The sequence below is a fragment of the Pseudomonas sp. NPDC078700 genome, assembly GCF_044542375.1.
Taxonomy (GTDB): Bacteria; Pseudomonadota; Gammaproteobacteria; order Pseudomonadales; family Pseudomonadaceae; genus Aquipseudomonas.
Map to the genome: position 1 here is coordinate 1 of NZ_JBITUI010000001.1, position 115,343 is coordinate 115,343.

Below are 115,343 nucleotides of genomic sequence, written 5' to 3' on the forward strand. Positions count from 1 at the left end.
CTGTTACCGCTCGACTTGCATGTGTTAGGCCTGCCGCCAGCGTTCAATCTGAGCCATGATCAAACTCTTCAGTTCAATACTGCAATTAGGTTTTGAGAAAACCTTATAAACTTGGCTCAGCAATCGCAAAACTTACAAATTAATGTAAGGTAACTCTCGAATTAACGAGTGTTGCTTTGTGATGCTGATAATCTGTTGACTATCAGTCTTACCTCACAAGCACCCACACGAATTGCTTGATTCAGTTGTTAAAGAGCGGTTGGTTGATTCTTTCGTCTCAACCGAGGCGCGCATTCTACAGCAGCCTCATTTACTGTCAAGCTGTTTTTCGAAGTTCTTTTCCGAAGAAAACCGTTTCTACTCAACCACTTGCGCTTCCGATCAAACCAGCTTCTCGTCAGCGGGAGGCGCATTCTACAGCGTTCAAACTCGCTGTCAACACCTCTTTTTCTACCGCTTTCGATCACCGTGGCGATCACTCTAGAAGGCATTCAAACCACCCTCTGGAGCCCGGCGCATTCTACACAACTTTCGTTGCTTTGCAACCCCTCTTTTTAAGCTAACTTCTTGTTTTCTAAGAAGTTTTCCGAGAGGTCTACGCCGGAAGAGGTGCGCATTATAGGCACCTCAGATTTGCCGTCAAGGGTTAAAGCTGAAAAAAACCAGAAAGGTTGAAAATAGCTCGCGAATCCGCATTGAACAAATTCCTAGCTTTCTACTATTATCAATAACGCGCGCCTTTAGCATGGGCCTTTCACCTACAGCACCTAGCCAAATACTGGGCTGCAATAGAAAAGTAGCTATGCTGGCTTTAGCGCTTACCTATATATAGGTAAGCGCCAAGAAACACAGAGAGTCGATACGCCTAGGCCAGCGTGGCACTCAACTTGGCCTAGGCAATGGATGCACCCGAGTAAGAGCACCGTGTCAGTAGATCTGTAAAACAGGAGTCACAACTGTATAGCACTGAATTTTGTAGGTTTGCGATGTGAATTGGCGCTGCGTTATTGCCAATAACTGCTTTACTTACTTCTAATTCCTCTTACCGAGCAAGGATTGCAATGCTTAATCGTCCAGCCAAAACACTCAGCCTTGCCATCGCAGCCACGCTGCTTACTGCGTGTAATGCCATGGAGCCTCGCCCCTACACTGCTGAGGAGCAGGAACAGCGGATCCTTGAAGATCAAGCGCGGATGTACGCTGACCAGGAACCTGTGACACACCCCATAAGCTTTTATGAAGCAGTTGCCCGGGCGCTAAAATACAACCTTGACTACCGCTTGAAGCTAATGGAAAGCGCATTAGCCGCAGACCTGCGTGACGTGTCGAGTCATGAGATGCTGCCTCGCCTCGTCGCCACTGCAGGCTATGCGGGCCGCAACAATGACTCGGGTGGCACCTCGATCGGCATTGAGGACCGTCAACAGAGCTTGCGTGCATCGACCTCCGAAGAGCGCTATCGCGATATTGATAGCTTGGGCCTTAGCTGGAGCCTGCTGGACTTTGGGGTTGCTTACTACCGCACCCAACAGAAGACCGACCAAATCATGATGGCGGAAGAGCGCCGCCGTAAAGTTGCACAGAATGTCATGCAAGATGTGCGCAATGCCTATTGGCGCGCCCTCGCCGCTCAGCGTTTGATGCCAGAAGTCGATGGCTTGTTGGCCCGTACCAATAATGCACTTACATCGGCCAGATCCGCCGAGGACCGTGGCTTGCTGCCACGCCAGGATGCACTCGCCTATCAACGCGCTCTGATCGACTCAATCGACTTGCTTAGTGTTCGACGCCAAGACCTGGAATTCGCCCAAGCTGAATTGTCGGCATTAATGTCACTGCCACCCGGCTCGAAAATGGTGCTTAGCGATGAACCAGAGCCGCAGATGCCTGAACTTAAAGCCAATATAGACAGCCTTGAGTTAGCGGCGCTTAACAATCGTCCAGAGATAATGGAAGAGTGGTACCGCAAGCGAGTCAACGCCAATGACCTTAAGATCGCCAAAGCCCAGCTTTGGCCCAATGTCAGCGTTAACTGGAGCTATCAATACGACTCCAACAAGTACCTGTACAACAACAGCTGGTCTGAGACCGGCCTGCAGGTATCGGTCAACCTGATTCGTATGCTGCAACTGCCTGCACTTAATAATGCAGAAGACTCGCAAACCAAAACGGATGACACTCGCCGCCTGGCCTTGTCCATGGCAATCCTTACTCAGGTTCGGGTTGGCGCATTGCGCTATCAGCTATCTCACGAACAACTTGAATTCGCCAACGAAAGCCTGCGTGTCGATCAAAGCTTATTGAGTTATGCGCAAGCTGCAAAAAGTACTGCCGTGGGCTCAGAGCTTGAGGTTATTCGCGCAGAAGGCCGCTACCTACTTTCCCGTTATCAACGCGAAGCTGCCTACTCCAATACCCAGGCAGCCTGGGGCCGGCTCTATAACTCGGTCGGCTTGGATATCATGCCGGACGTGGTCAAAAGCTACGATGTAAAAACCCTGGCGGATGAATTGAAGAAGAAAATGGACCAACAGGAACAACAGCAATTACTTCCTCTGACACAAGGAAGCAACAATGTCGCAAAGCAGTCCTAAGACCGTCGTGATCACAGCACTAATGGCAGGAATCATGGCAACCTCGGTTGTCGCAGAAACACCCGTTAGCACACAAGGATTAACCGACCCATCCGCTATTCGTGTGCTGCTTGCAGCCCACCTTGAAACAACCCTTTCGAGCCAAATGAATGGCACGCTTGATAAGTTGAATGTAACCCTGGGTAAACAAGTCAAAAAGGATGAAGTACTGGCCCAACTCAACTGCCAGGAAGCTCAGGCAAGGGCTAAAGTCGCAGCCGCCGAATTGACCATGGCCAAGCAGAACCTCTCTGCCAAACAAAGCCTGCGTAAACTCGATGCTGTGGGCGATTTAGAAGTCTCCATAGCATCAACCGAAGTCCAAAAGGCTGACGGTGCCCGCCTGATGGCCCAAGCGCAAAGTGGCTATTGTGTAGTCAAGGCGCCTTTTAGTGGTCGTGTTGCCAAGATACACGTCAAAGGGTATCAAACTGTCACCGCCGGTACGCCGCTGCTTGATTTAGTCAGTGACGGTGCGCTGAAGGTCCGTTTGAATGTGCCATCAACGCGCTTGCCATCACTGCGTGAGGGCATGCCGTTAGAGGTCAGTATTTACGAAACTGGCAAGACCTATACTGCTCACGTCAGTGCGATAAATGCACGTGTAGACGCCGTGGCGCAAACGGTTGAGCTCGAGGCCCGGCTTGATGCCGAGCACCCAGATTTGATTGCAGGAATGAGTGGAATTGCCCGTTTCCCAACCACAGATGAGTGACCGACTACCACACCCTCAATTATTGCTTAGCCTAAACGCCCTACGGGACCGAGCGTTACAAGCTGAGACCTTGAACGCGCTGGCGTTTTCAATGGCCAATGACCTGCACCCTTTGCTGAAATACCGGCAAGCTCTGGTCATGGCTCAGCGGGCAGACAAGCTTGAGTTGCTTTGTGTTTCCGGGCTGGCAAAGCCAACTGAAGACTCGCCCTATTTAATCTGGCTGTCACGCGCCAGCCGCTGGCTCAGTGAGCAATTGCCTGATAATTCAGCGCAGTGGCTGGCGCGAGACGCACTGCAACCCCCTGAAGACATTGCCGAAGGTTGGTCGGAGTGGTGGCCAAGTGGAATATTCTGTGTGCCCGTTGTGGGTGCCCGCGAACAGCGGCTGGGGCTTGTGTTATTTCTGCTCGACCAGCCTCCCCCAGAGCCGCTCTTGCCACTGTTTGAGAGCCTATGGAAAACCTGGTCATATTGTTGGTCAGCTTTAACGGTACAACACAGATTACTGGGCTGGCGACCCAGTAAGCGCCAGCTATTGATCTGTGCAATTGTGCTCTGCGCCTTGCTCCTAATCCCAGTAAGACAGACCGTGCTCGCCCCAGCGGAAATAGTCTCAGCCGAGGCTCAAGTGGTTAGCTCGCCGATCGACGGAGTTATTGCGCAAATGCTGGTAAGGCCGAATCAATCGGTTGATGCCGGCACCCTACTCTTCACCCTGGATGAAACCACCCTGCGCAACCGCGCCGACGTGTTATCCAAAGAGGTTGCGGTAGCGGACGCCGAGCTATTGGCTGCCAGCCAACGCGCGTTCGATAACATCCAGAGTAAAAGCGAACTGACCTTGCTCAATGGGCGCGCGCAACAGCGTCGGGCAGAACTTGATGCAGTCCGTGCGCAATTGCAACGTACTCAAGTCAGCTCACCGACAGCAGGTGTTGCCGTCTTCAGCGATCCAAATGATTGGCTCGGTAAACCCGTCGTGACCGGGGAGCGAATCCTGCAAGTGGCGAACCCGAAAACACCCGCAATGCGCATCCAGTTGCCGGTTGCCGATGCCATCGCGCTGGAGCCCGGCGCGCCGGTCACCTTATACCTGACTGCATACCCACTGAACCCAGTAGAGGGAAAAGTGCTGGAAACCAGTTACAAAGCCAAACCGACCGATGAAGGCGTGGTCGCGTATCGACTTCTAGCCAGTGTCGACGGCGAATCAAAACATGCGCGTCTTGGCTTGCACGGTACGGCCAAACTGTATGGCGAACGTGTCATGCTCGGTTACTACTTACTGCGCCGCCCTCTTTCTTCAGTACGGGCCTGGACTGGCTGGTAATGGATACCCCAATCGAACTGCCATTACCGCCGCTGCGTGAGGACCTACGCTTAAGCAAAGCGGCAATCACCTCCAGTGGCGAACCCAGCTGGGTGATTGAAGACACCGTGATCAATCGCTACTACCAGATTGGCTGGCTTGAGTTTGAGTGCCTATTAAGGTGGGGACAAACACCCACACAGATCAGCACACAAATAGCGCAAGAAACTGCATTGCAGCCTGAGGCCGAACAGGTGTTGGCCTTCAGCCAGTTTCTGGAGCACAACCAACTGCTTCGGCCAAATATGCAGGCCACTGATCGTCTCAGCATGCGCAGCGAAGGTAATAGTGGCCTCAGTTGGAAATGGTGGCTGCATCACTACCTGTTCTTTCGCATTCCGCTACTGCGACCACAACGTTTTTTGCGCAAGCTGAACAATGCCCTTGGCTGGCTATTCAATCGCAAAACCGGGCTGGCGATTTTGCTGCTCAGCCTCACTGGCATCATTATGGTTATGCACCAGTGGGATACCTTTACCCATGATGTCGTCGAGTCGTTCTCAATGGAGGGGTTACTCGGCTTTGCAATGGCCCTCATCGTAGGCAAAAGCCTGCATGAAATGGGGCACGCACTTGTCGCAACGCGTCTGGGTTTACGTGTCGCCCATATGGGGGTCGCCTTCGTTGTGCTTTGGCCCATGCTGTACACCGACACAGGGGAAAGTTGGCGTCTGGCCAGGTCTCGGCAACGTTTGGCGATCGCCAGCGCCGGAATACTCACTGAACTGTCGCTGGCTGGCCTGGCAACCCTGGGTTGGGCGCTAAGTGAGCCCGGGCCTCTGCGTAATGGTCTACTCTACCTCGCCACCACAGGTTGGATTCTGTCACTGGCGTTGAATGCCAGCCCGTTTATGCGCTTTGATGGCTACTTTATCCTCTCGGACATACTCGACTTTCCGAACCTGCATGAGCGCTCATCGGCGCAGGCACGGGTGTTCTTGCGCCGCAGCATACTGGGCTTGGACGAGCCTTGGCCTGAGCCGTTCAGCACGGGAAAACGCCGCGGATTAATTGCCTTTGCCTTTATCACCTGGCTGTACCGCCTCGCTCTGTTTCTGGGGATCGCAGTTGCGGTCTACCTACTGTTTTTCAAACTCCTGGGCATTTTCCTATTCATCGTCGAGCTTTCGTGGTTCATCTTTATGCCAATCTGGCGCGAGCTAAAACACTGGTGGCAAAATCGCAGCGAAGTCCGCAAGGGACGACGCTATGTATTCGTTTCAATCCTGGCGGGCATTGCTCTGCTATTGGCACTGCCCTGGCACTCACAGATCCATATTCATGGTGTCGCGCGGGCTGAACAGCAAGTGCAGGTTTTTTCACCTTACCCGGCGCACATTCAGCGAGTTCATCCAGAGGGCAAGGTCAAAGCAGGCGATAGACTGGCCGTGCTGGACCAACCTGACATTGCCTCAAAGCTGCGTCAGAGTGAAACCAGCATGCGCAACATTGAATCGCAACTTACCGGCTTACAAGCTGACAGTTCAGGCTTAAGCCTGCAAACAGCGACCCGCCAACGACTCTGGGTGGAGTATGAGCAGGCCCGTTCGGCCCAATCGGAAATCGACAGACTGGTCTTGAAGGCCCCATTCGACGGCGAATGGCTTGATATCAATCCAGACTGGAAAGCCGGCCAATGGATCAGCAATAAAGAACCCATTGGTGTATTGATCGCGGCTGAGCGCTGGCAGGCTGACGGCTATGTACAGCAGAGTGACGTGCACCGCCTAAGGATTGGCGATCCTGTGCGCTTCTATGCCAAAGGCCAGCCAACGCCGGTTTCAGGCAAGGTTATCGCTATTGGCAGTACGCGCAGTAATCAGTTAGCCAGCCCAATGCTCGCGTCACGCTTTGGCGGCCCACTTACCACCAAACAAGACAGTAATGATCTGACACCGACCGAGTCGCTGTTCCATGTACTGATTCAGTTAGACAAAGCGCCAAGCGGACAGCATGAAACCTTGGGGGACATTCAGGTAGAGGGCGCCAAACGCAGTTTACTGGCTGAAGGCGTCACGCATCTTTTTGCGGTATTACTGCGCGAAAGTGGCTTTTAATACCCTTGCGCCCTTAGCGGGCGAACAATTCGCCAATCCCTGCCAACGGCATCGTTTGCTCAACCGAGTACTTCACTATTTTGCTGCTAGACGGGTTATGGGAGAGGTGGCTAATACCGTAGATCATGACCGGTATAAGCAGAATCATCAGGTAACGAGGCATAATCAATTCCTCTCAAGCCACGGCAGCTGGGCTGCTCGCAATTATTGTTGTTATTACTCAACTCCAACATTGCCGTTAATTCACCGGTGATTTTTTGCAGATTGCGCCATAGAGTAGATAATTTACGCCACAGTGGTTTCCGTCTGTCTGCATCTGAACGTAACGGCATCACTGTTTATAAGCATAGACGATAGATTTTTTAGCGTAGGGATGGCCCACCAACGCAGCAGCATTGGTGGTTTCGAGAATGCTAAAGGAATGAATGAACGCGAGCACTGAAGGTTCGCGAGCACAGCGACTGCAGCTAACTGCCAGTCAGTACTATCAGCAATGAGTTAAGCCCCACGGATCAGATGCGGCAGAGATCAATCACGGCAAAACTGGCAACGGTTTCATGCCCGCGCAACTCCCCGCCTTCACGAGCCAAGCCAATGGTATTCATACCAGCTTGCTGAGCGGCGTCGAGCTCTTCGACGATATCTGAAAGAAAAACGATTTCATCCGCTGGCAAACCAATCGCTTTTGTGATGGTTTGGTAAGAGCTCACATCCCGCTTGAGCCCTGAGGTGGTATCAAAGTAGCCACTAAACAACGGGCTCAAATCACCCGCTTCTGAGCAGCCGAAGATCAGCTTCTGCGCCTGGATCGAACCTGACGAATAGACATACAAGGCATAGCCCGCCTGGTGCCAGCGACGCAATGCTTCAACAGCGTCCGGGTAGACATGGCCTTTGAGCTGACCACTGGCGTAGCCCTGCGCCCAGACCATCCCTTGCAAGGCTTTTAATGGTGTTGCCTTGCGATCAGCCACAATCCACTCAAGCAGAATCTCAATCACCCGAATAGTGTCAGCCCCGTGTTCTCCCGCTTCAACCCGTACGGCCTCAAGTTGCTCAGCAACCGCAGGATCTTGTGCGTGCTGCAAAACAAAGTCAGGCAAATGTTCTGCGGCGAAAGGGAACAAGACATCAAAGACAAAACTGACTGCGCTGGTAGTCCCTTCAATATCGGTGAGTATTGCTTTGATCGGCATGCTGTCTCCAAATCCATCAACTGCCAGTGACGCGTCAAAGTCTGTTGACTGAAATATTCCGTGGCTCAGTACAGAACCACATGTATAGCGTTAAGGGCGACTCAATCGTCCAACCCAGGGAAGCTGCTCGCAATGTCGTCGCCGGTAAATTGCGCCACCCAGCCCTCAGGATTGTTGAACATGCGGATCGCCACAAAGTGAGGATTTTCACCCATATCAAACCAATGACGCGTACCCGCTGGAACCGAGATCAGGTCATTTTTTTCACAGAGTACGGCATAAACAAAGTCATCAATGTGCAGGGTAAACAAACCGCGCCCGGCAACGAAAAACCGTACTTCATCTTCGCCGTGACGATGTTCATCTAGAAACTTGGCCCGCAGCTCAGCTTTTTGCGGGTGATCCGCTGCCAGGCTGACAACATCGACTGTGACATAACCACGCTCTGTCATCAGTTGGTCGATCTGGTCGCGGTACGCGGCCAGTACATCATCAGAACTAGCACCGGCAGCAATTGGCGCACTGGCTTGCCAACGCTCGAAGCGGACACCCACGCTGCCCAGCGTGCTGGCAATATCTTCAAGATGGGTGAGTACTTTATTCGGCAGTTCAGGGGTCGATTCGTGATAGACACTGAGCATGCTCATAAGCTGAATTCCTTGTACGTCTACAGGGCAAGACATGGCGCGCCCTGTGAGGGGCTAATTTTTTTGCAGTGCGCGGACTCGCAACTCGCATTCAAACAAAAACTCAAAGGCTTCAATTTGGCGCAACGCATCACTCATTTGAACGCCCCAGGTGTATAAACCGTGACCACGAATCAAGTACCCAGCACAGTCGGGATGCGCTTCAAGCCAGGGCCGAACCTTGCTCGCCAAGCGCTCGATATCTTGATCGTTATCGAAGATAGGCACAGTCACCACTGATTGATGAGTGACCACTCCTGTGAAGGCTTTCTGCAGTTCGTAGTCCTCAAACTGCAGCCGGTCACCCTCGGTCAGCCGGGTCAGTACGGTGGCGCCCACTGAATGGGTGTGCAGCACTGCGCCGATTTCCTTGCGCCACTTATATAACTGGGTATGCAACAGTGTTTCCGCAGAAGGCTTTTTACCCTCCTCCAGGCTGTTGCCTTCAAGATCTGTGACCAGCACGTCATTGAAGCCCAATTCGCCTTTATGCCGGCCCGACACAGTCAGCAGCGCCTTATCATCAGCTAGCCGTGCTGAGTAGTTACTGCTTGTCGCCGGTGACCAGCCTTTATCATAGAGAAAACGCCCAGCATCAATAATTTGCTGAGTGAGGTGCTCGCGGTTTAAATAATGATGTTCTGGTTGCTGATCAGGGTTCAAGGCCTGTCCTCCTGCAAACGGGTGGCGATGATAATGGCGGCAGCTAGAACTGCCAGGCTGGCGAGTGAAAAGGTCCACGCCGCGCCTAAGGTATTCCAACTGTAACCTGCGTAAAGTGCGCCCAATGCCCCGCCAACTCCAGCCGTCGCTGCATAAAGTGACTGGCCCTGCCCTTGTTGGCGATCAGCAAAACTACGCTGCACAAAATGTATAGCAGCAGCATGAAAACTGCCAAAAGTCGCCGCATGCATCAACTGCGCAAACAGCAAAATCCACAAATGATCAGCGAAATTACCCAGTAATAGCCAACGCACAGCGGTGATCAAAAAACTCGCCAGCAATACTGTACGCAACGAAAAGCGCACCAGCAGTTTAGCCATAAACATAAACAGAATGATTTCAGCGAGCACACCAAGTGCCCACAAAACGCCAATAACACCGCGGCTATAGCCCTGAGCTTCCAAGTGCAAACTGAGGAAGGTGTAGTACGGGCCGTTGCTCAATTGCATCAAGCACACGCAGAGATAAAAGGCCAAAATGCCGGGCCGTCGCAACTGCTTGATAAAGCCACCATCGGTAAGGTTAGCCGGACGGTTTTGCGGTTGAGCGTTAGGCACCCATAAACTGCTTATAACGATACCGCTCATAATCAGGATCAATGCCCAGGGATAGGCATCGAGACTGACCCACTCAAATAACTGGCCAAGGCCAATCACTGCGACGATAAAACCAATACTGCCCCACAGACGAATCTGGCTGTAGCGAGCCGTCTGCTCACGCAAGTGAGCCAGAGTGATAACCTCGAATTGTGGTAACACGGCATGCCAGAAAAACGCATGCGAGGCCATTATCAGCGCCAACCAGACATAGCTTGTATCAAGCACAATGGCGCTGAAACATAACAGCGTGGCAACCGCACCAAAACGCACAATGGCCAGACGCTGGCCAGAATAGTCGCCAAGCCAGCCCCAGATATTTGGCGCAATGCAGCGCATCAGCATGGGAATCGCGATCAACTCACCGATACGCGCTGGGGCAAAGCCAAGGTGGTCAAAGTACAAAGCCAAAAACGGCGCTGTGCCACCGAGTAGCGCAAAGTAGAAGAAGTAAAACCCAGACAGCCGCCAATACGGCAATACAGTCGACATCTAGCAGCGAGCCAACATGGATGCCGGGCAGCATGGCCGAATTGAGCAATACCAGGTTGCAGGAACTGACTCAGCCCTGCATGTACAACGCGTCACAGTTGCGGTAACACCGGCGTGGAGACCTTGACGTCCGCATTTTGAGCACGGTGACGTAACAGATGATCCATTAACACCAGCGCCATCATCGCCTCAGCAATAGGCGTCGCACGGATACCAACACAAGGGTCGTGACGGCCCTTGGTGATCATCTCCACGGCATTACCATTGATATCAATCGAACGCCCTGGCGTGGTGATGCTCGAGGTTGGCTTCAACGCCAAATGGGCAATAATTGGCTGACCTGAAGATATCCCACCCAAAATGCCGCCAGCGTTATTGCTGAGAAAGCCTTCAGGGGTCATCTCGTCACGGTGTTCAGTACCGCGCTGGGCAACGCTGTCGAAACCTGCACCGATTTCCACCCCTTTAACCGCGTTGATGCTCATCAAGGCATGGGCAAGCTCAGCGTCCAGACGGTCAAAAATCGGCTCGCCCAAACCAGGCATGACACCCTCGGCCACAACCGTGATCTTTGCACCTACGGAGTCTTGGTCGCGGCGGAGTTGGTCCATATAGGCTTCAAGCTCAGGCACTTTATCCGGGTCTGGGCAGAAAAACGCATTCTGTTCGACGCTTTCCCACGTCTTGAACGGGATCTGGATTGGGCCAAGCTGGCTCATATAGCCACGAATCACAATGCCCTGAGTGGCCAAGAATTTTTTCGCAATTGCACCAGCGGCAACACGCATAGCGGTCTCACGCGCAGAGCTACGACCACCACCGCGGTAATCGCGCAGGCCGTATTTATGGTGATAACTGTAGTCCGCATGGGCTGGGCGGAATACATCTTTGATCGCGGAGTAATCCTTCGACTTCTGATCAGTGTTACGAATCAACAAGCCGATGGAGCAGCCCGTGGTTTTGCCTTCAAACACGCCAGACAGGATTTCGACGATATCGTCTTCCTGTCGCTGGGTTGTATGACGGCTGGTACCAGGCTTGCGCCGGTCAAGGTCGCGCTGCATGTCTTCGAGCGACAACTCAAGCCCCGGAGGGCAGCCATCAACAATGGCGACCAACGCCGGACCGTGGCTTTCGCCTGCGCTAGTGACGGTGAACAGCTTGCCGTAGGTATTGCCGGACATGTGCAAAACGCTCCGCGATATTAACCTTGAACCCAACCATGAGAGCGATCACGACAGCACCATAGGTGCTCATCAGGCAACACGCACCTATCATGGCATGCAGGACATTAATGTAGCGCGCAAGTATACCTGCGGCGGTGCGACACTTCATCCTCGAACCTTATTGCATTATGTGCGTCGAATAGTTCAGTGATGCCAATTCGCCTTCAAGGGGCTCCCTTGAACCTGCGGAGTCGATCACCGACTTACCTTCACTCCACCTCTAAATAAACAGTGCCCACAACATGCTGCGAGTCGTTCTTTTAATGCTTCCTTTACTAGCGGGCCTTGCCCACGCAGCACCCACACCGATTTCTCAACGCCCAGTCAGCCTGCAAACTGATCAGGGGCAATTATTCGGTACTTTAGTTGCTCCACAAAGCAGCGAACCCATTCCGGTCGCCCTGCTTATTGCCGGCTCTGGGCCAACTGATCGTGACGGAAACAATCCAGGCGGTGGCAATAACGACGGCTTGCGCAAGTTGGCTTACGCACTGGCAAAGCAGGGTATTGCCAGCTTGCGTTACGACAAACGCGGCGTCGCCAAAAGTCAGCCTGCCACGCCCGATGAGCGCGACCTTAGTGTTGAGCGCTATGTGGCAGACGCAGTGGGCTGGAGCCGTCAACTAAAGGCCGACAAACGCTTCAATAAGCTGGTATTGATTGGCCACAGTGAGGGCGCACTCATTGCAACATTGGCGGCCCCTTACGCCAACGCCGATGAGCTGATCTCAATCGCAGGCAGCGCGCGGCCTATTGACCAGGTCCTGCGTGAGCAACTTAGCCAACGCCAACTGCCACCCAATCAGGTGGCGATCAGCATGCACATTCTCGACGAACTCAAAGCGGGCAATACCGTCGGTAACATCCCTAATGATATGCAGGGGCTGTTCCGACCCTCCGTACAACCTTACTTGATCAGCTTGTTTCGCCAAGACCCGGCTCGTGCCTTCGCCCAATTGCAGATACCCGCACTGATTCTTCAGGGTAATCATGATATTCAGGTTGATGTCGCAGATGCGCTGATGCTCAAAGAGGCGAACCCTGACGCTCAGCTGGCCCTGATCGAGGGTATGAATCACGCGATGCGTATAGTCCCACTCGACCTGAAAGCACAGCTCGCTTCATACAACAATCCAAAACTGCCCTTGGCACGGATGCTAACGGAGAAGATCACCCAGTTTATTCAGAACAATCGTACCTAGTTAGCTCCAGATTCTTGGGTGGCAGCCGATAACTCCTGAGCAAGCGCAACGTTAAGACATCTCCAGCGCACAGGATCGCCACCCATGAACACTGCAAACCCAGCCTCCACCTCAGATGGGGCCGCTCCCGAGCTGCAACCCAAGGAAGAGAAAGCGCACCCCTGGGCTGACTTGGGGGCTGAACACTTCCGTCTACTCAGGCTCGCTGCACTGCCTATCGACCGCCACACGGGGGGGCGCCCGCTGCGTTTTGTACAACTGGGGCGCGTTGAACGCCATAGCCCGCAATTGAGCATGCTACGTCTAACCATAAGCCTGCCAGACCAGGCTATACGCAAACACATGAACACCCTGGAAGTCTGGATTGATCATCGCTCCCGTGAACTGCGTTTCGGCCCCGATAAAGGCCTGCACCTGGAGCCTGGCAACCGTGGTTTAGGACGTTTTCTGGTCGCACAAGGCGTGGCTTGGGCCAAGCAGCACTGCGCGCACTATTTGGTTGAAGGCGGGGCGTTGCACGTTAAAGATGCACCGACGGATGACGCCCGCGCCCGCCGTGATCATTTCCTGCAAACGCAAGGCTTCACGATCGAATACCAAGATCCGCTTCAGCTAAAAGCCAGCTACAGCGCGGCGCGGGTCAGCGTCTTGCACAGCGATTGGCACAGCGAAAAAGTACAGATCGTCGAAATAATTGAAGCGGCGATCATGCTCCAACGTGCCGACCAAGCGCTCAATGAGCAAAATGCCAAGCTGCGTAAAATGGAAGAGCGCGCCGCCCAATACAAACGTGAAGATGGCAGCCTGCGCTTTACCATCGCCTGCCTCGTCACCTTTAGCGTGTTTCAGGCAGGCTTATTGATTTGGATTGCAACCCACTAATCGGATCGCAATCCTTAGAAGCGCTGGCCGTTAAGGATTTAAACGTGAGCGGAACAGTTCTTGGTGTTCACGGCAAAGCTTGGCTGGCAACAAAAACACCCCATGGCCGCCCTGCTGGAAATCCAGCCAGGTAAAGTCAACTTCCGGGTACAGCGCCTCAACGTGAACCTGACTGTTACCGACTTCAACAATCAGCACCCCTTTTTCGTTCAGGTGATCTGCTGCTTCAGCCAGCATACGGCGGACCAAGTCCAAGCCATCCTCACCACAAGCCAGCCCCAAAGCAGGCTCATGCTGATACTCATCAGGCATGTCAGCAAAATCTTCGGCATCTACATAAGGCGGATTGGAGACAATCAGGTCGAAGCGTTGCCCTGGTAAACCGGCAAAACCATCGCCTTGCACAGTGAATACACGGTCTTCAATGCCGTGACGCTCAATGTTCTGATTGGCAACCTCAAGCGCTTCAAACGACAGATCACCCAATATCACTTCGGCATCAAGGAATTCATAAGCGCAGGCAATGCCAATGCAGCCAGAACCGGTGCACAGGTCCAGAATTCGCTTGGGCTCACCCGCCAGCCAAGGTCTGAATCGATTGTTGATCAGCTCCGCAATGGGTGAGCGCGGAACCAAAACGCGCTCATCGACCAAAAACGGCAAACCGCAGAACCAAGCCTCACCAAGCAAGTAGGCGGTTGGGATGCGCTCATCAATGCGCCGCGCCAACAACTGCTGCAAAAGCGCATGCTCGTCATCTTCAAGACGACAATCCAAATAGCCATCAGCCATTTCATAAGGCAAATGCAACGCACCAAGAATCAGCTGGCGCGCCTCATCCCAAGCATTATCAGCACCGTGGCCAAAAAACAGCTCTTCAGTCTGAAAGCGAGTCACAGCCCAACGAATGTAGTCACGCAATGTCCGCAGACGAGTAGATCGGGCGGTGGAAACCTCAGTCACAGACTTTCTCCTTCATAGATGATCCGACAGTTTAACAGCACAGGTTGAAGCACTGCGAATGAGTCATCGCGCGATTAGTGATGAAACCTTGGCAGAAATTCAGTATAAGAACGGCCCCGTGCTCAGAAGCTGAAAATTCAGCCAATTGTGTGGGCTGATCACTGGCTTTTTAGGATGGCTTACTGCCATTATTGGTCACAGCATCTATTCAGCGTCCTTATTTAAAAGGCGTCGTGAAACCCTTTACGAGCAGCACATTGCTCAATATTTCCAGGATCTGAGTCTAGGCAGATGACTGAACTTTTCACTTGCATTGAACCGCTAATGCAGTAATGGGTTCACAGCAACGCCAGACAGGCAGACAATGAATATTGCCGTCAGAGTCAACGAGGAGCCTTTTAATGTCGCACCCCAAAACGCTACTGCAGCTCACTGGCCGTAGCCATGCACCTGCCACCTTGAAGACCGCCACTCTGCTGGTGATCGATACCCAAGAAGAGTATCGCAGCGGCGTGCTGAAGCTGCCGCAGGTTGAGCAAGCGGTAACCGAGATAGCCAAGTTGCTCGATGCAGCACGGGCCATGGGCACCCCCATCGTGCACGTTAAGCATTTAGGTATTCCTGATGGCGTCCTCGACCCACGGGGCCCACGCGGCGAGCATATCCCTGAAGTTGCACCTTTAGCAGGCGAACCTGTTATCGAAAAGCGCCTGCCAAACGCCTTCTCGGGCACAGAGCTGCATGAACGCTTGCAGGCATTGGGTCGTCTGGACTTGATAGTCTGTGGCTTTATGACTCACTCCAGCGTTAGCAGCACAGTGCGAGCAACCAAGGACTATGGCTACCGCTGCACCATGGTTGATGCAGCCTGCGCAACCCGTGACTTGCCAACCCTGGATGGTCAGGTCATTAGCGGTGCCGAGATGCACCGCGTTGAAATGATTGCATTGGCTGACAACTTTGCAGCCGTGGTTGCAGATGCCAGCGCCCTACTCAATTGATGGCTAACCCGCCCGAGCAAGCGAGTTGATACAATCGACTCTGCTAAAGTTCTGAACCACTAGGACCTATGCCTGTCACACGCCGATACCCAAAAGGAAATCGGAATGAAGCAATCCGATGGTTTTGATCCCCGTCGTTTACGCCCCCGTGAACCGGGCAACTGGCGAAAGCGATTTATCACAGCACTTGCAGCACTCTGCGCTGCGGCCGGTGTATTACTGGCCATGGCGGGTGCAGCGACGCTCATAGGTCACCCCTCAGCGCTGGGTAGCCTAAATGGCTCCCCTGCTGGCTCTGCAGTATTGTTGGTGGTTGGCCTGCTACTGCTCTGGACTGGCATTGCGCTGTGGCGTATGGGCCGCCGTCGCTCACGTCGCGGCAACGACCTGAGCATGTCTCGCCACCTTATGAAAAAACGTAAATAGTCCTGCCCACAGTATTAGATCGCTCAACCCCATTTATATTTTTAATCACTCAACGCACATGAAGGCAGCAGAAATACAGCTGCCTTGGTTACACTAGTGGCCAGTGTGGAGGCCACAATGCAAGACGACGATTTTTCTTTATTTCAAGCTCAGCTCAAGGGTGTTAGGCCGATCAAGCATGATCGGGCCGACACGGGTAAGCCTAAGCTGGATAAATCCAAGCTGGCCACGCTACGCCAGAATGCTACGGTGCGCGACAACAGCATCAAAGTCGATGGTCTCTCAGACCAGTTCGTGATTGATGTCGGAGCCGAAGACCCACTTTACTGGGCCGCCAACGGCATTCAAGAAAGCCAGATGCGCAAGCTCAAACTCGGCCAGATACCTTTTGATGGCAGCCTTGATCTACACGGCATGAACGTTGAGAAAGCCCGAGACATTTTATGGGAGTTTCTGGCCGAGGCCGGCAAGCTCGAAATACGCTGCGTACGTGTCACCCACGGTAAAGCGGCGCGAGTCGACGGTCGCAAACCCATGATCAAAAGCCACGTCAATACGTGGCTGCGTCAACATCCACAGGTATTGGGCTTCACCTCTTGCCAGCCAAAGCATGGGGGCACGGGTGCAATCTACCTCCTCCTAAAACGCACGATGATGGAAGGTCGCGACGAGGATTAAGCTGCCACTTCAGTGAGCACTAAGGGCAATTGACGCAAAATCTCTGTCAGCTTGGCGCACGCCGCGCTTGCCAGCCGGCAATCAGCACCCTACCCTTCGCGTCTGTGCATATTTGTCAGTCCAACAGGAAGATCCATGTCCCTGGAACAGAACTACACCCAGATTCTCGGTCAGCTTGGCGAAGATGTTTCCCGCGAAGGCTTGCTCGACACGCCTAAACGCGCGGCAAAAGCCATGCAGTACCTCTGCCGTGGCTATCAGCAGACGCTGGAAGAAGTCACCAATGGCGCGCTGTTCAGCTCGGACGCCAGTGAAATGGTGCTGGTCAAGAACATCGAACTCTATTCGCTGTGCGAGCATCACCTGCTGCCTTTTATTGGCAAAGCGCATGTGGCTTACATCCCGAGCGGCAAAGTCTTAGGCCTGTCGAAAATTGCGCGCATCGTTGATATGTATGCACGCCGCTTGCAGATTCAAGAAAACCTCAGCCGTCAGATCGCCGAAGCCATTCAGCAAGTCACCGGCGCGCTCGGTGTGGCGGTGGTCATCGAGGCCCAGCATATGTGCATGATGATGCGCGGCGTAGAGAAACAAAACTCATCGATGGTGACCTCAGTAATGCTTGGCGAGTTTCGCCAGAACGCAGCAACGCGCAGTGAGTTCCTAAGCCTCATCAACAACTGAACATAAGCGAAAGCGAAGACTGCGCACATAAAAAAACCTGCAAAAATATGCAGGTTTTTTTTATGCAAAATCAGCCATCGACTAATTGTTGATGGTGGTTTTAGTCAGTTTCTTCTTGGTTTGCAGCAGGTGTGAAAACACCGCGTGCAAATCATCGGAGGCGCTTTCTTCATCGAGGTTGAGCTTACTGTCGATGTGATCCATATGGTGCATCATCAGGTGCACGGCGCGCTCGGTATCACGTGCTTGTATGGCATCAATCAGTTGATTGTGTTCATCGTAAGAACAATGCGAGCGCCCGCCGCTTTCGTACTGCGCAATGATCAACGACGTCTGCGAGACCAGGCTACGCTGAAAGCTAACCAGCGGGGCATTCTTGGCCGCTTCAGCCAGCTTCAGGTGGAACTCACCGGACAAACGAATGCCCGCACCACGGTCGCCGCGCGAGAAGCTCGTCTGTTCGTCCTCGACCATTTGGCGCAACTCGTTGAGCTGGTCAATCGTAGCGTGCTGCACAGCCAGCTCAGTTATCGCCCGCTCAACCATGCGACGGGCGTAAAAAATCTGCCGGGCCTCTTCAACACTTGGACTTGCAACCACAGCGCCACGGTTGGGCCGTAGCAGCACTACCCCTTCGTGAGCAAGACGTGACAATGCACGGCGAATGATGGTCCGGCTTACGCCAAAAATCTCACCCAAGGCTTCTTCGCTCAGTTTTGTGCCGGGTGCCAGACGCTGCTCCAGGATCGCATCAAAGATGTGTGCATAAACGACATCGTCCTGCGTTCCAGTACGACCACTTTTAAGTGCACGGGATTGCTTTTTTAGGGGCTGCAATTGTTCGTTCATTCGTGCTCGCGTCAGAGAGAAATTCAGCAATTTAAAACAGGATCAGCGCACGGCGGTAAAATGAGACAACCAAAGCGCTACACCCTCACTCATTACTGTTAGTAAGCTTTATTGCTTAATACCGGGTGGCTGGCAAGTCAGATGTGCAGAAAAACACAAAAAAACCCGTCTCATTGTACACAATCCACTTGAACCCCGCATTTATTGCCTGCATGGCGCTGCTGAAAACGAGCAGAACAGATGAATTATTCATCACTAAACCTCATCAAAATCCGGGTGATGCTCTTAATAGTTCCATAACAGAGCCAACCTACCTGACTAAAAGGTCAACTAATAGCGCTATAAATAGGCTAAAAAACAGCTGTAGTCGCGCGTTTCAAGCACCTCTAAAATTTATTCTATCTAATTGTTTTTAAGTAACTTTCACTGAAAAATTGCTATCCAAAATACAGGCAACCCCATGCGTCCTACTATTGATAGCCAGCTCAGCAATGAAAAACAGTATTTGCAATTTTTGTATACAACAGCATAATCGCGGTGTGTGACTTCCTGACCGCTCGGTCAACAACTTAGCCAGCAAGCACACTCAACCTGCCACCTGCCTCAGAGAGTTAACGTGCGCGCTGCGCCAGCTCTGGGTGGTACACAACAAGAGAGATGAGGAGTACCCGCGTGGAAAGCGTTAAATCAGAACAAATTGCTCAGCCTAGCGCTGGGCTTGCAAAAAACGGTTTACTTGATCGTTTTTTCAAGCTGACCGAGCACCGCACCACAGTCCGAACCGAACTGCTTGCAGGCCTGACAACCTTTGTCACCATGGCCTACATCATTTTCGTCAACCCAAACATTATGGCTAATGCGGGCGTCGATCATGGCGCAGCCTTCGTTGCGACCTGTATAGGAGCGGCGCTAGGTTGTTTCTTGATGGGGCTTTATGCCAACTGGCCAGTAGGCCTGGCGCCTGGCATGGGGCTCAATGCGTTCTTCACCTACACCGTTGTCGGTGAGATGGGCTACAGCTGGGAGACCGCATTGGGCGCGGTGTTTATCTCCGGCGTGCTGTTTATGATCATGAGCCTTTCACGTATCCGTGAATGGTTGCTTAACAGCATACCCATGAGCCTGCGATTTGCCATGGGCGCGGGCGTGGGATTGTTTCTCGGTTTAATTGGTCTGAAGACCGCAGGTATTGTCGTCGACAGCCCAGCCACATTGCTGACCATGGGTTCATTCGGCGAACCTACAGCCTTACTGGCTGCCGTCTGCTTCTTGATGATTGCAGTACTAAGCCATCGCAATGTATTTGGCGCCATCTTGATCAGCATGCTGGCAGTCACTGCGATTGGTTGGGGCATGGGTTTGGTTGAGTTCAACGGTGTGGTTTCAATGCCGCCGAGCTTGGCCCCGACTTTCCTGGCGATGGACATCAAGGGCGCATTCAACATCTCGATGGTCAGCGTTATCCTGGCCTTCTTGTTCGTTAATATGTTCGACACCGCTGGCACTCTGATGGGTGTGGCCCACCGCGCCAAGCTGGTGGATGAAGACGGACAGATCCAGAACTTATCCAGAGCGCTCAAGGCTGACAGTACTTCAAGCGTTATCGGTGCAATGGTTGGTTGCCCGCCAGTTACAAGCTATGTTGAAAGTGCCTCTGGTGTTGCCGCAGGGGGTCGCACGGGTCTGACAGCAGTGGCGGTAGGTTTACTGTTCCTGGGTGCGATGTTCTTCGCTCCGCTGGCAGGCATGATCCCCGCATATGCCACTGCAGGCGCCTTGATCTACGTGGCCATGTTGATGATGAGCGGCATGGCGCACATCGACTGGGAGGACCTGACCGACACCATTCCGGCCATTGTTACCGTCGTCATGATGCCGCTGACCTTCTCAATAGCCAACGGCATTGCACTGGGCTTTTTGACCTACGCAACCTTGAAGCTGCTGACAGGCCAACGCGACAAAGTCTCGGTATCGCTGTATGTTCTGTGCATTATCTTTATCGCTAAATTTGCCTTCCTATAAGCCATAATCATCCAGCCTACCCCCGTTAGGCTGGGTACTGGGAACGCTATAAACCCCGACGCTTTTGCGCCGGGGTTTTTCAACATCTGGAGTCAGCAGTATGAGTATGGAAACCTGGTTATTGTTCAGCAGCGCGGCATTGATCGTGATCCTGATTCCCGGCCCCCTTTCATTGCTTATGGTTAGCAATAGCCTGAACTATGGCTTGCGTCGCTCAGCGCCAGCCTTTATCGGTGGCGTGTCGGCCTCTATATGCCTGCTCAGCGCATCGGCTCTGGGCCTTGGTGCTCTATTGCTGGCATCCGAGCAGCTGTTTTCCGCACTCAAACTCATTGGTGCGCTGTACCTGTTCTATCTTGCCTGGCAAAGCTGGCAGGCTTCACGCCAAGCTGCCAAACCTGTTACTGCCGATGAGCAACCGGTTAACCCGAGCTTCAACAGCATGTTTTGGAAGGCATTTGGTTTGGGCGCTAGCAACCCGAAAGACATTCTGTTCTTTGCGGCTTTTCTGCCGCAGTTTCTTAGCACCGACCATTCACTGACCCAACAACTGCTGGTGATGATTGCCACTTGGGCGGTTCTTGATCTCGCCTGCAAGCTGTTCTACGGCCTGAGCGCCCAAGGTGCTGCGCGCTACCTGCGATCAGGCAAGGGCCAGGTTTGGTTCAACCGCATCAGCGCCGCACTGTTTGGCGCGGCCGGCACGGCGTCATTGCTGAGCCGCTAACCCTGCCGATTAAACCCGGCGGGGATTACTGATCCGCCTGCCAGGGTGACAACGTCCACCCTGTCGCACTGACTGCCAGGCGATCAGTCAAACCCAGTTGCTGTAAAAACAGTTCGTCATGGGAGACCACCAGCAAAGCACCGCGATATTCGCAAAGGGTATGCTCAAGGGCACGCACCGATTCCAGATCAAGGTGATTGCTGGGTTCATCTAGCAACAGTAGCTGTGCCGGAATATCGGCATACAACGCGCAAGCCAATGCAACTTTCAGGCGCTCACCACCACTGAGTAATGCGCAAGATTGCATCGCTGTTGCAGCATCAAGACCTATTTGCGCCAGTTGAGTCCGTAACTCACTTTCGCTGCCGTGTGTATTGACCGTTCGCAGGTGTTCGAAGGCCGATTTTTCAAGGTCGACGCCCAGCAACTGTTGATCCAAATACGCCACAGCAGCGTTTATCTCGCAACGCCCAGCAAGGGGTTGTTGCAGGCCAGCCAAAACCCTGAGCAGCGTCGACTTACCACTGCCGTTAGGCCCTGTAACAGCCACCCGCTGCTGACTATTTAACAGTAGCGACATAGAACGAACGGCGGGCATCACAAACGGCAGTTCCAGGCGGTCCAACTCAAACAGGCGCTTGGGGTGCCTTCGCCCCACCTCAGGCACTGGCATGCTGACAACAGCGGCCTGCTCGATCTGAAGCGCAGCCAGCTTGACGCCAAGTGCTAACTGCTCACGCTGGACAGCCTGCTGCTTCAGCAACTTGCCGTTACTGGTCTCACTGCGCTGTTTACTGCGTCCCAAAAGTATTTTCGCTTGGTTGGCAGTGCTGGCAGCCTGAGCCGCACGGGCATTATGGCGCTGCACGCGCGCTTGCAAATTTTGCATCTGCTGCTCTTCGCGCTTGCGCTGGTGCTTGCACTGGGCGAGCTGAGCCGCTGCCTGATCACGCTCTTGCGCCTTGCATTGCTGATAAAAAGCCAGATCGCCGCCATAGTCACGCAGGCCAAGCGAAGAAAGCTCAAGGATTCGCTGCATACCTGACAACAATTCCCGGTCATGACTGATGACCAATAATCCGCCGGGCCATGTCTTTAACTGTTCCAACAACACTTGACGGCTATGTCGATCAAGATGGTTGCTGGGCTCATCAAGCACTAAAAAATCGGCCTCAGACAAGTAGGCTCCAATCAAACAGATCTGCATGACCTCGCCGCCACTCAAGCTGGCAACGGGCCGATCTATGTCTAGGTGTGCCAAGCCCTTTGCGCTAAGCGCTGCCTGAAGTTGCTGGCGGATACTCCAGCGCTCGCCAAGAGCGTCAAAATCATTGGGATCAACACTACCCGCCTCAATACGAGCCAGCGCATCAAGGGGTGCTTTAACCCCTGCCAGCTCAGCCACACAGGCATGTTCAGGGGTGGTTATCTGCTGAGCTAAATAAAACACCCGGGCAGCCTGCACAGATCGGCCTGATGTTGCGGCAAGTTGCCCGGCGATGATTTTACCGAGCAGGCTTTTGCCAGCGCCATTACGCCCAATCAAGGCTGTTTTGCGTTGATCAAACTGCACACTAAGGTTGCTGAAAATAGTCCTGCCATTAGGCAAGGCATAAGAAACGCTATCGAGCGTGAGATACGTATGGGTCATACGCGCCTCCATTATAGATGCCAAAACTCCCCCGCTACCTGCGCAGCTGGGCTGGAAGTTGGCCGTCAAGCAGACGGCGGCATCAATGGCGCATTGGACCAATACCTTTAATAAGAGTGGCGCGAAGTATATCGCATAGACCTGGAAATCGCATTGGACCCACTTGGCCCAGGCGTGGGTCAACCAGAAAAGTGCAGCGGTTAAATCGCAGGCAAAAAAAAGCCCGCAGTGTGGTACGGGCAAGGACTCTTCTAATGAGTCTGAGGGTGACAAGCATTCGGGTAAATCGTGGGCCCTGCGACCCGCTTTTAGCTGCCGCGATACGTCGAGTAGCTATAAGGTGAAATTAGCAGGGGTACGTGGTAGTGCTCTTGTCCAGCATCGACGCCAAAGCGTAGAACAACGACATCAAGAAAAGCCTGATCGGCCAATTTAACGCCGCGTGCGCGGTAATAGTCGCCCGCGTGAAAGTGCAACTGATAAACCCCTGTACGGTAGTCATCACCCTGCAACACAGGCGCATCACAGCGGCCATCGCTGTTGGTTTGCACGGTTGCCAGGAGCTCCAACTGAGCGCCCTCAACACGAAACAGTTCAATTTTCAGGTCGCTACCAGGGCAACCATGCGCAGCATCAAGTACGTGAGTTGTCAGTCTTCCCATGTGGCTAGGGTCTCTACCCTGTTACCAGGTAAAAACCGCACCTCCTCTCTGATGATTATTGGGCGTCAGCCAAGGCATAAGAGCCTTGAGATGGGCTGAGAATAGCATGTAAAAATTTATTTGCGACACTTTTATAGTAAATTGTACACAATAAATACAACTTTAGACCGACCTCCTACTCAGCATGCTTTTTCACCAAAAATTGCTTTATGCCCAAATAAAGACCCTTTCAGAGACACGACCTGACCGGTTAGGCAAGTTTCTTGCTTTTGAATTAGAAAGGAAAATAGTGAAATTTTCGATTTACAAAATGCGGCACACTTTGTATACAATTGCACAACCCGGCCGCATCCTAACAAAACTGGATGTCACGACCGCACCACATAAAGAAGGAAGACTGCAGTGAGCGCTGAATACCCTCGCGACCTGATCGGTTACGCCAACAACCCACCGCATCCGCAGTGGCCGAATGATGCCCGCATCGCGTTGTCCTTTGTTCTCAATTATGAAGAAGGCGGCGAGCGCAACATTCTGCATGGCGACAAGGAATCAGAAGCCTTTCTGTCGGAAATGGTTTCAGCGCAGCCGCTGCAAGGCGAGCGTAATATGAGCATGGAGTCGCTGTACGAGTACGGTAGCCGTGCTGGGGTATGGCGTCTGCTTAAGCTGTTCCAGAAACACGATATCCCACTGACTATTTTCGCCGTTGCCATGGCCGCCGAGCGCCATCCAGACGTGATCAAGGCAATGGTTGGCGCAGGCCATGAGATCTGCAGCCACGGCTATCGTTGGATTGACTATCAATATATGGATGAGGCCCAAGAGCGCGAGCATATGCTCGAAGCCATCCGCATCCTCACCGAGATTACCGGCGAACGGCCGTACGGCTGGTACACCGGGCGGACAGGCCCCAACACCCGTCGCATCGTGATGGAAGAAGGCAACTTCCTCTATGACTCCGACACCTATGACGATGACCTGCCGTACTGGGATGCAGCCAGCACTGAAGACAAGCCGCACCTGGTAATCCCTTATACGCTCGACACCAATGATATGCGCTTCACCCAAGTGCAAGGCTTCAATAAGGGCGATGATTTCTTCGAATACCTCAAAGATGCGTTCGATGTGCTGTATGCCGAGGGCGTAGAAGGCGCACCAAAAATGCTCTCAATCGGCATGCACTGCCGCTTGTTGGGTCGCCCCGCTCGCCTGGCGGCACTGGCGCGCTTCATCGAGTACGTCAAGAGCCATGACAAAGTCTGGATTGCCCGTCGCGTGGATATTGCCCGCCACTGGCACGCCACTCACCCATTCAAACAGGAGCAAGCTGTATGAGCCGCTTCCAAACCCTGACTCCAACACAACTCAGCCGCGATGAGTTTGTCAGCACCTTTGCTGATATCTACGAACACTCACCCTGGGTGGCTGAGCAGGCTTTTGATCGCGGCTTGGACGACAGCCTCAACACTGTCGACGGCTTGCACCAACGCATGGCTGATATTTTGCTCAGCGCCAGCCGCGAAAAGCAGTTGGCACTGATTAATGCTCACCCGGATCTGGCTGGCAAAGCAGCTGTCCAAGGTGAATTAACCGCCTCCTCTACTTCAGAGCAGGCAGGTGCGGGCATTCAAGATTGTACCGCCGAAGAGTTTGCCCGCTTTACCGAGCTGAACGACGCCTACAAAGCCAAGTTCGGTTTTATCTTCATCATGGCGGTAAAGGGCAGCAACCGTCATCAAATCCTGGCAGCTTTCGTGGAGCGACTGAATAACTCCCCGGAACAGGAATTTGAGCGCGCGCTGGCTGAAATCAACAAGATCGCGCTGTTCCGCTTGCAGCTGCTCTAGCTCCGACCGGAGAACTCTGCAAACAGCAACGTGATTATTCTCCTACGCCATCATACAAGGCAGACATCCATGAAAGCTTATGCCGTACCGTTTGAAAAATACGTCAACCTCGCCGACGCCCGTCTGGGAACCAAGGCCATTTCGGTAACCGATGACTGGTTCGCCGACGTTAACCGCCTGTTCCAGCCGACACCGGCCGTGTGGAAGGAGGGCGTTTTCGATGACAACGGCAAGTGGATGGATGGCTGGGAGTCACGCCGCAAGCGTTTTGAAGGCTATGACAGTGCAGTCATTCGCCTAGGCGTTCCAGGCTCGATCAAAGGTGTTGATATCGACACCAGCTTCTTCACCGGTAACTTCCCGCCATCGGCCTCACTTGAAGCCTGCTACGTTGCGGAAGGCGACCCAACTGAAGCCACCGAGTGGACTGAAGTGCTGGGTGCTGTCGAACTACAAGGCAACAGCCACCATTACCACGAAATCAATGACTCGCAGGCTTACACTCACCTGCGCTTTAACATCTACCCAGATGGCGGCGTGGCCCGTCTGCGCGTTCACGGTGTTCCATTCCGCGACTGGAACAGCGTGGGTGACAACGAAGAAGTCGATTTGGCAGCTGCCTTGAATGGTGGCCGTGCACTGGCTTGTTCCGACGAGCACTTCGGTCGCATGAGCAACATCCTCAACCCAGGCCGTGGCATCAACATGGGCGATGGTTGGGAAACTGCTCGCCGCCGTACGCCGGGTAACGACTGGGTCATCGTTGCCTTGGGCGCACCGGGTGAGATCGAGCGTATTGTTGTCGACACCCTGCATTTCAAGGGCAACTACCCGGACAGCTGCTCCATCCAAGGCGCCTTCGTTAAAGGCGGCACCGACAGTCAGATCGAAACCCAGAGCCTGTTCTGGCGCGATCTGCTACCAAGCCAAAAGTTGGAAATGCACGCTGAACACGAGTTCAAAGAGCAGATCAACGCGCTGGGTACACTCACGCATGTACGTGTGAACGTGTTCCCGGATGGTGGTATCAGCCGTCTGCGCCTGTTTGGCAAAGTAAGCAAGTAGCATCAACGTTTGACCGGCAGGGCCACAGCGCCCTGCCCGCTTTACAAATATAATTATCGAGGAACTGCTGCATACAGCCAGCAGCGGTTTCCAGACAAGAGAATAACCGTCATGCGCAAACTGATCATTGAGCCCTTGAGCAAAGAAGCATTCGCCCCTTTTGGCGATGTCATCGAGACTGAAGGCAGCGAGTATTTCATGATCAATAACGGTTCAACTCGCCGCTATCACAAACTGGCCACGGTCGAGACCGCGCAGCCGGATGATAAGGCGATCATCAGCATTTTCAGCGCCGAAGCGTTAGAAATGCCCTTGACCGTGTGCATGCTGGAGCGCCATCCGCAGGGCAGCCAAGCGTTTATACCGCTGCTCGGCAACCCCTTTCTGATCGTGGTCGCGCCAATTGGCGATGCACCTGAATCAGAGCTTGTCCGCGCCTTCCGCAGTAATGGAAAGCAGGGCATCAATTACCATCGCGGCGTTTGGCACCATCCGGTGCTTACGATCGAAAAGCGGGATGACTTCCTGGTGGTTGATCGCAGTGGTTCTGGTAACAACTGTGATGAGTATTTCTTTACTGAGGAAGCGCAACTGCTCCTTAACCCCCACCAATAAGAGAAGCCCAGGGGACCCGCTATAGGGCACTGGGAAAGAGGTAAAGACTGTGGAAGCACATTTGATTGAATGGCTGAACCTGAGCGTGCGCTGGGTTCACATGATCGTTGGTATCGCCTGGATTGGCGCATCGTTCTATTTCGTCTGGCTGGAAAACAACCTCAACCGAGTTAACCCTAAAGACGGCCTCGCGGGCGACTTGTGGGCGATTCACGGTGGCGGTATTTACCACCTCGAAAAGTACAAACTGGCCCCACCAAAAATGCCGGACAACCTGCATTGGTTTAAGTGGGAAGCCTATTGGACCTGGATGTCCGGTGTGACCTTGTTGATGGTGGTTTACTACCTCAACCCATCGCTGTACCTGATTGCTCCCGGCAGTGATTTAACTCCCGCTACCGCTATTGCTATCGGTATCGGCTCATTGGTCGCCGGCTGGTTTATCTACGACATTCTCTGCGACTCAGCCTTGGGCAAACAACCCGCCCTGCTCGGTCTGGTGCTGTTTGTATTGTTGGTTGGCGCAGCGTTCGGCTTGAGCCAAGTGTTTAGCGGTCGCGGCGCTTACATCCATGTGGGCGCAATCATCGGCACCATCATGGTCGGTAACGTATTCCGCACCATCATGCCGGCGCAACGCGCATTGGTGAAAGCGATCGAAGAAGGCAGTACGCCAGATCCTGCATTGCCTGCCAAAGGCCTGCTACGCTCGCGCCATAACAACTACTTCACCTTGCCAGTGCTGTTCATAATGATCAGCAACCACTTCCCGAGCACCTATGGCAGCAGCTACAACTGGCTGATCCTGGCGGGTATTGCGATTGCAGCGGTATTGATTCGTCACTACTTCAACACTCGCCACAACAGCAACAAATTCGCCTGGGCATTGCCCACTGGCGCACTGGCAATGATCTGCCTGGCCTACGTAACGGGTCCAGCCTCACAACCAACCAGCACGGTTGCCAGCAAACCTGCGGCTATCAAATATACTCCGCTGCCTGGCACTGCAAGCCCAGGTCCCGGTGCCGATAAGAACGCCCGTAACATGCCTGAACAAGCCGCTAGTGAACCCGCCCAAGCCAGTGCAGAACCAAGCGCAGCTGGATTTGAGCAAGTACACAGCGTGATTCAAGAGCGCTGCTCAGTTTGCCATTCAGCCAAACCAAGCAGCCCAATGTTTAGCGCAGCTCCAGCCGGTGTAATGTTCGATACCGCGCAACAAATCCAACAGCTCGCGCCACGCATTCAGGCGCAAGCAGTTGCCACCCAAACCATGCCGTTGGGCAACATCACGCAGATGACCCAAGCGGAACGAGACCTGATTGGTAGCTGGATCGCCAAAGGCGCACAGATCAACTGATCAATCCCATGCCGCAGCGCTGATCCGCTGCGGCATTTTTGTATCTGCAATAAAGCTGACTTGCTCGTGCTATCCAGCCTATTCATGCTGAATTAGCAACCCCGCGACTTACAAAAATAAAAGCGCTTGAGGTGTTTGCATGACCCTGTTGAAGAACAATTCGACCGTCGTTTCTGCAGTCGATCAACGTTTACCGTTGCTGCAGATGCTACTAGTGAGTTTTCAGCATGTGCTACTGATGTACGGTGGTGCGATTGCCGTGCCGCTGATCATTGGTGAAGCTGTTGGCTTGTCGAAACAAGAAGTGGCGTTTCTAATCAACGCTGACTTGCTCGTAGCAGGTGCCGCGACGCTGGTGCAATCACTGGGTATCGGCCCCATGGGCATTCGCATGCCGATCATGATGGGGGCAAGTTTTGCCGCCGTCGGCAGTATGGTTGCGATGGCTGGCACCCCTGGGATTGGCTTGACAGGGATTTTTGGCGCAACCATTGCCGCCGGCTTTTTCGGCATGCTGGTCGCACCGTTTATGTCCCGCATCGTTCACTTCTTCCCCCCTCTTGTAACGGGAACTGTAATTACCTCAATCGGCCTTTCACTGTTTCCTGCCGCCATCAACTGGGCAGGCGGTGGCAGCTCGGCCACTCAGTTTGGCGACCTCAGTTACCTGGCGATTTCGGCGTTGGTGCTAGTGTCGATTTTGCTGATCAATCGATTTATGCGCGGTTTCTGGGTCAATGTTTCAGTACTGGTAGGCATGCTTCTTGGCTACGCAATTTCAGCCTGTCTGGGCATGGTTGACCTAAGTGGCCTGGCGCAAACACCTTGGTTACAAGTCGTCGAACCCATGCACTTTGGTATGCCGGTGTTTCATCTCGCGCCGATCTTGTCGATGTGTCTGGTCGTGGTCATCATCTTTGTTGAGTCAACGGGGATGTTTATCGCCTTGGGCAAAATCACCGAACTCGAAATAACCCCTGCAAAATTGCGCCGCGGCTTACTCTGCGATGCAGGGGCTTCATTCGTAGCGGGATTTTTTAACACCTTCACCCACTCATCATTTGCTCAGAACATTGGCCTGGTTCAAATGACTGGCGTACGCAGCCGCTTTGTCACAGCCTGCGCAGGTGGCCTGTTGATCACCCTAAGCCTACTGCCTAAGGCAGCCTACCTTGTTGCCTCAATACCTCCGGCAGTGCTGGGGGGCGCAGGTATTGCCATGTTCGGCATGGTGGCTGCGACCGGCATCAACATCTTGCAGGAAGCCAACATTGCAGACCGGCGCAATCAACTACTGGTCGCCGTGAGCATTGGCATGGGGCTTGCGCCTGTAGTGCGCCCTGAAGTGTTTTCGCAGTTACCACAATGGATGGACCCAATTACCCACAGCGGAATAGCCATGGCCACCATCAGCGCGGTCTGCCTTAACCTGCTGTTCAATGTGCTCGGCGGCGCAGAACGCGCACTCAACAACCGTCAAGCCACCTCGCACTAACTTGCCCTTGAGCTGGGCCACTTGGCCCAGCTCACTGCAGTCCATTGTTACCCATCAAAAGATCGGTTAACGCCGCAATACAGCGGCGCACCTGCACTTGTGTGACCAGCGGTTCACTTTTTGTGCACAATAATCAAATAAATTGTTTTTCAGCCTGTAAACATATTGCTATAGTTCGAATATCTTGACCGGACAGACAACTTTTACCGGTCAGCGGGATGCAATTGCAGCACCCTGAGCCCATGACCGTATAAGAACAAATGGCAGGCTAATACATGTCCAAGACCACCTCTCAATTCAGCAGCGCTGTCAGCATGACTTTGCTCGACCCGGCCTTGGCTCAAGCCTCAAAGCAGCCCCTGTCTCTCGGCACAGGCAACGCGCCCAGCACCAACCCCACAACAAAATCACTAGCCTCCAACACACCCTGCTAACGGCCTGCGGCACGAGGCAGGTAAGCCATGCGTTACTCACTCCAAAAACAATAAGGAAGCCCCGATGAACCTGAAGCACTTGCCCCACGGCTTAGCTCTATCAGCCGGTTTACTCGCTGGTCAAAACGCCCTCGCTGACGACATGCTGCTATGGCAAAGCAACAGCCTCAGCTACCTTAATGGTAGTAATTTTCAGCGTATGAACTTCAACGCTGAAGAACAGCGTTCGCAGAGCACCTTTACCTTTGAACATGCGAGCGGTTGGGTGTGGGGCGATGTGTTTTACTTTCTCGACTATATCAATGCCGATAACACCCAATCGCGCGGTAGTTTCAGCAATAACACCTTCGAGCAAAAAGAACACAACACCTTCTACTACATGGAGTTTTCACCGCGCGTCAGCCTAAGCTGGCTGACCGGCCAAGACCTCTCTGCCGGCCCGCTCAAAGATGTAAAAGCAGCCTTCACCTATGAAAAAGGCGAAGGCGGTCCAGGCACCGAAAACTACCTATATGGTCTGGGGTTTGACTGGAATGTGCCAGGCTTTGCCTTTTTCCAAACCAACCTCTACCAGGTCAAAATCAACAATCAGGTGTTCTTTGCCGACAGCAATAGCAACGGCTACACAACCCAGCTGACAGTGGCTGGCGCTTATCCGTTTGCGATTGGTGATCAGAGTTTCCTCGTTGACGGTTATGTTGACTGGCGCGCCCCTTCGGATGAAGCGGGCACCCAGACTTCAGTGGGCTCATCAATCCAAATCAAGTGGGACGCAGGCAAGGCGCTGTTCAATCAGGAGAGCAAGCTCTACTTGGGTACCGAGTTAAACATGTGGCACAACAAGTACGGCGTTAAGCCAGTCGACGGTTCGGGTGATGGCTTCGACCAAACAGCCGTTCAGGCGCTGGTTAAGTACTACTTCTAAACTCCGTTGCTTACCAAAAGGCAATTGCGCAGTCGTGCAGTTGCCTTTTTTTATGGCTATGGGTATCTACAGCCATATCGTTATGCTGTTCTTCACGCCTTGAAATGGCATAATTTAGATCACTGACAATCAATAGGGTTAAATGAGCACTGCCGAAACCCTGTTGGAGTCATGACTAACTGCCTGAACGCCTCCCCCTTATAACCTACCCACTTGGGTAAAGCGTTCAATGCTTTAACCTACTGAGTTACAGGACGCAAAATGCTTGATTATGTCGCCTTGGGACTGATTTTTTTCGTTGGCGTGGTGCTGTTCTACGGCATCATTGCGTTGCACGACATTCCCTATGAAATTGCAGTGAGTCGCAACCACCCCCATCAAGATGCCATTCATGCCACAGGCTGGGTCAGTTTATTTACCTTGCACGCACTTTGGCCGTTTTTGTGGATCTGGGCCATGCTCTACCGTGAAGACCGCGGCTGGGGCTTATCGGATGGTAAATCCCCGAAGAATCATGTTGAACACCTTGAAACACAGGTCGCCGATTTACAGAAACGATTGAGCGCGCTAGAAAACAGCACGCCATCAACCTTTGATCAGCCTTCCCCAACGCAACAGAGTGAGGAGCGCTAATCATGGAAACGTTAATGGTCCTGACCTATGCCGCCTTCTGCATCGCCATTTTCAAAGTATTCAAGATACCGCTCAATAAGTGGACAGTGCCCACTGCAGTGCTTGGCGGAATTGTGCTGGTTGGCACGCTGATTTTTGCAATGAACTACAACCATCCTTACTCTGAAGCCACCCGCTCCTACTTTGTCTCCACACCAATAAATGCTGCGGTGAGTGGAATAGTTGCAGAGGTGCCAGTCAAAGCTAACCAACCCTTGAAGAAAGGCGATGTACTGTTTCGCATTGACGCCATACCTTTCGAGGCAAAACTCAACTCACTTAAAGCCCAGTTAGTTTCCGCCAAGGCCGATCAAAATAGAGCCGCTGAGCTGGTTAAACGTAATGTCGGCAATCGTCGAAATCTAGACCTCGCAAGGGCCAATGTTGAAGACCTGAACGCACAAATTGTCGGCGCGCAATACAACCTGGATCACACCACGGTTCGAGCCCCCGCCGATGGTTTTGTCACCCAGGTTTCGCTGCGCCCCGGTGTACGTGCGGCACGTTTCCCAATTTCACCGTCGATGATTTTCATTCCGCAAGAACAGCACTATTACACCGCCTGGATGCGCCAGAACAGCCAGCTGCGCCTAAAGGTCGGTGATGCTGCTGAAATTGCCTTTGATGGCATTCCAGGCAAAGTATTCTCTGGCAAGGTCAGTTCAGTTTTTAAGGTGATTGGTGAAGGTCAGGTAAGACCCAGTGGCGATATGGTGAGTTATTCAAACTCGCCACCGCCAGGTCGTGTACCTGTTGTCATCGAGATAACCGATCCGAATTTCGACCAGTACCGCGCGCTGATGCCTGGGGGTGCCTATGCGCAAGCTGCGGTGTATTCGGAGCATTTACACCACCTTGCAGTCATGCGCAAAATTTTGCTACGCATGTCTTCATGGCTCAATTACATCTTCCCATTCCACTAAGCAGCATGCTTTGACGAAAAACGCCCCAACTGGGGCGTTTTTTGTGCATGAAGAACCTGATGTTTGAACCTCTCTGAATTGATCGCTCGATCTAAGCGCGGGCTTAAAACCCCAGATGAAGTCTTCAACCCAAGCAAATAAACGCCCCCTTTGCAGCTTCATTAGTGTGCAAAAAAAATAGTTTTTGTACGTAATCTGCAGTTTTTTGTCGACTCTAATAGCCATTAATGTGTACAACGATAACCTTTCAGGCAAGCACTAGCAGGCGAAACGGCACAATAAATGCCTATAAAGCCCGCATCCCCCAGGCTCACGACTAATAAAAAAGGATGTTCAAATGCCCGATGAAAATCTAAAAATAAAGCACATCGAACCCAGCTTATACAATGAAGACTTGGCCCCTCTAGAACAGCACAAACGCACCTGGGGCAGCTTTGAGATTTTCAATGTTTGGTCCAATGATATCCAGAGCCTGTTCGGCTATACCCTTGCGGCAACTTTGTTTATTTCATATGGGCTCAGTGGTTGGGCAGTGCTGGCAGGCATCGTTCTTGCGGGCTTTATCGTGATGTTTTTAGTCCAACTCACCGGCAAACCCAGCGTCAAGTACGGCATCCCATTCCCGGTTATGGCTCGTGCCAGCATGGGCGTTCGTGGTGCAAACTTCCCGGCTTTGGTGCGCGGGGTGGTGGCAATTTTCTGGTATGGCGTACAAACCTATTTTGCTTCGACAGCCGTAGCACTGCTGCTTAATTCTTTATTCGCGACGGGAACTGAAAGCACCTTCCTAGGCATGACTTCACTGGGTTGGCTGTCATATGTGATTGTGTGCATCTTTCAGGTGGCATTGTTTCTTCGTGGAATTGACTGGATTACCAAGTTTCTCAACTGGGCAGGCCCGCTGGTCTACGCAGTAATGATCGCCTTGATGATAATGATCTGGTACAAGGCCGGCCCTTCGTTACTGAGTGAACTGAGCACCATTTTCCGCGGCACAGGGGAATATGCTGCGGGTCCGATTGCTGCATTCGCCGCAGTTGTCGGCACCATGGTGGCTTATTTTGCAGCAGTGGTTATCAACTATGGCGACTTTGCACGCTTCGTTAAAACCCAAAAGCAAATGACCCTTGGCAATTTCCTCGGTCTGCCAGTGAGCCTGGCCATTTTCTCGATGATTGCGCTGGTCATTACCGCAGGTACCGTGGTGGTATTCGGGGAAACACTGACAAACCCGACAGACATCATCGCCCGCGTTGATAACCTGACGTTGACCATCATCGCCGCTATCACCTTCTTTGCCGCCACAGTTGGTATCAACCTGGTCGCGAACTTTATTCCGCCCGCCTACGACATTGCCAATCTCGCGCCTGATCGCATCAGCGCGCGCACCGGTGGTTTTATTACCGCTGGCATTGCCTTCTTTATTGGTGCGCTGTGGGTCGCCTTTATCAGCCAAGTTGGCATCGCCGGATTCGTTGACACCCTGGGCGCGGTACTGGCCCCGCTCTATGGCATTATCGTTGCCGACTATTACCTGATCCGTAAGCAAAAGCTCAATCTGCAGGACCTGTTCAGCGCAGCAGAAGATGCAAGTTATTATTACGACGGCGGCTGGAACCGTAAAGCCATGGCTGCCTTTGCCGTTGCTTCAATCTTCTCTATTGCCACGGTTTGGGTGCCAAGCCTTGGTATTTTCAATGGCTACTCATGGATTTTCGGCGCCCTGCTTGGCGCAGTCTTCCATTACTTCTTGATGCGCGGGCAGAGCACCAAGCTTCAAGCCGGCGCATCTGAAGCCAGTAATTGATTGCAACTGGCCTGCTGCCAGCTTTGTGAGCAGGCCAGTAACCCGCTAATCACCCCCCTGCGGCAGCTTTTGCCTTTTGCCGCTTTAGGAAGTCGACCTTCCATTGCTCCATTCCCATAAACTCTGAGTCGAGATTTGCCTCGACTTGGTATTTATTTTTCAAGGCAGCCACTTCAGCACTGTGCTCAGCGAGGAAGCGATCAAAGCGCTGAATCAATTCTGGGTGCTTGATAGTTGATAGGTGAAAACTACCTCGAGTGTGTGGCAGTTTCGGGTCGAACACCAAGGCACCGGGACGGGCACGAATATTATCGAGATAGTGCGTAGCCACCACGATATTGAAATAAGCGCCGTCGGTGTCTTTCTTCAACGCCTGCTGGATCATCTTGCGCAAGTCAGCGCTGTAACTGAGTTTGACTTGCTGATTCTCAACCTGTTGCTCATAAGCCCAGGGCGTCCAACCTTCGACTATGGATAACCGCTTCAACGCCGACACTGGCTGCCCGACTCGTGAGGGTGCCACCAAAACCCCATCGACATAGTCAACCACAGGGCTACTGTAGATTAGGGATTTCCCGGCCTTCTGCTCCTGCGCCCAGAGTTCGCTGTCTGGGTATTTAAAATCCACTTGCCCCTCCAGCAAAGCCGGTAGCAGCTGATTGACCGGCAGCGGTCGGTAAACCAACTCAACACCACTGTTAACGGCAAATAAATCCAGTAGTTCACGGGTGAAACCCTGATAGTTGCCCTGCTTATCAACGCTGTAGTGAGGGGCAAAAGCCAGTGCCTCAACCCCCACCACATAGCTTTGCGCAGCCACCGGTGTAGAACCTAGAATGATCGACAAACAGCAGACGTGACGGTGCTTCACAGCAACCCTCCTGGTTATTGTTGTTAGTTTGGTTAGTGCGATAAATCTGCTGGGCTGTGCGCTCGGCACTGCACCCAGGTAGTCGTTCAACCGCCCGTCATACTCATAAACCGGACGACCTGGACCTGTTCATCTGTTGAAAAGTGATGGCTCTCAGGTTTGAGCTTGAGCGCATCAAGCAAGGTGTCTCGCAACAGTTCAGAGTTGCCTGGGTGTTCACGCATCAGACGTTTAAGATCCAACGCCCCTTCATTCCCCAGACACAACACCAATTTTCCCTCAGCCGTAACCCTCACCCGGTTACAGGCACCGCAGAAGTTATGGCTGTGCGGAGAAATGAAACCAACCTGAGTCTGTGTCCCCTCAACCTGCCAATAGCGCGACGGGCCACCCGTAACCTTGGCGCTTCGTGTCAGGGTAAAGCGCTTCGATAGACGCTGACGCACTTCATCACTGGAGCAAAACGTAAGTTGACGCTGGTGACTGGTGACATTGCCCAGCGGCATTTCTTCGATAAAGCTGATGTCCAAACCGCGCGCCACCGCGAACTCAACCAGATCGACCACTTCATCATCATTGCGGCCGGTCTGTACCACAGTATTAAGTTTGATCTTGCTGAAGCCCTGAGCATTTGCCGACTCAATCCCGGCGATCACTTGATCCAGGCGGTCACGTCGGGTCAATTCAGCGAAGCGTCCACGCCGTAACGAATCGAGACTGACGTTAAGCCGGTTGACACCCGCCGCACGCAACTGCGGAGCGAGTTCAGCCAGTTGCGATCCATTGGTAGTAATTGCCAAGTCTTCAAGTTCTTCGCGCTGTCCAAGACGTTCAAGCAAACTGAGCAGATTCTTGCGCACCAAAGGTTCGCCCCCGGTGATACGTATGCGCTTAACGCCCAAGCCAATGAATGCGTCAGCAACCGCATACAGTTCTTCAAGACTGAGAATTTGCGAGCGTGGCGCAAATACCATGTCTTCACTCATGCAATAGGTGCAACGGAAGTCACAGCGGTCAGTAACTGACAACCGTAAATAAGTAATACGCCGACCAAAGGGGTCGACCAGTTGGGCGTTTTGCACTGCCAATCTCCAAAAGCCCTGAAAGCTGGACACGCGACATATGAATCTAATGTGACGATACAAGCAGATAATTGCGCTATTGTATACAAATACCTGACTTTAGAGTCAGGACACATTTCACAGTCAGCCCAACTTGAGCCCACTATTGGGCCGGTGCTAACATGCGCGACCGTCGCCCGAGGCTGGGCGTCTTACGGACATTTAGAGGCTTATGACCAGTATCCGCGAGCGAAACCAAGAGCTGATTCTGCGAGCTGCCAGCGAAGAGTTCGCTGAAAAAGGCTTTGCTGCGACCAAAACCAGCGACATCGCCGCTAAAGCGGGCTTGCCAAAGCCGAACGTCTATTACTACTTCAAATCCAAAGAGAACCTCTATCGCGAAGTGCTCGAGAGTATTATCGACCCCCTGATGGCCGCCTCCGCGCCCTTTAATCAGCCTGGCCAGCCGGCCGAAGTGCTAACAGGGTACATTCGCTCGAAAATTCGTATCTCACGCGACTTCCCCTTCGCGTCTAAGGTATTCGCCAGCGAAATCATGCATGGCGCGCCGCACTTAAGCAGCGATCAAACCGAGCAGCTAAACGCCCAAGCCAAACACAACATCTCCTGCATTCAGCGCTGGATTGACCAGGGTCTGATGGCCAAGATTGACCCTAATCACCTGCTGTTCAGCATTTGGGCTGCGACCCAGACCTATGCCGACTTTGACTGGCAAATCTCTACCGTGACCGGCAAAGCCAAACTGGATGACGCCGATTACGACGCAGCAATAGAAACCATTACCCGCCTGGTACTCAAAGGCTGCGAAATCAAAGAACACGCGGGCAGCGCTTCCGAACACATCAGTAACGCCTGAAACCGTCTTCAACAGCACCATCGCCAAAGGTTGAGACCTAAACTTGAGGCGAAAAAAAACCGCCAATCACAGGCGGTTTTTTCATTCAGCGAGAATTAATCCTCGCGATAACGACGCAGCTTGAGCGGCTTGCCACCCACGCGGGTGTCTTTCAACTTACCAAGCAGACGGTCAAGACCTTCTTCTGGCAACTCAACCAAGCTGAAGCTCTCACGAATCTGAATACGACCGATTGCTTCACGAGCCAGGCCACCCTCATTGAGGATTGCGCCGAGCAAGTTCTTAGCAGCGATGCCATCACGGGCACCCAATGCGGTACGGCAACGGGCACGGCCTTCAGCCAGCGGCATTGGCGCACGACGCTCACGATCACCGCGAGCCGGACGCTCGCCACGATCTGGGCGGTCACCACGATCACCACGATCACGAGGGCCACTGCTTGGAACCAACGGCTGCTCTTTCTCTACATCAGCCAAGGTCAAGGCTTGACCGTTGGTTGCTTTGCGCAGCAGAGCCGCGGCCAGCGCGCGCGGGCTGCAACCGATGTCAGCAGTCAGACGGTCAAGCAAATCACCGTGGCTGGTTTCAGCATCAGCAACCAATGGTGCCAGGCTTGAGGTCAGTTTCTTAATGCGTGCATCAAGTACTTGCTGACCATTTGGCAGCTTAACTTCACCGACCTTTTGCCCGGTTACACGCTCAATCACTTGCAGCATGCGGCGCTCACGCGGCGTCACCAACAGCAAGGCGCGACCTTCACGACCCGCACGGCCAGTACGGCCAATACGGTGCACATAAGACTCTGGGTCGTATGGCATATCCACGTTGAATACGTGTGTGATGCGCGGCACGTCAAGACCACGGGCAGCAACGTCAGTGGCCACAACGATGTCCAGACGACCATCTTTGAGCGAGTCGATAACACGCTCACGCTGATTCTGGGCAATATCGCCATTCAATGCAGCGGCTTTGTAGCCCTTGGCTTCCAATGCACTGGCCAAGTCCAGGGTTGCCTGCTTAGTGCGCACGAATGCGATCAGGGCATCAAACTCTTCCACTTCCAGCAAGCGCAATACAGCGTTTACTTTCTGGTCAGCGTGGATCAACAGGTGAGCCTGTTCGATACGGGCAACAGTCTGGGTCTTGGCAGCAATTTTGATGTGCTGTGGCGACTTCAGGTGTTTTTCAGCGATCGCGCGGATCGAATGTGGCAGCGTGGCAGAGAACAATACCGTCTGACGGCTTTCTGGCATGGCCTGGAAGATAACTTCCAGGTCATCCATGAAGCCCAGCTTGAGCATTTCGTCAGCTTCGTCGAGAACCAGATGCTGAATAGTCGAAAGTACTTTTTCATCGCGACGCAGGTGGTCAACCAGACGACCTGGAGTTGCCACGATCACCTGAGCACCCTGACGGATAGCTTTAAGCTGTGGGCCCATAGGTGCGCCACCGTAAACAGCTACAACGTTCAGGCCAGGCATTTGCTTGGAGTAGGTTTCAAACGCGGTAGCAACCTGCAAGGCCAGCTCGCGGGTCGGCGCGAGAATCAGCGCCTGTGGCTCACGTTTGCTTGGGTCGATACGGCTGAGCAACGGCAACGCGAACGCTGCAGTTTTACCGGTACCGGTTTGCGCCTGACCGATCATGTCGTGGCCGGCGAGAATAACTGGAATGGCTTGCTGCTGGATCGGAGATGGCTCTTCGTAGCCAACTGAAGTCAGGGCTGCGAGAATATTTTGGGTAAGTCCGAGCGCGGCGAAGCCGCCGATTTCCTGGGTCATGGGTCTGCCTCTAAGTGCATCCGCAAAGACCCATGCTCCAAAGCTGCGCATGCCGTGTAAGACCCTAAAGTCACCCTGGCAGCCGTGTCGGCGGGGATTTGCGAAAACGTAATGATAATTGAATCGTTAAGGATAGCCCGTTATACGGACTGGCTGCCGAGGAATGCCCCCCAGCGAATTGCACAACCTGAACGCGGCCATGAATTGACCGGCGCGCACTATACCGGAAAAGCTGACAAATGTGACGGTTTTCCGTTAATTAAACTCAAAGACTGCCAAACGGTCATATTTTTAAGCCTTGTATAAACAACCACTGGAGGTCTTGGACAAGCCCGTGCTTGGCAGCTATACCCCAGTAACGCTGATCATGCAGAAGGATAGGTTGTTATGAGCGAAAGCAACACCGGACGTGTCAGTCGCGAAAAGCGTGGCCACGTTATGTTGATCGGGCTAGATCGGGCTGCTAAACGCAACGCCTTTGATCTCGATATGCTCAATGACATGTGCATGGCTTATGGCGAATTCGAACGCGACGAGGATGCACGCGTTGCTTTGGTATTTGCCCACGGTGAACATTTCACCGCGGGCCTGGATCTGGCCAATATTGGCCCTGAATTCACCGCAGGCTGGAAAATCCCCGCAGGCGGCTGCGATCCATGGGGTGTATTTGGCGGACCACGCGTCAGCAAACCGGTGATTGTTGCGGCCAAAGGCTATTGCTACACCATTGGCATCGAACTGATGCTCGCCTCGGATATAAACCTGTGTGCCAGTAACACTCGCTTCGCGCAAATGGAGGTACAACGCGGCATTTTTCCATTTGGCGGTGCCACCTTGCGCATGCCTCACATCACCGGCTGGGGAAACGCCATGCGCTGGCTACTGACCGGAGATGAGTTTGATGCACACGAAGCCTACCGCTTGAGCTTGGTACAAGAGGTCCTCGCCAGCGAAGAGCTTATGCCCCAGGCCTTATGGCTGGCTGGACGGATTGCGGCTCAAGCACCGCTGGGTATTCGAGCAACCTTAGCCTCTGCACGCCAAGCCGTTCGTGAAGGTGAAGCCAAAGCGGCCGCAGACTTACATCCGAACCTGCTGCAACTGATGAAAACAGAAGATGCCAAAGAAGGCCTCAAGGCCATGCTTGAACGTCGCCCCGGACACTTCAAAGGCCACTAAGGATATATCCGGCTGACGCCTTTGTAGGGTGGTTGACGCTTTTTTCAGCCACAATTGAACACTGCAAAAAACCCTAGACTGTTTCAGCGTGAGTCCTGCAGTGTTTTATCCAAAACAGCCTAGCTGGCTGGCCGTAGTGCATTGATTAGCGGCTGCAGCGAATAACCCAGCGCAGGCGCTAAACGCTCAGCACGCGCCTGCAAACCTGGCATGTCCAACGGCTGTTCTAGATCAGCAGGCACCAGCAACATGACATTACCCTCTTTGACAGGGCACTCCCAATAATGCCGATTGAACAGCCCACGCAGTAAGGCCGCGCCCAGCGGCTTGCCGTCATCAGCCGCCCACTGGTTGATAATCAACCAGCCGCCTGGATTGAGCTTGCGTTGACAGTCTTCAAGAAAACGCCACGCCAAATGCGCAACACCCGGCCCATGGTCGGTATAGAGGTCAACAAAAATCAGGTCGGCAGTTTCTGCGCTTGGCAGCAGCTCCATGGCATCACCGATGCGCACGGTTAACCGCGGATCATCATCAAGCCCTAGAAACTCGATGGCAAGGCGCGGGACATCTGCTCGCAGCTCGATGGTTTCAACGTCATCTAGAGGCAAGAATTTCAAGCATGCCTGGGTCAGATTGCCTGCGCCCAGACCAAGAAAAAGTGCGGTTTCAGGCGCTTCATGGGCCAGAGCCCCAAGGAACATTGCCCGCGTATAATCGTATTCGAGCCAGCTCGGATCTGCGGTAAACACGCAGCTCTGCTCAATTGCATCGCCAAATTCGAGAAAACGGTACTCACCGATCTCGACCACCCGAATCACGCCAAACGCGTCATGCACTTCAGCCAACAGGCGCTCGTCTTGCAATTCATCTTCCGGAGGTAATCCAGGCATCACCCGCTCTCTACCGTGACATCCCTGACCAGGAAACGTCGGGGAAAGGCGCAGATTGTCATTGAAGAAGACCCTCAAGGTCACGCAATAATTAATACCGGCAAACGAGTTCCACATAACTCACTCGCTGCTCAGACTTAAACCAACAATAAGATCGTCCGAGGTCACATATGTACGCCATCATCGGCGCAGGCCCAATGGGTTTGTGCACCGCACGCCAGCTGAAGAAATACGGCATCGACTTTATTGGCTTTGAGCTCAATAGCGATGTGGGCGGTTTGTGGGACATTGATAACCCGCACAGCACCATGTACCAGTCTGCGCACTTGATCTCATCAAAGGGCACCACGCAGTTCAGTGACTTCCCGATGCGTGATGATGTGGCACCCTACCCTCACCACAGTGAGATGCGCCGCTATTTTCACGACTATGCCGAGCATTTCGAACTGCGCCCGCACTATCAGTTCAACACCCGGGTGGTGGAAATACAGCGGTTGGACAAAGGCTGGAAATTGATCAGCGAACACAATGGCACACAACGGACGTGGCAGTTCGACGGCTTGCTGATTGCCAACGGTACGCTGCATAAACCCAACATCCCCTCGCTGCCGGGTGAGTTCAGCGGCGAATTGATGCACTCCAGTGAGTACTCAACCCCTGCCGTATTTAGCGACAAGCGTGTATTGGTTGTCGGTTGTGGCAACTCAGCCTGCGATATTGCTGTCGACGCGGTGCACCGCGCAGCCTCCGTTGACCTGTCGGTGCGTCGAGGCTATTACTTTTTACCCAAGTTCATTCTTGGCAAACCAACGGATACCTTTGGCGGCGCGGTCAAGTTGCCACGGCCAATCAAGCAATTTATCGACGGTTTGATGGTCCGTGCCCTGGTTGGCAAACCCTCCAACTACGGCCTGCCAGACCCAGACTACAAGTTGTATGAATCCCACCCCGTGATGAACTCGCTGGTCTTGCATTACCTCGGTCATGGCGACATTAAGCCACGTCGCGACATCGCCAAAATCACTGGCCAGCAGGTGACCTTCAGCGATGGCGAAACGGCTGAGTACGACCTGATTCTGCAAGGCACCGGCTACAAGCTCGACTACCCGTTTATCGCCCGCGAACACCTCAACTGGCCAACCCAGCTCGGCGCACCGCAGCTGTACCTCAATGTCTTTCATCCTGAGTACGACGACCTGTTTATGATGGGAATGGTTGAAGCCTCAGGCCTCGGCTGGCAAGGTCGCGATGAACAGGCTGAGCTGGTCGCGCTGTACATCCATCAATTGCAGCAAGGCAGCACTGCTGCCAAAGCATTCCAAGCCACCAAACGAGAGCATGCGAGCACCCGCCTTGATGGTGGCTATAACTACCTTGACCTGGAACGTATGGCTTACTACGTGCACAAAGACACCTACCGTCTGAGCATTGCTAAACACAGCCGCGAACTGAAAAGTGAAATGGCCAGCCAGCCTGCACCACTTATGCCGCATCGCGCACTGTAAGGACGATTTGTGGAAAACGTAGCGATTCAATTCGACCCATCAAGCTTGATCCTGATCAACATCATCTTGTCGGTGATGATGTTCGGTGTCTCGCTTGACCTCAAAACCGATGATTTCAAACGTATCGCCCGTGAACCCAAAGCACCGGCCATTGGCCTGGTTGCGCAATTCATCCTGCTACCGGCCCTAACCTGCCTGGCCTGCTGGGCGTTAAAGATACAACCGATGCTGGCCATGGGCATGGCACTCGTTGCAGCCTGCCCGGGGGGCAGCTTCTCAAATATCATGACCTGGATGGCCCGCGGCAATGTGGCAGTTTCGGTGAGCATGACCGCTGTCTCCAGCGTCGCTGCCAGTGTTTTGACACCTCTGAACTTCACCCTCTACGCCTGGCTTAACCCGTATACACGGCCGCTGTTGACCGAGATTTCAATTGATCCGCTGAATTTATTGCTGATGGTGTTGCTGGTTCTAGGGCTGCCACTGGTGCTGGGCATGTGGGTCGGCAAACATTTTCCAAGCCTGTCAAAGCTTATCGAAAAACCGCTACGCATATTTGCCTTGCTGGTCATGCTGGCATTTGTTGGTATCGCCTTTAGCAAGAACCTGGAGCAGTTCCTGAGTAATTTCCATTTGTTCTTCTGGTTGGTGGTTGCCCATAACGCCCTGGCGTTGTCCACTGGCTACATCAGCGCGCGCCTGAGTGGCTTGCCAGCCGCTGATCGACGTGCGATCACCCTTGAGGTGGGCATTCAGAACTCGGCCTTGGGGCTGGTGATCATCTTCACCTTCTTTCCCCAAGCCAGCGGCATGTTGTTGATCGCGGCGTTCTGGGGCTGCTGGCACCTGGTAACGGGCTTGAGCCTGGCTTATTTCTGGTCCCGCAGGCCGCTCACCTGTGACGCCAAGGCACTCAATAGCCTGACCGCTGTCGGAGATAAAATGCCATGAAAGTCGTCCTTATTACAGGGGCCGCCAGCGGCCTCGGCTGGGAGCTTGCACGCGCCTGCCATCGTCGCGGTCACGCCCTGCTGCTGACGGATATAGACGCAGACGGCCTTGCCGCTCGAATCACCCAACTCGGCGGCAAACAGCTGCTGGGCATTGCTGGAGATATTACCGACCCAGAGATTCACACCCAGCTACTGCAAGCCTGCACCGAGAAATTCGGGCGTCTTGATCTGCTGATTAACAATGCGGGCATCACCCATCGCTCCCCCACGATCAAAACCCAGCCTGAAGTGTTCCGCAAAGTTATGGCTGTCGACTATCACGCACCACTGGAGCTAACGTTAAGCGCCTTGGCGCTATTGCGTGAAAGCGCTGGGCAAGTTGCGGCGATTGGCTCCATGGCCGGTTGGATGCCGGTGCTTGGCCGCGCAGGCTACTGCGCAGCGAAAAGCGCCCTGAGCCAAAGCTTTGAAGTGCTACGCGCTGAACTTCGCCAAGACGGCATCGGCATGTTGATGGTGTACCCCAGCTTTCTCGACACGCCGATTGACCGCAACGCACTGGGCGCGGATGGCAAACCTGCTGGGCATGCACGCTCGACCATTGGCCAAATTCGCGGTGCAGACTGGATGGCCGAGCAGATTTTACAAGCCTTGGAGCAGCGCCGTGAACGCCTGTTTCCGGATCGCGGCAGTTGGTTTGCCAGTGTCCTCTGGCGCCTTGCACCGGCGTTCTATTACAAAAAAATGAGTCAACGCTTTGCCGGTGAAATGGCTTAGAAACCCTACATTTGTCACTTATTCAAAAGAGAACACCTAATGGAACTGGCTTGGATTGCCCTTGGGGTATTCATATTGCTGGCCTATACGCTTGAAGCAATCACCGGTTTTGGCAGCATTGTCATTGCCTTGTCACTGGGCGCACTGCTGCTGCCAATTGGCGTGCTGCTGCCAATTTTGGTACCGCTTAATATCTGCATGACCGGCTACTTAAGCTGGAGATATCGCAAGCTGATTGACCGTAAATTGCTGTTGGGCATGATCCTACCCGGCATGGCTGTCGGCACGGTGATTGGCTATGCCTTGCTCCCTATCATCGACGCGCAACTGGCCAAACGCGGGCTTGGCGTGCTGATATTGCTATTCGCGGGGCGCGAGTTGTGGCGTCTACGCAATGCCCACGTCAGTGTGGCACGTCCACTTTGGCAAAACCGGGTGATCACAGTTGCCGCAGGCATCAGCCACGGGCTGTTTGCCTCTGGCGGCCCGCTGCTGGTCCATGCACTGGCTGGCAACACCTTGGATAAAAGCCGCTTTCGCGCCACCTTGGTATGCGTTTGGTTCAGTCTCAACTCGCTGCTGACGCTGGCCTTTATCCTCGACGGCAGGATCTACCCCACGCTGCCACAAGTGATGGTCTATGCGCCGCTTTTACTCGTCGGCATCTGGCTTGGAGAGCGTCTGCACAGGCACATCAACGAGCAGTATTTCCGCATCGCCATTTACAGCCTGTTACTCGTCACTGGCAGCTTGCTGCTGATCCCGCGCTAAGCGCCTGGAGCGTCTTATGAACTACGACATAATTATAAAAAACGGCCTGTACTTCGACGGCAGCAACCAGCCCGGACAACCTCGCCACGTAGGCATCCGTAATAGCCGCATCGATGCCATCAGCCTCAGCCCATTGGATGAACGCGGTTGCACACATGTCATCGACGCGAAAGGCAAATGGATCACGCCTGGTTTTATCGAAATTCACTCGCATTACGACGCTGAAGTCATTGCCGCACCGGCGCTAAAAGAATCCGTTCGCCACGGCGTGACAACCGTTACCGTTGGCTCCTGCTCAATCAGCATGGTGCTGGCCGATGCCGAAGATTGCTCAGATCTGTTTACCCGGGTTGAAGCCGTTCCGCGTGAATACGTGCTGCCCATTCTGCAAGAAAAGAAAACCTGGCGTGACGCGGCCGGCTACCGCAGTTTTTACAACCAGCAGCCACTGGGCCCAAACCTGTGCTCATTTCTCGGCCACTCAGAGCTGCGTGTAGCGGTGATGGGGCTGGAGCGCGCCACCAGCAAGATCAAGCCCAGCGAAGCCGAACTACAACGTATGGAACAGTTGCTTGAGGAAGCATTGGATGCGGGTTGCCTCGGCCTTTCAGTGATGACCACTCGTCTCGATAAAATGGACGGTGACCGCGCATGGTCAAGCCCGCTGCCATCCACGTTCGCCAACTGGCATGAGTTCTCTCGCTTGTTCGCCATCCTGCGTCGGCGTAACGCGGTGATGCAAGGCGCGCCTGATGCAGTCACCAAGATCAATGTGTTCGCCTTTCTGTGGCAAGCCCATGGCTGGTTTCGTCGTCCCTTGAAAAGCACAATGCTGACTGCGCTGGACCTCAAGTCGCAACCCATGCTGCACCGTTTCACACGCTTCTCGGGGTGGTTGGCGAATAAAGTGTTGCGCGCCAACTTTCGCTGGCAAACCCTTCCCGCGCCCTTCATCTTGAGCTTGGAAGGCCTCAATGTGAACGCATTCGAGGAGTTCGGCGCGGGTGAGATACTGCGCAACCTCAAGGAGCCTGATGAGATCTATGCCAAGGTCAATGATCCCGAATTCCGTGCGCTGTTTAAGAAGCACGTCAAAGCTATCTTTACCATCGGCTTGTGGCACCGCGACTTCTCGGATTGCTGGGTCACGGATTGCCCTGATGCCTCGATGATCGGCAAAAACTTCGAGCAACTGGGTCGCGAACGGGGTGTTGATGCCGTTGATGCCTACTTCGACATCGCCAGCCAGTACCGGGATCAACTCAAGTGGCAAACCTGCTACGGCAACCATCGTCCAGAGGTCATGCACAAGCTGCTCGCCTGCGATTGGACTCAACCCGGTTTTGCTGACTCCGGGGCGCACTTGCGCTCTATCGCTCAGTACAATTTTCCGTTGCGCCTGCTCAAGTACGTGCGTGATGCCGAACAGGCAGGCAACGCCTTTATGGATACCGGACGTGCAGTCCACCGGGTCAGTGGTGAGCTGGCCGATTTTATCGGTATCGATGCGGGCTATATTCGCGTAGGGGATCGCGCTGACGTGGTTATCGTCAACCCTGAGGGCCTGAGCGCTGAGCTGGACGCCATTTGCGAAGCGCCCATGGAGGTGCTGGGCTTGCAACGGGTAGTCAAACGTAATGATGATGCCGTCGATTACACGCTGATCAACGGCCGCATTGCCTATCAACGCGGCCTTGAGTTCCCTGATGAACTTGGCAAGCAGCAAGGTTTTGGCCAGTTTCTTGAAAGTCAGGACGTGCTCGAACGCCAGCGAAGTTCACAGTCGACGGGCCTTGATCCAGCCATGGCTTAATCATCGGCACATCAGCCAGCGGAGAGACCGCTGGCCACTGCACTTACTTGGCTTGCTCGACCTCAGACTCGACCAGATTAATCAGCTGCTGAGAGCCGAAGCTCGGCAGCGATCTGCCATTCACAAAAAAAGTCGGCGTCTGCCTGATGCCCACTGCTTTTGCATCGGCTGCGTCCTTTTCCAGGGTCGAGGTTATTTCCGCGCTCATCATTTCTGCCTTGGCTTTGCTTACATCCAAACCAGCCTGTTCAGCAGCAGCCCAAGCCATGGTGACTTGTGGGTCGTCATGCCATTGCGGCTGTGACGCCATTACCGCCTCCAACACCTCGGCATAAAGACCCTGCTTGCGTGCGGTTTCAAGGATGCGTGCGGCAGTTTCCGAGCCTTCGTGGAACAGCACGTAACGCAAGACCAAGCGCACATCATTGGGGTTGTCAGCCAACAGTTTTTTTACCAGCGGGAAGAAGGCTCGGCACGCCTCACATGAAGGATCAAAAAACTCGACGATGGTCACAGGGGCATTGGCAGCGCCTATCACCGGTGAGTGAAAGCGCACCAGTGAACTGGCGGTCGGCGGCGAGGCAGTGGTTTGTTCAGGCGATTGCGCCGACTTAAACCATATTGCTGCAGCGGCGAAAGCAATTACCAGCACGCTGGCGATCACCAGCACAGTCATTCGTCTGCTCATTGAGTAGATCTCCGGGAAAGAATAAGAACAAGGGTACAGATCAGGCTGAATACGATCAGCGACAGTGCTGGCAGGGCAATGCCGCCTAAAATCGTCATATTGCTACCGCTGCAAGAGCCACCCGCACCACAGGGCTGGATGCTGTCGCCAAAAACGCCGAAATACACCAAGCTGTGATAAAGCGCGACGAGCCATCCAAGCGTTGCAACAGGCAATGCATAGCGCCACACGGCGGTATCTGAGCGATAACAGGCAACACCCAGAATGATCACCAGCGGAAACATAAAGACCCGCTGAAACCAGCACAGATTGCAGGGTGTTTGCCCCATAACCTCACCGATAAACAGCGCACCCAGGGTTGCGGCCAACGCCAGTGCCCATGCGCCAAGCAATAGGTGCCAAGAGCTGATTGTGCGAGTGGCGGTCATGGTTGCCACCCTGGTTTTGCAGTGCGCGGGAGGTAACGGAAATGCGTATGTACAGGTTGCGACTGTGCAAGCAGCACCGTCGCCCTGTCACGAGCAAGCAATTGCATAAAATGATTCCAAATTGCAGATAGCTGGAGCCGCAATGCGGCCATGGATCAAATCAGCAATAGGCTTCTAGGAGGACGCTCAATCGGCTCAATAAATCCAATGGGGCCCGCGCTCACTGCACTGTCATTTGGTACAGGTGCGCGCGAGCGGATTGGTAGCGCATAGGGCGCGACCAATGAAGGCGGTTCGTGGGCGTGATCTGCGGTAGAGGACGATTGATTATCAGCTGTGCACAGCACGCAGGAGGTTGAAGTTCCTAAACCTGAAGCGGCTTCAGCTGTCGGCGCATCAATACCGGTCAGCAACGCGCTGGTCTGCCAAAGCCAGACCATTAAAAAAGTCAGGCTCAATGCGCGAAGCATTTTCAGTGAGAAAGTGCGGCGAGGCATTCAAGGTATTCCATGCAAGCAAAGCGACCGTCGCGCAGCGAGCACTGTGCAGTTAAGGGGATTGCATTCGAGCACAGCCTTGGAATCCTGAGCAAGAATTTGCAGCCAGCCCAGCGCAGCAATTGATTACCGATTGCTACAAAGCGCACTACCATCCCTGCGCTGCTAATAAACGGCTCAAGCTAATACGGGCGTTAATAATCGATATACGCGGTCTATCGCAGCGATTTTTTTCAAGCGCTCAGCCAATCGGTTAACATGCACCCCTGCTTAACTTATGGAATTGAGAACCGCGATGTCGCAACCTTGGAGTCCCGAAAGCTGGAGAGCACGTCCGATCCAGCAACAGCCGCAATACCCAGACGCAGCCCACTTGGCAAAAGTCGAGCAAACCCTAGCCGGTTATCCGCCGCTGGTATTTGCAGGCGAAGCCCGAGAGTTGCGTCGTCAGTTTGCAGAAGTGACCCAAGGCCGTGCATTTTTACTGCAAGGCGGCGACTGCGCAGAGAGTTTTGCCGAGTTCAGCGCCGGTAAAATTCGCGACACCTTCAAGGTGTTACTGCAGATGGCCATTGTCATGACCTTTGCTGCCGGTTGCCCAGTGGTCAAAGTTGGACGCATGGCTGGCCAGTTTGCCAAGCCGCGCTCAGCCAACGACGAAACCATTGATGGAACCACCCTGCCGGCCTACCGCGGTGATATCGTCAACGGCATCGGCTTTGACACAGCAAGCCGCGTACCTGACCCGGAGCGCCTGCTACAGGCTTACCACCAATCAACGGCTTCGTTGAATTTATTGCGCGCGTTTGCCCAAGGCGGTTTTGCCGACCTGCATCAGGTGCATCAGTGGAACCTCGACTTTATTGCCAATTCAGACTTGGCTGAGAAGTACAGCGCCCTCGCCGACCGAATTGACGAAACCCTGGCCTTTATGCGCGCTTGCGGCATGGATGCTTCGGCGCAAGTGCGTGAGACCAGTTTCTTCACCGCCCATGAGGCGTTATTGCTCGGTTACGAGCAAGCCTTTGTGCGCAAAGACAGCCTCACCGGGCGATTCTACGACTGCTCAGCGCATATGCTCTGGATTGGTGATCGCACCCGCCAACTCGACGGTGCTCATGTTGAGTTCCTGCGCGGCGTGGAAAACCCAATCGGAGTGAAGGTTGGTCCAAGCATGGACAGTGAAGACCTGATCCGCTTGATTGACATCCTCAACCCTGAAAATGATCCAGGTCGCCTCAACCTGATCGTGCGCATGGGGGCTGACAAAGTCGAAGCCGGTCTGCCGCGTCTGATTCAAACCGTGCAGCGTGAAGGTCGCAACGTGCTCTGGAGTTCAGACCCCATGCACGGCAACACCATCAAAGCGTCAAGCGGCTACAAGACGCGTGACTTTGCGCAAATTCTTGCTGAGGTAAAGCAGTTTTTTGCAGTGCATCAGGCTGAGGGCACTTACGCTGGCGGTATACACATTGAGATGACCGGGCAAAATGTCACCGAATGCATCGGCGGCTCACGGCCGATCACAGAAGATGGTTTGTCTGATCGCTACCACACCCATTGCGATCCACGGATGAATGCAGATCAGTCGCTGGAATTGGCGTTTTTGATTGCTGAAACCCTGAAGCAGGTTCGCCGCTAAGCACGCCAAACGGTGGATGATGCCTTTTTCATCCACCGTTGCGGCCTCCAATAGTTGCGTGCTTTTCGGCAACCACGGTGGCCAAGCTTCGCGTTGACACACCCTACAAAGGCCACCATTGACATATCAACACGCACCGCTCCCGTAGGGTGGGTGACGCCTTTTTCACCCACCATTGCGGCCTCCAATAGTTGCGCGCTTTTCGGCAACCACGGTGGCCAAGCTTCGCGTTGACGCACCCTACAAAGACCACCATTGCCGCATGAACACGCGCCGCTCCCGTATTTTTCATCCACCATTGCGGCCTCCAATAGTTGCGTGCTTTTCGGCAACCACGGTGGCCAAGCTTCGCGTTGACGCACCCTACAAAGGCCACCATTGCCACATCAACACGCACCGCTCCCGTATTTTTCATCCACCGTTGCGGCCTAGAATAGTTGCGTGCTTTTCGGCAACCACGGTGGTGGCCACTGCCCGCCAGTTCTGGCTGTCACATCACCCAGCCAGAACTGTGCATCGACAAAGAAAATGCACCAGCATGGCTCAAGACTGCCTTTCATTAGGCTTGTTCATACGTCGATTAGCGCTCAATTGATTCGCTTGGACACCTATTGCAGACGCTGGCACGCCCTCTGCAATGTCAACATCTAGCAATGCCTTGCTTCGTCAAAGCGTTGGCAGACGCAATCCGCGGTGGCGAGTATGCTGTATTCGCGCAAAAATGGATGACCGGCACAACCTTGGAGTGCATCACTTGCCATATCAAACTTCAATAGGTGCCCTGCACTATCGCTTTGAAGACCTCAAAACCTTGCTCGCCAAAGCCAGCCCGGCGCGCTCGGGTGACTATCTAGCAGGGCTTGCAGCTGCTACCTACGAAGAGCGCATGGCAGCAAAAATGGCTCTGGCCGATGTCCCGCTAAAACAATTTCTCAATGAAGCATTGATTCCCTATGAAGCCGATGAAGTCACCCGACTGATCATTGATCATCATGACAAAAGCGCATTTGCCCCCATCAGCCACCTGACCGTGGGGGATCTGCGGGACTGGTTGCTACTCGACAGTACAGACAGCAGCGTACTTGCCGCCGTGTCACCAGGCATAACGCCGGAAATGGCGGCCGCCGTGAGTAAGCTCATGCGCAACCAAGACCTGATTCTGGTGGCTAAAAAATGCCGCGTGGTCAGCGCATTTCGCAATACCATCGGCCTGCCCGGCCACTTATCCGTACGCTTGCAGCCCAATCACCCCACCGATGATGTTCGCGGTATCGCCGCCAGTATGCTCGACGGCCTGCTCTATGGTTCCGGCGATGCGACGGTTGGGATAAATCCGGCCAGCGACTCGCTGTCGACGCTGATGCGCCTGTGGCAAATGATGGATGAAATTCGCCAACACTTCGATATACCCATGCAGAGTTGCGTGCTGACCCACATCACCACCCAAATCCAAGCGATAGAAGCCGGTGCCCCCATCGACCTGGTGTTCCAGTCGATTGCCGGCACAGAGAAAACCAACAGCAGTTTCGGTGTCAGCCTCAGCTTGCTACGTGAAGCCCATGAGGCCGCGCAGTCACTCAAACGCGGTACTGTCGGCGACAACCTGATGTACTTCGAAACAGGCCAAGGCAGCGCCTTGTCTGCCGGTGGTCATCACCATGTTGATCAGCAGACCTGTGAAGCACGGGCTTATGCGGTCGCCCGCGAATTCAAACCATTGCTGGTCAATACCGTGGTCGGGTTTATCGGACCCGAGTATCTGTATGACGGCAAACAGATTATTCGCGCGGGGCTGGAGGACCATTTCTGCGGTAAATTGCTCGGCCTGCCGATGGGCTGTGATGTCTGCTACACCAATCACGCCGAAGCCGACCAGGACGACATGGACACCCTGCTGACGTTGTTCGGCGCTGCCGGGATTAACTTCATCATGGGCATTCCTGGGGCCGATGACATCATGCTCAATTACCAAAGCACTTCATTTCACGACGCGCTCTACTTGCGCAGCGTGATGGGTTTGCAGCGTGCACCTGAGTTCGATGCGTGGCTGGCACGTATGGCCATAACCGACACCAGCGGCAGACTGCGCGATATTGGTCGCGGCCACCACCTGCTGCAACAACTGCCATCTATCTCTGGCGCGGCGTAAGGGCATAGCTGATGACGGACAATGACCTCTCACTGATTCAAGATAATCCTTGGGATGAACTACGCGCCCACACCTCAGCGCGCATTGCCCTCGGTCGCGTGGGCTCAAGCCTGCCAACCCATGAAGTGCTCAAGTTTGGATTGGCCCATGCACAAGCCCGTGATGCGGTACATCGACCCTTGGATTTCAATGATCTCAAGCACCAATTGAGAGCCGAGAGCTTTCGTACCCTGCAAGCTCACAGCAATGCTGAAGACCGGCAAACCTATCTGCTACGCCCGGATTACGGACGCCATTTACATAATGACAGCCGGCTTTATCTCGAACATGAACTGGCCGCGCCTGAACTGGCAATAGTCATCGCAGACGGTCTCTCGTCGATCGCGGCGCAACGCCATGCACTACCGCTACTGCTGGCGTTCCGCGAGCAGTTCGATACCGACTGGGCCAACACCCCTGTGGTGCTTGCCGAGCAAGGTCGAGTGGCAATCGGCGACGGTATTGCAGTCGCACTGCGCGCCCGCATGGTTGTTGTGATGATTGGTGAGCGTCCCGGTCTTAGCTCACCCGACAGTTTGGGGGTATACCTGACTTTCCAACCCAAACTCGGCAGCATGGACAGTCAACGCAACTGCATCTCAAATGTACGTCCACAAGGCCTTCCGTACACTCAGGCAGCCATAAAACTCAACTACCTGGTCCGTGAGTCGCTGCGACTGCAACTTTCAGGGGTTGCGTTGAAGGATGACAGCAACCTGCTGAAAATCTGAACATTAACCTCAGCCATGCAACCGCTCTAGGCTCTGTACGAAAAGTCGTTGAGCGAAGGTCAGGCACTTTCGTACAGAACCTAATACCGGCTTGAGCATGAGACTGCTACACCGAATGACAGCCTGCAAATCCCAGAGTAAGCTAAGTGTTCACCCCCTGCTTGGGAGCCGAGCATGCCTTGGTATATCTGGTTACTGATTATCGTTGTTTTAGGTTCGATCGTTGGCGGCTTGATGATGCTGCGAGACACTGCAAAACCGCTCAACCTGACCGATGAGCAACTTAAGCGCATCCACAAACGCAATATTGAGCAGGACGCCAAGGACGCGCAGGACTCTTGAGTTTGTGCATTTCGACCTACTCAGCTTGGCTCTGAGTAGGTTGTTCTTGAGCAGTCTGTGCGGCTGCTTTTCCTAGGTGCACCTCAGACTCCACCTTGATGTCATAGGGCGCAAAAATCTTTTCCAGCTGCCCTGACTGACGCAAGGCTTCAAGCAACCGATGAAACTGCAGTGCACTGATCGGCGCGTCGGGCCGCAAAATCGCGTGGTGCTTATAAATTTGATCGACACGCCGCGACACTAACAAATTGTCCGCATACGCTGGGTATTTCTTGAAGAAAACCTTCAGATACGAGCGCGTGACCAAGGCAATGTCGACCCGTCTGTGCGTCACCATCAGGATGTTACCGTCAAGGGAATAACCGACAATCGCATTATGCTTTTGAGCGAGATAATCCGGGTCAGTATTGAAGCCTGCGATCGCATAGTGGTAACCGTTATACAAGGCCAAGCGCTTACCCAGAATCTTGTCGAAATACGACTGTGTTCTGCTTTTCGCGGTGCGCGCGACGAACACCTCGGCATCTTCAAGCCCCATATCAACCGTTTGATGAGGAACCTCCTGCCAGCCCCAGCCAGGATTCTCAAACAAATTGATATCGACCCGCCCATTGTTTAAGTCAGCGTAACGGCGCTGCAAAGAGGTCGGGACGATTTCAAAGTGAAACTCAGACTGCTGACGATTCAATGCACTGATCAGCTCGGGCATTAAGCCACGGCTGGACACTTCATTCGCGCCAAATACATAGGGAGGGAAGTACACACCACCGACATTAACGAGCTGCGCTGCCAACAAGGGACAAGAGCAGACCATCAACACAGTTAAAAGTAAGGACTTAAACATAGGCTAGTCTACCTGAACATCCATATTGGCAAATAGCCACTAACCCGAACTCTACCTGAGTCGTTAAGGTTAAAAAATCACCAACCTGACCGTTTAGCCAAAAATGGCGCGTTTTAGATACTCTTCGTCCTTTCTCGTCACTTTTTCCTGTCAGTCCTTCAACACCAGTGATAAGGCCTCTTCAGCCAACTGATCAAGCCCCATTGGTCCTTCAGAGCGAAACCAGGTCGTGGTCCAGCTCAGCGCACCTGTGAGAAAGCGGCGGATAATAAATGGATCGGCTTTAAAGTAGCCCTCATCTTTGGCTTGCGACAAAACCTCCAGCCAGATCTGCTCATAGGTCTCACGCAAGGCCAAAATATGGTCTCGGCCCTCGTCAGATAACGATCGCCATTCATAAACCAACACCGCCATGGCTTCGCCAGTACCGCCCATGATCGACTGCAACTCACAGCGGATCAGGGCCAGAACCCGCTCACGCAGCGTGCTTGCTTCACTTAGCGAGGCCTGCATCAATGCGGTGTTATAGCGAACCGTCTCCTCCATTACCGAGCGCAGGATTTCATCTTTGCTTTTAAAGTGATGAAAGATACTGCCCGACTGAATTCCAATCGCGCTGGCCAGATCACGTACCGTGGTGCGCTCGTAGCCTTTGCTGCGAAACAAGTGCGCCGCCATCTGCAGTAATTTGCCCCGGGCGCTTTCGGGGTCTGTCACCAAACCTCTGGCGACCAGATCCTGCATGACTGCCTGGGCCTTCAAATCATCCAAACCGGTACTCCTTGAAATATCTGCCTGCCACTTGCCCAGGTACAACTTTAATCAAAAGTACTCGGCAAGTACCTGAAGGCATTAACTAAGATCAATGGCCACAGAGTAAACCAAGCAAGCGCTTGGCACTACTTTCGCCTAGAAAAATAGAACCAAGGGCTTTTCAACCAAGCGCTTGCTTGGTAGTGTTGGCAGCACATTTTCAGCATGTTGCGGGCCTACTCTAATGACCAAAACCGTACGCATCGGCTGCGCCTCTGCATTTTGGGGCGATACTTCGACTGCTGCAGACCAGCTGGTCAACGGCACACCGCTTGATTATCTGGTGTTTGATTACCTCGCCGAAATCACCATGTCGATCATGGCTGGGGCGAAAATGAAGAACCCTGATGCGGGCTATGCCACTGACTTCGTCGAGACCTTGGCCCCGCTCCTGAGTACCATCGCCAGCCAGAACATCCGGGTTATCAGCAATGCGGGAGGGGTTAACCCTCAGGCCTGCGCAGCCGCCTTGGCAATTGCCTGTGAAAAAGCCGGGGTCAGTTTAAAAATCGCCGTGGTGCAAGGTGACAACTTACAAAGCAAAGCCTCGGAACTGGCAAAGACAGGCACTGTTGAAATGTTTACCGGTGCAGCCATGCCGCCTCTGTGCGTATCGGTAAATGCCTACCTGGGCGCACCGGCCATTACCAGAGCACTCGAACTCGGCGCAGATATTGTAATTACCGGCCGTGTTGTCGACAGTGCAGTCGTCAGTGGTGCTTTGGTGCATGAATTCGGTTGGTCGTGGAGTGACTACGACAAACTCGCCCAGGCGGCGCTTGCCGGACACATCATTGAGTGCGGCGCACAGTGCACGGGCGGCAACTTCACCGATTGGCAGGATGTCCCTGACTACGAGCACATCGGCTTTCCGGTGGTAGAGGTCAGCGCTGATTCAAGCTTTATCGTGAGCAAGCCGCAAGGCACTGGGGGGCTGGTCAGTCCGCTGACCGTCGGCGAGCAAATGCTTTACGAAATTGGCAATCCCCACGCCTATTTACTGCCAGATGTGATCTGCGACTTCAGCCAAGTCAGCTTGCAGCAATCTTCACCCAACGCTGTTGCTGTCAGCGGTGCAACAGGTTTGCCGCCCACCGACAGTTACAAAGTCAGCGCCACCTACCCTGATGGTTATCGCTGTACCGCCAGTTGTTTGATCAGCGGAATCGATGCCGTTAAAAAAGCCCAACGGGTCAGCCAAGCAATCATCGCCAAGACCGAAGAAATATTCGCCGAGCGCGGCTGGGGCAAGTACCGCGAGGTCAATATTGAGCTTCTCGGCAGCGAAACGACCTACGGCCCACATGGGCAACGCAGCGATACCCGTGAAGTCGTGATAAAGCTCGCTGTGCGTCACGCCAAGAAAGAAGCCCTGGTGCTGTTCTCACGTGAGATTGCCCAGGCTGCGACGGGTATGGCACCAGGCCTAACCGGCATTGTCGGCGGCCGGCCAACCGTTTACCCGGTTATCCGGCTGTTCTCCTTTCTGGTCGATAAATCCGCCTGTGAGCTTGACGTCGAGATGGAGGGCCAACGCAGCAGCGTTGCCCTCCCCGCACCTGCAAACAGCCAATTGCAGTTTGCGGCGATTGATCCGCCGACGCCAAGCACGGCTGCACAAACCACAGTCCCGTTGGTGAAGCTTGCGGTTGCGCGCTCTGGTGACAAGGGTAATCACAGCAATATTGGGGTTATGGCCAGAAAGCCCGAGTACATGGCGTGGATCGCGGCTGCTTTGACCGAGCAGGCGGTGGCCGAATGGATGGCACATGTACTTGAGCCACAACAGAGCAAGGTCAGCCGTTGGTATCTGCCCGGCACCCATAGTTTGAACTTCCTGCTTGAAAACGCCTTGGGTGGCGGCGGCATTGCCAGCCTGCGCATTGACCCCCAAGGCAAAGCGTTCGCCCAACAACTGCTGGAGTTTCCGGTGCCAGTGCCCAATGCAATTGCGAGCACCGCCGAGTGAGCGAATTAAGGCGCGTCTCAGTGCTTCCTTTACAAGACGAGAATAACAATGAGCTATAACTCGATTTTTCAGCCTGGCCTGTTTGCCAGCCAAACCATCATGGTCACCGGCGGCGGCAGCGGTATTGGTCGCTGCACCGCTCACGAACTAGCAGCACTCGGTGCCCACGTTGTGCTGGTGGGTCGCACCCTTGAAAAACTCGAAAAAACCGCAACCGAAATCAGTCAAGACAACGGCAGCGTCAGTTATTACAGCTGTGATATTCGTGAGGAAGCGTCGGTCAAAGCCATGGTCGAACGGGTGATTGCTGAGCGCGGGCACATTCACCATTTGGTCAATAACGCTGGTGGACAATACCCTGCGCCCCTGGCTTCAATTACCCTGAAGGGCTTTGAAGCCGTGGTCAAAACCAATTTAGTGGGTGGCTTTTTAGTCGCTCGCGAAGTGTTCAATCAGTCAATGAAAAATACCGGCGGCAGCATCGTCAATATGCTGGCCGATATGTGGGGCGGCATGCCCGGCATGGGCCATTCAGGCGCAGCCCGTGCCGGGATGGAAAACTTCACCAAAACGGCTGCCGTTGAGTGGGGTTGTGCAGGCGTGAGAGTCAATGCGGTCGCGCCCGGCTGGATCGCGTCCAGCGGCATGGACACCTATGAAGGAGCCTTCAAGGCAATCATTCCAGTGCTACGTGAGCATGTGCCGTTGAAACGTATCGGCACTGAATCAGAAGTTTCTGCCGCCATTGTATTTCTGCTCAGCCCCGGTGCCGCCTTTATCAGCGGCACCACAATCAGGATAGACGGCGCATCCAGTCAGGGCACCCGCGCCTTCCCGCTCAGCAAAGCCAAGGCTGACTCAAACCAGCCGTTCAACGGGTTCCACCGCGCTTACCTGCCCGATGTGCTCAAAGGAGAATAACCAATGCCGGTGATTCAATCCGAGATTGATGTGCACAGCAGCGAGTTTGCTTGGAACCGTGAAGCGATGCTCCAAGCCATTGCCAGCTTTCGTGACGCCGAACAAAAGGTGCTTGATAAAGCTGCAGAGGCCAAAGCTAAATTCGACAAGCGAGGCCAACTGCTGCCCCGTGAACGTTTGAGCCTGCTGCTCGACCCGGGCGCACCGTTTCTTGAACTTTCTTCACTGGCGGGCTACAAACTCCATGATGACAAAGACGGCACCCAAGCAGGTGGCGGGATCATCTCGGGTATCGGCTATATCGCCGGTGTGCGTTGCCTGATCAGTGCGAGCAACAGTGCAATCAAAGGCGGCACCATCTCACCAACCGGCCTGAAAAAAACCCTGCGTTTGCAGCAAATCGCGGTTGAGAACAAATTGCCCGTTGTTGCCCTCACCGAAAGTGGCGGTGCCAACCTCAACTATGCCGCCGATATTTTTATTGAAGGCGCACGCGGCTTTGCCAATCAAGCGCGAATGTCAGCCATGGGCTTGCCGCAAATCACCGTGGTGCATGGTTCAAGCACCGCAGGCGGTGCCTATCAGCCAGGCCTTTCCGACTATGTGGTGGTGGTGCGAGGTAAAGCCAAGATGTTCCTTGCGGGCCCCCCACTGCTGAAAGCGGCCACAGGCGAAGTGGCAACCGATGAAGAATTGGGCGGTGCTGAAATGCATGCACAAACCGCTGGCACGGCTGAGTACCTTGCGGAGAACGACGCTGATGCAATTCGCACGGCCCGCGAGATTGTCAGCATTCTGCCATGGAGTGCGCAATTGCCTGAGCGCCCGGCGCAAAGCTATCGCCAGCCGCTGTATGACGCTGAAGAGCTACTTGGGGTTGTACCGGCTGATCCGAAAAAGCCCTATGACGTGCGTGAAATCATTGCACGCATCGCCGATGGTTCGGCATTTCTAAGTTTCAAAAATGAATATGACCAGCAAACGGTGTGTGGCCACCTGAGCATTGAAGGGCAGCGTTGCGGGCTGATTGGCAACAACGGCCCCATCACCCCGCAAGGTGCGGCCAAAGCCGCACAGTTCATCCAGCTGTGCGAGCAAAGCAACACGCCGATTCTGTTCTTGCATAACACCACGGGTTTTATGGTCGGCACTGAATCAGAGCAGCTTGGGGTCATTAAACACGGCTCGAAAATGATTCAAGCAGTGGCCAATGCGACAGTGGCCAAACTGACCATTGTGGTGGGAGGTTCATACGGCGCAGGCAACTATGCAATGTGCGGGCGCGGCCTTGATCCGCGCTTTATCTTCGCCTGGCCCAATAGCAAAACTGCAGTCATGGGCGGTGCCCAAGCGGGCAAGGTGCTGCGTATCGTGACCCAAGCCAAACATGAAAAAGAAGGCAAAGAAGCCGACCCCAAAATGCTCGACATGCTTGAACAGGTCACCGCGCAAAAACTCGACAGCCAATCGACTGCGCTTTACGGCACGGCGAGCCTCTGGGATGACGGCCTGATCGACCCACGCGATACCCGCAAATTACTGGGTTATCTACTCGATATTTGCGCGGAAGCGGCCATTCGCCCTCTTAAAACCAATAGTTTTGGCGTGGCGCGTTTCTAGCCTGCCGAGCCGACTCAAGCCCACTTTGCTCTGGAGAATAACAAGATGATCTTCACTCAAGAACACCAAGAGCTGCGCCGCACGGTTAAACATTTCGTTGATAAAGAGATCAACCCCTATGTCGATCAGTGGGAAAAGGACGGGCGCTTTCCCATCCACGAAGTGTTTAAAAAAGCCGGCGATCTAGGCTTACTGGGTATCTCCAAGCCCGAAAAATTCGGCGGTATGGGCCTCGATTACAGCTATTCCATTGTTGCGGCAGAAGAGTTCGGCACCATTCACTGCGGTGGTGTACCCATGTCCCTTGGTGTGCAAACCGATATGTGCACCCCTGCCCTTGCCCGCTTCGGCTCCGATGAACTGCGCGATGAATTTCTGCGCCCGGCCATCAGCGGCGAAATGGTCGGCTGCATCGGGGTCTCCGAAGTGGGGGCCGGATCAGACGTAGCAGGCCTGAAAACCACAGCGCGCAAAGACGGCGACGATTACATCATCGACGGCAGCAAGATGTGGATCACCAACTCACCGAGCGCCGACTTCATCTGTTTACTGGCCAATACCTCAGACGCCAAGCCCCACGTCAATAAGTCGCTGATCATGGTGCCAATGAACACACCTGGCATCACCCTCAGCCCGCACTTGGACAAACTGGGCATGCGCAGCTCAGAAACAGCCCAGGTGTTCTTTGACAATGTACGTGTGCCACAACGCAACCGTATAGGCCAGGAAGGCGCTGGTTTTATGATGCAGATGCTGCAGTTTCAGGAAGAACGTCTATTTGGCGCAGCCAATATGATCAAAGGCCTGGAGCATTGTGTCGAAGCCACGATTGAATACTGCAAGGAGCGCAAAACCTTCGGCAATGCGTTGATCGACAACCAGGTGATTCATTTCCGCATGGCTGAACTCGCTTGCGAAATCGAAGCCCTGCGCGCACTGGTCTATCAAGCGACCGAGATGTATGTCGCTGGCAAAGATGTGACCAAACTGGCCTCGATGGCCAAACTCAAGGCTGGCCGTTTGGGCCGCGAAGTCAGCGATAGCTGCCTGCAATACTGGGGCGGAATGGGCTTTATGTGGGACAACCCAGTGTCACGGGCCTACCGTGATGTGCGCCTGGTTTCAATTGGCGGCGGTGCCGATGAAATCATGCTTGGCATCATCTGCAAACTGATGGGCATTCTGCCCGGCAAAAAGAAAGCATGAAGCACGCCGGTTCGATTTAAACCGCCGCCTCAGTCAGAGAGATGATGATGCAAGTACCCAACTTTAAAACCCTGCTTGTAGCGCTCCAGCACGACGTGCTGACGGTGACCTTGAACCGTCCGGAGTCGCGTAACGCCATGAGCTTGAACATGGTCGAGGAATTGACCCAAGTGTTCAACCAGCTTAGCGAGCAACCAGATATTCGGGCCATTGTTTTGCGCGGTGCTGGTGGCCATTTCTGTGCAGGTGGCGACATCAAGGATATGGCCAACGCACGTGCCAAGGGTAAAGACGCCTATCGTGATTTGAACCGCGCATTCGGCCACATGCTTGAACACGCGCAGCAGTTGCCTCACGTGGTGATTGTGGTGCTTGAAGGGGCGGTGTTGGGTGGCGGTTTTGGTTTGGCCTGTATCTCCGATATCGCCATAGCCGCTGACGACGCCAAATTCGGCTTGCCGGAAACCACACTGGGTATTTTGCCTGCGCAAATTGCCCCCTTTGTGGCAAAACGCATAGGTTTAACCCAAGCGCGACGCCTTGCACTAACTGCCGCACGCTTCGACGGCCAGGAAGCTGCACGCTTGGGCGTGGTGCATTTCAGTGAAGCCAACACTGAAGCCTTAGATATCCGTCTCAGCGAGGCTTTAGCTCAAATAAAACGCTGTGCACCTCAAGCAAATGCAGCAACCAAAGCCTTGTTGTTGAACACTGAACTGCAACCACTTGGCGAGTTATTAGATGAAGCCGCACAGACGTTTGCAGATGCGGTAGTTGGCCCAGAAGGCATTGAAGGCACTCTGGCGTTTGTACAAAAGCGCACACCAAGCTGGGCTTTATGAGCCTCCTCAGAGACCCGCAAGGAGTATCCGCCATGCCCGCATTCGACAAAATTCTCATCGCAAACCGTGGCGAAATTGCCTGCCGGGTCATGCGCACGGCTCAAGCCCTTGGTTACCGCACGGTCGCGGTATTCAGCGAGGCGGATGCCCAGGCGCGGCACGTAAAGATGGCAGATGAGGCGGTGTGCATTGGCCCTTCACCCGTCAATCAGTCGTACTTAAAGATTGACACCCTCATCGCCGCCGCGAAAAAAACTGGCGCCGATGCGATCCATCCAGGTTACGGCTTTCTTTCAGAAAATGCCGACTTTGCCCGCGCCTGTGAAGCTGCGGACATTACCTTTATCGGCCCAAGCATTGAAGCCATTCACCTGATGGGCAGCAAGCGCCTGTCAAAAATCGCCATGCTTGAAGCAGGTGTACCCTGCATTCCTGGCTACGAGGGCGCGGATCAGGATGACGCAACCCTGCATGAGCACGCGCAGCGCATCGGCTATCCACTGATGATCAAAGCCAGCGCTGGCGGCGGCGGTCGGGGTATGCGCTTGGTTCAGGCTCATGCCGACCTGGCTGAGCAGTTAAACACTGCGCGATCTGAAGCCTTCAACGCCTTTGGTTCCAGCGAATTGATTTTGGAGCGTGCACTCACTCAACCACGCCATGTCGAGATTCAAGTGTTTGGCGACCAGCAAGGCACTATCGTTTATCTCGGCGAACGCGATTGCTCGGTGCAGCGGCGTCACCAGAAAGTCGTTGAAGAAGCGCCCTGCCCGGTCATGACCGAATCGCTGCGCCAAGCCATGGGCCAAGCCGCTGTTAAAGCTGCCGCTTCGGTTAATTATGTGGGTGCCGGGACAGTCGAGTTTCTGCTCGACCCAAGCGGTGAATTCTACTTTTTGGAAATGAACACCCGCCTGCAAGTGGAGCACCCAGTTACCGAACTGGTCACCGGGCAGGACTTGGTTGCATGGCAAATCAGCGTCGCCCAAGGCGAGCCCTTACCGCTCAAGCAGGAGCAAATACGCCTCAGCGGGCATGCCATGGAGGTGCGCTTGTATGCAGAAGACCCCGCCAATGGCTTCCTGCCGCAAACCGGCACAGTATTGCGTTGGCAGCCTGCTGTGCTTGATGGCATTCGCATTGATCATGGTTTGGTTCAAGGTCAGCCAATCAGTGCATTCTACGACCCTATGCTGGCGAAAATTATCGCCTATGGCGCGACCCGGGATGAAGCACGACGCAAGCTTGCCCGTGCAGTGGAAGATTGCGTATTGCTGGGTGTCAAAGCCAACCAACGCTTTCTCGCCAATCTGCTCAGGCACCCACAGTTCTGCGCAGGCAATGCCACAACAGCATTCATCGGCGAACATTTCAGTGATGATCCCAGCCTTACAGCTGCTGGATTGCCCAATCAAGAACTCGTACTGGCGGCAGCCCTGTTTTATCAAGCATCAGCCGTGGAGCATGCCCATCACTCTGGACTCAGCGGGTGGAGCAACTCTGCCCGCTCAGACCTGAAATACGTTCTCGAACAGGCTGAAAGCAACGTTTCGCTCACACTTAATGTTCTGCACGCGGGCGAGCACCCCAAACTGCGCATCAACCTGGCTGAGCAAAGTTTCGAATTGCACCTGCTCAGCGCCGACGGTAGCAACTGCACTGTCGAGATCGACGGCGTGCGTCAGCGAGTGCCCTATCAGCTGGAGCAAGGAACGTTGCATCTGTTCGGCCACTCAGGTGCATCAGTGATCCAGGATGCGACACACAAAGCCATAAGCGGCACGGAAGCAGCAGGTAATGGCTCAGTCAAGGCCCCCATGGACGGTGCGGTCGTTGAGGTCTTGGTTGAACAAGGAGCCCCTGTCATCAAAGGCCAATTACTGGTGGTACTTGAAGCCATGAAAATGGAGCATCCGCTAAAAGCCAGCATCGATGGCGTGGTCAGTCGCGTACAGGTGAATCAGGGCGAACAAGTCAAAAGCCGTCAATTGCTGGTCGAAATTCAAGCGCACAATGACGACGTACGAGCACGCTAAACCGGAGAACATCGATGTCCCTATCAGGTAAAACCTTATTTATTACGGGTGCGAGTCGGGGGATTGGTCGCGAAATCGCCCTGCGCGCAGCCAGTGAGGGCGCTAATGTGGTGATTGCGGCCAAAAGCGCAGAACCCCACGCCAAACTACCGGGCACCATTCATAGCGTCGCGGAAGAAGTGCTGGCCGCTGGTGGTCAAGCCTTGGCGTTACAAGTTGATGTGCGTGATGAAATCGCAGTCAAGCAAGCAATGGAGCAAGCCGCTGGGCACTTTGGCGGCATAGATGCGCTGATCAATAACGCCGGAGCGATAAAACTGCTCGGCGTGGAGCACCTGCCACCCAAGCGTTTCGACTTGATGTACCAGATCAACACCCGCGCAGTGATGGTGTGCAGCCAGGCCGCACTGCCCTATCTGAAAAAAAGTGCTAACGGTCACATCCTCAATTTGTCACCGCCGCTCAACCTGGACCGCAAGTGGTTTGCCCAGCACGGGCCCTACACTGTGACCAAATACGGCATGAGTATGCTGACGTTGGGCATGAGTGAAGAGTTCAAAAAATACGCGATCAGCGTTAACTCATTGTGGCCACAAACCATGATCGCTACTGCCGCCATAGAATTCGAATTAGGCAGCCGTGATGTGTTCAAACGAGCGCGCACACCATTGATCATGGCTGACGCCGCTTGTGCAATCATCCGCAGCGATAATTGCAGCATCAGCGGGCGCTTGTTGATCGACGAAGAGATTTTGTGCGAGCAAGGCCAAACCGAGTTCGAACACTATCGATTTGACCCACAAGGCGGTTCATTGATCGGCGACCTGTTTCTTGATTAACCGCGCCAGATCAACCCTTGGGATTTGCCGATCTGCCCGACTACTCCGCCACAGGGCCATAGTCGGGATGGATTGGCCGCACATAGAGTGGCCATCTGCCCAGCCATCTCAAGCGTGCGAGCCTAATGAGCAATCCAGACTTAATCTCCCCATTAGATTTTCTTAGTGTCCTGCCCAAACAACTGCCTGCTCTGCCGCGCAGGCTTTTAGGGCTTTACTACACACGCATAGGCAATCGCGAGAAAAACCTCTCACTTGCATGGGCACTGCAGCGCACAGTTGATAAATACCCACAACGCCCAGCCCTGATTGACGAACAACGTACGCTTACCTATGGCGAGCTAAATGCTTGGGCTAACCGCATCGCTGGCGCCTTTAAAGCCGATGGCGTGCACGCGGGAACGGTCGTTGCGGTGATGCTGGATAATAGGATCGAGCTACTGGCAATTCTCGCCGCACTGAGCAAGCTGGGTGCAATTTCTGCACTGATCAATACCACTCAACGCACGAAGGTGTTGGCCCATAGCATCAATCTGGTTAAACCCAGTTTTATGGTCATTGGTGAAGAGCTGGTCGCCAGCCTTGATGACGCCACGCCGCTGCTGGAGCAGTCACCCATTACCCGCTATTGGATCGCAGACCAAGACTGCCTGCACGACACTGGAACAGCCCCTGGCGACTGGGTCAATTTACTCCAACAGGCCCATGGCCGGCCCAACACCAACCCCGCAGAAAGCTATCAGGTGAAGATGAAAGACCCGTGCTTTTTTATCTATACCTCTGGCACAACAGGCATGCCCAAAGCCTCGATATTGAGTCACGGCAAGTGGATAAAAGCCTACGGTGGTTTTGGCCACTCTGGCCTGACCCTCAATAGTCATGATGTGCTGTACCTGACCCTTCCCTGTTACCACAACAATGCGGTTACTGTTTGCTGGGGCGCGGCTATTGCTGGTGGTGCAGCGATTGCGCTGCGTCGTCGATTCTCAACCAGCGCCTTCTGGCCAGACGTGCAGCGCTACCAAGCAACCTGCTTTGGCTATATCGGCGAATTGTGCCGCTATCTGCTTAATCAACCCGTGTGCCCGGAAGAACAGAACAACAGCTTGCGCTGCATGATTGGCAATGGTTTGCGACCGGCTATTTGGCAGACCTTTAAAGACCGTTTCGGGATTGAGCAAATTACCGAATTCTACGCCTCCAGTGAGGGCAACATCGGTTTCACCAACGTATTTAACTTCAACAATACAGTGGGTTTCTCACCGGCTACATTCGCCATCGTTAAGTACGACTTGGAAAATGACAGGGTTATTCGCAATGCCAAAGGATTTATGCAAAAGGCCAAGAAAAATGTACCGGGCCTGTTAATCAGTGAAATCAGTGAGAAATGGCCCTTTGACGGCTACACCGACCCGGGCAAGAGTGAAAAAGTCATTTTGCGTAATGTCTTCAAGAAGGGCGATGCTTGGTTTAACAGCGGCGACCTGATGCGTAACATAGGCTGCAAGCATGCACAGTTTGTCGACCGCCTTGGCGACACCTTCCGCTGGAAAGGTGAAAACGTTTCAACCACCGAAGTTGAAAGCTCGCTCAGCACTTATCCTTGTATTGAAGATGCCGTGGTCTACGGTGTGGAAATTGCCGGCACCAATGGCCGCTGCGGAATGGCAGCACTGCGGCTTCATCCTGAGTCGAATTTTGATGGCGCTGCACTTGCCAGCTACCTCGATAGCCAGCTACCCCACTACGCGGCACCAGTATTTATTCGCTTGCTCGATCATGTTGAGACGACAGGAACCTTCAAGTACAAGAAGGCCGACCTCAAGAGCAGCGGCTATAACCCTGAACGCGTCAAAGATGCCCTGTATGTTCGCTTGCCCGGCAGCGGTGAGTTCACACCTTTGACCGCTGAGGTGTATCTGGCGATCGCCGGCGAGCACTACCGATTCTAAGTAACGACTCATGAGCCTCGGATCGCCGCCCTGCCCGACGGCGCGCAGCTTGTCGGCGGTTACTGCTTAAATTTGAACTGCAGCTGCGCTCCGTCGATGGAATCGTGTGAGCTGGTGCTCGACTCATCCATCAGCAGCTTGCCACTCAACTCAAAGGGTTTTGGCTCCGCATCTTTGGGGGCAAACATGGGCGGTAAAGCTTGATCAGCGCTGTACTCATTGGTATCCGCCTCATTGAGTTCCTTGACCAAATCCTTTGGCAGACTCAAATCAAGCTTGAGCTTTGGCACTTCGGCCACAGGCTTGGCCGCGACAGTTTTTTTAACCGGCTGTTGAACAGCCGGTTCGGTTTCAATTTCAGGCTCAAAGTCAGTCTCAAGCTTGGGCACAGGCTTGAGCTTTAAATTCAGATCTAATTTTACAGCGTCCTCCGGTGCTTCGGCGCGACTGCCCGGCTTAGTTTTTGCCCCAGTTGCGGCCGTAGTTTTCTGTGCATCTGCTTTGCCGGCGGGCAAAGGGGAAGCGGTCTGCTCTTTAGCCTTATCTTGCTTAACTGCCGAAGTATCTTTGCTGGCAGACGTTTTCGCGGGCTCATTATCAGGGCCGCACGCAGTCAAAGCAGCAAGCACTAGGGATACAACTAAAAAACGCATCACATTCATGGCTGGTCTACACGATAAATTAAACCCGTGCAGTCAAAACAGCTTCCGCACACCCTGCATCATCCTTGAGCCGGCAGGCTCAGTTTATCGCAAAGGCGATTTATCCTGCTCGTGCAGTTGTTGCAACTCTTGTTCGACATCCACACTTGGGTATTGCACCTGTAAAGCCTTGTACAGAGCCTCAGCTTGCTGCGTGAGGCCGTCTCTACGCAATTCAATGAGCCGCTGCAACTGGGCTTTCAGATCATCGGTATCAACTGCAGTGGATGAGCTCAACTTGGCCTGTGATCCAGGGGGGGATGCAGCCATCGCCTCATCTGCGGCCTCATTGGCCTGTAAAGCTTTGCGCTGCAATGGCACGCTGTCAGCTTGTGGTGCACTTTTGAGAGCTGGGGCTGGGGCAGCGTATCGCTCCATGGCCGGGGCTGCTGGTTGTTGCTGATAACCGTTAAATACCAGGCCAACAGCAAGACCAACAACTACAAAACTGCCGAGCGCGACCGACCAACGCCCCTGGCCTCCGGCAAAAAGCCAGCTGTGCAGACGCATCCATACAGTCGCAGGTTTGACCTTATGTGCCTGGGCATTGGCAGCCGCCAAAATGCTTGCATCCAGTGCGGCTGAAGGCTCTTGTCGTTGATGCTGACGATAATGCTCAAGCACTTGTGAGTCGTCACGTGGCGTATTCATACAGACACCTCTTCCAGCAACCGACGTAGCTTTTGCATCGCGTAGCGTAAGCGACTTTTCACTGTTTCAGCCGGTGTGTGCGTTAGTTCAGCTATTTCGTGCAATTGCAGATCACCTTGAGCGCGCAGCAAAAATACCTCGCGTTGCTCGGCTGGCAAGTCATCCAGCGCCAATTGCAGACGCCGCTGATCCTGACTTAAATCGATCTGCTGTTCAGGGCCGGGCTGCGAATCCGCCTGAGCATGCAGTTGCTCTTCGTACTCATCAAGTAAAGCATCACGCTTGCCGTGTTTGCGCCAATAATCAATCAGGCGGTTACGGGCTATCTGGTACAGCCAGGTTTTAAATAAAACCGCCTCGCGCTGTACCGATTGACTGCGCACGATACTTAACCAAGTGTCCTGAAAGATTTCCTCGGCCAGCGTTGAGTCACCGCATAAACCGCACAGAAAGCGAAACAAACCGAGGCGATGGCGCTGATAAAGCTGCGCAAATGCCTCGGCATTACCTTGTCGATAACGCCGCAGCAAGCTGGCGTCATCGACTTCCTTGGATTCTGAAACAGCTGCTTTCACGCTCAGTCAACTCGATTAGTGATCAGGTCGGGAGCTGAAGTTTGCAGGCTCCGGGCTAATTCCACCAGTTGTATAAACTCCGCGCGCAAACCAAAGCGATCATCACCTTTGGCACCGCGCGCCAGCGCTTCAGTGTCTTTGAACGTGAATTGCCGGGTGTACTGGCCACCTTGCAGCTGTTGAGCAAAGGCGGCGACAGCGCCAGCAAAGCGCAAATCTTCAGAGGCTTTACCTATAGCCGGGACCTGGGGAGGCTTGGAAATTGGCATTTCCACTAAGCGACTAGTGTCTTGCTCCGGTGCCTTATAGCGCAGGCGTAGCATGGCGAGTTCATCGCTGGCCGGTCGTTTAGCTGAATGCGCTGTTACCGGTTGGTAGCGCAAAGGCTCTAACCAACCCGGCTGCCCTAGCGGAACAACTTCATACAATGCCGTCACGCTATGGCCTGCACCAACCTCGCCAGCATCCACTTTGTCGTTGTTAAAATCTTCGCGTTGAAGGGCGCGGTTTTCGTAACCCAGCAAGCGATACTCGCTGATTTGTGCGGGGTTGAACTCCACTTGGAGTTTTACATCTTTGGCAACTACCGCCAAGGTTGAGCCCAGCTGATCAACCAATACCTTGCGCGCCTCACGCAGGTTGTCGATATAGGCATAGTTTCCATCACCTGCATCAGCCAGCTGCTCCATCAAGCGCTCGTTGTAATTGCCAGTTCCAAAACCCAGGGTTGTCAAGGATATACCGGTTTTACGCTTGCTTGCAGCCAGGCGTTTAAGGGCATCGAAGTCACTGATCCCGACATTGAAGTCACCGTCAGTGGCCAACAAAATTCGGTTGATGCCCTGCTTGATAAACCCCTTCTGCGCTTGCTGATACGCCAGTTCGATGCCTGACTCACCCGCCGTTGAACCTCCAGCCTGGAGCCGATCTATGGCCGCCCGAATAGTGGCTTTATCGCTTCCAGCGGTCGGTTCAAGCACAACACTTGAGTTGCCGGCATAGACAACCAGCGAAACATGATCTTGAGGTCGCAACTGCTCAACCAGCAGTTTCAGCGTGCTTTGCACCAGGGGTAAGCCTTCACGTCGGTCCATGGAGCCAGACACATCAACCAAGAACACCAAGTTCGCAGGCGCCAGTTCAGCAACCGAACGATCCTCGGCCTTGATCGCCACTCGCAACAGCAAGCTATGCGGATTCCATGGCGTTTGCGCCACCTCAGCGCTGATGGCAAAGGGGGCATCGTCATTCGAATCCGGGTATGCATATGGGAAGTAATTCACCATTTCTTCCAAGCGCACAGCATCGGCTTGCGGCAACTGGCCTTGGTTAAGCAGTCGCCTCACATTTGCGTAGCCGCCAGTATCGACATCGATACTAAAGGTCGACACCGGCGTCTGCGCCACTGCGAAGACCGGATTGGCCGGGTAGTGTTGATACTGCTCACGGTCTTCAGTCGCATAAGCCTGGCCCTCGACTGGGGCCGGTAATACATAGGGCTGGCTCGCCGGGGTAGCGGCGTACTCTGCTATCCGCATAGGCTCATTGTTGATCTGCTTGCGCAGTGCCGGAGCGGAAGCCTGCTTGACCTGTACTTCAGCAAGCGGCTTCGGGCGGGGTAAGGCGTGTTTAGTAGATTCACTGCATGCACTCAAGGCAATTAGCAGAGAACCCGTGAAGGCGTAAACCAACGACTTGGGGCAACGGACTGGGGCGAGCATGGCGGCGTCTCCTTGGATTAAATTTCCTTCATCCAAGTAGACGCAGCACATTAATCAGCGGGGTTAACCGCCAGCGGTTTATTTACGCGGGCTGAACCTCTTGGCACAGTTGCGTAGCGAGCAACCCCAAGGTCATCACTGCCCGTTCGGCTTCACGGTTCCAAGGCACACCACAGTTAATCCGCACGCAATGGTTAAACTGCTCGGTATTGCTGAAGATCAGCCCCGGGGCAATGCTAATGCCTTGTTGCAGCGCCCGGGTGTGTAGGTCTTTGGTGTTCACCCGCGCAGGCAGGCTGACCCACAAGATAAAGCCGCCCTTGGGTCGCGTCATTTGGGTGCCTTCAGGGAAATGCTGCTGCACCGCCAACTGGAAGGCGCTGAGATTTTTGCGGTACTCCTGCCGGATATAACGCAGGTGCCGGTCATAGCCTCCGTTCTCAAGGTAAGCCGCCACTGTCATCTGCGTGACGCTACAAGCCGAGTGGGTCGAAAAGGTCTGCAAGCGCTGAATTTCATCCTGATATTTGCCCGCGATAATCCAACCGATTCGCACACCAGGAGACAGGGTTTTCGAGAAGCTTGAACAATAGACCACGCGCCCTTCCCGGTCGTTGGACTTCAACGCCTTGGTCGGCCCTTGCTCGAACATCAACTCACCGTAGATATCGTCCTCGATAATCTGAATATCAAAGTTCTCGGCGAGCCTGAGCAACTGCTTCTGGCGGTCCTCAGGAATGGTGCCGCCCAGTGGATTGCTCAAGCGTGGCGTCAGCACCATCGCTTTGATGGGCCACTGGCTGGCAGCCAATTGCAGCGCCTCAAGACTCATGCCGGTGGTTGGATCACTGGGGATTTCAATCACTTTTAAACCGAGCAAATCAGCCAGTTGCAGCAGGCCGTAGTAAGTCGGTGACTCAGTCGCAATAAGATCACCCGGCTTGGTCAGCACACGTAACGACATTTGCAGCGCATCCACGCAGCCATGAGTGATGACGACCTCCGACGGATCAACCACCACGCCTGCGTCACGCATGCGGATAGCAACTTGTCGACGCAATGGCTCATAACCAGGGCTGAACATGTAATTGAAGGCCCGTGCACTCTGGAAACGGGTGACCTTGGCTAACTGTTGATGTAACGCCCGGGCAGGGAGATATTCGATGTTTGGAACCGCCGCGCCTAGCGGAAACACCCCTTCACGACGAGACTCATCCAATACCTGATTAATAATGCTGCTGCGTGTAACCAGGCTTGGCCGTTCAACCCTTGCCACGTCGGGCGTGGGCGCAGTCAGAGCCGGGGTTTGGTGGACGTAATAACCTGACTGTGGGCGTGCCCGGATAAGCCCTTGATCTTCGAGATTGGCATAGGCCTGCAACACAGTGGCATGACTGACACTGAGCTGCGTGCTCATCTTGCGCACCGATGGCACGCGCTCCCCAGGCTGATAAACACCCCGACGAATATCCTCAGCTAATTGCTGGGCGATACGTTGATAGAGCAACAGATTGGTCATATGCACATTCTCGTTTTACTGAACCGTTACAGTAACCTGCACCATGCAAATTGCACCGGTACAGATTATTTTATAGTGGACGATACAGTTGAATTTCGCCAGCGCTGTCGACGCTATAAAGAAATTGCACAAACTGTTCTGCTGCAGCGGGGCAAATCAGGCACACATTTCTTACAGTGCATGCGGATTCGTTGCACAACGAGGGTAATTCGTCACTAAACTTGGGTGAATCACAACTTGAGTATCCTGCCAGCCGTGCTCAAAAAAATCGAAGTCAGCCAGCTACAGTTAGGCATGTACATCCATGAGTTCAGTGGTTCTTGGATGGATCATCCCTTTTGGAAAGGACGTTTTCTCCTCACGCGGATCGAAGACTTACGCGCCATTCGCAACTCAAACCTGCGCGAGTTATGGATTGATGCTGGCAAAGGCGATGACGTTGCCATCTCAGAAAGCAGCAAAACGCCTGCACAAGTTGCCGAGCAGGCTGACGCCTTGCTCATCAGCGCGCAACAATCCAAACGTGCTGGCAAAGTAGAACTCAATGATGAGATCACCCGAGCCTTGAAAACCTGCGCAAAATCCAAGGCAGCAGTGGTCGAAATGTTCACTGATGCGCGCATGGGTAAAGCCATTGCAGTCGAGCAGGTTTCAGCACTCATAGATGAAATTGCCGAATCGGTACAGCGTCATCCCAGCGCCTTAATCAGCCTGGCACGCTTAAAAACCGCAGATGAATACACCTACATGCACTCAGTTGCGGTTAGCGCACTGATGATAGCCCTCGCCCAGGAGCTCGAATTACCCGCTCAGTTAACCAAAGAAGCCGGGATAGGCGGCCTGATGCATGACATCGGCAAAATGGCGATTGCCGATTCAATTCTGAACAAGCCCGGTCGCCTGACTGAAGAGGAGTTCAACAGGGTGCGTGGCCATCCTGCTGCAGGCCACCAAATGCTATTGCATAATCCGCAGATCAGCCCGCAGGTGCTGGATATCTGCCTTAGTCACCATGAAAAGATTGACGGTAGCGGCTACCCGAGCGGCTCATCTGGGGATGCGATCAGCCTGTTCGCCCGCATGGGAGCGGTCTGCGATGTGTATGACGCGATTACCTCTGACCGCCCCTACAAAAAGGGCTGGGACCCAGCAGAGTCGATCCGCAAAATGGCTGAATGGCAAGGTCATTTCGATGCAGCGATATTCCAGGCCTTCGTTAAATGCGTTGGCATTTACCCATGCGGAGCCTTAGTCCGCCTGGAGAGCGGTCGCCTTGCGGTGGTGATGGAACAAAGCGCAAAGTCACTGCTGACGCCAGTGGTCAAAGTGTTTTTTTCAGCACGCTCAAAAGTACCAATCGGTCAGGAGATAATCGACTTAAGCAAAGTCGCTGGGCGGGACAAAATCATTAGCCGCGAGGACCCTGCCAACTGGAACTTTAAACACCTTGAGACGCTATGGTCGGGCTTGCAGGCCAGCAAGAAATCCCTGTTCGATTGAGCACCGTCAATTGTGGCGAAATCGTCTGCTGCGCCAATACGTCTGCGCACTCATGAGCAAGCAACAAAATGTTCAAAGCTGAATCAATAACCCAGACCTTGGCAGCCCAAATGGCGGATGGAAAAGTGCCATCCGCCCTACAAAACCAAGCGATGATGGATTGGTAATTAACGGCTTTCGCCTAAGCTGCCCTGCTCGTCAGAAAACACAATCTCAACACGGCGATTCTGTGCACGCCCCTTGACTGACGCATTCTCCGCAACCGGGAAGCTCTCGCCCAAGCCCTTGACGCTGATGCGCTTGCTATCGACGCCCAAGTCGGTCAGGACATCGGCGACAGCCTGTGCACGATCGCGCGACAGCTGAAGATTCTGTGCATCATCACCGCTGCTATCGGTATAACCCTCGATACGCACGATACGCCGTGGGTTGAGCTGTAAGAACTGCACGACCTTGAGCACCGTCCGGTTGGCTGAAGGTTTCAAATCAGCATGGCCCGCATCGAACAACACGTCACCCAGGGTGATGATCAAGCCGCGCTCGGTTTCAGTGGTCGCAAGGCTGATCATCTGATCACCGAGCAGATTGCCCTGTTCTTGCAGGCTCAGCATTTTTGCTTCGCGCAGGGCCAATTGCAGACGCTGACGCTCAAGCTCCAACTTAGCTTCACGCTCTTGATTGAGCATCAACTCACTTTTTTGCCTGGCGATGGCACTGTAGCGTTGGCTCAGGTAAGCATAATGCGCGACATCAGCCTCGCTGCCCCAGTAACTGGACAGACGATCTGCCTTGGCCAGCGACTCGCCAGCACGAATCACATCCTTTGGCGCACTGCGCAACGCGTTGGAGTCTTCCTTAACCAACTGGAAGCTTGAGCGCGCGGTTTCAAGGGCATCATCACTGGCCTGCTGCGAAGTTGCACAGCCGCTCAGTACGAGCCCCAAAACGGCAATAACTGAAACTGGGCGCAGTTTATTCATAACTGGTACCCCAGCTGCTTGCGCATGCGGTTAATGCGTTTATTGATTTCCAGCAACTGCTCTGTGCTTTTGCTCGCCAATACCCGCGACTCAGCTTCACGTGCATCCAACTCGGCTTGCTCAGCCAGGACTCGCGCCTCTTTATATTGCTCATCCAGTAACGCAGCCTTGGCCAACTGCTGCTTGCTTAGCGCCAGTTGCATGGAAGCATCTTCAGCCGTCGCACCAACAGCGCTGGCCTGCTCAATGGCCTGTTCAGTCAAACGCAGTTGCTCGGTCGGCACTGGATCGTTGGCACAACCCGCCAATACCAGCAAAACCAAAGACGCTGGAAAAAATCGATTAATCACTGAAATACCCCAATACGGATCGAAACAGAACGCCAATAGACCCTAGGATTTAGGTGCACCAACGGGTTCCGTTTGTTGCTGCTTCCAACGCAGCAAATTTTGCTCAAGCAATGATGCTGGTAACTCGGAGGCCGTTAACTCTGTCATTTTTTTAGCCAACTGTCCGCGTAACCAGGCGTCATTGCAGGCCGAGTTATGGGATAAGGCCAGGTACATTGGCTGCCCCTCAATCGGCGGCGACAGCGGCAGTAAATCATCCTGCAGGCCCATCGTGGTTGCACGCGCTAACCCTGACTCGCGCTCAGCCAGCACATAATCAACTTCACCTAGCATCAACTTCTGAAAAGCCTGACTCAGGTTGGCTGCCTGCTCGATATTCAAATTGGCTTTGGCGTAGTCGTTGAAGGCAGGAGTCAGGGGATCAGCCGCCTTTGCTCCTTTGCGCTCACGCAGGTCAGACCATTCGATGTAGGGAAAACTAAGGATATTGCGCACCCAAACCACTGCATCATGGCTGTAAACCGATGGATAGATGAAATCCATATCATCGAGCGCAGCTGGTTTTAGTTCGGCACCGGCCAATAGATCGATGCGGCCGCTCTTAACCTCGTCCTCAGCTTTTTCCCATGAGCGGCTGTACAGCACGTCCAGTTGCACCCCAAGGTCTTTAGCGACCTTCTGCAGCATATCGGCTTGAGCGCCCATTAATTGCTTAGGGTTTTGCGGGTCACGCCACATGAATGGCGGATTATTCGGGTTCCCCGTCGCGACCAGACGTTCACACGAACCTTCGGCAAATGACAGGCTCGAAGCGCTCAAACAAGAGATGGCCAGTACGCAGGACTTTAGCAAGTGACGATCAAGCATTGATAAATCTCAGTTTAACCTTAGATGTTGCCTTACAGCACCTCAGCGCCCGGCGCAGACTTCGTGCTAGTTTAACGCCAGCGCAGAATAACGGGTTATAAGGACATGCAATGAAAAAAATTTTACTCGCCCTAATCCTGGTCATTGCCGCAGCCGGCACCGTACTTTACGTATTCCCGGCAACGCTGATGGCAAGCATACAGTTGATTGGGCAAACAGTTGCAGGCCTATCCAGCAAGCAGCTTGAAGTCGCCGATCTTAGCATTCATTACTATGAAGGCGGCCCCAAGGATGGCGAAACCATTCTCATGGTCCATGGTTTTGGCGCGGATAAAAACAATTGGCTGCAATTCGCCCGTTATTTCACCAAGCGCTACCATGTCATCGCACTCGACCTGCCAGGCTTTGGTGACAGCAGTAAACCGCCCGCCAGCTATGACGTAGGCACCCAGGCAGAGCGAATTGCGGCGTTCACCCAAGCCCTGGGGATCAAACGCCTGCACATAATTGGCAACTCCATGGGCGGGCAAATAGCCGCACTGTATGGGGCGCGTTATCCGCATCAGGTTGCCAGCGTCGCCTTGCTCGATAACGCGGGCATCGACGCGCCGCATGAAAGTGAACTGTATCGGCTTATCGAGCAGGACAAACCCAATCCGCTCGTGGTCAAAACCCCGCAGCAGTTCGATCAACTTATCGACTTCGTGTTTTATAAAGCACCGACGCTACCTGAACGGCTGAAAACCTATATGGCCGAGCAAGCCATAGCCAGCAGTGGCCTGAATGAGCAGATATTCAGCCAATTGCGTGACCGTTACATTCCACTTGAGCCTGAACTTCCAAAGATCGAAGCGCCAACTCTGCTGCTTTGGGGTGATCAAGACCGCGTGCTGGATGTATCGAGCATCAAGGTTATGCAGCCATTGCTCAAACACCCAAGCGTGGTCGTAATGAAAGACTGTGGCCATGTACCGATGGTCGAACGCCCTGCCGAGACCGCCGAGCACTACCAAGCGTTTCTCGACACAGTTGCCCAAACCCTGAGCAAACACAAAACTTGAAGGTTTTCTCCAGGCAATAAAAACCCGCTCAAATGAGCGGGTTTTTATTGAACGCGTTAAACCGGATTAAACCAGTTTTTCGAGCTCAGGCACGGCTTCAAACAGGTCAGCAACCAGACCGTAGTCTGCAACCTGGAAGATCGGTGCTTCTTCGTCCTTGTTGATAGCGACGATGACTTTCGAGTCTTTCATACCGGCCAAGTGCTGGATGGCACCGCTGATGCCGACAGCAATGTAAAGCTGTGGCGCAACGATTTTACCGGTCTGACCGACCTGCATGTCGTTCGGTACAAAGCCTGCATCAACTGCGGCGCGCGAAGCACCGACAGCAGCGCCCAACTTGTCGGCAACTGCGTACAGATGCTTAAAGTTGTCGCCGTTCTGCATGCCGCGACCGCCAGAAATGACGATTTTTGCGGCAGTCAGTTCAGGACGGTCCGACTTCGCCAGCTCTTCGCCAACAAATGCAGACTTGCCCGAATCAGCGCCAGCCGATACCGCTTCAACGGCAGCAGAGCCACCTTCAGCAGCAACTGGGTCAAAACCGGTGGAACGCACGGTGATCACTTTGATCGCAGCAGATGACTGCACGGTAGCGATGGCGTTACCGGCGTAGATCGGACGCTTGAAAGTATCCGGGCTTTCGACCGCGATGATTTCAGAGATCTGATCAACGTCCAGCTGCGCGGCAACGCGTGGCAGGAAGTTTTTGCCGTTGGTGGTCGCAGCCGCCAGAATGTGGCTGTAGCCAGCGCCCAGCTCAGCGATCAGCGGCGCAACGTTTTCAGGCAACTGGTGAGCAAAGGCAGCGTTATCGGCAACCAATACTTTAGACACGCCAGCGACTTTGCCAGCGGCTTCAGCAGCGGCGCCGCAGCCCGAGCCTGCAACCAGTACGTGAATATCGCCACCAATGGCTTGCGCCGCGGCAATAGTGTTCAGCGTGGCAGCAGCCAGAGCGTCATTCGTGTGTTCTGCAACAACTAAGATAGCCATTTAGATTACCTTCGCTTCGTTCTTCAGTTTCTCGACCAATTCAGCAACCGACTTAACCTTGATGCCAGCGCTGCGAGTGGCAGGCGCTTCAACTTTCACGGTCTTGACGGTAGAAGCGGTGGAAACACCCAATGCGTCTGGGGTGATGTTTTCCAGTGGCTTCTTCTTGGCCTTCATGATGTTCGGCAGCGACGCATAGCGAGGCTCGTTCAAACGCAGGTCAGTGGTCACGATTGCAGGCAGATTCAGTGCAACAGTCTGCAGGCCGCCGTCGATTTCACGGGTGACGTTAACTTTGTCGCCAGCCACTTCAACCTTGGAGGCGAAGGTGCCTTGCGCGTAACCGGTCAGCGCGCCCAGCATCTGGCCAGTCTGATTGTTATCGCTGTCGATCGCCTGCTTACCGAGGATGACCAACTGTGGCTGCTCTTTATCGACCACTGCTTTAAGCAGCTTGGCCACAGCCAGTGAGCTCAATTCTTCGCTGGATTCAACCAGGATTGCACGATCAGCACCCAGAGCCAGCGCAGTACGCAGTTGCTCTTGAGCCGTTGACGGGCCAATGGTCACGACGACGATTTCGCTCGCCACGCCTTTTTCTTTCAGGCGCACCGCTTCTTCTACAGCGATTTCGCAGAAAGGGTTCATCGACATCTTGACGTTCGCAAGATCAACGCCGCTGTTGTCCGCTTTAACGCGAACCTTGACGTTGTAGTCGACCACTCGTTTGACAGCTACAAGAACCTTCATGGATTCCCCGTTACTCTCTGGTGAATAAGAATGTCGCCAAGATGGACCTGGCCAGTGATGCCGGTCGGCGTTAACCAACCTTCAGCCCAGACGGCGAGCGCAAAACCGACCGTATCTTGACTGTACAGCAGGGTGTGGTCAATACACCGAACTGGCCAGTCATCTTTCTTGTAGTAATATCCTACCAGTCCTACAAAAAATTCAAACAAACGTTTGTATTGGATCAACTGGCATGTGTCGATATAATGCGCCAGCATGGCTTTGGGCGCGAGCCAGCCAACATTATAAAATATTAAGAGTGCCTGAGTAGGAGATAACCTGTGGAACGCGAATTTATGGAGTTCGACGTCGTCATCGTTGGCGCTGGGCCTTCTGGCCTGTCTGCCGCCTGCCGACTGAAACAAAAAGCTGCCGACGCAGGTAAAGAAATTAGCGTCTGCGTGGTCGAAAAAGGTTCTGAAGTTGGCGCCCACATACTCTCGGGTGCCGTATTTGAGCCGCGCGCGCTGAACGAGTTGTTCCCTAACTGGAAAGAGCTTGAAGCCCCGCTCAACACGCCAGTAAAGCGTGACGACATTTATATGTTGAAGAACGCCCAAAGCGCAACCAAGATCCCTGGCATGTTCGTGCCTAAGACCATGCACAACGAAGGTAATTACATTATCTCGCTGGGCAATCTGTGCCGCTGGCTGGCTCAGCAGGCCGAAAACCTCGGCGTAGAAATTTACCCGGGCTTCGCAGCACAAGAAGTCTTGATCAACGAAAATAACGTGGTTACCGGTATTCTGACTGGCGATTTGGGCGTTGATCGTGAGGGCAATCCGAAAGAAGGCGTATACACGCCAGGTATTGAACTGCGCGCCAAATACACCCTGTTTGCTGAAGGCTGCCGTGGCCATCTGGGCAAACAACTGATCAAAAAATTCAACCTCGATACTGAAGCCGATGCCCAGCATTACGGCATTGGTCTCAAGGAAATCTGGGATATCGATCCTGCCAAACACGAACAAGGTTTGGTTGTTCACACCGCCGGTTGGCCGCTGGACGATGAAAATATGGGCGGCTCGTTCCTTTATCACTTGGAAAACAACCAAGTGGTTGTCGGCCTGATCGTTGACCTGTCCTACAGCAACCCATTCCTGTCGCCATTCGACGAGTTCCAGCGCTACAAGCATCACCCAGTGGTTGCTCAATACCTGGAAGGCGGCAAGCGCGTTAGCTATGGCGCTCGTGCGATTGCTAAAGGTGGCCTCAACTCGCTGCCGAAAATGGTGTTCAATGGCGGCGCATTGATCGGCTGCGACCTGGGCACCCTCAACTTCGCCAAAATCAAAGGCAGCCATACCGCAATGAAGTCAGGCATGCTGGCGGCTGACGCTGTTGCTGACGCGCTGTTCGCGGGTAAAGAAGGTGGCGACGAATTGACCGGCTACGTCGACAGCTTCAAGTCGAGCTGGCTCTATGACGAGCTGTTCTGCAGCCGTAACTTCGGACCAGCCATGCATAAATACGGTGCCCTACTGGGGGGCGCGTTCAACTTTATCGACCAGAATATCTTCGGCGGTAAGATTCCGTTCACCCTGCATGACACCAAGCCAGACTACGCCTGCCTAAAGCTCGCAGCTGACTCCAAGCGTATCGACTACCCGAAACCAGACGGCAAACTAAGCTTCGACAAACTGTCTTCGGTATTCCTATCGAGCACCAACCACGAAGAAGAGCAGCCGTGCCACTTGAAGCTGGCCGATGCGAGCATTCCAGTGGACAAAAACCTGCCGATGTACGATGAACCGGCGCAGCGCTACTGCCCTGCCGGGGTTTACGAGATCGTGACCAAGGAAGATGGCGAGAAGAAGTTCCAGATCAACGCGCAGAACTGCGTGCACTGTAAGACCTGTGACATTAAAGACCCTGCCCAGAACATCACTTGGGTAGCGCCTGAAGGTGCTGGCGGCCCGAATTACCCGAACATGTAGTTTCGAGCGCTTAGCAAAAATGCCCGCTGCGAAAACAGCGGGCATTTTTTTATGGCTGCGATTTGAAGAATTTGTAGAGTGGCGCTTTTTTCATCCACCACTTACTCGCAGAGATTCTGCATATTGCCGCACATGGGTGGCTGACGCTTTTACAGCCACCATTTTGGGCCGCGGATATTCTCGATATTGACTGCCCCTTGGTGGGCACGTTTAGCGTTGCCACATCCGACACAACTCAATCCGGTTGCGGGGCTATTCGGAAAAACTCGCCACTGCTCCACACACCGAGCCAGTTCTGGCCATCGATCGCCTTTGGCACCGCCAATTCAACCAACTGATAAAACACATTGCGGTGAATCAGCGCCTCAAGATTGGTGCGCACCCGTACAAAGGGTGTGGGTTCCTGAGTTTTCGAGTCAAGTTCAACGCGAATTGGATGTTCGGCATCAGCGACAAACTCATCATCCACATTATTGGTAAATCGCAAAACCTGCGTCTCACCCTCGCCTTCAACCGCCAGTGCAATCGCGACAAAGGGGGCAACATCGACGCGAATCCCAACTTTTTCGACAGGCGTCACTAAGACATAGTCATCGCCGTCACGGCGGATAATGGTTGAGAAAAGCTTAACCATCGGCTTACGACCAATGGGTGTACCCATATAAAACCAAGTGCCATCACGGGCGATACGCATGTCGATATCGCCACAGAATTCGGGATTCCAAAGGTGTACCGGTGGCAGACCTTTTTTCTCGCTCTTTGGGATCTGCGAAAGCAGGTCATTGGCCTTGCCTGGATCACTCATACCTTCTGCTCCTTGCTCTGGTCAGCATTGAGACACAGGTCCAATGCCGGGCAGTTAATCACTTAAGCCAATCAGACTACGCGCATATTGTTCCAGCGGAGGTCCGATCAAGTCTTCCGGCTTCTCATCATAAAACGTCAGGAAGCCGCCGCGGCTACGAATACGCGCAGTATCGACCAAATAGCGGGTGCTCGTCTCGATCAACATGAGCTGTATCACCCCGCTATCGACCCCGATTCGGTCTAGGGCTTCTTGATCTTCCCACTCGGTGCCGGTGCCTATGCGGTCATCTGCTGTGGCAAAACGCCCATAAAGCAAATAGTGCGCGCCTGCACCCCGCGCCTCACTCATGGCTTGCTCAAGGCCCAACGGTGTCCGCGCCCTGCGTACCAGTGGGAAGTATTCGATAAAGCCTTTAAAGGCTTCCTCGGCAACAATATTGGCTTTTGGATTAGCCTCGCCACGTGGCGTGAAATAGCCTTGGGCGATGTAGATAAATGAATCTGCCTGCAAGCGTCGCGAGTTAGCCCGCTGTGTGTTGCTATGGTCAAGCACGCCGGCATCACGCAATTGATACTCGGTCCCGGCGGCCATATCGCTGACCGTCATGCAGCCGCTTAGCGGCAACAGCGCCAGCAAAACCATCAATGCCAACAAACTACGCATTACGCCTCTCCCTTGCCAGTGCCAAAATACCGGCGAATATGCAGGCAATGCAGGTTCCACGCCAAACCCTGACGACGGTTTTTTAGCCGCTGCAATCATCCACATTTAAATCGCTAACGACCGAAGCGGAAAATTTCGGCATCTGCGTTTGGCTTACCTAAGTAAAGATCGGCAATTATCTGCGCCGCAACCACACTGTAGGTAATACCGTTGCCGCCATAGCCAAGGGCAAAGTAAGCATTGGGGAATTCATCCGTTTCGCCAATGTAGGCCAGTCCATCTTGAGTCTCGCCAAAGGTACCTGCCCAAGCGTAAGCCACTTCAAAAGGAATTTTCGGCATTAGCTCAGCGAGTTTCTTAATGAGCTTGGTGCGTTTGTGCTCAAGTACTGCATCGCGAAGCTCGCTGTTTTTGAATGCCTCATCCTCACCGCCAATGATGATGCGGTTATCACTGGTGGTGCGTAGATAGCTGTAGGGCCGTGCCGACTCCCAAAGCAGGCATTGCTTGTGCCAGCCGTCGAACACTACATTGGGTTCGGTGATAAGGGCGAAGGTACTGTTGAGATCGACGACTTTTTCTTTCAACCAGCTCTGTGCTTCATAACCGCAGGCGAACACCACCTTTTGTGCGCGGACTTCAAGTCCCCGCTCAGTAATCGCGGTTATGCCCTGCGCGCTCTGGTCAATTTTAGCGACTCGGGTGCGGTCAAATATCGACGCGCCATTGCTCTGCGCCCGCTTTAGCAGTGCATGGGTAAGCAAGAATGGATCAACCTGCGCCCCCTGCGTGGAGTAAATACCGCAGGGGGCACTGAAATTAAAGTGTTCCACAATGGCCTCACGCCCCCACAACTGAACATCGAAACCTGCTTGTTTGCGCGCCTGATATTCCTTTTCAAGTGACTCAACATCATCCTCTGATGAGGCAAAGTAAAAACTGTCTTTGCGTGAAAATCCGCAGTCGGGCAGTTGTTCAGCCAGCTGCGCTAAGTTGTCGATAGCGTCCGAGCACAGCTGGTAGGCGCGTTCGGCCTGAGGCTTGCCAATACGAGTGATTAAGTCACTCAGGTGCATATCGATCTCGTATTGCAGCATCGCCGTAGAAGCGCTGGTGCTACCCCGGCCTACATCACGTCGGTCCAAAACCAGCACATTAATACCGAGCTGAGAAAGGTGGTCGGCCACTAAAGCGCCGGTAATGCCTGCGCCAATAACCAATACATCGCACTTGAGATTCTCGGACAGGCAGGGATACGACCTGACTAAGCCTGAGTTGATTGGCCAAAAACAGTGCCCTGAGCGCAGGTCCATAGTACTTTCCTTTTAGAGACAGGCCAGGTGGAGCACCGTCCGATTCCGACCTTGATGCTTGGCTGCATAAAGCGCTTGATCAGCGGTACTTAACCAGGTGGTTGCATCGCCCAGGCGCTCATCAAAATGAGCGATACCAATGCTCAAGCTTATGCGCAACCCTGGCACAGCGGGGAACTGTTGGGTGCTGATGTCTTGCCTGAGGCGCTCCATCACGTCCACTGCCTGATCAGGCCCGGTGTTTGGCAACAACACGCAAAATTCATCGCCGCCGTAGCGTCCTGCCAAATCATCGGCCCGCACTAATTGGCGAATACGCTCTGCAACCCTTAACAAAATATCGTCCCCGACAATATGCCCATGTTTGTCGTTGGTATTTTTAAAATTGTCGATATCGATCAGTGCCAGACATGCAGGTTGTTGCCCCGTCCGGCACTCTTCAAACACCAACTGCAGGCACTCAACCCAATAGCCTCGGTTGAACAACTGGGTAAGGCTGTCAGTGCGGCTCAATGTACGCAGGGTTTTCTTGTGCTGGCCAAGCTGCATTGCCAATTGGTAAAGCACCATGCCGATGGTCATCGGATGTATCACCAACATAGGGATACAGCCATAAACCACTTGCTGGCTTGTCTCAGGCGACAGCTGAAAACCGAAGACCGACATCGAAACAGCCATGCCCAGCAGTTGAAACAACAAGCCTAAGGCCACGAACCGGGCACCTCCTGTGGCAGTGTTGTTCATCGCCAACATAGACAGCATCATCACGGTAGGTAACAGGTTGAACTCAATGGTGGCTATCCAAAAGCCTCCCATAAACGAGTCGACCAGTACATGTCTGCGCTCATTCACAAAAGGCGAAGCAGCCATGCATGACAGGAAATAAGCGAGCCATGGCCAAACAAAGCAGTAGCCAACCAGCAGCGCCCACACAGCCACAGAGTGCTCACGCCCCCAAAGCACGCTGGCAACTGCGAAAAAACCCACACCCAAGCCAATTGCCCGAGGCAATGAAGTGCGTTTGGCGAAAGACAGACCGGCTTTTGGATTGCTTACCATAAACCCTACCCTAGGAATCTTCTGAAAAGTACAGCGCTAGGTATTACCGGGGCATTCATTACTGCGATTGCAAGAGACCAAAGCGTCTCAAATTCATAGGGTAATCGGGCTGTTATACCACTGTATTTCTGTCACCAAGTGTCTGCAACTGGACGACAGCACGGCGATTAATAAATCCGGTGCCATACGGCTGAATAGAGCTGCTAGCCCCGCTAAAGATAGTCAGCATTCCCTGTTCTAACCAGTCAGTTATGGGTAGTTAGATGACTATTTCGCCGCCCTGCCCTTGGTTTTTTTGCCCACTGAACCTGCGCGAAAGCCAGCACCCAGTCGGTTGACCCGTAAATAGGCCACCGATACTCTCAGTCCCCGCTAAGACACCAGGCAGCACACGTACTACACTATGTACACAGCGTAATGCGCTCAAGTTAATTAATAGGGAGCTACAGATGTTCAAGAGTCTAAGGACAGTCCATACAGCCATCGCCTTCACCGCAGCCATTGCATGCAGCGGCCAAGCGCTGGCGAGCCATCACTTCGAATCCCGCATCGTGCAAAAAACGCCAACGCTTAACCAGTTGGATAACTTCGTATTTGCTTCTGAGCGTCCCGATCACACAGTATTTGTGATGACCTTTAGTGCGGTTCCCAAAGCTGGAGTAGACGGAGCCCTCTCCACTCACGCGCTGTATAACATCCACGTTGCCAATGATGAGGCTTATAAAACCGGCCATACGTATAGCGTCAGCTATACAGGTGATGATGAATTCAGCCTGTACGCAGCGGATGCCCCTAACGTCGCAGCAGGAACCAAAGGCGCTAAATTGACCGATGGCCGCGTTGGTAAAACCACCGAACTAGAGAATGGCATCAAAGTCTGGACCGGTGTCGTCAAAGACCCCTTCTACGGTAACTCCACCAGCCTTGGTTTGCTGCGCGCTCAACTTCACAATGGCACCGCTTACGACCCATCAATCTGGGCGCAGGCACAGGGCAAAAGTATTTTTATCGGCCGTAAGGCCGCTGCAATCGTGTTGGATGTACCGAACTCAATGCTAGGTTCGAGCGTACGGGTATTTATGACCACTGACGCGCAAAAGAATGGGGCCTGGCAGCAGGTTCAGTACTCAGCAAACCCGCTGATCTCTCACACCATGCTGTTTGAAAATGGTGCACTCAAAGCCCAGCTTGATGGTAGCCGCCCTGATACTCAGAAGACTATCAAATCACTAATTTCTGCCCGCATCACCCGCGCAACATTATTGGCAAACAGCCAAAAAGACCCAATCAAGTACGCCGACAAAGTCGCCGATATGCTGATACCTGATGTGCTCACTTACAAAGTGGGAACTGCGGCTAAATATGCTGCCAGCGAGCGCAATGGACGCTCACTCGATGACGACGCAATGAGCGCTGTCTTGACCATGCTGCTTGGCACACCGACTGATCAGAAAATCAGTAACCCAAAACTGCATACACCAGGCTTCCCTTATTTGGTCCCGACCACTGTCGATTGATCCATCAATACGCCCGCAGCGCTTGAGTTGATTGCTGCGGGTCACCGCTCACGAAATCAAGGACGAAACCGTGTTTTCGCTAATAGCCTCTTTAGCAGACGGTGCGCTGCGCCGCTCAAGCAATCTAGCCCACCGGCTACGTCAAACAACCTTGGCACTGTCCATATTGACGCTGGCACCAATGGCAAGCGCCCATGAATTCTGGTTAGTGCCTCACGATGCGCAAACTGGCGTCAAGCAAAGGGTCGTATTCGAACTGCGAGTCGGGCCAACCTGGCCTGGGGTGAAAACCCCTCGCGTGGACAATCTGGTTAACTGGTTCACAGCCAGCGATGCCCAAGGAGAGTGGAAGGTTGCAGGCCGTGATCGCATGCTGGCAGTCGGCAACTTCACCACCCGCTCTCCAGGTGCGACTGTTGTCGGTATGCGGACCAACAGCGCTCACCTGGAGCTATCGGCAGTTGAGTTCAACAAGTACTTGAAGGAAGAAGGCCTGATTCAAGTGCTGAAAACGCGTGAGCGTTTCGGCCTGGCTGATGCGCCTGGCCGTGAGAATTTTTCCCGCTGTGCAAAAAGTATCATCTTGGTTGATGGTCAAAGTCAGGGCTACGACAAGCAGATTGGCTTACCGCTAGAGCTCTCCCTGAAGACCGATCCTCTGGCGCTGCGCACCGACCAGCCCTTTAGCATTCAATTGACGTTCCTGGGTGAGCCTCTGGCGAACACCTTGATCAAGGCGCAATTGAAGGCCGACCCACCTATCGAGCTAAGCGCTACGTCCGACGCCCAGGGCAGAGTTGATTTCAAGCTGCCTCAAGGTGGTTTGTGGCTGTTCAATGCCGTGCATATGGAGCCCAGCAGTGAAGACGATAGCGACTGGGAAAGCCTGTGGGCTTCTCTGACCGTTCAGCTAACGACCCAATCTAACGAGTAAGTCTTATGAACCTGCGTACACAACATTTACCTCAGTTAGGACTCTGGCTGATCATCATGCTCGTCAGTACAGGCGCTCAGGCGCACTCAGGCGTACAGGCTGGCTGGCTGCATCCGTTATCAGGCATGGATCACTTGCTGGCAATGATCGCCATTGGTGCATGGAGCACCCAAATGGGAGGCCGCGCAATCTGGATTGTGCCCAGCGCCTTCGTTTGCAGCATGATGGTCGGTGGAGTTCTTGGCTTTGAACAAGTAGACCTGCCGGGTGTGGAAATCGGCATTTGTATGTCGGTTGTGTTACTCGGACTGGCCATTGCCTTTGAAAAGACCTTCCCCGTGGTCATAGCTTCAATAGGCGTGGGCATCTTCGGTATGTTCCACGGCTATGCCCACGGCTACGAAATGCCGGTGATGGACAACAAGCTGACCTACTCGGCCGGATTCCTGAGTAGCACGGCCTTCTTGCATGTCGTCGGCGCAGTCGGCGCACTGCTGTTATTCAAACTTGCCCGTGGCCGCGTGATACTTCGCGTACTGGGCGCAATTTGCGCCCTACTCGGGGTTTACTTGACCGCTCAGCTATAAGCCCAAACGCTGTAAGCGGCTAATACCTATTAGCCGCTTACAGCGTCACGCCCTGAAACTGCAACGCTCAGCTCATGGCAATTTCTACATGCTCCCCGGCAAAGCGTACTGGCCAGGTGCGCAGTTGTTGCTCTGGGTATTCCAGGCAACTGCCATCATCTAGGCGAAAATGCTGCTTATACAGCGGTGCAGCAATCACCAGGTCGCCTGCCAGATTGCCGACAATACCGCGACCAATCACGTTAGCACCGGACTTTGGATCACGGTTATCGACTGCATAGAGCTGCTTGTCATTGGCCTCCCCCGGCAGATAAAACAAAGCAACTTGGACACCCTCGACCCAAGCAACCACACCGGAATTGGCGACCAAATCCTGTTTGCTACACAGCGCTTGCCACTGTTGAATTTGATCGGCTACGCGTAACTGGCTCATTAGACCACCTCTTCAAATAACGGAATCAGGGACAGCTCGGTATCGCGAACAGGGCGACGTTGTTCGCGCTCCTTTACAAAATGAATATCCGGGTCGCTGCGCTTGTCATTGACGAAGGTACGGAAGCGCTTGAGCTTCTCCGGGTCTTTCAATGCATTGGCCCACTCACACTCATAACGATCGACTACAAGCTGCATCTGCGCCTCAAGCTCAGTCGCAAGGCCGAGACTGTCCTCGATGATGACCGCCTTGAGATAGTCCAGCCCCCCTTCCAGTGATTCACGCCACACCGACGTCCGCTGCAGACGATCTGCCGTGCGCACGTAGAACATCAAAAAGCGGTCGATATAGCGGATCAGGGTTGCGTCATCCAAATCCGTCGCAAAGAGTTCAGCGTGACGTGGGCGCATACCGCCGTTACCACTGACGTAAAGATTCCAGCCGTTTTCAGTGGCAATCACGCCAACGTCTTTGCTTTGCGCCTCAGCACATTCACGGGTGCAGCCAGAGACCGCGAATTTGATTTTGTGCGGCGAGCGCAAGCCTTTGTAGCGGTCCTCAAGCAGCAACGCCATGCCGACACTGTCTTGCACACCGTACCGGCACCAGTTGCTGCCAACGCAGGATTTAACTGTGCGCAAGGATTTGCCATAGGCATGGCCTGTCTCAAAACCTGCCGCGATCAACTCACCCCAGATATCCGGCAGCTCATGAAGTTGTGCGCCGAATAAATCAATGCGCTGACCACCGGTGATTTTGGTGTAGAGGTCGTATTTTTTCGCCACCGCGCCAATTGCCAACAAGCCATCCGGGGTGATCTCGCCACCGGGAATCCGCGGCACCACTGAGTAGGTGCCGTTCTTTTGCATATTGGCCATAAAGGTGTCGTTGGTGTCTTGCAACGACACCAGCAAGGGGTCGGTAATCGAGCGGTTCCAGCAAGACGCCAGCACCGAACCCACCGCTGGTTTGCAGATGTCGCACCCCAGATGACCCTTGCCATGCTTGCTGAGTAGCTCATCGAAGGTCTCGATGCCCTCGACACGCACAATCGCGTACAACTCTTGACGGGTATAGGCAAAATGCTCGCAAAGGCTCTTGTCTACAACTACACCTCGGGCCGTCAATTCATGTTCAAAAACTTGCTTAAGCAGCGCCGCACAGCCGCCGCAACCTGTTGCTGCCTTGGTACAGGACTTAAGGCCTGCAAGGTCACCACAACCGCCGTCAATAGCTGCGCAAATCGCGCCTTTGCTGACGTTATGGCAGGAGCAGATGGTTGCCGTATCCGGCAATGCATCAGCACCCAACGCAGGAGCGCCCTCGCCTTGCGGCAAGATCAAACAGGAAGGATCAGCGGGCAGCTTGATGCCGTTTTGCACGTATTGCAGCAAGGTATCGTAATAGCTGTTATCGCCAACCAGAACTGCACCGATGGCATGCTTACCGTCGGGCGAAACGACCAGACGGCGATAGCTGGCAGTGGCTTCGTCAATAAAACGGTAACTGCGAGAACCTGGGGTGGCGCCGTGCGCATCGCCAATGGAACCAACATCGACCCCGAGTAATTTAAGCTTGGTTGACATATCGGCCCCCATGAAAGGGTCGCTGTCTTCCCCGCAAAGCTGGGTCGCCACCGCGCGAGCCATTTGATAACCCGGAGCAACCAAGCCGAAGACGCCACCGTTCCATGCGGCGCACTCACCAATGGCATAAATATGCGGGTCGTTGGTCCGGCATTGACTGTCGATTGCTATCCCGCCACGCGGACCCAGTTCGAGTTCACACTGTTTAGCCAGCGCATCCTGCGGGCGAATCCCCGCAGAAAATACAATGAGATCGGTTTCAAGAAACTCATCGCCAACAAAGTTCATGCGGTAACGGTATTCGCCACCCGCACTGATCGATTGGGTTGCGCGGGACAGGTGCACACTCACGCCAAGGGCTTCTATCTGGGCCTTGAGCGCCAAGCCGCCGTGATCATCCAGCTGCACAGGCATCAACCGCGGTGCAAACTCCACCACGTGAGCTTCCAGCCCTAAAGATTTCAACGCATTGGCTGCTTCTAATCCAAGCAAACCACCCCCCACGACCACACCGCGGCGAGCGTTTTTGGCTGCTGTCTGGATAGTGTCCAGGTCAGCCAATGTGCGGTAAACCAAACGCGAGTCACCTTCGGCACCTTCAATAGGGGGCACGAACGGGTAAGAGCCTGTCGCAAGCACCAGCTTATCGAACGTAAAGCAGCCTTCTGCGCTGATCACCTCGCGGCGTTGGCGGTCAATCTCCAGCACAGGAACGCCCAAATGCAGGGTTACTCCCGGTTGCTGATAAAGCGCTGCGCTACTTAGGGCCAGGGACTCGGCATCGCGACCCGTAAAGTATTCGGAAAGATGCACACGATCATAGGCCCGCAGCGGCTCTTCACTGAACACATGAATGCTGTATTGAGACAAGGCACCGCGCTCTATCAATTGCTCTACGCAGTGATGACCGACCATGCCGTTGCCAATAACGATCAGGGTTTGCAGATTATTCAAGGTTGCGACAGTGGAGTTCATAGAGCACCTGTACAAGCCAATCACGTTTTTAAAACCAAAAAAAAACGCCTGGAACCTAGAAGGTTCCAGGCGCCTTTGCCTGTTAGTTGCAGCTAAACCCAAGGCCGCAATGCCTTGTTTAGCGATGCTTGCCCACGTTCGGATCGCCATTGATCGAGTGAGCGGCCCTCAGCTGGTGAGAGCATTACCTCAGTAAAAGCAAGGCTTATGCCACATCCATGAAAGTAATGTTTTAGAAGCTTTCCAACTAAATCGAGGGTAACAACAAGGGGCTTTTAGAACAGCGATGGTGCAGTCAACCCATCCGACGCACCAGTCTGATGCCCGTTCGCTTACTGGCCCCTGCTTATCAGCCAAATGACCAGCACCGCCAGAAGCGCTGACAAACTCTTCCAAAACAACAAAGGGTTACGCTCCAAGAGGGGCGCACGGTGTTTGTTGAGCACGTTCTTGCTCGGTTGGCGCAACTCGAAAATAAATTCTGAGAGCGCCGGATAGCGCTTGAGTGGGTCGGGGTTCAGGGCTTTACGTAGCACATCATCAAGCCACACAGGCAACTCGCGGTTAGCATCATGCAAGGGCTGATAGACCAGACGGTTTTGTGCTGCACGGCTTTTGCACTTGGCCACATCGGCACCATAGGGCAAGTGACCACTGAGCATTTGATAAATAATCACCGCCAAGGAGAACTGGTCAGACCCTTGTGAGCCGCACTCTCCCAAGAAATATTCTGGTGCCGTGTACTGTGCAGTGCCAAGCAACTGGTTGCGTTCAATTGGCGAAGTAATCTCCATCAGTCCGGCGACTTGTGCCGAGCCGAAGTCGATCAACTTTATGCTGCCATCGGCATCAATCATGATGTTGTCAGGCCGCAGGTCCTGGTGGAGCATTTCCAGGCGATGAAACGCCTGCAAGCCTTTGCCGATTTGCTCAGCCATGGCCCGCACCTTCTCCAATTCAGGCTGAGGATGGTCGAGCAACCACTGACGCAGCGTTTGCCCCTCAACAAATTCACTGACGCTGTACAGATAATTACGCTTGCGCGTCGGCACTGGAGCCTTGAGTACGTATGGGCTGTCGATGCGCCGTGCCACCCACTCTTCGCTGAGCAGGCGCTCCAGATGCGCAAGATCATGCTGCAAATCGACCGAGGGTGCTTTGAGTACAACCTGGGCATCAGTTTCGATGTCTTGCGCCAAGTAAATATGGCTACGACTGCTGGCATAGAGTTCACGAATAATCCGATAGCCGTCGAACTCCGCACGTGCCTCAAGCACCGGCGCAAAAGGCAACTCCGTGAGTTGCTGCTGCAACTCGCTGGCATCTTGCAGGGGTACGCTGTCGACCCTGACTATCTGCACCGTTAAATTGTCATCACTGCCTTGCGCATAGGCGTGCTCGACAATCGAACGCGCGGCCGCCTCTAAATCGTGATCCAGGGTCTGAATCAACTCGACCATATACGCCGAACTGGCAAACTCATAAACACCATCAGTGGCAAAGACAAATCGGTCACCCTGCTCCACCTGAAGGCTTCTGTAGTCGAGCTCAAGGTGCGTATTGACCCCCATCGCCCGGCTCAAGTAACTCTTGTCTTGTGAGATCCAGAGGCGGTGATCCTCAGTCAATTGCTCCAACGTCGAATCACGCAGGCGGTAGATACGCGTATCACCGGCATGAAAGATATGCGCAGTGGTTGACTTGATCACCATGGCGCTCAAGGTGCACACATAACCTCGATCCAGGTCGTAGCGGTATTGGCTTTGCCGTGTTTGTGCATACAACCAGGAATTGGTCGCCATCAACACCCGCTGCGCCGACTTTTTTACCGACCAAGCCTCAGAGGTACAGAAATAATCACTGAGAAAACTGCCGACAGCTGACTCGCTGGCAATATGACTGACAGCACTGCTACTGATGCCGTCAGCCAACGCAATGGCAATGCCCTTAGCGGTGAGCTGCGGCTCAAGTGGGATGAAAACACCATGAAAATCCTGATTGGCAGCCTTTCGCCCTTTATCTGAGCACTGCCCAATGGATACTTTCAGCTGGCTTGCCATGTGGCTCCCAACACGACCCGCCAGCAATGCCGGCGAGCCGTGATCGCACAATTAGTTGAAGCTGCGCTTGGGAGCAGTCTTCACGTGGGTGGTGTACAGCGTCAGGCCAGTGAATGCCATGCCGCCAACCAGATTACCCAGTGCAGTGGGGATTTCATTCCACAGCATGTAGTCCATCACTGAGAAGTTACCGCCCATGATCATGGCTGATGGGAACAGGAACATGTTCACAACCGAATGCTCAAAGCCCATGTAGAAGAACAGCATGATCGGCATCCACATGGCGATGGTTTTGCCACTCACTGTGGTCGAGATCATTGCGCCAACTACGCCCATTGAAACCATCCAGTTGCACAGCATGCCGCGCAGAAAAATGGTCAACCAACCGGCAAGGCCGTATTCCGCGTAACCCAAGGTGCGCGCCTCACCAATGTGCGAGATTTTTTCACCAATGACGCCCGGGCTGGTAGAGAAACCGTACGTGAAGACGAAGGCCATCATAAACGCCACGGTCAGTGCACCGGCGAAGTTGCCAAGAAACACCAGACCCCAATTGCGCAGCACTCCATTTACAGTCACTCCAGGACGGCGGTCGAGCAGCGCCAGAGGCACGAGTACGAAAACCCCGGTGAGCAAGTCAAACCCCATCAGGTAAAGCATCACAAAGCCGACCGGGAACAACATAGCACCAACCAGTGGCATGCCTGATTGCACGGTAATGGTAATTGCAAAAACAGCTGCCAAAGCCAGGATCGCGCCGGCCATAAATGCGCGAATAAGGGTATCGCGAGTCGACATGAAAACCTTCGATTCGCCTGCATCCACCATTTTGCTGACAAACTCAGCAGGAGCTAGATAGGACATGTTTTTCTCTCTGAGGGTGAGTTTTTAAACGCAAAAAAAAGACGCCTGAAGCCTTTCAGCTCCAGGCGCCTTTGCCTGTTAACTTTTAGGGCTCAACCGCCCTGTTTAGCCCAACGAACAACTGGGTTTAATACCGTCTGATCGCCGTTGATCATTGGGCCACGTTGCGCGTTGAGCAATTGTGTTACCTAACTAAGTATTGAAAAAGCAAGTTACGCGCCAAACCCTGCTCAGTTAACGCTGATCCGCAGTTTAGAGGCGCCTCTCGTATCCTTTGCCACGCATGCCCCGGAGCAAAAGGAACCAAAACGGAGCACAGCTCAAGCTGTATGCCCCATCCTGTAACCGCGTGCTGCTGGGAGATTAAATGGCTGGCCAAATAAAAACCCGCAGCCACCTGGTTAGGTGACGGCGGGTTTATTGGTGGCGGTTAGGACAGGTTAATTAGCGCTTAATGCTCAATCCGCGGCGCGTCTTCCTGCAATTTCTGCACATCACCGACCACCATATTGCCGGCCTGACCACCCCAGCTTTGGCGAAGATAATTAAGCAGATCGGTCAGTTGCTCATGGTTCAGTTTGTCGGCAAAGCCCGGCATCGGTTGCATGCGCTCGAAGCCGGTAAACTGCTGCTCACCAATCCCGTCTTCAATCACCCGCAACAAGTTACGCGGATCATCCAGTCGCAAGGTGGTATTGCCGCGCATGGCCACGGCGATGTGCGGTTTGCCCTCGCCATCTGGTGCGTGACAACCGGCGCAAACGTTAAGGTACTGCTGGCGGCCGTTTTGGGCACTTGGGCTGAGCTTGTCAAACGGCACTTCAGTCAGCGTTTTTGTCGCGGGTGGTTTATCACCGAGCAAGAATGTCGCCATCGCTGCAAGATCAGCGTCACTTAAGTATTGAGTGCTGTTGTGGAACACCGGGAACATCTCGTTAAACATCGTGCCTTGGGCGCTCATACCATGTTTGAGAAAAGTACTTAGATCTCGATGATTCCAGCCACGCTCGGCCAAGTCATTGGTCAACAAGCTCGGCGCTAAGTAGCCATTGAGCACACCACCGGTCAGGCGTTTGTCGAGCTCCATCGCACCGGTCTGGCTACGAGGCGTGTGACACTCGCCGCAATGACCGAGCACATCAACCATGTACTGGCCACGTTTCCAGGCTGCACTTTTGCCCTCTGCGGGTTGCAGTTGCAGATCCTTGGCGTAAACCATGTTCCAGGCGAGCAAACCCAGGCGCACATTGAAGGGAAAGCTCAAGCTGGTTTCTGGCCCATTGCGCTCAATCGGCTCGATGGTTTTCAGGTAGGCGTGAATCGCATCGGAGTCTTCACGGGGCATCAGGTGATATGAGGTATAGGGCATCGCCGGATACAGGTTGGCACCGTCGCGGCGTTTGCCTTCGGTGAGCGCCGCGAAAAACTCATCATCGCTGTACAGGCCAATCCCGTGTTCTTTGCTCGGGGTGATATTGGTGCCATAAATGGTGCCAAATGGCGAAACGATTGGCAGACCACCGGCATACGGCGCACCGCCAGGCGCTGTGTGACACGCCATGCAATCGGCTGCACGGGCAAGGTACTCGCCGTGCTGTACCTGATCATCGGCTTGGGCCATGGACAGTGATGCAGCCAGGCCGATCGCCAAGGTCAAACGGGCAAATATATGCGTCATGCTCAACCCTCCTTGACCAGACCAAGGTCGGTCAGCACATTGCGCGTGGCGCTGAAGTAGCGAACATAGCCTGTACAACGACAGATGTGATGACCAAGACTGTCCTCGATGACTTGTTCCAATTGGCTTTTTACCACCGGCTGGCGCTTGAGCGTCTCCACCAATACAGTGGCCGCATTGACGAAGCCTGGCGCGCAATAGCTGCACTGAAAGGCAAACTCATCCACAAAACGCTGTTGGATCGGGTTGAGTTCAGTCACCTTGCCCTGTTCATCACGGCTCGCATGACCTTCAATGGTCCGCACTTTTTTGCCTGCGAAGTAATGCGCGCCAGTGATACAGGTACGCACCTCTTCACAGGTGCCGTCGGGGTTATCAACGATCACCACGCAGGCATGGCAAATACCCTGGCCACAGCCCAGGCGCGAGCCAGTGAGGTTTTTGTATTCGTGCAGGTAATCGATCATCGGCAGGTCATCAGGGATGTCCGCCGAGTCGACGGCTTTACCGTTGAGGGTCAGTTGCAGAGGACGATTAGCCATTGAGGGCCTCCTTGATGCGCGCAGAAGTAATAGGCAGGTCGCGGATGCGTTTGCCAATGGCGTGGGTCACGGCATTACCGATAGCACCAACCACGGGAATCATCACCACCTCAGCAATGCCTTTGGATGGATCGCTGGGTGACAGGGGCGGCAAGATTTCCGCCGTCTGTTGCCACACCGCAACATGGCGCGACATCGGCAGTCGGTAACGGTTGAAGTTCCAGTCACCCTCTCCCGGCCCACCTTCATACAGCGGCATCTCCTCCATCAGCGCATGGCCAATCCCCATGGCGATTCCGCCTTCAAGCTGGCCTCTAACCAGCTCCTCCACCAGCACTCGTCCACACTCGACCCAGGAATGATGGTTCAGTACCTGCACCTCATTGGAGCCCTTGTTCACTTTCAGCTCAACCAGCGTCGCCACCGGGCTGTAGTAAGTCACTGCCGCGTTATTCAATTGAGTGTCGGGGTAGTGCACGTTCTGGCGGTCTAGTAGATGGAAGCCTGCGCTGTTCATTTGCGCCTTCTTCACACTGGCAGCGCCGTCACCGTACTTCACTGCGAGGCTATCGAGCGGTAACCGCTCACGTACACCATCGATGCTGAACTCGGCTTGCGCCCAGCTCCAGCGGTTAAAGCCGTGCACGGTTGCGCCGGTGACAAGACCTTGTTCATGGGCGTGTTTGGCCAATTGGGCAAAGCTCAGGGGTTGCATCCCATTGGCAGTCAGCTTGCCGTCAACCCAATGGGCATCTTCACGGCGTACCACGTAAGGATTGGCCTGCCCACCGTAAGGGCCTTGACCCCAGATCTGCAATGCCGCTGGCCATAATCCGTGGTTGAACAGCACGCGTGCCGCTTCACGGGTGGCGTGGCTAAAGTAGTAGGCGGAGTTAGTCGCCGACGACGCCGAAGCCAACTTGCCAACCCAGCGTGGGTTGCGTAAGAAGCTGTCCTGTTCGGCCTGACTCATGGTGTATGGGTTACCGCCCGACGTAAGCTGCAGTTCTGGCCACTCGGTTTCGCCCGTCTTCACGTCACTCGCAGGCATACCGAGAAAATCGGCCACGACCAACGCTTGAGACGTCGACATGCCGGTGCCAATTTCAATACCGATGTGACGCAGGCTGATGTGTCCATCAGCGGTGAACTCGATACTTGCCATCGGCGCTTCGGAGCCGGTGCCGAAGTCTTTCTGGCATATGGCGAAACCAACGCCGTACCAATGATCAGGATCTTGCGCTTCGCGTTGCTGCTTGAGTGCGTCGCGATTTTTCCAAACTTCGTGAGACGCCGCTTTGTCGAGAATTTCGTGCAGGCGCAAGGCACCAGCAGGCACCGCGCCTTGGGTGTTTTTCATGCCTGAGACCATGGCGTTTTTCTTGCGCAGATCAATGGCATCAATACCCAGTCGATCGGCAATTTCATCGACCATCATTTCGGTCGATGCCATGCTTTGCAGTGTGCCGTAACCACGCATCGAACCTGCTTCTACGCCACGCGAATGATAAGCCGTGACCTGCAGGTCGTTCTGCGGCATGTAGTAGATCGACTGTGCTGCGGTAGCGCCAACCGCCGCTACCGAAGGGCTATAGTTGGCTCGACCACCGCCATCGACAGTCATCTCTGCACGGAAGATCTTGAAGCTGTGGTCGGTTTTGTCCACTGCCAACTGGTAGCGAATATCGAATGGATGACGCTTGATCCCGCTCTGGAACTGCTCATAGCGGTCATTGGCCAGACGCACCGGCACACCAGCACCATACAACGCCGCCAGTGCTGCGTAGTAGACAAAGATATTGTGATCCTTGGAACCATAGCCGACGGTGTAACCCGGATGCATATTGAGCTTGGCTAACCCAAAACGCGACGGCGCGATCATCTTCGCGGTTTCAGTCGCCGCTTCATGTGGGCATTGAGTGGCGACTACAAAATGCAGGGTCTTGGTTGCCGGGTCAAACCAGCCATTGCCGTTGTCAGGCTCCATTGCGGCAGGCTCGATAGATGGCGTTTTGTAACGCTCATCAAACACCAGCCAATTATCCGGTGGGCTGTCGATCTGCTGCTTCATGCGCTCGGCATAAAACAACCCGCGCTCAGTCAGGTTACCGTGCAAATCTGGCTGGGAGTTCCACACCGGGCGACGGTTACGCAGCATCGGAAACAGGATCGAATCCTTGAGGCTGGCGAACTCGTCCTCATCGGCCGACGTGGCACCACCAACGCGCACGTAACGGAAACTGCCGTAGGGATCAGTTTCATATAACGGCGCTTTGGCACCGTACCGTATTGCCTTGTCATTGAACTTGAGCTTGGCTTTGGCCTGACGAAAACGCTCGAAATCGTTCCAGATCAGAATCGCCACCGGATGGCCAATAAACATCGGCACTTTACCAATCGGCAATAACGGGTCTGGCGCATGCTCTTCCGGGAAAACAATACCATCTTTGCTCAGGTCTTCAGCCGTGACGATGCGGTCTGGCTGCAACTGTGCGCCAAGCCATGACAGGTCCATGCCTGCATAGATATGGTCTGCTTTGATGGTTTTCAGGAGCATGGCGTGGCCTTGTTGCTCTGGCCAGCCGGGCATGTCTTTGGCGCGAATGTCGCGGGCGAAGACTTTACTGCCACACACTTTCGACAAGGCATCATTACGCGAACGAGCTTTACCGTTATTGCCGAGCCACTGCTCAGACGGCACTGTTACGCTGTTTTCCATCAGGGCCGCCATGGCCTTACTGCTCAGCGGCAAGAGCGTTACGCTCACACCCGCCACCAGCCCGCCCTGGAGGAACGAACGTCGGGATATATCACGGTTGGACATAAATCATCCTCTGGGCAGTTATCGGCCTGCCCTTTTGCTTATGTATTGCAAGCTTAGACGCTCAACACCGTGCTCTCAGACAAACAGGGCACTGAAGCGGCAACAAAACCTGACTTACCGGTTAGGTTATTGGGTTTCAGTCTGTGCGGCAAATAAACCGCTACAAAAACGCAAAAAAAGCCAATAACGCGGCTTACGGTTCTATGCCAGTCGGGTGAAGCAAGCGATGCCAGAGGCGCATCGCTGCTGGTGTATGCTGGGTCTTTGAAACAAACACCGGTATGACGCTGGCTGCATCGCTTTAACAGCCAGAGCTGCTGTCCTTAGCGACAAAACCCAATCACAAGGAGTCCTCTGCGTAATGCTGGACATCATTGCGGTATTTCTCTGCATCACGGCCGTACTCGCCTTTCTTAACCGCCGTTATGTAGGACTGCCGCCTGCTATCGGCGTCATGGGCATTGCACTGATATTGTCTTTGTTGAACATGACGTTCGATGCACTGGGCTTTCACACCCTGCACAAACTCGAGCAATCGCTGCTTGAGTCCATCGATTTTTCTGAACTGCTGATGCAGGGCATGCTGTCACTGCTTTTGTTCGCTGGCGCGCTTCACGTTAATTTGTCGCAACTGCGCGCCTATCGCTGGCAAGTTGCGTCTTTAGCGGTGGTGGGCACCACCTTGTCGACGCTGTTTATCGGCGTTGTGCTCTGGCAACTGTTATCGCTCACTGACCTGAAGCTGCCCTTTTCCTACTGCCTGGTTTTCGGTGCGCTTATCTCGCCAACCGACCCTATCGCAGTGATGGGCATCCTCAAATCTGCAGGAGCACCAAAAAGCGTCGAACTGGTAATTTCGGGAGAGTCACTGTTTAACGATGGCGTCAGTGTTGTGCTGTTTTCCCTGATTCTAGCGATGATCGCCAGCGGTGAAGCGCCATCGGTTTCTGGTGCATCACAACTCCTACTCAAAGAGACCGGCGGCGGCGCACTGCTCGGTGGATTGGTGGGCTATGTCACTTACCGGATGCTCAAGAGTATCGACAGCTACCAAGAGGAAGTGCTTATTACCCTCGCTGCTGTACTCGGCGCTTATGCCGTCGCAACTCACCTGCATATTTCCGGCCCGCTGGCGATGGTCGTGATGGGCTTGATTGTGGGCAATCAAGGGCGCTCCTGTGCGATGTCTGAACAGACAGAGAAGAACGTCGATATGTTTTGGGAGCTGATCGATGAAATACTCAACGCAGTGTTGTTTGTCTTGATCGGTTTAGAAGTGGTTCTGATCCAGTTTTCAAACTCACTTATTGTCACTGGCCTGATGATTATCCTGCTGACGTTGCTCTCGCGGTTGCTCACGGTGGGAGGCCCGATTGCATTGCTGGGTCAGCGCTTTAAATTGCCAAAAGGCTCATGGAGCATTGTCACTTGGGGCGGTTTGCGCGGCGGAATATCGGTAGCGCTGGCGCTGTCCTTACCGCCGGGTGAAGAGCGCGACATGGTGGTTTCGCTCACCTATTTAGTGGTGGTTTTTTCTATCTTGGTTCAGGGCATGACCATCGGCAAACTGGTCAAGCGGGTCATTCCCTGCTCTGACAGCACAAAGACTAATCCCTAACCGTTGAAAACTACTCGGCTGACAGCGTGGTAATCCGACTCACGCTAATTATCTGCCCATTCCAGACCATCTCGTAATGGGCGGCCTGGATGACGGAGCTGACAAGCCTTGGCGTCAGTAGCGCCCAACAAATATTGCCGGGCGAGCGTACCGAGTTGTAACGCAGGCCCGGGCAATTCTCACGCTTGGCTTGGTGCCCCAGTAACTGGGCATGACTGTAATCGTCCGGGGCGTAGATGGGGTCGGAAAGCGGCAGCACCGTTGCATCGCGCATCGCAGATTCTGAGAACCTACAGGCCAGTCCTCTAAAGACAAACCGCTCGTAGTTGAGCCCTTGCACCTTCGACCAATACTGGCCTTGATGATGACGCACTTCGGCAATGGCCACCTCCATGGTGTCGGCCACGTACAACACGCCAAAGCTACCGTTGCTAAAGCGTGACCCGGCGGGGTTTACGTGGGTAAAAGGTGCCGTTGCGTATGAACAGCCAGTGATACCGAATGGAATCTCAGTGCGCGCAATCAACTCCAGCCGCCCGAGTTCGTTCTGCAGCCTGGGATTGGTAATGGTCTGCAACTGGTAAATCGTGTCGAAATCCGCTGCATCGGCAACATCATCAAACAGTGCAATCGGCGGGAACTTGGAGTTGACCAAACGGTAACCCTGCAACCGCTTACCCACTAAAACAGCAAGGCTGTCGAGCATTACCACTGGGCACCGCGCAGCGTATCAATGCGCCGGAACGTCTCATACAGCGAGATCATGTCACCTTGAGCCATGACCTCCAGGGGCGCGCGCCCATTGAAGAACTCGTTATGGTTCTGCATCGAGACAAAACCGTAGACATTATCCGGGTTGTCGAACACCAGGCGCAGCGCTGCATGGATATTGAGCACCAAGCTGATGCGCTGCATTTGATCTGAATCCAAGCCAACGGACCACTCAGCGTCTTGTTGCTTGGCTCTTGTGTAGGTGCTACGCGAAATACGCAACACCCGACAAGCCTGGTCAGTCGTGGCCTGCCATTTGTCGAGGATCTTCAACGCGGCCCGTAGCCCAACCACACACTGGCTTTTGGAAAAATCTTGAGTCTGTATGACTGCGGACATATTGATCACCCCGCCAAAAATCTACAGACTCAAAAATAACAAAAATACATCCACAGAACAACAAGTGATTAATCAAATCAGCTTTAACCCGCTGCCTGAATGGCTGGAAACATCACCTGCGGGACCTCTCATCCGCTCCGTTGAGCGATCAGGAACAAGCGTGGAAATGGCAACAACACTGAGCCATCGGCGAGTGCTGTGTAAGCTTGGCTGATGCGCTCCAGGTATTGATCAATAAAGGCGCCCTGCTCTTGCTCCGTCAAGGGTGCCAAAAACGGGCGCAGCGCCGTGCCCTTGAACCATTCAACCACCGCCTGATGACCATCAGCCAGTGGGTGATAGTAGGTCGTACGCCATACATCAACGGAGCTGCAATGTGAGCTAAGCAGTTCATAGTAATAACTCGCCGAATGCCGTTGATTATGCTTTACCTCGCCAATCTTACCGGCCCAAGGGCCCTGCATCGCCACTTCTCGAGCGAGCACATGTGCAGGTTCATTCAAGTTGTCTGGCGTTTGTACCGCCAAGGTACCGCCGGGTAGCAACTGCTCAACCAAATGCGGATAGAGCGCAGCATGGTCCGGCAACCACTGCAGAGAAGCGTTGGCCAAGATCACATCAAACTTCTGTGCAGGCTGCCACGCAGCGATGTCCGCCAGCTCGAAATTAACCGCTGGCATACGCTGGCGCGCTTTAACCAGCATGTCCTCCGAGCTATCAAGCCCAGTGATACTGGCATCGACAAAGCGCTGTGCCAGCACCTCGGTAGAGTTACCGGGCCCACAGCCCAGATCGACAGCCCTGCGCACGTTGGTTGAGTCAATCGCAGCGACCAAGTCACGAACCGGCCGGGTTCGTTGCTGCTCGAAGAGTGAATACTGTTGTGCAGACCAGGTCATCGCGGCTTCCTTTTTCGGTGCGTACGGATGGCATAGATTACGCCTGCCGAGGCACTTCCCCAAAGGCCATCTAGAGCCCGCGCTGCCTCCCAATGTAAATATGGGTAATTTCAGAAGCGAATTAAACAACAACAAAATCCCGACATTGCCTGAGCCCGCTCTATAGCATTCGGTTGTTTGAGCCCTAAAACAGCAACCTTGGATGCCTGTCGCATTGCAGATATGCAGTCACGATTTCAAAACATAGTTTTTGTGATCAAAGGTGGGGTTGAGAACACTGCTCCCGCCTCTATGGCCAATTTAAACGCTGCCCAGTTAGATAATAGCCACGGCGATAAATCAATACTCACCCAAACAACTCATTGAAAGAAGCGGCTAGGCGCTTGCACCAGCTTAAAGACACAAATGGCGAAATTTTGATACTACACGTCGAGTTGACGGGAGCGTTGAAAGGCTGACGACGATTATTGTTTTCCCACACATGCAGGAAACAATAATCATGCTGCCGCTGATCAAAAGAATAGATAGTCACGTGCACTTTTACACCGCGGAAGATCTTTGCCGGGTCGAAGGCTCGTTGCCCTACACTTTTCCTGAACCGCATCCGCTTACCGCTTATTTGCAAAAGCTTACCGCTACAGGTGTTAGCCAAGCGGTACTCAACAATGTCCATCTAAGCATCCTGCCTGACTCTGAAAATGTGTTTGCCTCGTTTTTGGAACTCAACAAACTCCAAACAGAAAACCCCGAACGTTACGGCGACATAAAACTGGTCGGCACGATCATGGCAACACCTGATTACGCGACAGAGGAGCGCTTGGCCCATCCCCAAGTTGTTGGGGCTCGAATCGTACTTCACGACGCCAAGCCTGAAACGATTGGTGCAACGCGCTTTAGCGATGCGCAATGGGAGATGTTTTATTCCCGCCTGCATGCGCACCAGCATCTGCATATTTACGCCAAAGAAGCAGAAACAAACTTACGCGTGCTGCAACAGATTCCTGAGAATGTGCGGGTCGTTATCGACCATCTCGGCAGTTGCCATGCCGAGCGAGGGCCCACAGAACCCGCGTATCTGGCCTTACTTGCTGAAGCGAAAAAGCGCGGCAACGTGTGGTTCAAAGGCCCAGGCTACCGCACCTCTTCCAGCCCTGAAGTAACGGCCCGCTTCGTTGAGCAAATTATTTACAGCGTCGGACCGGAGAAGCTTCTCCTGGAAGCAACCGATGCCCCTCATGTGGGCACCGATAACAACGGTGTTCCCTATAGCGAATTGTTCGATTTAGCCAAAGCTTTCAGCTTTGTTGATGCCGTTGCACAGCATGTTTCTACACAAACCCAAATTCCTGTTGACCAGCTTCTTCGTGGAGCTTCTGGCCAATTGGTAGGTTGACCCACGCCCACCCCGAACGTTGAGAACTCAAACAATGACTGACATTACTACAAAAGAAATAAACTTTGCCGTCCAGTACGGGGACGAAATGCTGAATCTGAAAGGAACAGTATTTGAACCTGGCAATATCGATGCAGCCGCTCAAAAGCTGCCGCCCGTAATCTTCAACTCGGGCTTCACCGGTGGTGTATCCATGTATGGCCAACTTTTCGGCCGCGCACTTGCAGAGCGCGGTTACCGAGTGATGACCTACGACGTAGCAGGCTTCTTTACCAACAAAGAAGTGCGCAACACCGCTAAGCGTGGCGATATTGTAATCACCAACGTCAGCCTCGAAGATCAGAAAGATGAAGTGCTTGGCGCCGTTGCCTGGGCACGCAAGAATTTTGGCGAGATGCCTGTGGTTGCCTCTTGGGCAATGGGCTCAGCAGCTAGCCTGGGTGCAGTGGTTGAACTGGCGGCAGCAGGCGCTGAGCAGATCCGTTTCTGGGTGCCGATGAGCTATACAAAAATCCGCAACCTGCAAACATTGCGCGCAGACCAAGATTCAGCTGACGCCGCCATATCCCAGCTCGATGGAGATACCCCTATCGCTCCGTTCGATACGGGCACCGCTGCAACCAAGCTGGGCTATTATCCCCTTGATACAGACACCCAAGCCTATGTTGACCAGCAATTGGGCGGTTACACCGAGGCAGGTGGCGTTGACCGTTGGCCGGGTTGCAGCCATGTAACGGCAAAGTCCTACACCTCTTATGTAGCCTATGACCCTGAACAATCTATTGAGGGTGCAACCGGTTTCCCGCCTGCCCTGATTATTCACGGCGCTGACAACACCCTGCACATGCCTTCTGAGTCTGCTCGCTTGCACCGCAACTACCCGGGCGATGCTGGCCCAAGCGCTCTGATAATGCCGAATATGCAACACGGCCAGCAGAATCAAGCTGATAGTCCAGTGTTCAAGTCGATGATTCAGAACATTGATGAGGCCATTCGCGCACGCGCTTAATCGCGCCGCCATTATCCTGCGAGATCCCGACTCGGCGATCTCGCAGCGATTTAAATCCTGGCGCTGACTCTCCAAGCGGCCCCCCCGCTACCGCCCCTTTGCGACACGCCTACCATTCGCTGAACAAAAACCTTGTCTAGCCGAGCGCATATCCAAGCTCTAAGATAGAGCCTGCAAGGTCATGGCTACCGAAAGCTGGGCCACTCAAAGCAAGGGTCAGCGATGACAAGCCCTGTTCAACCAACAGAGCCAGACAACAGGTATGCAACCAAGCGAATTGGTCTGCTTATTTTGCCTAAATTTTCCATGATGGCCCTCGCTGGAGCGAGTGAGCCTTTGAGGGCGGCGAATCGTTTATCTGGTAAGACGCTTTACGAATGGACACTGCTCTCTGAGTCCGGTGGTCAGGTTAGTTCCAGCAGTGGGTTCGAAATTCAAACCTTACCGATTGACCAGGCACCTGAGGTTGAACGCGTCTTTGTGCTGGCAAGCCTCGATATTGAGAATCAAAACCCACCAAAAATGCTGCGATTTTTACAACGTACAGCTGGCGGAGGAAAAACAGTTGGGGCGCTGAGTACGGGCACTTTCATTCTTGCTCGCGCGGGGTTGCTCGACGGAAAACGCTGCACTCTGCACTGGGAATCCATTGGCCAATTCGCCGAAGAGTTCCCCAATATTGAGGTCACCAGAGAGCTGTATGTAAACCACGAAAATCGATGGACCTGTGCAGGTGGCACAGCGGCGATCGACCTCATGCTGGCCCAAGTATCACTTGATTTTGGCAAGCAGCTCGCCGCCAGCATTGCAGAGCAATTTTTACACGCACGAATCAGAGCCCCTGAAGAACACCAAAGAATGTCTATCCAATGGCGCTTTGGAATTCATGATAAACGGCTAACCGCCGCAATTGCCTTTATGGAAAACAACCTAGAGAACATTGTCGGCATCGAAGATATTGCAGGCAGGTGCAACCTTTCACACCGCCAGTTAGAGCGTCTATGGCACCAACACTTTGGCATGACACCCAAGAAATTCTATCTTGAGCTTAGGCTTAATGAAGCGCGTCGCCTTTTACGTGAAAGCACCCAGCCCATTGCCTCAATCGCCTACAGCTGTGGATTTGTTTCAGCCTCTCACCTCGGTGCTGCATACCGTCGCACCTGGAGCTGCACCCCAGGTGAGGAGCGGCGAAAATTTGATGACGAGCATTCCTGATCACCTTTCCCAAGCGCGTCTTCAGCCAGCGACCCACCTCAATATGCGTTCCCCAAACCGACGATTTCTCCGACAATTGCCGCAGCCTATGCGCAAGTATAGCCCTAGGTGAACCAGGGCTTGTGCAACCCTGCACCCGATACATCCGTAACAGTTCACCTAGCTGTGAAAGACCTGACGTCGATTTTTTGATAAAAATCGTCGAACTCAAGACTCAGACTCGACTCTAGAGCGATGTATGGTTCAGTACAAATCCAGCGCGAACCTCCAGATGCGCAGCTGGCAAAAAATAACAATTAAGATAAAGGCAGAATAACCATGGAAACCCTGAGTTTCATTCTGGAAAACGGTAAGCTTATCGGCTTGCTACTCGGGCAGCACCTTCTCATCGTTGCAATAGCTGTTGGGTTGGCGATTCTGACCGGTGTGCCTATCGGTATAGTGATTTCTCAGCGGCCCAAATTAGGTCGCTGGGTTCTGGCGTTTGCCGCTGTCTTGATGACCATTCCCTCGACCGCACTTTTCGGACTCATGATTCCGGCTTTATCGGTAATCGGATACGGGATTGGCGTCGTCCCGGCGGTGATTGCGCTGTTTCTGTATTCACAGCTGCCGATTATCCGCAACACCACCACGGCCATTTCCAACCTCGATCCGGCGCTGCGTGAGGCTGCTGTTGGGATGGGTATGTCAACCTGGCAACGGCTGTGCAAAGTTGAACTTCCGATTGCCGTTCCGCTGATTATGGCGGGCATCAGAATGGCAACAGTGATCAATATAGGTATCGCGGCAATCGCCGCTTATATCGGAGCAGGTGGTTTGGGCAGCCTGATTATTCGAGGCATCGCTCAATCGGATAATCGCCAGTTGCTGGCAGGTGCCATCATCATCAGCATCATTGCGATTTTGGCCGATTACGCGCTCTACGCCCTGCAACGCCTCTTGACGCCCACGGGCCTGAATAAGAACAAAGTGACCTCTGGCCAACTGAAGGAAGCCACGACGTGATCCAGATCGAAAACCTCAACAAACAGTTTGGCTCAATCACTGCCGTTGAAGATGTCTCTTTCAGCGTTGCAGAAGGGCAAATTTGCGTACTGCTCGGACCGTCTGGCTGCGGCAAAACCACAACGCTGAAAATGATCAACCGGTTGATCACGCCCACGTCGGGAACAATCAAAATTGGTGGCCGCGACACCTCCGAACTGGACAGCGTAACCCTTAAGCGCTCCATCGGTTACGTCATCCAGCAAGTAGGCTTGTTCCCCAATATGACGGTGGAGGAAAACATCTGCGTCGTACCCAATCTATTGGGATGGGATAAGACCAAAAGCCGCAAGCGCGCTGCTGAGCTATTGGAAGTGGTGGCTTTGGATCCGTCCAAGTTTTTGAAACGCTACCCGTGCGAATTGTCAGGCGGTCAGCAACAACGTATTGGGGTTGCACGCGCCTTGGCAGCTGACCCGCCAGTGATGCTGATGGATGAACCCTTTGGTGCGATCGACCCGATCAACAGGGACGTGATTCAAGATGAGTTCATGCGCATCCAGCGCCAAGTCGGCAAGACGGTGCTCTTCGTCAGCCACGATATCGACGAAGCAGTAAAGATGGCCGACTGCGTTGCCCTGTTTAATCACGGGAAAATCGAACAGTTTGGTAGTTCTGACGATCTTCTGGCCCGACCGAAAAGTGAGTTCGTTGCAAACTTCATGGGCGGCGACAGAATAATGAAGCGCTTGTGTCTTTTGCGAGCGGCTGATGTGGCCTCCCAAATTCCTCCACGCGAGCAAATGCAGGTCGTGGGAGGTGACACGCACGTCTCGGTGCATTCGCAGTTGGTGGTAAAACCTGGAGATGATCTGCGTCAGGTTCTCTCGCAACTGCTGGGTCGTGGCCAAGATTGGGCGCTGTGCAATGATGGCGCGGGACGCTTTATCGGTTACGTTCACCAGCGTGACATTCTGGCCAAGCTTGTTGAAAACATCACACCGGTGGTGGACTGACCATGCCTGACTTAATGATCAGCCTCTGGGAGGGTTTCCAGTTTTACTGGGACGATATCTGCTACCTGACTGCCCAGCATCTTCAAATCGTTGCTGTTAGTGGGCTGTTAGCATTGCTTGTTGCGCTGCCACTGGGCGTCTGGATGAGCCGCCCTGCCAATCAGCGTTACGCCATGATGAGTATGCAAGTTCTCAACGTGGGACAGGCGATACCCAAGCTCGCACTTTTGGCTTTAGCGATGAGCCTGATAGGCATCGGCAGTGGCGCAGCCATCTTCGGCTTATGGGTCGCAACATTGCTACCGGTAGTTGTAAACACCTACGAAGGCTTACGCACGGTGCCGCCGCACCTAGTCGAAGCGGCTGAAGCCATGGGTATGACACCCAGAGAAACCCTTTGGAAAGTTGAACTACCCAATGCCATGAATGTGATTTTTGCCGGCATTCGTACGGCGCTGGCCATCAATGTGGGTACTGCTCCGCTTGCCTTCTTAGTGGGCGGCGGCGGATTGGGCGAACTGATATTTACCGGTATCGATTTGAATGATTTCGGAATGATGTTTACCGGGGCCGTACTAACCGCCGGCCTAGCCATCATCGTCGACTTAAGTTTTGGTGTCATCCAGCGGTTGACGGTATCACGCGGCTTAAGACTGTCCGGTCGCCATTGATTGACCCAGAACCCAAATAATAAATATTCACAATAGGTGCATGATGAATCTTCGAATGCTAACCCGCTTGATACTTACAACCTGCCTAGTAGTCGGTGTATTTAGCAATGCATCTGCGACGACTAAAGTTGTGGTCGGTGGAAAGAAGTTTACCGAGCAACAGCTTGTTGCCGAAATGACCTCCCAATTACTCAAGGCCAATGGATACGAGGTCAATAAGCGCTCAGACCTCGGCTCATCCGTCTTGCGCGCTGCGCAAGAAAATGGCCAAGTCGACGTGTATTGGGAGTACACAGGCACGTCGCTGGTTATTTATAACAAAATCAAAGAGCGTCTTAACGCCGACGAAACCTATAAGAAAATTAGCGAGCTGGATGCCCCAAAAGGTATCACGTGGCTAAACCCTTCTAAGGCCAACAACACCTATGCATTTGCGATGCGCAAGGATGAGGCTGAGAAAGCGGGTATTGTCTCAATCAGCGACTTGGCGAAGAAAGTCAACGCCGGTGAAGCCTATAAATTCGCCTCTAATGCTGAGTTCTACTCCCGGCCAGATGGCTTACGCCCGTTGCAGAAAATGTACGGCTTCAAATTTGAGCGCAAGAGCATCATCCGTATGGATGGTGGACTGACCTATCAAGCACTAAAGGATGGGCAAGTCGATATTGCCTTAGTTTTATCGACTGATGGACGCATTCCAGCCTTCGGATTTGTTGCGCTTAAAGACGATAAAGACTTCTTCCCAAGCTATGCACTGACTCCCGTCATTCGCACCGAAGTTCTTGCCAACAACCCAAAAATCGGCGAGCTGCTTAATGCACTGTCATCAAAACTGAATGATGAAACCATTACCAATCTTAACTCTAGGGTCGATGTAGGCCGTGAGTCGATTGAAGATGTCGCCAAGGAATTCTTACGCAATAACCAGTTGCTCAACTAACGCCCCTATCTTGTTCGCTCACACGGCTTAACAGGCACCTCTTGACGGCATAGCCAACCAAGGGGTGCCTGCGATCAGCAGCGCTTAATCCTTCTGATGGTTCAATCATTTGGACCTCACAACACGTCTAATCCCAATCTGCCTCAGACAGCTCGCAAAAACGTGAAACTAAATCGGGGTCACACAGGTTTGTGTTCTCCCGTGAACAACCTTCAAGAGAAGTCCTGCAATGATCGCCCAGTTGCCTTCAGTTACGCCCGCGCCACCGTATTCTGAATTTCTTGATGAGCTGCGAGCCAAAGGCTTTCGCGGTCATATCAGCGCCGACTATGCGATCCGCACCGTGCTGGCAACTGACAACTCGATATACCAGCGCTTGCCAAATGCGGTGGTGTTTCCTCTGGATGCAGAGGATGTTGCCTGCATTGCTAGGTTGATGTCCGAAGTTCGATTTCGTCAAATAGCACTAACTCCTCGTGGTGGCGGTACCGGAACCAACGGCCAATCACTCACCGATGGCATTGTGGTCGACATGTCGCGGCATATGAATAACATTTTGGAAATCAATGCGACTGAGCGCTGGGTGCGCGTTCAGGCAGGCGTAGTCAAGGACCAACTCAATGCAGCGTTAAAGGCCCATGGGCTGTTTTTCGCCCCGGAGCTGTCGACATCCAATCGCGCCACCATTGGTGGCATGATCAATACCGATGCCAGCGGCCAAGGCAGCTGCAGCTATGGCAAAACCCGTGATCATGTGCTGGAACTGCACACCGTGTTGCTCGGTGGCGAACCTTTACACAGTCAACCACTGGCTGATGATGATCTAGACACAGCCTGTGCCCTGCCCGGCCGTATTGGTGGGGTGTATCGCACCGCACGGCAGATACAGGAAACTCAAGCGGATGTGATTAGCTCAGTGTTTCCTAGGTTAAACCGATGCTTGACCGGTTACGACTTGGCGCATCTGCGTGATGAGCATGGGCGCTTCGATCTCAATAGCGTGCTGTGCGGCTCGGAGGGCTCATTGGGCTATATCGTTGAGGCCAAACTCAATGTGTTGCCGATCCCAAAATATTCGGTCTTAGTCAACATTCGCTACAACAGCTTTATGCACGCCCTGCGCGATGCCAACGCGTTATTGGTTCATAAACCTTTATCCATTGAAACCGTAGATTCAAAAGTGCTGTTACTTGCGATGAACGATATCGTCTGGCACAGCATCGCCGAGTATTTTCCTTCCGACACTGAAAACCCAGTCTTAGGTATTAACCTAGTTGAGTTCAGCGGAGAAGATAAAGCGCAAGTGGACGCACAGGTGGCGCAATTTGTTTATCACTTGCAGGCCGACAAAAGCATTGAGCGGCTTGGCCATACGCTAGCTGAAGGGCGCGAGGCCGTGACCCGTGTGTACGCTATGCGAAAGCGTGCTGTTGGGCTGCTGGGTAATGTCGAAGGAGAGGCTCGCCCACAGCCTTTTGTCGAAGACACCGCCGTGCCACCGGAGCAGTTGGCTGACTACATCACGGAGCTGCGCGCATTACTGGACAGCCATGGCTTGGACTACGGAATGTTCGGCCATGTCGATGCAGGGGTCTTGCATGTACGCCCGGCACTGGACATGAAAGACCACGCTCAGGCTGCTTTGATTAAACCCATTTCTGACGCAGTGGCCGAACTGACACAGCGCTACGGTGGCCTGTTGTGGGGCGAACACGGCAAAGGGTTGCGTTCCGAATACGTGCCTGAATTCTTTGGCCAGCTATACCCGGCGCTGCAGTCGATCAAGGCTGCCTTCGACCCCTACAACCAACTCAATCCCGGTAAAATCTGCGCACCAGTGGATGCTGTTCAAGGGTTGTTTAAAGTCGACGAGGTCATGCTGCGCGGCGATCTGGATCGACAAATTGATGAACGGGTCTGGCAAAGCTTTGGCTCTGCTGTGTACTGCAACGGCAATGGCGCTTGTTATAACTTTGACCCCGACGATGCAATGTGCCCGTCATGGAAGGTGACGCGAGAACGCCAACATTCACCCAAGGGCAGAGCATCACTGATTCGTGAGTGGTTGCGTCTACAAGGTGCTGCCGATATTGATGTATTGCACGTAGCCAGAAGTAAACTGGCTTGGCTGCAAAAGCTGCCTACCCGGTTGCGTAACAATTTCGCCCGCAGGCGTGGCGAGGTGGATTTCTCCCACGAGGTTTACGATGCGATGGCTCGCTGCCTAGCATGTAAATCTTGTGCAGGACAATGCCCTATCAAGGTCAATGTGCCGGAATTTCGCTCACGCTTTCTGGAGCTCTACCACAGTCGCTATCAGCGACCCGCCCGCGATTACTTGATCGGCTCCCTAGAATTCACCATCCCTTACATGGCGTATGCGCCGCGGCTTTATAACAGTGTGATGGGTTCAAAATGGGTCGGTCACTTACTTAAGCAACATATTGGCATCCAAGACAGTCCACTGATCAGTCGCTATAACCTGCAGCGTGTACTCACTCGGTGCGAGGTCGAAATAGCCAGTGCGGCCAACCTTCGATCACTCACCCCAGCTCAGCGTGAGCGCAGTGTTGTACTGGTTCAGGATGCCTTCACTCGCTACTTTGAAACTCCTTTGCTGGCGTCCTTTATCCAGTTGGCTTACCAGTTAGGCTTTCGCGTTTTTCTGGCCCCCTACAGCCCTAACGGTAAACCGCTTCATGTGCAGGGCTTTCTCGGCGCATTCGCCAAGGCAGCAATCCGTAACGCGGGACAACTCAAAGCTTTAGCGGACTGCAACGTACCGCTGGTTGGCCTAGACCCCGCAATGACCCTAGTTTATCGCCAGGAATATCAGAAGGTCGAAGGCCTCAAAGCCTGTCCGAACGTCTTGCTGCCTCAGGAGTGGCTGGTCGATGTACTACCGGAGAACCCCTGCCCTAGCCCACAAGAGTTCCGCTTGTTGGCCCACTGCACTGAAAAAACTAATGTTCCTGTGAGTACCACACAATGGCAAACCGTATTTGCGCGCCTTGGGCTTGTATTAAACCTTGAGGCGACCGGCTGCTGTGGCATGTCGGGCACCTATGGCCATGAGGCGCAAAACCAGGAAACTTCACGGGCCATTTTTGAGCAATCATGGGCGTCTAAATTAGACGCGCCAAGTGAAGCCTTGGCGACAGGTTACTCCTGCCGAAGCCAGGTAAAACGGATGGCTCAAAAACAGCTACGCCATCCATTGGAGGTTGTACTTGAGCACGCTTGGCAATGTAAGGCGTGATGACTTACTGCGGACAAGACACTCGTTTTAGCAGCTGAAATTGGCAGCGTTCCCCCTACAACCCGCGCTGCCATTCTTGACGCAAATGTGCCTGCTGTGGCCGTTCAATTGCTTCGCGAACCTGCGCCAGCAAGCGTTGCTTATCGGCCCCTAAGTTGCCTTTGAGCACGAGATAGTTCGAGGCGTGATCACTGCGAAACACCGTGTTGCTGAGTTCAAGACCTTGGAGTAATCGTTCGATCTCAACAAAAAGTTGCGGTTGAGTCAGTTGTTCAAAATCATCAAACCCACGACGCAAGCGTGCTTCACCCTGAGGAAAGCTGACGACCAAGGTTGAAAGAAACTCTGGCTGCGCAGCATTCATCAGCCGGGCCGAGTTATCGGCATGTTGTTCACTCAAGACCCTGCCACCCAAACCGTTAAGGATCATCACGGAACGGGTGATGCCCGCCTCGCCGAGCTTTTCCAGTGCGCTAAGGCTGGACGCATAGGTCTCACCTTTGTTTATGCGCGCCAAAACTTCATCATCGCCAGACTCACAGCCCACATACGCCATACCCAAGCCAGCGTCTGCCAGCTCTTTGAGCTCTGCGACTGATTTCTTGCGCAGGTTACGCGGCAAGCAATAACTCGATACCCGATTCACATCAGGCATATGCTCACGAATTGCGTTGAGAATATTCAGCAAACGCCGCGTCGGCAGGACCAAGGCATCACCATCTGCCAAAAATACCCGCTGAACAATCAACTGCTCACCCGCCTTCCGGATCTCCTCAAGTACCTGCGCCTCATCGCGGGCACGGAATTTTTTCTGTGGCTGAGTGTACATTTCACAGAAGGTACAGTTATTCCACGAACAGCCGTTAGTGACCGGCAGGATCAGCGAATGCGCCTCACTGGGCGGTCGAAAGACGGGCTCGATATAGTCGATAGGAAATTCAGCAGCCATTAAGGTATCACTCAGATTCAATCAGTTAGATCACTTGAAAACCCGCACCAAGAGGCACAGAACAACTGGGTGCAGCACTCCAGTGAAACCTCAATTGCATGATCGCTCGAAATGATGCGCACTCTGGCCAGATCCGGCTAGGCATAACCGTAAGTGAAGTTGTAATCGGCGAGAACTGGCCTCAGCAAATGCGTTGCGCAGTGCTATCGGCCAGTGGCCTTGCAGCTAAAAACTTAACTACCTTGGTTGTCGCCATCGCGTTTGCGCTTGTTACCCATGCGTACGCCGATATCCATCAGGAACTGGAAGAACCCCTCCTGATCCTCCAGAACATTGCTCCAGAAAGGCGAGTGATACAGCGCGACAGCGCCGTGTACCAAAGCCCAAGCGGCGCAATAGTGGAAGTATGGCGGCACGTCTTCGAGCTTGCCTTCGGCAATCCGGCCCTTGATTAACAAGGTCAGACGCTCGAAGTTGGACGCACGGATTTTGTGCAACTGCTCGACCATTTCAGGAACTTGATTGCCCTTGACCACCTTTTCTTCAAGACGGTCAAACAGACGATAACGCTGTGGGTCGCGCATACGGAACTCGAAGTAGGCACGTGACAGGGCTTCCTGGTCACGGTCCACATCGGCCGAGTGCAGCAGTTCATTCAAATCACGCTCGTAGTCGAGCATCAGGCGCAGATAGATCTCTGCCTTGGATTTGAAGTGTTTGTAGATGGTGCCTTTACCTATCCCTACTGCGTCGGCGATCATCTCGACAGTCACACTGTCTTCGCCTTGCTCAAGGAATAGTTTTAGCGAGGTATCGAGAATTTCTTGCTCGCGGCGGCGAAACTCACGGACCTTACGGGGTTCTTTCTGCATAAAGGGACTAAGTGGTCAAAATCGAAGCCGACTATTATGCCTCAATAGCGCCAAATTGCACGGATCATCGGACTATGAACGCACTTCGTTACGAGTTTGAGCAACTTTCTGCGATCAACTACCTTAATCATGCAGCCATTTCGCCATGGCCACAGCGCACTGTAGATGCGGTAAATCGCTTCTCCAACGAGAACGCAAGGCTGGGAGCGCGCAACTATTCTGACTGGCTGGCCACAGAGCACTTATTACGCGAACGCCTGGCCCGTATGGTCAACGCGCCCTCGACCGACGACATCGCCTTAGTCAAAAACACCTCGCAAGCCCTCTCATACGTCGCCTTTGGACTGGATTGGCAGCCCGGCGATCAAGTGATTATCAGCGACGAAGAGTTTCCTTCAAATAAAATTGTCTGGGAGGCGTTAAGTTCGCAAGGGGTTGAGGTAAAACAGGTGAGCTTGACCAATGGCGACCCTGAAGCCGCTTTGCTCAGCGCCTGCGGCCCGCGAACACGACTGCTTTCAATCAGCGCAGTGCAGTTTGCCAGCGGTTTGCGCCTCAACCTGCAGCGCCTCGGACACGGCTGTAAGCAACTCGGCGTGTTGTTCTGTGTCGATGCTATCCAGCAAATAGGTGCCCTGCCCTTTGATGTTCAAGCCAGTGAATGTGATTTCGCCATGGCTGATGGGCATAAATGGATGCTCGGGCCCGAGGGTCTTGGTCTGTTCTATTGCCGAAGCGAATTGCGTGAGCAGCTTAAGCTTCACGAATATGGCTGGCACATGCTTGAACACGCCGGTGACTACTCGCGCACCGATTGGCAACCCGCTAAGAGCGCCGTGCGCTTTGAATCAGGCAGCCCCAACATGCTCGGAGCTATGGCGCTTGAGGCCAGCCTGTCGCTACTTGAAGAGGTCGGCATGGTTGCAGTGGGTAACGCACTCGAAGAGCGCGTGCTAGAGCTGACCACAGAGCTGGGGCAGACGGCCGGGGTTAACCTGCACAGCCCGCTAAACCCGGAGCGGCGAGCAGGAATCATCAATTTCACCCTCGACGGCTGGGATACCCAGGCGTTGTTTGAGCACCTCAAGCAAAACAACCTAGTGTGCGCGCGGCGCGGCAAGGGTATTCGCCTCTCCCCGCACTTTTATACAGCGCCACAGGTTATTGAGTCGACTTTGCGCCTGATACGCCAGGCCAGTAGCGGCTGAGAACTGAGCAGTAGGTCGGGTATTCCAAATACGTTTAAGAACCGGCTGGACGATCCGAAAAGTTGACCAATACTCATAG

101 protein-coding genes, 1 rRNA gene and 1 pseudogene are annotated in these 115,343 nt (G+C 53.7%); 57 read left to right on the forward strand and 46 right to left on the reverse strand.

Annotated features, from left to right (window positions below; all coding sequences use genetic code 11):
* Positions 1-75: ribosomal RNA gene (locus tag ACIGCM_RS00005) — 16S ribosomal RNA — on the reverse strand; the annotation flags it as partial.
* 986 nt (positions 76-1,061) lie between these two features.
* On the opposite strand from ACIGCM_RS00005, the gene ACIGCM_RS00010 reads away from it, so the two are divergent.
* From ACIGCM_RS00010 to ACIGCM_RS00025, 4 genes are read left to right on the forward strand one after another with little or no spacing between them, the layout of a single operon-like run.
* Entirely contained in the window at positions 1,062-2,594 is a 1,533-nt protein-coding gene (locus ACIGCM_RS00010; RefSeq protein WP_397500009.1) for a TolC family protein, read from the forward strand.
* A gap of 34 nt (positions 2,595-2,628) precedes the next feature.
* On the forward strand, positions 2,629-3,348 hold the full coding sequence (locus ACIGCM_RS00015) for an efflux RND transporter periplasmic adaptor subunit (RefSeq protein ID WP_397501068.1): 720 nt from the start codon (positions 2,629-2,631) through the stop codon (positions 3,346-3,348).
* A complete protein-coding gene (locus tag ACIGCM_RS00020) occupies positions 3,341-4,681 on the forward strand; it encodes an efflux RND transporter periplasmic adaptor subunit (RefSeq protein ID WP_397501069.1) in 1,341 nt (446 codons plus the stop codon). Before ACIGCM_RS00015 ends, ACIGCM_RS00020 begins: the two co-directional genes overlap by 8 nt.
* On the forward strand, positions 4,681-6,777 hold the full coding sequence (locus tag ACIGCM_RS00025) for an HlyD family efflux transporter periplasmic adaptor subunit (RefSeq protein ID WP_397500010.1): 2,097 nt from the start codon (positions 4,681-4,683) through the stop codon (positions 6,775-6,777). The genes ACIGCM_RS00020 and ACIGCM_RS00025 overlap by 1 nt, the downstream gene beginning before the upstream one ends.
* Positions 6,778-6,790: 13 nt before the next feature.
* Here the strand turns inward: ACIGCM_RS00025 and ACIGCM_RS00030 are convergent, their stop codons facing one another.
* The 6 genes from ACIGCM_RS00030 to aroC form a co-directional block, all read right to left on the reverse strand.
* The gene (locus ACIGCM_RS00030) at positions 6,791-6,940 is read right to left on the reverse strand and encodes a hypothetical protein (RefSeq protein ID WP_397500011.1); all 150 of its coding nucleotides are present in this window, start codon (positions 6,938-6,940) and stop codon (positions 6,791-6,793) included.
* Between the two features lie 349 nt (positions 6,941-7,289).
* Positions 7,290-7,973 (reverse strand): acireductone synthase, encoded by a 684-nt coding sequence (gene mtnC, locus ACIGCM_RS00035; protein ID WP_397500012.1) that lies wholly within the window; start codon positions 7,971-7,973, stop codon positions 7,290-7,292.
* A gap of 101 nt (positions 7,974-8,074) precedes the next feature.
* Positions 8,075-8,620, reverse strand: a complete 546-nt coding sequence (locus ACIGCM_RS00040) for a 1,2-dihydroxy-3-keto-5-methylthiopentene dioxygenase (RefSeq protein ID WP_397500013.1) — start codon at positions 8,618-8,620, stop codon at positions 8,075-8,077.
* Between the two features lie 54 nt (positions 8,621-8,674).
* Positions 8,675-9,322, reverse strand: a complete 648-nt coding sequence (locus tag ACIGCM_RS00045) for a methylthioribulose 1-phosphate dehydratase (RefSeq protein ID WP_397500014.1) — start codon at positions 9,320-9,322, stop codon at positions 8,675-8,677.
* A complete protein-coding gene (locus tag ACIGCM_RS00050) occupies positions 9,319-10,470 on the reverse strand; it encodes an MFS transporter (RefSeq protein WP_397500015.1) in 1,152 nt (383 codons plus the stop codon). The genes ACIGCM_RS00045 and ACIGCM_RS00050 overlap by 4 nt, the downstream gene beginning before the upstream one ends.
* A gap of 92 nt (positions 10,471-10,562) precedes the next feature.
* Positions 10,563-11,654 (reverse strand): chorismate synthase, encoded by a 1,092-nt coding sequence (gene aroC, locus ACIGCM_RS00055; protein WP_397500016.1) that lies wholly within the window; start codon positions 11,652-11,654, stop codon positions 10,563-10,565.
* A gap of 284 nt (positions 11,655-11,938) precedes the next feature.
* Between aroC and ACIGCM_RS00060 the strand changes: the two genes are divergently transcribed.
* Both ACIGCM_RS00060 and ACIGCM_RS00065 read left to right on the forward strand, forming a co-directional pair.
* Entirely contained in the window at positions 11,939-12,898 is a 960-nt protein-coding gene (locus ACIGCM_RS00060; RefSeq protein WP_397500017.1) for an alpha/beta hydrolase, read from the forward strand.
* A gap of 84 nt (positions 12,899-12,982) precedes the next feature.
* A complete protein-coding gene (locus ACIGCM_RS00065) occupies positions 12,983-13,780 on the forward strand; it encodes a hypothetical protein (protein ID WP_397500018.1) in 798 nt (265 codons plus the stop codon).
* A 30-nt stretch (positions 13,781-13,810) separates the two neighbouring features.
* On the opposite strand, the gene prmB is transcribed toward ACIGCM_RS00065, so the two are convergent.
* Positions 13,811-14,743, reverse strand: coding sequence for a 50S ribosomal protein L3 N(5)-glutamine methyltransferase (gene prmB / locus ACIGCM_RS00070; RefSeq protein WP_397500019.1), 933 nt, complete (start codon positions 14,741-14,743; stop codon positions 13,811-13,813).
* Between the two features lie 401 nt (positions 14,744-15,144).
* Between prmB and ACIGCM_RS00075 the strand changes: the two genes are divergently transcribed.
* The 4 genes from ACIGCM_RS00075 (at position 15,145) to folE (ending at position 17,532) form a co-directional block, all read left to right on the forward strand.
* A complete protein-coding gene (locus ACIGCM_RS00075; RefSeq protein WP_397500020.1) occupies positions 15,145-15,744 on the forward strand; it encodes a cysteine hydrolase family protein in 600 nt (199 codons plus the stop codon).
* Positions 15,745-15,849: 105 nt separating this feature from the next.
* The gene (locus ACIGCM_RS00080; protein WP_397500021.1) at positions 15,850-16,170 is read left to right on the forward strand and encodes a hypothetical protein; all 321 of its coding nucleotides are present in this window, start codon (positions 15,850-15,852) and stop codon (positions 16,168-16,170) included.
* Positions 16,171-16,287: 117 nt separating this feature from the next.
* A complete protein-coding gene (locus tag ACIGCM_RS00085; protein ID WP_397500022.1) occupies positions 16,288-16,848 on the forward strand; it encodes a Smr/MutS family protein in 561 nt (186 codons plus the stop codon).
* A 135-nt stretch (positions 16,849-16,983) separates the two neighbouring features.
* Positions 16,984-17,532, forward strand: a complete 549-nt coding sequence (gene folE / locus ACIGCM_RS00090; RefSeq protein ID WP_397500023.1) for a GTP cyclohydrolase I FolE — start codon at positions 16,984-16,986, stop codon at positions 17,530-17,532.
* 81 nt (positions 17,533-17,613) lie between these two features.
* Here the strand turns inward: folE and ACIGCM_RS00095 are convergent, their stop codons facing one another.
* Positions 17,614-18,381: a GntR family transcriptional regulator gene (locus ACIGCM_RS00095; RefSeq protein ID WP_397500024.1), complete on the reverse strand. Its 768-nt coding sequence runs from the start codon at positions 18,379-18,381 to the stop codon at positions 17,614-17,616.
* Positions 18,382-19,053: 672 nt separating this feature from the next.
* Here ACIGCM_RS00095 and ACIGCM_RS00100 point away from each other — a divergent pair.
* Together ACIGCM_RS00100 and ACIGCM_RS00105 are read left to right on the forward strand one after the other, a co-directional pair.
* Positions 19,054-20,403: an NCS2 family permease gene (locus tag ACIGCM_RS00100; RefSeq protein ID WP_397500025.1), complete on the forward strand. Its 1,350-nt coding sequence runs from the start codon at positions 19,054-19,056 to the stop codon at positions 20,401-20,403.
* 100 nt (positions 20,404-20,503) lie between these two features.
* Positions 20,504-21,130 carry a LysE family translocator gene (locus ACIGCM_RS00105; RefSeq protein ID WP_397500026.1) on the forward strand — a complete coding sequence of 209 codons (627 nt, stop codon included), beginning with the start codon at positions 20,504-20,506 and terminating at the stop codon, positions 21,128-21,130.
* 25 nt (positions 21,131-21,155) lie between these two features.
* Here the strand turns inward: ACIGCM_RS00105 and ACIGCM_RS00110 are convergent, their stop codons facing one another.
* The gene (locus ACIGCM_RS00110; protein WP_397500027.1) at positions 21,156-22,781 is read right to left on the reverse strand and encodes an ABC-F family ATP-binding cassette domain-containing protein; all 1,626 of its coding nucleotides are present in this window, start codon (positions 22,779-22,781) and stop codon (positions 21,156-21,158) included.
* Between the two features lie 308 nt (positions 22,782-23,089).
* A complete protein-coding gene (gene uraH / locus ACIGCM_RS00115; RefSeq protein ID WP_397500028.1) occupies positions 23,090-23,443 on the reverse strand; it encodes a hydroxyisourate hydrolase in 354 nt (117 codons plus the stop codon).
* 402 nt (positions 23,444-23,845) lie between these two features.
* On the opposite strand from uraH, the gene puuE reads away from it, so the two are divergent.
* The 10 genes from puuE (at position 23,846) to ACIGCM_RS00165 (ending at position 34,586) form a co-directional block, all read left to right on the forward strand.
* Positions 23,846-24,778: an allantoinase PuuE gene (gene puuE, locus ACIGCM_RS00120; RefSeq protein ID WP_397500029.1), complete on the forward strand. Its 933-nt coding sequence runs from the start codon at positions 23,846-23,848 to the stop codon at positions 24,776-24,778.
* Positions 24,775-25,290: a 2-oxo-4-hydroxy-4-carboxy-5-ureidoimidazoline decarboxylase gene (gene uraD, locus ACIGCM_RS00125; RefSeq protein ID WP_397500030.1), complete on the forward strand. Its 516-nt coding sequence runs from the start codon at positions 24,775-24,777 to the stop codon at positions 25,288-25,290. Before puuE ends, uraD begins: the two co-directional genes overlap by 4 nt.
* Positions 25,291-25,359: 69 nt before the next feature.
* The gene (gene alc / locus ACIGCM_RS00130) at positions 25,360-26,355 is read left to right on the forward strand and encodes an allantoicase (RefSeq protein ID WP_397500031.1); all 996 of its coding nucleotides are present in this window, start codon (positions 25,360-25,362) and stop codon (positions 26,353-26,355) included.
* Between the two features lie 111 nt (positions 26,356-26,466).
* Positions 26,467-26,970, forward strand: coding sequence for an ureidoglycolate lyase (locus ACIGCM_RS00135; RefSeq protein WP_397500032.1), 504 nt, complete (start codon positions 26,467-26,469; stop codon positions 26,968-26,970).
* Positions 26,971-27,019: 49 nt separating this feature from the next.
* Entirely contained in the window at positions 27,020-28,330 is a 1,311-nt protein-coding gene (locus ACIGCM_RS00140) for a urate hydroxylase PuuD (protein ID WP_397500033.1), read from the forward strand.
* A 139-nt stretch (positions 28,331-28,469) separates the two neighbouring features.
* Positions 28,470-29,825, forward strand: a complete 1,356-nt coding sequence (locus ACIGCM_RS00145) for a nucleobase:cation symporter-2 family protein (protein WP_397500034.1) — start codon at positions 28,470-28,472, stop codon at positions 29,823-29,825.
* 498 nt (positions 29,826-30,323) lie between these two features.
* Entirely contained in the window at positions 30,324-31,184 is an 861-nt protein-coding gene (locus ACIGCM_RS00150; protein ID WP_397500035.1) for an outer membrane protein OmpK, read from the forward strand.
* A gap of 261 nt (positions 31,185-31,445) precedes the next feature.
* Positions 31,446-31,817 carry a DUF3302 domain-containing protein gene (locus tag ACIGCM_RS00155; RefSeq protein WP_397500036.1) on the forward strand — a complete coding sequence of 124 codons (372 nt, stop codon included), beginning with the start codon at positions 31,446-31,448 and terminating at the stop codon, positions 31,815-31,817.
* Positions 31,818-31,819: 2 nt separating this feature from the next.
* Positions 31,820-32,779 (forward strand): HlyD family secretion protein, encoded by a 960-nt coding sequence (locus ACIGCM_RS00160; RefSeq protein ID WP_397500037.1) that lies wholly within the window; start codon positions 31,820-31,822, stop codon positions 32,777-32,779.
* 337 nt (positions 32,780-33,116) lie between these two features.
* Positions 33,117-34,586 carry an NCS1 family nucleobase:cation symporter-1 gene (locus ACIGCM_RS00165; RefSeq protein ID WP_397500038.1) on the forward strand — a complete coding sequence of 490 codons (1,470 nt, stop codon included), beginning with the start codon at positions 33,117-33,119 and terminating at the stop codon, positions 34,584-34,586.
* Between the two features lie 49 nt (positions 34,587-34,635).
* Here the strand turns inward: ACIGCM_RS00165 and ACIGCM_RS00170 are convergent, their stop codons facing one another.
* Both ACIGCM_RS00170 and moaA read right to left on the reverse strand, forming a co-directional pair.
* A complete protein-coding gene (locus tag ACIGCM_RS00170; protein WP_397500039.1) occupies positions 34,636-35,457 on the reverse strand; it encodes a transporter substrate-binding domain-containing protein in 822 nt (273 codons plus the stop codon).
* 86 nt (positions 35,458-35,543) lie between these two features.
* Positions 35,544-36,539, reverse strand: coding sequence for a GTP 3',8-cyclase MoaA (gene moaA, locus ACIGCM_RS00175; protein WP_397500040.1), 996 nt, complete (start codon positions 36,537-36,539; stop codon positions 35,544-35,546).
* A 211-nt stretch (positions 36,540-36,750) separates the two neighbouring features.
* On the opposite strand from moaA, the gene ACIGCM_RS00180 reads away from it, so the two are divergent.
* Positions 36,751-37,395 carry a TetR/AcrR family transcriptional regulator gene (locus ACIGCM_RS00180; RefSeq protein WP_397500041.1) on the forward strand — a complete coding sequence of 215 codons (645 nt, stop codon included), beginning with the start codon at positions 36,751-36,753 and terminating at the stop codon, positions 37,393-37,395.
* A gap of 95 nt (positions 37,396-37,490) precedes the next feature.
* Here the strand turns inward: ACIGCM_RS00180 and ACIGCM_RS00185 are convergent.
* Positions 37,491-39,210 (reverse strand): annotated as a pseudogene (locus ACIGCM_RS00185) (DEAD/DEAH box helicase).
* Positions 39,211-39,563: 353 nt separating this feature from the next.
* Between ACIGCM_RS00185 and ACIGCM_RS00190 the strand changes: the two are divergent.
* Complete coding sequence (locus ACIGCM_RS00190; RefSeq protein ID WP_397500042.1) at positions 39,564-40,355, forward strand: crotonase/enoyl-CoA hydratase family protein; 792 nt, start codon at positions 39,564-39,566, stop codon at positions 40,353-40,355.
* A 119-nt stretch (positions 40,356-40,474) separates the two neighbouring features.
* Here ACIGCM_RS00190 and ACIGCM_RS00195 read toward each other — a convergent pair whose 3' ends face one another.
* Positions 40,475-41,248, reverse strand: a complete 774-nt coding sequence (locus tag ACIGCM_RS00195) for a spermidine synthase (protein ID WP_397500043.1) — start codon at positions 41,246-41,248, stop codon at positions 40,475-40,477.
* A 170-nt stretch (positions 41,249-41,418) separates the two neighbouring features.
* On the opposite strand from ACIGCM_RS00195, the gene ACIGCM_RS00200 reads away from it, so the two are divergent.
* From ACIGCM_RS00200 to ACIGCM_RS00220, 5 genes are read left to right on the forward strand one after another with little or no spacing between them, the layout of a single operon-like run.
* A complete protein-coding gene (locus tag ACIGCM_RS00200; protein ID WP_397500044.1) occupies positions 41,419-42,753 on the forward strand; it encodes a flavin-containing monooxygenase in 1,335 nt (444 codons plus the stop codon).
* Positions 42,754-42,762: 9 nt separating this feature from the next.
* Positions 42,763-43,704, forward strand: coding sequence for a bile acid:sodium symporter family protein (locus tag ACIGCM_RS00205; RefSeq protein WP_397500045.1), 942 nt, complete (start codon positions 42,763-42,765; stop codon positions 43,702-43,704).
* On the forward strand, positions 43,701-44,483 hold the full coding sequence (locus ACIGCM_RS00210; RefSeq protein ID WP_397500046.1) for an SDR family NAD(P)-dependent oxidoreductase: 783 nt from the start codon (positions 43,701-43,703) through the stop codon (positions 44,481-44,483). Before ACIGCM_RS00205 ends, ACIGCM_RS00210 begins: the two co-directional genes overlap by 4 nt.
* A gap of 39 nt (positions 44,484-44,522) precedes the next feature.
* Positions 44,523-45,254, forward strand: coding sequence for a sulfite exporter TauE/SafE family protein (locus ACIGCM_RS00215; protein WP_397500047.1), 732 nt, complete (start codon positions 44,523-44,525; stop codon positions 45,252-45,254).
* A gap of 16 nt (positions 45,255-45,270) precedes the next feature.
* Positions 45,271-47,067, forward strand: a complete 1,797-nt coding sequence (locus tag ACIGCM_RS00220) for an amidohydrolase family protein (protein WP_397500048.1) — start codon at positions 45,271-45,273, stop codon at positions 47,065-47,067.
* A 43-nt stretch (positions 47,068-47,110) separates the two neighbouring features.
* Here the strand turns inward: ACIGCM_RS00220 and ACIGCM_RS00225 are convergent, their stop codons facing one another.
* The 3 genes from ACIGCM_RS00225 to ACIGCM_RS00235 all read right to left on the reverse strand — a co-directional run bounded on the left by ACIGCM_RS00225 (position 47,111) and on the right by ACIGCM_RS00235 (position 48,680).
* Positions 47,111-47,755 (reverse strand): DsbA family protein, encoded by a 645-nt coding sequence (locus ACIGCM_RS00225; protein WP_397500049.1) that lies wholly within the window; start codon positions 47,753-47,755, stop codon positions 47,111-47,113.
* Positions 47,752-48,183: a disulfide bond formation protein B gene (locus tag ACIGCM_RS00230; protein WP_397500050.1), complete on the reverse strand. Its 432-nt coding sequence runs from the start codon at positions 48,181-48,183 to the stop codon at positions 47,752-47,754. Before ACIGCM_RS00230 ends, ACIGCM_RS00225 begins: the two co-directional genes overlap by 4 nt.
* Positions 48,184-48,338: 155 nt before the next feature.
* Positions 48,339-48,680 (reverse strand): hypothetical protein, encoded by a 342-nt coding sequence (locus ACIGCM_RS00235; protein ID WP_397500051.1) that lies wholly within the window; start codon positions 48,678-48,680, stop codon positions 48,339-48,341.
* A gap of 295 nt (positions 48,681-48,975) precedes the next feature.
* Here ACIGCM_RS00235 and ACIGCM_RS00240 point away from each other — a divergent pair, with 295 nt between their 5' ends.
* From ACIGCM_RS00240 to ACIGCM_RS00255, 4 genes are all read left to right on the forward strand, one after another.
* Positions 48,976-50,322, forward strand: a complete 1,347-nt coding sequence (locus tag ACIGCM_RS00240) for a class II 3-deoxy-7-phosphoheptulonate synthase (protein ID WP_397500052.1) — start codon at positions 48,976-48,978, stop codon at positions 50,320-50,322.
* Between the two features lie 754 nt (positions 50,323-51,076).
* Complete coding sequence (locus ACIGCM_RS00245; RefSeq protein ID WP_397500053.1) at positions 51,077-52,471, forward strand: ethanolamine ammonia-lyase subunit EutB; 1,395 nt, start codon at positions 51,077-51,079, stop codon at positions 52,469-52,471.
* An 11-nt stretch (positions 52,472-52,482) separates the two neighbouring features.
* Positions 52,483-53,241, forward strand: coding sequence for an ethanolamine ammonia-lyase subunit EutC (eutC, locus tag ACIGCM_RS00250; protein WP_397500054.1), 759 nt, complete (start codon positions 52,483-52,485; stop codon positions 53,239-53,241).
* Between the two features lie 174 nt (positions 53,242-53,415).
* Positions 53,416-53,583, forward strand: a complete 168-nt coding sequence (locus ACIGCM_RS00255; protein WP_010488787.1) for a DUF2897 family protein — start codon at positions 53,416-53,418, stop codon at positions 53,581-53,583.
* Positions 53,584-53,599: 16 nt separating this feature from the next.
* On the opposite strand, the gene ACIGCM_RS00260 is transcribed toward ACIGCM_RS00255, so the two are convergent.
* Positions 53,600-54,427, reverse strand: coding sequence for a substrate-binding periplasmic protein (locus tag ACIGCM_RS00260; RefSeq protein ID WP_397500055.1), 828 nt, complete (start codon positions 54,425-54,427; stop codon positions 53,600-53,602).
* Between the two features lie 150 nt (positions 54,428-54,577).
* Positions 54,578-55,198 (reverse strand): TetR/AcrR family transcriptional regulator, encoded by a 621-nt coding sequence (locus ACIGCM_RS00265; protein ID WP_397500056.1) that lies wholly within the window; start codon positions 55,196-55,198, stop codon positions 54,578-54,580.
* Positions 55,199-55,424: 226 nt separating this feature from the next.
* On the opposite strand from ACIGCM_RS00265, the gene ACIGCM_RS00270 reads away from it, so the two are divergent.
* From ACIGCM_RS00270 to ACIGCM_RS00305, 8 genes are all read left to right on the forward strand, one after another.
* Positions 55,425-57,209, forward strand: coding sequence for an acyclic terpene utilization AtuA family protein (locus tag ACIGCM_RS00270; RefSeq protein ID WP_397500057.1), 1,785 nt, complete (start codon positions 55,425-55,427; stop codon positions 57,207-57,209).
* Positions 57,210-57,257: 48 nt separating this feature from the next.
* Positions 57,258-58,130, forward strand: a complete 873-nt coding sequence (locus tag ACIGCM_RS00275) for an SDR family oxidoreductase (RefSeq protein WP_397500058.1) — start codon at positions 57,258-57,260, stop codon at positions 58,128-58,130.
* A 3-nt stretch (positions 58,131-58,133) separates the two neighbouring features.
* Entirely contained in the window at positions 58,134-59,750 is a 1,617-nt protein-coding gene (gene atuC / locus ACIGCM_RS00280; protein WP_397500059.1) for a geranyl-CoA carboxylase subunit beta, read from the forward strand.
* 45 nt (positions 59,751-59,795) lie between these two features.
* Complete coding sequence (gene atuD / locus ACIGCM_RS00285) at positions 59,796-60,956, forward strand: citronellyl-CoA dehydrogenase (protein WP_397500060.1); 1,161 nt, start codon at positions 59,796-59,798, stop codon at positions 60,954-60,956.
* Between the two features lie 44 nt (positions 60,957-61,000).
* Entirely contained in the window at positions 61,001-61,798 is a 798-nt protein-coding gene (locus ACIGCM_RS00290; RefSeq protein WP_397500061.1) for an enoyl-CoA hydratase/isomerase family protein, read from the forward strand.
* Between the two features lie 32 nt (positions 61,799-61,830).
* A complete protein-coding gene (locus ACIGCM_RS00295) occupies positions 61,831-63,834 on the forward strand; it encodes an acetyl/propionyl/methylcrotonyl-CoA carboxylase subunit alpha (protein ID WP_397500062.1) in 2,004 nt (667 codons plus the stop codon).
* A 14-nt stretch (positions 63,835-63,848) separates the two neighbouring features.
* Positions 63,849-64,673 carry an SDR family oxidoreductase gene (locus ACIGCM_RS00300; protein WP_397500063.1) on the forward strand — a complete coding sequence of 275 codons (825 nt, stop codon included), beginning with the start codon at positions 63,849-63,851 and terminating at the stop codon, positions 64,671-64,673.
* Positions 64,674-64,798: 125 nt separating this feature from the next.
* The gene (locus ACIGCM_RS00305; RefSeq protein WP_397500064.1) at positions 64,799-66,625 is read left to right on the forward strand and encodes a long-chain-acyl-CoA synthetase; all 1,827 of its coding nucleotides are present in this window, start codon (positions 64,799-64,801) and stop codon (positions 66,623-66,625) included.
* Between the two features lie 59 nt (positions 66,626-66,684).
* On the opposite strand, the gene ACIGCM_RS00310 is transcribed toward ACIGCM_RS00305, so the two are convergent.
* From ACIGCM_RS00310 to ACIGCM_RS00330, 5 genes are all read right to left on the reverse strand, one after another.
* The gene (locus ACIGCM_RS00310) at positions 66,685-67,278 is read right to left on the reverse strand and encodes a hypothetical protein (RefSeq protein WP_397500065.1); all 594 of its coding nucleotides are present in this window, start codon (positions 67,276-67,278) and stop codon (positions 66,685-66,687) included.
* A 93-nt stretch (positions 67,279-67,371) separates the two neighbouring features.
* Positions 67,372-67,977: a hypothetical protein gene (locus tag ACIGCM_RS00315; protein WP_397500066.1), complete on the reverse strand. Its 606-nt coding sequence runs from the start codon at positions 67,975-67,977 to the stop codon at positions 67,372-67,374.
* On the reverse strand, positions 67,974-68,552 hold the full coding sequence (locus tag ACIGCM_RS00320) for an RNA polymerase sigma factor (protein WP_397500067.1): 579 nt from the start codon (positions 68,550-68,552) through the stop codon (positions 67,974-67,976). Before ACIGCM_RS00320 ends, ACIGCM_RS00315 begins: the two co-directional genes overlap by 4 nt.
* 2 nt (positions 68,553-68,554) lie before the next feature.
* On the reverse strand, positions 68,555-70,273 hold the full coding sequence (locus ACIGCM_RS00325) for a von Willebrand factor type A domain-containing protein (RefSeq protein WP_397500068.1): 1,719 nt from the start codon (positions 70,271-70,273) through the stop codon (positions 68,555-68,557).
* Positions 70,274-70,355: 82 nt separating this feature from the next.
* Positions 70,356-71,792 carry a PLP-dependent aminotransferase family protein gene (locus ACIGCM_RS00330; protein ID WP_397500069.1) on the reverse strand — a complete coding sequence of 479 codons (1,437 nt, stop codon included), beginning with the start codon at positions 71,790-71,792 and terminating at the stop codon, positions 70,356-70,358.
* A gap of 255 nt (positions 71,793-72,047) precedes the next feature.
* Here ACIGCM_RS00330 and ACIGCM_RS00335 point away from each other — a divergent pair, with 255 nt between their 5' ends.
* Positions 72,048-73,292 carry an HD-GYP domain-containing protein gene (locus ACIGCM_RS00335; protein WP_397501070.1) on the forward strand — a complete coding sequence of 415 codons (1,245 nt, stop codon included), beginning with the start codon at positions 72,048-72,050 and terminating at the stop codon, positions 73,290-73,292.
* Between the two features lie 167 nt (positions 73,293-73,459).
* Here ACIGCM_RS00335 and ACIGCM_RS00340 read toward each other — a convergent pair whose 3' ends face one another.
* The 3 genes from ACIGCM_RS00340 to ACIGCM_RS00350 are packed head-to-tail and all read right to left on the reverse strand — an operon-like array spanning position 73,460 to position 75,489.
* Positions 73,460-74,272, reverse strand: coding sequence for an OmpA family protein (locus ACIGCM_RS00340; RefSeq protein ID WP_397500070.1), 813 nt, complete (start codon positions 74,270-74,272; stop codon positions 73,460-73,462).
* Positions 74,269-74,622 (reverse strand): DUF4398 domain-containing protein, encoded by a 354-nt coding sequence (locus ACIGCM_RS00345; protein WP_397500071.1) that lies wholly within the window; start codon positions 74,620-74,622, stop codon positions 74,269-74,271. The genes ACIGCM_RS00340 and ACIGCM_RS00345 overlap by 4 nt, the downstream gene beginning before the upstream one ends.
* 42 nt (positions 74,623-74,664) lie before the next feature.
* Positions 74,665-75,489, reverse strand: coding sequence for a substrate-binding periplasmic protein (locus ACIGCM_RS00350; RefSeq protein ID WP_397500072.1), 825 nt, complete (start codon positions 75,487-75,489; stop codon positions 74,665-74,667).
* 110 nt (positions 75,490-75,599) lie between these two features.
* Here ACIGCM_RS00350 and ACIGCM_RS00355 point away from each other — a divergent pair, with 110 nt between their 5' ends.
* Positions 75,600-76,550, forward strand: coding sequence for an alpha/beta fold hydrolase (locus ACIGCM_RS00355; RefSeq protein WP_397500073.1), 951 nt, complete (start codon positions 75,600-75,602; stop codon positions 76,548-76,550).
* Between the two features lie 66 nt (positions 76,551-76,616).
* Here ACIGCM_RS00355 and ACIGCM_RS00360 read toward each other — a convergent pair whose 3' ends face one another.
* Together ACIGCM_RS00360 and ACIGCM_RS00365 are read right to left on the reverse strand one after the other, a co-directional pair.
* Complete coding sequence (locus ACIGCM_RS00360) at positions 76,617-77,546, reverse strand: electron transfer flavoprotein subunit alpha/FixB family protein (protein ID WP_397500074.1); 930 nt, start codon at positions 77,544-77,546, stop codon at positions 76,617-76,619.
* Complete coding sequence (locus ACIGCM_RS00365) at positions 77,547-78,296, reverse strand: electron transfer flavoprotein subunit beta/FixA family protein (protein WP_397500075.1); 750 nt, start codon at positions 78,294-78,296, stop codon at positions 77,547-77,549. It lies immediately after the preceding gene.
* Between the two features lie 320 nt (positions 78,297-78,616).
* Here ACIGCM_RS00365 and ACIGCM_RS00370 point away from each other — a divergent pair, with 320 nt between their 5' ends.
* The gene (locus ACIGCM_RS00370; protein ID WP_397500076.1) at positions 78,617-80,272 is read left to right on the forward strand and encodes an electron transfer flavoprotein-ubiquinone oxidoreductase; all 1,656 of its coding nucleotides are present in this window, start codon (positions 78,617-78,619) and stop codon (positions 80,270-80,272) included.
* Between the two features lie 235 nt (positions 80,273-80,507).
* Here the strand turns inward: ACIGCM_RS00370 and ACIGCM_RS00375 are convergent, their stop codons facing one another.
* From ACIGCM_RS00375 to ACIGCM_RS00390, 4 genes are all read right to left on the reverse strand, one after another.
* The gene (locus ACIGCM_RS00375) at positions 80,508-81,077 is read right to left on the reverse strand and encodes a DUF1285 domain-containing protein (protein WP_397500077.1); all 570 of its coding nucleotides are present in this window, start codon (positions 81,075-81,077) and stop codon (positions 80,508-80,510) included.
* Between the two features lie 54 nt (positions 81,078-81,131).
* A complete protein-coding gene (locus tag ACIGCM_RS00380; RefSeq protein ID WP_397500078.1) occupies positions 81,132-81,743 on the reverse strand; it encodes a DUF4823 domain-containing protein in 612 nt (203 codons plus the stop codon).
* A gap of 113 nt (positions 81,744-81,856) precedes the next feature.
* Positions 81,857-83,056, reverse strand: a complete 1,200-nt coding sequence (locus ACIGCM_RS00385; protein WP_397500079.1) for an NAD(P)/FAD-dependent oxidoreductase — start codon at positions 83,054-83,056, stop codon at positions 81,857-81,859.
* Between the two features lie 12 nt (positions 83,057-83,068).
* Complete coding sequence (locus ACIGCM_RS00390; RefSeq protein WP_397500080.1) at positions 83,069-84,115, reverse strand: diguanylate cyclase; 1,047 nt, start codon at positions 84,113-84,115, stop codon at positions 83,069-83,071.
* Positions 84,116-84,564: 449 nt separating this feature from the next.
* Between ACIGCM_RS00390 and ACIGCM_RS00395 the strand changes: the two genes are divergently transcribed.
* From ACIGCM_RS00395 to ACIGCM_RS00405, 3 genes are all read left to right on the forward strand, one after another.
* Entirely contained in the window at positions 84,565-85,632 is a 1,068-nt protein-coding gene (locus ACIGCM_RS00395) for a hypothetical protein (RefSeq protein ID WP_397500081.1), read from the forward strand.
* A 70-nt stretch (positions 85,633-85,702) separates the two neighbouring features.
* Positions 85,703-86,566, forward strand: a complete 864-nt coding sequence (locus ACIGCM_RS00400) for a DUF4198 domain-containing protein (protein WP_397500082.1) — start codon at positions 85,703-85,705, stop codon at positions 86,564-86,566.
* A gap of 5 nt (positions 86,567-86,571) precedes the next feature.
* Positions 86,572-87,153 carry a HupE/UreJ family protein gene (locus ACIGCM_RS00405; RefSeq protein WP_397500083.1) on the forward strand — a complete coding sequence of 194 codons (582 nt, stop codon included), beginning with the start codon at positions 86,572-86,574 and terminating at the stop codon, positions 87,151-87,153.
* A gap of 67 nt (positions 87,154-87,220) precedes the next feature.
* On the opposite strand, the gene nirD is transcribed toward ACIGCM_RS00405, so the two are convergent.
* The 7 genes from nirD to ACIGCM_RS00440 form a co-directional block, all read right to left on the reverse strand.
* A complete protein-coding gene (gene nirD / locus ACIGCM_RS00410; RefSeq protein WP_397500084.1) occupies positions 87,221-87,586 on the reverse strand; it encodes a nitrite reductase small subunit NirD in 366 nt (121 codons plus the stop codon).
* Positions 87,586-90,147: a nitrite reductase large subunit NirB gene (gene nirB / locus ACIGCM_RS00415; protein WP_397500085.1), complete on the reverse strand. Its 2,562-nt coding sequence runs from the start codon at positions 90,145-90,147 to the stop codon at positions 87,586-87,588. The genes nirD and nirB overlap by 1 nt, the downstream gene beginning before the upstream one ends.
* Before the next feature lie 332 nt (positions 90,148-90,479).
* Positions 90,480-92,207, reverse strand: coding sequence for a protein kinase (locus ACIGCM_RS00420; RefSeq protein WP_397500086.1), 1,728 nt, complete (start codon positions 92,205-92,207; stop codon positions 90,480-90,482).
* A gap of 51 nt (positions 92,208-92,258) precedes the next feature.
* Positions 92,259-93,071, reverse strand: coding sequence for a formate/nitrite transporter family protein (locus tag ACIGCM_RS00425; protein WP_397500087.1), 813 nt, complete (start codon positions 93,069-93,071; stop codon positions 92,259-92,261).
* A gap of 451 nt (positions 93,072-93,522) precedes the next feature.
* Positions 93,523-94,749: a c-type cytochrome gene (locus ACIGCM_RS00430; protein WP_397500088.1), complete on the reverse strand. Its 1,227-nt coding sequence runs from the start codon at positions 94,747-94,749 to the stop codon at positions 93,523-93,525.
* Between the two features lie 2 nt (positions 94,750-94,751).
* Positions 94,752-95,291 carry a (2Fe-2S)-binding protein gene (locus ACIGCM_RS00435; protein WP_397500089.1) on the reverse strand — a complete coding sequence of 180 codons (540 nt, stop codon included), beginning with the start codon at positions 95,289-95,291 and terminating at the stop codon, positions 94,752-94,754.
* Complete coding sequence (locus ACIGCM_RS00440) at positions 95,284-98,115, reverse strand: xanthine dehydrogenase family protein molybdopterin-binding subunit (RefSeq protein WP_397500090.1); 2,832 nt, start codon at positions 98,113-98,115, stop codon at positions 95,284-95,286. Before ACIGCM_RS00440 ends, ACIGCM_RS00435 begins: the two co-directional genes overlap by 8 nt.
* 361 nt (positions 98,116-98,476) lie before the next feature.
* Between ACIGCM_RS00440 and ACIGCM_RS00445 the strand changes: the two genes are divergently transcribed.
* Positions 98,477-99,733, forward strand: a complete 1,257-nt coding sequence (locus ACIGCM_RS00445) for a cation:proton antiporter (protein WP_397500091.1) — start codon at positions 98,477-98,479, stop codon at positions 99,731-99,733.
* Positions 99,734-99,743: 10 nt separating this feature from the next.
* Here ACIGCM_RS00445 and ACIGCM_RS00450 read toward each other — a convergent pair whose 3' ends face one another.
* The 3 genes from ACIGCM_RS00450 to tam form a co-directional block, all read right to left on the reverse strand.
* On the reverse strand, positions 99,744-100,439 hold the full coding sequence (locus tag ACIGCM_RS00450) for an RES family NAD+ phosphorylase (RefSeq protein WP_397500092.1): 696 nt from the start codon (positions 100,437-100,439) through the stop codon (positions 99,744-99,746).
* Positions 100,439-100,843 (reverse strand): antitoxin Xre-like helix-turn-helix domain-containing protein, encoded by a 405-nt coding sequence (locus tag ACIGCM_RS00455; protein WP_397500093.1) that lies wholly within the window; start codon positions 100,841-100,843, stop codon positions 100,439-100,441. Before ACIGCM_RS00455 ends, ACIGCM_RS00450 begins: the two co-directional genes overlap by 1 nt.
* A 128-nt stretch (positions 100,844-100,971) precedes the next feature.
* The gene (tam, locus tag ACIGCM_RS00460; protein ID WP_397500094.1) at positions 100,972-101,742 is read right to left on the reverse strand and encodes a trans-aconitate 2-methyltransferase; all 771 of its coding nucleotides are present in this window, start codon (positions 101,740-101,742) and stop codon (positions 100,972-100,974) included.
* A gap of 499 nt (positions 101,743-102,241) precedes the next feature.
* Here tam and ACIGCM_RS00465 point away from each other — a divergent pair, with 499 nt between their 5' ends.
* The 8 genes from ACIGCM_RS00465 to ACIGCM_RS00500 all read left to right on the forward strand — a co-directional run bounded on the left by ACIGCM_RS00465 (position 102,242) and on the right by ACIGCM_RS00500 (position 112,235).
* Positions 102,242-103,135, forward strand: coding sequence for an amidohydrolase family protein (locus tag ACIGCM_RS00465; protein ID WP_397500095.1), 894 nt, complete (start codon positions 102,242-102,244; stop codon positions 103,133-103,135).
* 88 nt (positions 103,136-103,223) lie between these two features.
* Positions 103,224-104,144 carry an alpha/beta hydrolase gene (locus ACIGCM_RS00470; protein WP_397500096.1) on the forward strand — a complete coding sequence of 307 codons (921 nt, stop codon included), beginning with the start codon at positions 103,224-103,226 and terminating at the stop codon, positions 104,142-104,144.
* 222 nt (positions 104,145-104,366) lie between these two features.
* Entirely contained in the window at positions 104,367-105,362 is a 996-nt protein-coding gene (locus ACIGCM_RS00475) for a GlxA family transcriptional regulator (protein WP_397500097.1), read from the forward strand.
* 318 nt (positions 105,363-105,680) lie between these two features.
* The gene (locus ACIGCM_RS00480; protein WP_397500098.1) at positions 105,681-106,370 is read left to right on the forward strand and encodes an ABC transporter permease; all 690 of its coding nucleotides are present in this window, start codon (positions 105,681-105,683) and stop codon (positions 106,368-106,370) included.
* On the forward strand, positions 106,367-107,365 hold the full coding sequence (locus tag ACIGCM_RS00485; RefSeq protein WP_397500099.1) for an ABC transporter ATP-binding protein: 999 nt from the start codon (positions 106,367-106,369) through the stop codon (positions 107,363-107,365). The genes ACIGCM_RS00480 and ACIGCM_RS00485 overlap by 4 nt, the downstream gene beginning before the upstream one ends.
* Before the next feature lie 2 nt (positions 107,366-107,367).
* Positions 107,368-108,036, forward strand: coding sequence for an ABC transporter permease (locus ACIGCM_RS00490; RefSeq protein ID WP_397500100.1), 669 nt, complete (start codon positions 107,368-107,370; stop codon positions 108,034-108,036).
* 55 nt (positions 108,037-108,091) lie between these two features.
* A complete protein-coding gene (locus ACIGCM_RS00495; protein ID WP_397500101.1) occupies positions 108,092-108,976 on the forward strand; it encodes a glycine betaine ABC transporter substrate-binding protein in 885 nt (294 codons plus the stop codon).
* 229 nt (positions 108,977-109,205) lie between these two features.
* A complete protein-coding gene (locus tag ACIGCM_RS00500; protein ID WP_397500102.1) occupies positions 109,206-112,235 on the forward strand; it encodes an FAD-binding and (Fe-S)-binding domain-containing protein in 3,030 nt (1,009 codons plus the stop codon).
* Positions 112,236-112,290: 55 nt separating this feature from the next.
* On the opposite strand, the gene ACIGCM_RS00505 is transcribed toward ACIGCM_RS00500, so the two are convergent.
* Positions 112,291-113,184, reverse strand: a complete 894-nt coding sequence (locus ACIGCM_RS00505) for a radical SAM protein (RefSeq protein WP_397500103.1) — start codon at positions 113,182-113,184, stop codon at positions 112,291-112,293.
* Positions 113,185-113,417: 233 nt separating this feature from the next.
* The gene (locus tag ACIGCM_RS00510; protein ID WP_397500104.1) at positions 113,418-114,056 is read right to left on the reverse strand and encodes a TetR/AcrR family transcriptional regulator; all 639 of its coding nucleotides are present in this window, start codon (positions 114,054-114,056) and stop codon (positions 113,418-113,420) included.
* A gap of 74 nt (positions 114,057-114,130) precedes the next feature.
* On the opposite strand from ACIGCM_RS00510, the gene ACIGCM_RS00515 reads away from it, so the two are divergent.
* On the forward strand, positions 114,131-115,264 hold the full coding sequence (locus ACIGCM_RS00515) for an aminotransferase class V-fold PLP-dependent enzyme (protein ID WP_397500105.1): 1,134 nt from the start codon (positions 114,131-114,133) through the stop codon (positions 115,262-115,264).
* The last annotated feature ends 79 nt before the right edge of the window (positions 115,265-115,343 follow it).

Excerpts from the sequence above, each read along its gene's own strand:
- ACIGCM_RS00010 (WP_397500009.1), top strand. The coding sequence starts at position 1,062 with ATGCTTAATCGTCCAGCCAAAACACTCAGCCTTGCCATCGCAGCCACG.
- ACIGCM_RS00015 (WP_397501068.1), top strand. The coding sequence starts at position 2,629 with ATGGCAACCTCGGTTGTCGCAGAAACACCCGTTAGCACACAAGGATTA.
- ACIGCM_RS00020 (WP_397501069.1), top strand. The coding sequence starts at position 3,341 with ATGAGTGACCGACTACCACACCCTCAATTATTGCTTAGCCTAAACGCC.
- ACIGCM_RS00025 (WP_397500010.1), top strand. The coding sequence starts at position 4,681 with ATGGATACCCCAATCGAACTGCCATTACCGCCGCTGCGTGAGGACCTA.
- ACIGCM_RS00030 (WP_397500011.1), bottom strand. The coding sequence starts at position 6,940 with ATGCCTCGTTACCTGATGATTCTGCTTATACCGGTCATGATCTACGGT.
- mtnC (WP_397500012.1), bottom strand. The coding sequence starts at position 7,973 with ATGCCGATCAAAGCAATACTCACCGATATTGAAGGGACTACCAGCGCA.
- ACIGCM_RS00040 (WP_397500013.1), bottom strand. The coding sequence starts at position 8,620 with ATGAGCATGCTCAGTGTCTATCACGAATCGACCCCTGAACTGCCGAAT.
- ACIGCM_RS00050 (WP_397500015.1), bottom strand. The coding sequence starts at position 10,470 with ATGTCGACTGTATTGCCGTATTGGCGGCTGTCTGGGTTTTACTTCTTC.
- aroC (WP_397500016.1), bottom strand. The coding sequence starts at position 11,654 with ATGTCCGGCAATACCTACGGCAAGCTGTTCACCGTCACTAGCGCAGGC.
- ACIGCM_RS00060 (WP_397500017.1), top strand. The coding sequence starts at position 11,939 with ATGCTGCGAGTCGTTCTTTTAATGCTTCCTTTACTAGCGGGCCTTGCC.
- ACIGCM_RS00065 (WP_397500018.1), top strand. The coding sequence starts at position 12,983 with ATGAACACTGCAAACCCAGCCTCCACCTCAGATGGGGCCGCTCCCGAG.
- ACIGCM_RS00075 (WP_397500020.1), top strand. The coding sequence starts at position 15,145 with ATGTCGCACCCCAAAACGCTACTGCAGCTCACTGGCCGTAGCCATGCA.
- ACIGCM_RS00080 (WP_397500021.1), top strand. The coding sequence starts at position 15,850 with ATGAAGCAATCCGATGGTTTTGATCCCCGTCGTTTACGCCCCCGTGAA.
- ACIGCM_RS00085 (WP_397500022.1), top strand. The coding sequence starts at position 16,288 with ATGCAAGACGACGATTTTTCTTTATTTCAAGCTCAGCTCAAGGGTGTT.
- folE (WP_397500023.1), top strand. The coding sequence starts at position 16,984 with ATGTCCCTGGAACAGAACTACACCCAGATTCTCGGTCAGCTTGGCGAA.
- ACIGCM_RS00095 (WP_397500024.1), bottom strand. The coding sequence starts at position 18,381 with ATGAACGAACAATTGCAGCCCCTAAAAAAGCAATCCCGTGCACTTAAA.
- ACIGCM_RS00105 (WP_397500026.1), top strand. The coding sequence starts at position 20,504 with ATGAGTATGGAAACCTGGTTATTGTTCAGCAGCGCGGCATTGATCGTG.
- ACIGCM_RS00110 (WP_397500027.1), bottom strand. The coding sequence starts at position 22,781 with ATGACCCATACGTATCTCACGCTCGATAGCGTTTCTTATGCCTTGCCT.
- uraH (WP_397500028.1), bottom strand. The coding sequence starts at position 23,443 with ATGGGAAGACTGACAACTCACGTACTTGATGCTGCGCATGGTTGCCCT.
- uraD (WP_397500030.1), top strand. The coding sequence starts at position 24,775 with ATGAGCCGCTTCCAAACCCTGACTCCAACACAACTCAGCCGCGATGAG.
- alc (WP_397500031.1), top strand. The coding sequence starts at position 25,360 with ATGAAAGCTTATGCCGTACCGTTTGAAAAATACGTCAACCTCGCCGAC.
- ACIGCM_RS00135 (WP_397500032.1), top strand. The coding sequence starts at position 26,467 with ATGCGCAAACTGATCATTGAGCCCTTGAGCAAAGAAGCATTCGCCCCT.
- ACIGCM_RS00145 (WP_397500034.1), top strand. The coding sequence starts at position 28,470 with ATGACCCTGTTGAAGAACAATTCGACCGTCGTTTCTGCAGTCGATCAA.
- ACIGCM_RS00150 (WP_397500035.1), top strand. The coding sequence starts at position 30,324 with ATGAACCTGAAGCACTTGCCCCACGGCTTAGCTCTATCAGCCGGTTTA.
- ACIGCM_RS00155 (WP_397500036.1), top strand. The coding sequence starts at position 31,446 with ATGCTTGATTATGTCGCCTTGGGACTGATTTTTTTCGTTGGCGTGGTG.
- ACIGCM_RS00160 (WP_397500037.1), top strand. The coding sequence starts at position 31,820 with ATGGAAACGTTAATGGTCCTGACCTATGCCGCCTTCTGCATCGCCATT.
- ACIGCM_RS00165 (WP_397500038.1), top strand. The coding sequence starts at position 33,117 with ATGCCCGATGAAAATCTAAAAATAAAGCACATCGAACCCAGCTTATAC.
- ACIGCM_RS00180 (WP_397500041.1), top strand. The coding sequence starts at position 36,751 with ATGACCAGTATCCGCGAGCGAAACCAAGAGCTGATTCTGCGAGCTGCC.
- ACIGCM_RS00190 (WP_397500042.1), top strand. The coding sequence starts at position 39,564 with ATGAGCGAAAGCAACACCGGACGTGTCAGTCGCGAAAAGCGTGGCCAC.
- ACIGCM_RS00195 (WP_397500043.1), bottom strand. The coding sequence starts at position 41,248 with ATGCCTGGATTACCTCCGGAAGATGAATTGCAAGACGAGCGCCTGTTG.
- ACIGCM_RS00200 (WP_397500044.1), top strand. The coding sequence starts at position 41,419 with ATGTACGCCATCATCGGCGCAGGCCCAATGGGTTTGTGCACCGCACGC.
- ACIGCM_RS00210 (WP_397500046.1), top strand. The coding sequence starts at position 43,701 with ATGAAAGTCGTCCTTATTACAGGGGCCGCCAGCGGCCTCGGCTGGGAG.
- ACIGCM_RS00215 (WP_397500047.1), top strand. The coding sequence starts at position 44,523 with ATGGAACTGGCTTGGATTGCCCTTGGGGTATTCATATTGCTGGCCTAT.
- ACIGCM_RS00220 (WP_397500048.1), top strand. The coding sequence starts at position 45,271 with ATGAACTACGACATAATTATAAAAAACGGCCTGTACTTCGACGGCAGC.
- ACIGCM_RS00225 (WP_397500049.1), bottom strand. The coding sequence starts at position 47,755 with ATGAGCAGACGAATGACTGTGCTGGTGATCGCCAGCGTGCTGGTAATT.
- ACIGCM_RS00230 (WP_397500050.1), bottom strand. The coding sequence starts at position 48,183 with ATGACCGCCACTCGCACAATCAGCTCTTGGCACCTATTGCTTGGCGCA.
- ACIGCM_RS00235 (WP_397500051.1), bottom strand. The coding sequence starts at position 48,680 with ATGCCTCGCCGCACTTTCTCACTGAAAATGCTTCGCGCATTGAGCCTG.
- ACIGCM_RS00240 (WP_397500052.1), top strand. The coding sequence starts at position 48,976 with ATGTCGCAACCTTGGAGTCCCGAAAGCTGGAGAGCACGTCCGATCCAG.
- eutC (WP_397500054.1), top strand. The coding sequence starts at position 52,483 with ATGACGGACAATGACCTCTCACTGATTCAAGATAATCCTTGGGATGAA.
- ACIGCM_RS00255 (WP_010488787.1), top strand. The coding sequence starts at position 53,416 with ATGCCTTGGTATATCTGGTTACTGATTATCGTTGTTTTAGGTTCGATC.
- ACIGCM_RS00260 (WP_397500055.1), bottom strand. The coding sequence starts at position 54,427 with ATGTTTAAGTCCTTACTTTTAACTGTGTTGATGGTCTGCTCTTGTCCC.
- ACIGCM_RS00270 (WP_397500057.1), top strand. The coding sequence starts at position 55,425 with ATGACCAAAACCGTACGCATCGGCTGCGCCTCTGCATTTTGGGGCGAT.
- ACIGCM_RS00275 (WP_397500058.1), top strand. The coding sequence starts at position 57,258 with ATGAGCTATAACTCGATTTTTCAGCCTGGCCTGTTTGCCAGCCAAACC.
- atuC (WP_397500059.1), top strand. The coding sequence starts at position 58,134 with ATGCCGGTGATTCAATCCGAGATTGATGTGCACAGCAGCGAGTTTGCT.
- atuD (WP_397500060.1), top strand. The coding sequence starts at position 59,796 with ATGATCTTCACTCAAGAACACCAAGAGCTGCGCCGCACGGTTAAACAT.
- ACIGCM_RS00290 (WP_397500061.1), top strand. The coding sequence starts at position 61,001 with ATGATGCAAGTACCCAACTTTAAAACCCTGCTTGTAGCGCTCCAGCAC.
- ACIGCM_RS00295 (WP_397500062.1), top strand. The coding sequence starts at position 61,831 with ATGCCCGCATTCGACAAAATTCTCATCGCAAACCGTGGCGAAATTGCC.
- ACIGCM_RS00300 (WP_397500063.1), top strand. The coding sequence starts at position 63,849 with ATGTCCCTATCAGGTAAAACCTTATTTATTACGGGTGCGAGTCGGGGG.
- ACIGCM_RS00305 (WP_397500064.1), top strand. The coding sequence starts at position 64,799 with ATGAGCAATCCAGACTTAATCTCCCCATTAGATTTTCTTAGTGTCCTG.
- ACIGCM_RS00310 (WP_397500065.1), bottom strand. The coding sequence starts at position 67,278 with ATGCGTTTTTTAGTTGTATCCCTAGTGCTTGCTGCTTTGACTGCGTGC.
- ACIGCM_RS00315 (WP_397500066.1), bottom strand. The coding sequence starts at position 67,977 with ATGAATACGCCACGTGACGACTCACAAGTGCTTGAGCATTATCGTCAG.
- ACIGCM_RS00325 (WP_397500068.1), bottom strand. The coding sequence starts at position 70,273 with ATGCTCGCCCCAGTCCGTTGCCCCAAGTCGTTGGTTTACGCCTTCACG.
- ACIGCM_RS00330 (WP_397500069.1), bottom strand. The coding sequence starts at position 71,792 with ATGACCAATCTGTTGCTCTATCAACGTATCGCCCAGCAATTAGCTGAG.
- ACIGCM_RS00340 (WP_397500070.1), bottom strand. The coding sequence starts at position 74,272 with ATGAATAAACTGCGCCCAGTTTCAGTTATTGCCGTTTTGGGGCTCGTA.
- ACIGCM_RS00350 (WP_397500072.1), bottom strand. The coding sequence starts at position 75,489 with ATGCTTGATCGTCACTTGCTAAAGTCCTGCGTACTGGCCATCTCTTGT.
- ACIGCM_RS00355 (WP_397500073.1), top strand. The coding sequence starts at position 75,600 with ATGAAAAAAATTTTACTCGCCCTAATCCTGGTCATTGCCGCAGCCGGC.
- ACIGCM_RS00360 (WP_397500074.1), bottom strand. The coding sequence starts at position 77,546 with ATGGCTATCTTAGTTGTTGCAGAACACACGAATGACGCTCTGGCTGCT.
- ACIGCM_RS00365 (WP_397500075.1), bottom strand. The coding sequence starts at position 78,296 with ATGAAGGTTCTTGTAGCTGTCAAACGAGTGGTCGACTACAACGTCAAG.
- ACIGCM_RS00375 (WP_397500077.1), bottom strand. The coding sequence starts at position 81,077 with ATGAGTGATCCAGGCAAGGCCAATGACCTGCTTTCGCAGATCCCAAAG.
- ACIGCM_RS00380 (WP_397500078.1), bottom strand. The coding sequence starts at position 81,743 with ATGCGTAGTTTGTTGGCATTGATGGTTTTGCTGGCGCTGTTGCCGCTA.
- ACIGCM_RS00385 (WP_397500079.1), bottom strand. The coding sequence starts at position 83,056 with ATGGACCTGCGCTCAGGGCACTGTTTTTGGCCAATCAACTCAGGCTTA.
- ACIGCM_RS00390 (WP_397500080.1), bottom strand. The coding sequence starts at position 84,115 with ATGGTAAGCAATCCAAAAGCCGGTCTGTCTTTCGCCAAACGCACTTCA.
- ACIGCM_RS00395 (WP_397500081.1), top strand. The coding sequence starts at position 84,565 with ATGTTCAAGAGTCTAAGGACAGTCCATACAGCCATCGCCTTCACCGCA.
- ACIGCM_RS00405 (WP_397500083.1), top strand. The coding sequence starts at position 86,572 with ATGAACCTGCGTACACAACATTTACCTCAGTTAGGACTCTGGCTGATC.
- nirD (WP_397500084.1), bottom strand. The coding sequence starts at position 87,586 with ATGAGCCAGTTACGCGTAGCCGATCAAATTCAACAGTGGCAAGCGCTG.
- nirB (WP_397500085.1), bottom strand. The coding sequence starts at position 90,147 with ATGAACTCCACTGTCGCAACCTTGAATAATCTGCAAACCCTGATCGTT.
- ACIGCM_RS00420 (WP_397500086.1), bottom strand. The coding sequence starts at position 92,207 with ATGGCAAGCCAGCTGAAAGTATCCATTGGGCAGTGCTCAGATAAAGGG.
- ACIGCM_RS00425 (WP_397500087.1), bottom strand. The coding sequence starts at position 93,071 with ATGTCCTATCTAGCTCCTGCTGAGTTTGTCAGCAAAATGGTGGATGCA.
- ACIGCM_RS00430 (WP_397500088.1), bottom strand. The coding sequence starts at position 94,749 with ATGACGCATATATTTGCCCGTTTGACCTTGGCGATCGGCCTGGCTGCA.
- ACIGCM_RS00435 (WP_397500089.1), bottom strand. The coding sequence starts at position 95,291 with ATGGCTAATCGTCCTCTGCAACTGACCCTCAACGGTAAAGCCGTCGAC.
- ACIGCM_RS00440 (WP_397500090.1), bottom strand. The coding sequence starts at position 98,115 with ATGTCCAACCGTGATATATCCCGACGTTCGTTCCTCCAGGGCGGGCTG.
- ACIGCM_RS00445 (WP_397500091.1), top strand. The coding sequence starts at position 98,477 with ATGCTGGACATCATTGCGGTATTTCTCTGCATCACGGCCGTACTCGCC.
- ACIGCM_RS00450 (WP_397500092.1), bottom strand. The coding sequence starts at position 100,439 with ATGCTCGACAGCCTTGCTGTTTTAGTGGGTAAGCGGTTGCAGGGTTAC.
- ACIGCM_RS00455 (WP_397500093.1), bottom strand. The coding sequence starts at position 100,843 with ATGTCCGCAGTCATACAGACTCAAGATTTTTCCAAAAGCCAGTGTGTG.
- tam (WP_397500094.1), bottom strand. The coding sequence starts at position 101,742 with ATGACCTGGTCTGCACAACAGTATTCACTCTTCGAGCAGCAACGAACC.
- ACIGCM_RS00465 (WP_397500095.1), top strand. The coding sequence starts at position 102,242 with ATGCTGCCGCTGATCAAAAGAATAGATAGTCACGTGCACTTTTACACC.
- ACIGCM_RS00470 (WP_397500096.1), top strand. The coding sequence starts at position 103,224 with ATGCTGAATCTGAAAGGAACAGTATTTGAACCTGGCAATATCGATGCA.
- ACIGCM_RS00475 (WP_397500097.1), top strand. The coding sequence starts at position 104,367 with ATGACAAGCCCTGTTCAACCAACAGAGCCAGACAACAGGTATGCAACC.
- ACIGCM_RS00480 (WP_397500098.1), top strand. The coding sequence starts at position 105,681 with ATGGAAACCCTGAGTTTCATTCTGGAAAACGGTAAGCTTATCGGCTTG.
- ACIGCM_RS00490 (WP_397500100.1), top strand. The coding sequence starts at position 107,368 with ATGCCTGACTTAATGATCAGCCTCTGGGAGGGTTTCCAGTTTTACTGG.
- ACIGCM_RS00495 (WP_397500101.1), top strand. The coding sequence starts at position 108,092 with ATGCTAACCCGCTTGATACTTACAACCTGCCTAGTAGTCGGTGTATTT.
- ACIGCM_RS00500 (WP_397500102.1), top strand. The coding sequence starts at position 109,206 with ATGATCGCCCAGTTGCCTTCAGTTACGCCCGCGCCACCGTATTCTGAA.
- ACIGCM_RS00505 (WP_397500103.1), bottom strand. The coding sequence starts at position 113,184 with ATGGCTGCTGAATTTCCTATCGACTATATCGAGCCCGTCTTTCGACCG.
- ACIGCM_RS00510 (WP_397500104.1), bottom strand. The coding sequence starts at position 114,056 with ATGCAGAAAGAACCCCGTAAGGTCCGTGAGTTTCGCCGCCGCGAGCAA.
- ACIGCM_RS00515 (WP_397500105.1), top strand. The coding sequence starts at position 114,131 with ATGAACGCACTTCGTTACGAGTTTGAGCAACTTTCTGCGATCAACTAC.